Raw genomic sequence first — 90398 nt, 5'->3', positions numbered from 1 at the left:
GGGGGGGGAACGTGAGAAAAATGGGAGGCACACCCCCTCCCCTCCCGCTCCACCCCTCCCCCCGCGCCCCTTCGGGGGTACTCGCTCAGTTCACTGTGCCCCAGGGTCAGGGGCGGGCGGTCAGGGGGCGGAGGTCGGTCCAGATGTCGGCGATGCGGGCCAGGCACTCCTCGCGGGTGCCGCGGGTACCCTCGGGGCGCCAGCCGGCCGGGGGTTCACGGTGGGCGGGCCAGACCGAGTACTGCTCCTCGTCATTGATCACAACGGCGAACATGGTGTCCTCCTGGGGTAGTCGGGGGTGGTCAGACGAGGCGGTCGGTGGCCTCGGCGTCGGTCAGGGCGTCGATCTCGGCGATCAGCAGGGCCTCGACCCGTTCGGCGAGGTCCGCGAGCACGGGGTGTTCGAAGACCTCGCGGATGGTGAGGTCCAGCCCGGCGAGTGAGCGGATCCGGGCGGCGACCCGGGTGACCCGCAGGGAGTCGCCGCCGAGCGCGAAGAAGTCGTCCAGGGCCCCGGCCTTGTCGATGCCGAGGACGTCCTCCCAGATCTCGGCGACCAGCAGTTCGGCGTCGGTGCGCGGCGCGAGGTACGCGGACCCGCCGCCCCCGGCCGCGCCGGTGCCGGGTCCGGGGTCGGGCAGGGCGGACGGGTCCGGCTTGCCGTTCACGGAGAGCGGGATCCGGTCGAGCAGGGCGATCCTCGCCGGCACCATGAAGGCCGGCAGCCGCTCGGCGAGGTGGGCCAGCAGCGCGGCTTCGGCGGGTGCAGCTCCGAGGGCGGGGACGGCGTAGCCGAGCAGCCGTCCGTCCCGGACGAGGACCAGGGCGTGGGCGACCGCGGGGTGGGCGGTGAGCGCGGCCTCGACCTCGCCGGGCTCGATCCGGTACCCGCGCAGTTTGACCTGGGTGTCGGTGCGCCCGAGGAACTCCAGTGCGCCGTCGGCCCGGCGGCGGACCCGGTCGCCGGTGCGGTACATCCGGGCGCCGGGCTCCGCTGCGTACGGTTCGGGCAGGAAGCGGTCGGCGGTCAGGTCGGGGCGGCCCGTGTAGCCGCGGGCCAGTCCGGCGCCGGCCAGGAAGAGTTCGCCCTCGCCGCCATCGGGGACCAGGCCGTACTGCCGGTCGAGGACGTGGCAGCGCACCCCGGGGAGCGGGTGCCCGATCGGCGGCCGCGCGGCCGGGTCCGCCGCCGGGCCGGGGCCGGGTGCGGTGAGGTCGGCGCTGGTGGCAATAACGGTGGCCTCGGTCGGGCCGTAGGTGTTGACGAGCCGGATCCGGCCGCCGTGCCGGGCGTGCCAGCGGGCCAGCGGGCCCGCCTCCACCGCGGAGCCGCCGAGCACCACCAGGCGCAGCTGTTGCGGCCAGTCGAACTCCTCTTCCAGCAGGACGAGTTCGTGCCAGTACGCGGTCGGCAGGTCGAGGACCGTGATCTGTCGGCCGGCTTCGCCGCGCAGCAGGTCGGGCAGCGTTCGGCCGCCGCCGGGGAGCAGGACGCAGGTGGCGCCGGAGGCGAGGGCGGGCCAGATCTCCTCGGCGTGGGTGTCGAAGCCGATCGAGGCGAACTGGACGATCCGGTCGCCGGGTCCGAGCCCGTAGCCGCCGTCGGCGCTGCCCGCCATCCAGTCGATCCGGTCGGCGAGTGCGCCGTGGTCGACCACGACGCCCTTGGGCCGCCCGGTGGAGCCGGAGGTGAACAGCACGTATGCGGGCGCGTCGGCCTGGGCACCGGGCGGCTGCCCGGCAGGTGATCCGGGGTCCTCGCCCGGGTCCGTGCGCGGTATCCCGAGGTCGGGCGCGTCGGCCTCCGCGAGCAGCAGGCTCGCGCCGCCGTCGGCGGCCAGCTGCCGCAGCCGTTCGGCCGGCTGGGCCGCGTCCAGCGGGAGGTAGGCGCCGCCGGCCTTCCAGACCGCCAGCATGGCGGTCACCAGCTCGTACGAGGGGGCGAGCGCGACGGCGGCGACCCGGCCGGTCAGCGGGCCGATCCGGGCGGCCAACCGGGTTGCCCGGCGGTCGAGTTCGGCGTAGCCGAGGGTGGAGTCGCCGAGGGCGAGGGCGGGGGCGTCCGGGCGCAGGGCGACCTGTTCGGTGAAGCGTTCGAGCAGGGTCCGGCGGACGGCGGGCAGGGCGGGGCCGGTGGCGCGGGCGAGCAGGGCGGTGCGTTCGTCGCGGTCCAGCAGCCAGTCGCCGTGGGCCGCGGTGAGCGGGTCGGCGGTGGCGTGGGTGAGCAGGGTGCGGTAGCGGCGGGCGAGGGTGTCGGCGGTGGTCCGGTCGAAGAGTTCCAGGTCGTAGGAGAAGGAGCAGGTCAGGCCGTCGGTGGTGCGCCAGCAGTCGAGTAGCAGGTCGGCCTTGGCGCGGGCGAAGCCGGAGTCCAGCGCCGTCAGTTCGACGCCGGGCGGCAGTTGGGGCCGGGCGGTGTCGGCCTCGGTCTGGCTCTGCAGGATGAACAGGGTGCGGAACGGCAGTTGGCCGGGTCCGGCGCCTTGGTCGGCGGCCAGCCGTTCGAGCGGGACGTCCTGGTGGGCGAGGGCGTCCATGGTGGCGGCCCGGACCCGGCGCAGCACGGTCCGGAAGTCCGGTTCGCCGGTGAGGTCGGCGCGGATCACGGCGGTCCGGGTGAAGTAACCGATCAGCGCTTCGAGGGCGCTCTCGCCGCGGCCGGCGAGCGGGGTGCCGACGGTGAAGTCGTCCTGGCCGCTCCAGCGGGCGAGCAGGATCTGGTAGGCGGCGAGCAGCACCATGTACGGGGTGCAGCGTTCGGTCCGGGCCAAGCGGTCGACGGCGGCGGTCAGTTCGGGGCCGAGGTGGAGGTCGGTGAAGCCGGCCGGGTGGGTGGGGCGGGTGGGCCGGGGGCGGTCGGTGGGCAGCCGCAGCGGTTCGGTGCCGGCCAGCCGGGCCCGCCAGTGGGCGTACGCCTGCTCGGTGGCCTCGGGGGTCAGCCGCTGCTGTTCGGCGCGGGCGTGGTCGCCGTACTGGAGCGGGAGTGCGGCGGGGTCGGCGCCCTGGTAGCGGGCCAGGAGTTCCTGCTGGATCAGGGCGGCGGACCAGCCGTCGGCGGCGATGTGGTGGAGCACCAGGCAGAGTGCGTGTTCGTGTTCGCCGGAACTGACCAGGACGGCGCGCAGCGGCGGGTCGGTGGTCAGGTCGAAGGGCCGGTTGACGTGGGGGGCGACGGCTGCGGTGAGGTCGGCGTCGGTGGCGCCGGGCGGGAGGTGGTGGACGGTGAGGTCGGCCGGACCAGGCGGGTGGACGATCTGGCGGGGGTGGTCGCCGATCAGAGGGAAGCGGGTGCGCAGGATGTCGTGGCGGGCGGCGAGGCCGTCCAGGGCGGTGCGCAGGGCGGCCTGGTCGAGCGGGCCGCGCCAGCGGTGGGCGAGGTAGAGGTGGTAGGCGGTGTCGGCGGGGTCGAGCTGCTGGAGGAACCAGAGCCGGTGCTGGTCGGGGGTGAGCGGGTGGCCGGGCGGGTCGGCGGGTGTGGTCATGCGTCCACCTCGTCCTTGGTGCGGGCTTGCAGGGTCTTCAGGCCGACCAGGTCGTCGGAGACGGCGTCGGGTACCTCGCGGTCGAACCGGGCGAGGACCGGGATCCGCAGGCAGATCAGGGCGAGCGCGGCCATGGCGAGTCCGAACAGCAGGTAGGCGAGGCCGATGCCGCGGCCTTCGCCGGTGCCGATCAGGCGGCCGACGGTGCCGGCGAGCGCGCCGTGCTCGTCCATCAGGGGTTGCAGCAGGCCGGGGGCGGTGGGGGCGACCACGGCGAACCCGATCGGCAGGGTCGACCAGGCGACCATGGTGTTGACGGCGATGATCCGGCCGTGGAAGCGCAGCGGGACCTTGGTCTGGATGATGGTGGCGTAGGTGCCGTTGAGCAGGGCGAGGCCGAGGGTCATGCCGAACGCGCCGAGGGCGACCAGCGGCAGGGCCGGGCGCAGGCCGGTGAGGACGCAGGCGGCGGCCAGGCCCAGGGTGGCGTACAGGACGCCGCGCAGCCGGTCGCGGCGCGGGCCGCCCCAGATCAGCAGGGTGAGGCCGCCGGCGACGGCGCCCGCGCCGGCCGCCAGCGCGACCCAGCCGGTGGCGGGCAGGTCGGCGAAGGAGAGCACCAGCGGGGTGGTGAGCAGGAACAGTGGGGAGAGGAAGATGTTGAGGACGGCGAAGTAGACCAGCATGGCGCGGAAGTGCCGGCTGCCGAGCGCCCGGCGGAATCCGGCCCTGATCTCCTCGGTGACGCTCTCGCGGCGGCGCCAGGCCATCGCCTGCGGGAAGCGGACGGCGAGGGTGACGGCGACGGCGGCGGTGTAGCTGACCACGTCGACGGCGAGGATGCCGCCGAGGCCGATGCCGGCCAGCAGGCCGACGGCGAACAGCGGGACCAGGAACTGGGCGAAGCCGAGTGCCATCTGGACGATGCCGTTGGCCCGGCCGAGGAAGCGTTTGGGGACCAGTTGCGGGACGGCCGAGCCCCAGGCGAAGCGCTGGAAGGCGAGGGCGAGCGAGAGCAGCGCGATCAGGGCGTAGGCGTGCCACACGTGCAGGCCGCCGGTGAGGTACAGCACCAGCAGGGCGGCCTGGGTGGCGCCGGCGGCGAGGTCGCCGGCCAGCATCACCTTCCGGCGGTCGCCGCGGTCGACGACGGCGCCGGCCAGTGGGGCGGCCAGGATGCCGGGGACGAGTCCGCAGGCGGCGAGCAGGCCGAGGTCGGCGAGCGAGCCGGTGCGCAGGTAGATCCAGATCGGCAGGGCGAACTCGGTGAGCGCCGAGCCGATCATGGAGATCTGCTGGCCGGTGGCGACGGCCAGGAAGCGGCCGAGGCTGGGCCTGACCTGCCGTCCGGTGCCTTCGGCAGCAGCGGGGCGGGCCGCGGCCGGGTCGCGGGAGACGTCCTCCAGCCACCAGGTGGCGTCGGGGGTGCGGGCGTGGTCCTGCTCGGTGCCCGCGGCGATGGCGGGGTGCACCTCGGTGAGGACGGCGGCGAGTTCCCCGGCGCGGTACTTGAGGAAGAAGTGGCCGGCCTCGTCGAGCACCACCACGCCGGTGGTGTCGGTGAGGCGGTGCCACTCGCGGTGGCGTTCCTGGTAGAACTCGGTGGCGGGGTCGCGTTCGCCGACGACGGCGATGACCGGGGCCTTCAGCCGGCCGCCGGCGGTGCGGAACAGTTCGCCGAAGTACTGCTCGGCCTTCTTGGTGCCGGTCCGCCGGTTGCGGACGATCAGGGTGAGCTGTTCGGGGGTGAAGTCCTCGGTGTCCAGGCCCGCCGAGGTGAGCGCGTTGACCATGTCCTGGTCGCTGCGCAGCCGGTCGGTGAGGGCGCCGAAGCGTTCGGAGAGGGCGGCGCCGCGTCCTTCGGGGCGGGCGAAGGGGAAGCTGCCGCCGAGGTGGACGGCGTCGACCTCGCGGCCGGCGGCCTCCAGCCGGCGGGCGATCTCCACGGTCAGCATCACGCCGAGCCCGCAGTGGCCGTAGAGCACGATCCGGCCTTCGACGCCGTCCAGGATCTCCTGCGCGGTCTCGGCCGCGACCTCGTCGAACGGCCGTGACTCCTCGCCGAGTTCGTGGCCGGGGACGGCCAGCGAGTGCAGCGCCCAGTCGTCCGGGAGGGCGTCGGCGAGCGGCTTGTAGATGAGTGCGCTGCCGCCGCCGTACGGGGCGCAGACCACCGAGGCGGTGGTGCGGGTGCGGGGCGGGGTGAGGCGGTGCAGCAGGCGACGCGGGCCGCGCTCGCCGGCGTCGGCGCCGAGCACGGCGGCGAGCGCGCGAACGGTGGGGTGCTGGAAGAGGTCCATCACGCCGAGGGTGCGGGCCTGGTCGGGCAGGGCGCGGCGGAGCCGGGCGACCACCTGGGTGGCGAGCAGCGAGTGGCCGCCGAGTTCGAAGAAGTCGTCGAGGGCGCCGACCCGGTCCAGGTCGAGCAGGTCGGCCCAGAGGGCGGCGATCAGTTCCTCGGTGTCGCCCTCGGGGGGCCGGTAGCCGGTCGGGTCGGCGGGGCCGTCGGCGGGGGCGGGGAGCGCGGCGCGGTCGACCTTGCCGTGGGCGAGCAGCGGGAGGCGGTCGAGTGCCACGTAGCGGGCCGGGACCATGTAGTCGGGCAGGGTGTCGGCGAGGAAGGTGCGCAGGGCGGCCGCGGTGGGCGGCTCGCCGTCGCCGGGCCACTCGAGGTAGCCGACCAGGTGCTGCTTGATGCCGTCGCCGCGGGCGAGGACGACGGCCTGGGTGACGCCGGGGACGGCGGTGAGGGCGGCCTCGATCTCGCCGGGTTCGACGCGGTGGCCGCGGACCTTGATCTGGTGGTCGGCGCGGCCGAGGAACTCCAGTTCGCCGTCGGGCCGGTGGCGGACCAGGTCGCCGGTGCGGTACATCCGGGCGCCCGGTGCGGTGGCGTAGGGGTCGGGCAGGAAGCGGTCGGCGGTGAGGTCGGGGCGGCCGAGGTAGCCGCGGGCCAGCCGGTCGCCGCCCAGGTGCAGTTCGCCGACGGTGCCGGGCGGGACGGGCTGCAGCCGCTCGTCCAGCACGTAGCAGCGGGCGCCGGCCAGCGGGCGGCCGATCGGGGTGGAGCCGTGCCCGGGACCGTCGGGCAGGACCTCGTGGACGGTGACGCCGACGGTGGTCTCGGTGGGGCCGTAGTGGTTGAAGACGGCGCACCGGCCGAGGCGGGCCAGGCCGCGGGCCCAGCCGGCCGGGCTCGCCTCGCCGCCGAGGACCAGGGCCTTGCGGGGCAGCAGCCGTTCGGCGGGGGCGTCGGCGGCGAGGGCGGCCAGGTGGGAGGGGGTCATCTTGAGGTAGTCGATGGCGCAGCCGGCCATCGCGTCGGCGAGTTCGGCGCCGGAAATCCGCCGCGGCAGCAGGTGGATCCGCCCGCCGGTGGACAGGCCGAGGTACAGCATGGTGATGCTGAAGTCGAAGGCGAGTGACTGCAGCAGGCCGTACGAGCCGCCCGGTTCGATCCGCAGCCGTTCGGCGGCGCCGGCCAGGTAGTTGACGATCTGGCGGTGCTGGACGGCGACGCCCTTGGGGCGGCCGGTGGAGCCGGAGGTGTAGATGACGTACGCGAGGTCGCCGGGGCCGGCGAGTTCGGGGAGGGGCCGGTCGCCTGCGGCGTGTTCGGCGGCGGCGTCGATGCCGAGTACGGTGCCGCGGCGGCCGGTCGGCGGGGCGGCGCCGGGTCCGGTGACCAGCACGGCGGCGGCGGAGTCGGCGAGCAGGAACTCCAGCCGTCCGGCGGGCTGTTCGGGGTCGAGCGGGAGGTAGGCGGCGCCGGCCTTGAGGGTGCCGAGCATGGCGACGGCGAGGTCCGGGGACTGCTCGAGGCAGAGCGCGACCACGTCGCCGGGTCCGGCGCCGAGGGCGCGCAGGCGGTGGGCGAAGCCGGTGGCGCGGCGTTCGAGGGCGGCGTAGGTGAGGGTTTCGCTGCCGTGGGTGAGGGCGGGGGCGTCGGGGGCGCGGGCGGCGGCCTCGGCGAGCAGGGCGGTGAGGGTGGCCGGGCCGTCGGCGGGCAGGGCGGGACCGGCCGCGCGGGCGGCGAGTTCGGTGTCCTCCCCGGGGGCGAGGAGCGGCAGTTCCAGGGCCGGGCGGTCGGGGTCGGCGAGGGCGGCCCGCAGCAGCACCTCGAAGCGGGCGGTGAGCCGCTCGACGGTGGTGTGGTCGAACAGGTCGGTGCGGTAGGTGAACAGGCCGTACAGCCGGCCGTCGGGCTCGTCGCGCAGGTACAGCGCGAGGTCGTGGTGGGTGGTGGCGGCGCGGTGGCCGAAGCCCTCGGTGCGGGTGGCGCCGGGCGGTGCGGCGGCGGCGCGTTCGCCGTAGTTCTGGAAGGCGAAGGTGGTCTGGAAGACGGCGGCCCGGCTGACGTCCCGTTCGACGGCGAGGTCGGAGACGATCTGCTCGAACGGCACCTCCTGGTGGGCGTAGGCGTCCAGGGTCTGCTCACGGACCCGGCCGACCAGCCGGCCGAAGGTCAGCTCCGGGGTGAGCCGGGCCCGGATCGGCAGCATGTTGACGAACATGCCGACCAGGTCCTCGAGTTCGCCGTGCAGGCGGCCGGCCACCGGCGAGCCGACGGCGAAGTCCGTCTGGCCGCTGTGCCGGGCCAGCAGCACCTGGTAGGCGGCGAGCAGCACCATGTAGCGGGACGCGCCGTGGGCGCGGGCCAGTTCGGTGATCCGGCCGGACAGGTCGGCATCCCAGTGGAACTCGTGGGCGGCGCCGTCGTAGGTCAGGACGGGCGGCCGCGGCCGGTCGGCGGGCAGTTCCAGCGCCGGGACGCCGGCCAGTTCGGCCTGCCAGTGGGCGCGGGAGGCGTCCAGGGCGCCGTCGGCGGTCCTGGCCCGCTGCCAGGCGGCGTAGTCGCCGTACTGGAGGGCGGGTTCGGAGAGGCCGTGCGGGGTGCCGTCGGCGTGCCAGGCGTACAGGGCGTCGAGTTCGCGCTGCAGCAGGTCGATCGACCAGCCGTCGCAGACGATGTGGTGCAGCACCAGGGCGAGGACGTGCTCGCGCTCGGCGAGGCGGACCAGCAGGACCCGCAGCAGCGGGCCGCGGCCGAGGTCGAAGGGTTCGGCGAGCAGCGCCTCGACGGCCTCGGCGGCGCGCCGGTCCGGTTCGGCCTCGCCGCTCGCGTCCAGGTACCCGGCGGTGAACGGCGCCGGATCGGCGACCACGGTGTACGCCGTGCCGTCCGCGGTCGCCGGGAAGGTCGTGCGCAGGCTCTCGTGCCGGGCGAGCAGGTCGGTGAGCGCGGCGTCCAGCGCGGCCCGGTCGTAGCGGCCGTGCAGACGGCGGGCGGGGGCCAGCGCGTAGGCGGTGGAGCCGGGGGCGAGCTGGGCCATGAACCAGAGCCGTTCCTGGCTGCTGGACAGCGGCGCCGCGCTCCCGGCGGGCCTCGGGTGCACGGTACGGGCGGGGCCGCGGGCGCCGCGCAGCCGCTGCGCCAGCAGGGTCCGTTTGGCGTCGGACCAGCCCGTGGTCAGGGGCTGGGTTTCGGTCATCGTGGTCCTGTTCGGGATCGGGGGCGCCCGGCCGGCGGGCGGGACGGGGGCGGGCGGGCAGCGGGCGGAACGGGGGCGCCCGGGCAGCGGGCGGGACGGGCGCGGGTCAGCGCAGCCGGGCGACGGCCTCGGCGATGCCGGCCACGGTCGGGGTGTCGAAGAAGACGTCGAAGTCGACCTCGACGCCGAAGGTCTCCCGGATCCGCGAGGAGATCCGGATGATGGTCAGCGAGTGCCCGCCGAGGTCGAACAGGTCGTCGTCGGGGCCGGCCTCCGGCAGGCCGAGCACCTCGCACCAGATGGCGCACAGCGCGTCGGTGACCTCGTCGCCGGTGGCGCGGGCCCCGGCGGGCGCGGGCGCCACCGCCTCCGCGGGGGGCTCGGGCAGGGCCCGGCGGTCCAGCTTGCCGTTGGGGGTCAGCGGCAGCCGGTCCAGGGTGGTGAAGTGCCGGGGAACCATGGCGGCGGGCAGCATCCGCAGCAGGTGCTCGCGCAGGGCGGCGGGGTCGGCGGTGCCGACCAGGTGGGCGGCGAGCCGCGGTTCACCGTCCGGGCCGTGGTGGACGGTGACGGCGGCCTCGGCCACCTGCGGGTGCTCCAGCAGCGCGGACTCGATCTCACCGGGTTCGATCCGGTGGCCGCGGATCTTCACCTGCTGGTCGATCCGGCCGAGGTAGTCGAGCCCGCCTTCGCCGTCCCAGGCGGCGAGGTCGCCGGTGCGGTAGAGCCGGGAGCCGGGCGGCCCGAACGGGTCGGGCACGAAACGCTCGGCGGTGAGGGCGGGCCGGCCCAGGTAGCCGAGGGCGAGTCCGTCACCGCCGAGCAGCAGTTCGCCGGGCAGGCCGACCGGCACCGGCCGCAGGGCGCCGTCGACCACGTACGCCCGGGTGTTGGCGATCGGACGGCCGATGCCGACCCGCTGCGGTTCGGCGGGGATCTCGGCGCAGGTCGACCAGATGGTGGTCTCGGTCGGCCCGTAGACGTTGAACAGCCGGGCCACCGCGGCCCGCAGCCCGCGCGCCAGCGGCAGCGGCAGCGCCTCGCCGCCGGCCAGCGCCGTCAGGCCGGTGCGGCCGGGTCCGGCGGCCAGCAGCACCCGCCAGCCGGAGGGGGTCGCCTGGGCGTGGGTGACGCCCTCGGCGGCGATCAGGCGCAGCAGGCCGGGCCCGTCGACGGCCAGGCCGTCGGGGGCGAGCACCAGGCGGCCGCCGGTGGCGAGCGGCAGGAACAGCTCCAGCGCGGCGATGTCGAAGGAGAGCGAGGTCAGGCCGAGCCAGACGTGGCCGGGCCCGGAGTCGAGCCGCTCGGCGAAGGAGCCGAGCAGGTTGGCGAGTGCCCGGTGGCCGACCGCGACACCCTTGGGGCGCCCGGTGGAACCGGAGGTGTAGAGCACGTACGCGGTGTCGCCGGGGCCGGGGCCGGGGCGGTCGGTGGGCGGCGCCGCCTCCGGGGCGGCGGGGTCGGTGTCCGGTACCAGCAGCACCGGTGCCAGGTCCAGGAGTTCGGCCGGCGGGCGGCGGTCGGTGAGCAGCAGGTCGGCGCCGGAGTCGGCGAGCAGGAACGCCAGCCGGGCGGCCGGGTGGGCCGGGTCGAGCGGCAGGTAGGCGGCGCCGGTGCGCAGGACGGCGAGCAGCGCGACCGGCAGCCGGGCGGTGCGGTCGAGGTGGACGGCGACCAGGCTGCCGGGGCCGATCCCGCGGGCCCGCAGGGTGGCGGCGAGGGCGGTGGAGCGGGCGGCGAGGGTGCGGTGGTCGAGCGTCTCGTCGGCGGCGGTGACGGCGACCGCGTCGGGGGTGAGGGCGGCCCGGCGGTCGATCAGGTCGAGCACGGTGAGGCCGGGAGTGGCGGGGGTGTCTGTGGCGGTCGCGTTCCAGCCCTCGGTGACGGCGTGCAGTTCGGCCTCGCCCAGCAGCGGGAGTTCGGCCAGCGGCCGGTCCGGGTCTCCGACGGCCGCGTCGAGCAGGGTGGCGTAGTGCCCGGCGATCCGGCGGGCGGCGTCCGGCGGCACCACGGCCGGGTCGTACTGGAGCGAGATCTGTGCCCGGTCGGGACCGTCCACCACCTGGAGGTTGAGGGTGGTGCGGGCGCTGTGGTTGGACACCGCCCAGTCGACCACGGCCTCGGCGTCCTCGAACAGCGGGTCGGCGCCGCGCCGCCGGTAGCTCAGGGTGACGGGGGTCAGGCCGACCCGCGGGGTCAGGCCGCGGACGGCCGTGCCGAACGGCACCGCGCGGAAGGGATAGATCTCCCGCAGCCGGGCCCGCACTGCCCGGGCGAAGCCGGCCAGACCGGTGGTGTCCTGGTCCACGGCCGGTACGGGCAGCGGGAGTTCGTTGACGTACAGGCCGACGGCGTGCTGCCGGTCGGGTCCGCGGGTGGACAGCGGGACGGCGATCGAGGCGTCCTCGTTGCCGTAGCGCTGCAGCAGGGCGTGCGCGGCGGCCAGCAGCAGCTCGAAGACGCTGACCCCGGCCGTCCGGGCGGCGGTGTGCAGGGCGCGGTGCTCGACCGGGCCGAGCAGCCGGTCGACGCTCTCGGCGGGGCCACCGGGGGTGGCGGCCGGGCGGCCGGCGCCGGGGAGCGCGACCTCGGCGCGGTCGGTCCACCGCCCGGCGTACCACTGCGCGGCCTGCGCGACCAGGTCGGCGGGCGGTGGCGCCTGCGGTGTGGGCTGCTCGACGGTCAGGGCGGGGGTGCGGCCGAGGCGGCGGGCGTTGTAGGCGGTGGCCAGGTCCGCGAGCAGCAGGTCCTTGGACATCCCGTCGAAGACGGCGTGGTGGGCGACGGTCAGCAGGTGGGCCCGGCCGCCGGGGCGGCGGTACAGGGTGGCACGCACCGGCGGGCCGGTCTCCAGCCGGAACGGGCGGGAGGCCTCCTCCTCCAGTCGCTTGGCGAACTCGGCGGCGCTGTCGGCCCGCGCATCGGCCACCAGCAGCGAGGGGCGCGGCCCGGCGGACACCAGGTGCAGGGCACCGTCCCGTTCGGCCAGCGCGCAGCACAGCACGGGGTGGCGGTCGAGGACGTCCTCCCAGGCGAGCGCGAGGGCGGCCGGGTCGATCCGTTCGAAGTCGACGCCGAGCGGCATGTGGTAGTTCCGGCCGGCCAGGCCGAGGCGCTCGGTCAGCCAGACCCCGTGCTGGGCCGCGCCGGCCGGGACGGACGGGCGGGCCGCGTTCTGTTCAGGCATCGCTGCTCACTTCGAGTGGTGGGTGCTGCGGGGAGCGTGAGCGGTGACCGTCCCGGCGGCCGGGTCGCGATGCGGGGTACGGCGGCGGGTGCCCGGGCGTGGGCCGCACGCCGTCCGGGGCTGTCCTGGGCCGCCGTGTCCGCCGATCCGATCCGCCGACGGATGGTGGCCACAGCCGAATGGTGGTGCTCCGGCGATTCACGCCAGCTTAGATTGGTCCAGACCTGCGGAGAGAGTGGCATAGACCATCAGGGGCGTCAAGACTGCTCCAACTGCCCTGACGGACCGTAACTCAGCATGTCCAGAGCAACATTGACGCCCCGAACGGACGACCCTTGCGGGCCCTCGCGGCCGCGCCCGGACCATCCCGGACGGCGACGCGGCGCGCCTTTCGTCCTTCGTGCACCACCGTTCGACGGACGGACGCCGCGGCCGGAACGCACCACGGCCCCGGCCGCCCGGCGGGCGGTCGGGGCCGGCGCCGCGAGGTGACGGTCAGTCGGCGGTCAGGCTGTCCCTGCGTTCCGTTGATCAGCTGTCAGACGGCAACCCCGGTTCGGCGAACAGGCGTTGCACCACCCCGACCGTCCACCCGCCTGCTGCGCCGGACGACGGCCCCCGCCAGCACTGCGAGCAACGCCGCGCCGTAGGCGGGCTGCTGGAGGTCGCCGCCGCCCAGGTACAGCGCGGCACCCGCGGCCGGGACGGCCAGCCACTCCCAGCGCCCGTCGAGGGCCACCAGCGCCACCACCAGCAGTGCGTACCAGGGGTAGTTGGGCGCGGCCAGCAGCAGTGCGGTTCCGGTGACCAGCAGCGCGCCGCCCCACGGCCGCTGCTGGTCGCCGCGGCGCAGCACGTACAGCGCGACGGCGAGCAGCACCAGCGCCGCCGCGTACGGGGCGAACGCCGTCGGCAGGACCAGCCTCAGCAGCCCGAAGCGGTCCACCTCGCTGCGGTCGTAGCCCTCCTCGCGCAGGTAACCGGGCAGGTAGCCGAGCACGCCGCCACCGGAGCTCAGCAGGTACGGCAGGTAGGCGGCGGTTACCGTGAACAGGGCCGTCGCGGGCAGCACCAGGTCGCGCGGGCGCGGTCGGCGGGCCAGCGTCCCGGACAACGCGCCGGGCAGGGCGACCGCCGGGACCAACTTGACCGCGACGGCGGCGCCGAACAGCACCCCGCCCCCCACCTGCCGCCCCCGGGCCGCCACCAGCAGAGCGGCCACCAGTAGCAGCGCGCCCAGGGTGTCCACGTGCGCGTCATTGACGGCCCACAGCGCGACCCCGGGGAACCAGCCCCACAGCGCGGCCCGCACCGGCCGGCGCCGGGTCAGCAGCAGGCCGGTGGTGGCGACGGCGAGCAGCGCCCCGCCGAGCTGGGCGGTCCGGATGCCACCGCCCGCGCCCTCCAGCGCGAGGAACCACGCCTCGGCGACCGGCGGATAGATGGTGTGGACGGCCGGACGGTTGAGGTGGGTGCACTCGCCGGCGGCGGTACGCCGCTCGTCCCAGCCGGTGCACGGACCGACCGGCGGGAACAGGTCCGGGGAGCCCGCCCGCAGGCCCTCGAGCGCCGGATCGTCGGGCGCGTAGCGGTACGGGGACAGGCCGGCCGCCTGCACCCGGCCGTCCCAGCGGTAGCGGTAGGCGTCGTCGCTGGTGCGGGGCGGGGCGAGCAGCCCGGTGGCCGCGACGGCGACGGCCCCGGCCAGCACCAGGCCCGCCGCCGGCCGGGCCGACACCCGGCGCAGCAGCAGCACGGCCAGCGCGAACAGCACCGCGTCCAGCGGGTACCAGGCGTACAGCGGGCCGGGCCGGCCGAGGGTGCCGCCGGTGGTGACGGTGGCGGCCAGCGCGGCGACCAGGGCGAGCAGCGCGAGCACGGCGGCGCAGGCCGCGAGGAGCGGGTGGAGGCGGGAGCGGGAGCGGGGGCGGGGGGTGGTTCCGGGCACCCGGCCACCCTGCCAGCGCGGACCCCTCCGCGGGGCACCGCCGCGGCGGCCGTCCGACTTCCGTAAGAAGGTCGGCGCCTGTCGCGGGGGCGGCGAAAAAATGCCCGCGATCCTGGCAACCAAGGGCCGGACCGCTCTCGGGTCGCACCCTCGCCCAGGCGGGGGCCCGGCACTGAGGCCACTCAGCGGCTGTGGGTAACCTCACCGCGCTGGGAGGGCTTCGCCGCTCGAATGCGTCTCCCCTGGTGCTTCCACACGTCCGTGGCGGGCGTTTCGAAGCCGGCCGCTTCCAGGGCCGCCACGAGCATCCACTGACTCTGCTTCTCTAGCAGCAGCCGACCCATCCAGCGGACGGCCTCCGAGGTGACCGGGTCCGGCTCCAGCGGGTCGCGTCCGCTGGAGTGGTCCTACGTTGTTGGTGGGTCGGACGGGCCAGTCGGGTGATCCAGTTTCAGGCTATGCGGTGAGTGCGGTCGGTATGGTTGTCCTGCCCCCGCCTGCGCGGGTAGGACAACCTCTGAGGATGCCAAGCCGTGCGATGCAGCGGCTGACCCCCGCTCCCGCGGGGAGGACGGCACTGGTGGGAGCCGGATTTCCGCCTCCACCGGCTGACCCCCGCTCCCGGGGGAGGACCCGGTCCGGGTTCATCAACGCGTCGATCATCGCGGCTGACCCCCGCTCCCGCGGGGAGGACCTCGCCCAACTCGCCGTCGGCCGCGAGTTCGCCGACTGACCCCCGCTCCTGCGGGGAGAACTAGCAGCGGGCACCGTCGTCGTCCCAGTCGACCGGCTGACCCCCGCTCCCGCGGGGGGACACAAGAGCCCCGAAGTGCGGCACACCGCAGAACGGCTGACCCCCGCTCCCGCAGGGAGGACGACTGGCCCGACGTCGAGGCACTTCTGGTCGCTGGCTGACCCCCGCTCCCGCGGGGAGGACATCCGGCGGGCGAGCTCGGTCAGGCCGACGAACGGCTGACCCCCGCTCCCGCGGGGAGGACATCCGGCGGGCGAGCTCGGTCAGGCCGACGAACGGCTGACCCCCGCTCCCGCGGGGAGGACCCAATCTCCACGCGGACGGTATCGGGTCGGTCCGGCTGACCCCCGCTCCCGTGGGGAGGACGGGATCACGACAACAACCGAGCCCGCGGCCTGCGGCTGACCCCCGCTCCCGCGGGGAGGACATCTCCGCGCGGCTGAGCCGGTCGTGGGTCGGCGGCTGACCCCCGCTCCCGCGGGGAGGACCGCCGCATTCGCGTTCGGGAGCGCGCCGAGGGCGGCTGCCCCCCGCTCCCGCGGGGAGGACGATTCGATGGTCTGGCGGGCGTCAGCCGGGAGCGGCTGACCCCCGCTCCCGCGGGGAGGACAGGTTGACGGTGTCGGCCCACTCGGCCACGGCCGGCTGACCCCCGCTCCCGCGGGGAGGACGTGTCGGTGCCGCGGGCGATCCGTGCCGCCCACGGCTGACCCCCGCTCCCGCAGGGAGGACTCGCAGACCGCCAGCCCGACTGCGGTCTTCGACGGCTGACCCCCGCTCCCGCGGGGAGGACCAGCTCACGGGCGCGGAGGCCGAGCATCTCGGCGGCTGACCCCCGCTCCCGCGGGGAGGACAACCGGGTCGACACGACCGGGTACTGCGGCGACGGCTGACCCCCGCTCCCGCGGGGAGGACTCACCTCGGCTCTAGGCTGTGCGCCCTGTCGACGGCTGACCCCCGCTCCCGCGGGGAGGACCAAATCGCCCGCTCGCGCAGACCGTCGACGGCCGGCTGACCCCCGCTCCCGCGGGGAGGACTCGCCTCAGAGGCCCTTCATGTCCGACAAGTGCGTCTGACCCCCGCTCCCGCGGGGAGGACGCCACCGCCGCCGCCGGCGCCGGCGCGTTCATCGGCTGACCCCCGCTCCCGCGGGGAGGACCGCCGCAGCATCGCCGCCGCGCGCACCATCCACGGCTGACCCCCGCTCCCGCGGGGAGGACCCTTTTTGACCTGGGGCGTTCTAGCTACTTTGCCGTTCCTTGACCTGACTCGCCCGTCGGCGCGAAGGCGACCAGGGTCAGGCCGTCGAGGTCGATCGGGTGCCTTCGCTGGGCGCCGGCCGTGCGGAGTTCGAAGCCTTGCTCGTTGGCTGCCGGTTGGACAAGAACTGCAACTCCGTCACCGATGCAGCCGATCACGCTTGCCCAGAGTTCGTCCCGGACCTTGGCAGAGACCGTTCCGACGTACAGCTGTGGCGTGACCTCGAGAAGCCAACGGGTCAGCGCACCCCGCAGGTGGGCGGGGACGGCGCTGACCGACATCGTGATCATCGAGGCCATGTCAGTCTCCGCTCTGGCGGGAGTGGTTCACCCCGCCGGGAACGACGCCGGAGACCGGATCCCACAGATCGACCAGCCGCTCTGCCAGCTCCAGGGTTTCGGTGTCGGCTCCTGGCGCGAGTAGTCGCTGGATGTCGGCGACGATGCGGGGAAGCAGGCGGAAGAGCCGCAAGCCGTCCCGGAAGCCTCGCCGTGCATCCTGCTCCGGGGTGGTGGAGCTGTGCAGTGAGAAGGCGAGCGGGATGGTGAGTTCGGCCTTGTAGAGGTCGGCGATGTCGTACAGGAATGCCTGCTGATTGCCGCTGTGTACGAAGCCGAGGGCGGGCGAGCAGCCGAGTGCCAGGACAGCGGCGTGCACGATGCCGTAGAGGCAGGTGTTGGCCGCGGAGAGAGCGAGGTTGACGGGGTCCTGGGTGTCCCAGGACGCCGGGTCGTAGGCGCGCCGGAAGCGGCCGATCCGGTACTGCTGGGCGAGAAGGCGGTAGTGCGCTTTGACCCGCTGCCCCTCCATGCCTCGCAGCGCATCGAGGCCGGTGCCCGGCGGGACGGTGCCGGGCCCGAAGCGTTGCTCGTACATGGCGGTGGCCACGGAGGCCCGCCGCTCGTCGTCGGCCCAGGCGCGTACCTGGTGTTCGAGCCAGGTGGTGCTGAGGGATTCGGGGAGGGCCGCGGCGTAGCAGCGGACGCCGCCCGAGCCGGCGACCACGACCGTGGTGCCGTGGCGGGCGAAGGTGGCCAGCGCTCGGGCGGTGATGGAGGTGCCGGGGCCGAGCAGGACGCAGCTGATCGCCGCGGTGGGCAGGTAGACCGTTTCGGTGCCCCGTTGAGGGCTGGTCACCTCCGCGCAGACCCCGGTGTCGTCCTGGACGATTCGCACCACGTCGAGGTACAGGAAGGACAGCGAGTCGGCGATCCTTGGCAGCATGGCCACGGTCGGAGCTGCCAGCCGCCGGCGGGCGGGTGAACGCCGGTCGGGCACGGCGTTCACCCGCCGTCCCGGGCAGGTGCGATGCTGAGCAGCCCACAGCCGTAGGCCTTGCCCTTGCCGATGCCCTCGGCGAGCCGGGCGCGCAGCCGGTCGGGGTCGGTGACGATCGCCGTGCCGTCGAACTGGGTGCGGGCATGCTTGACGCGGTGGCCGTCCTGGCGGCGGGAGCCGGTGGCGGCGTCCAGTGGGTCGGCGTGGACGGTGATCACCTTCAGGCCCGAGGCCTCGGCCTGGCGCAGCCACCATTCCTGCGCGGCCGGTCCGGTCAGGGCGACGACTGAGCGGAGGTTGTAGAGCTCGCGGGTGGTGCGGCCGGGCTTGCGGATCGGATTGGCGGCGATCCGGTAGCGAATGGTCAGGTCGGTGCGCAGTGCGGTCAGCAGGGGGGTGAGGTCCTTGGTCTGTGCGCGGCCGTAGCCGGGTGGCAGGCGGGTGAGGTCCGGTTGGTGGGCGCTCTGGAGGAGGATCTGGTGGCCTGCGGGTGCGGGTTCGACGCGGTACAGGACGCCGAGTTCACGGCGGGCTTCGGTGCTGGGGACGTCGTCGGGGAACAGGGCCATCAGCCTGTGGTGCGTCTCGACGGCGCTGCCGGCGTCCTTGCGGGCCTCGCGGTTGCGGGGGTCGGGCAGGATCCGGGTGAGCCAGAGGTTCACACCAGGCTCCTTTCGGCGTGGAGGGCGTGCTGGTCGAGGTAGGTGCCGAGGGCCTCGAGATACGCGGTGCCGAACCCGGCGCAGCGGTCGGCGGGGAGTGTGAGGGTGCGCTGGTAGCGGGGCCGGGTGCGGTAGGCGCGGTGGCGGGGGTGGAAGGTGAGCGGGTCGTCGTTGATCTGGCCTGCGGGTGTGCTGCCGTCGGAGGCGGTGGGAGTGCCCGGCGTCGGCGGGTCCAGGTGGTCGAGCGGCCGGTCGCCGTGGAAGACGATCTGCACCGTGTCCGGTCCGGTGCGGCGGCGGGTGGCGAGCGGCAGGTGCACGAGGTGGTGCATCGGCCGCTCGAGGAGGCCGAGCGCCAGGGGGCCTTCCGGCGGGCACGACCTGCGCCCGAGGAAGGGTGGCCACACCGGCTCCCGCAGAGCCTGTGCGCAGGTCGCCAGGAGGTCCGGGTCGCCGGTGAGGGCGGCGGTGAACGCCGCGTCCGCCAGGTAGTAGCGGTGGGACAGCAGCGTCGCGGCTGCGCCGGGTCGCTTCTTGCCCTCCGCGGTGGTGACGGTGTCGCGGCCGCTGAGTCCGCCGCCGACGGTGTGCAGGTCGCGCAGCAGGACGCCGGGGCGGTCCGCGCGAATCGTGAGGGACAGTTCGGCGAGGTCGTCGATGCTCTCGCCGCGGCGCCGGCCGAGGGCGGAGGCGAGCAGGCCGATGATCCCGGAGCGGGTCGGGAACGGTGCGGTGTCGCGCTCGTTGAACTGGCTGCGCTCGCCCCAGGACTGCAGGGGCCCGGCCAGGTGCAGCAGCAGCCCGGGGCCGTCCGCGGGTGTGGTGCTCACGCGGTCGCCTTGCCGAGCGCGGCGTCCAGTGCGGCGTCGATGAGGTCAGTGAAGGAGTCGCTGCGCGTGCCGAGGCCGTCCAGGTCCTTCTCCTCCAGGCCGGCCCAGCCGGCGCGTACGACTCCGCGTCCGCCGAGCAGCTTGCCGGCGGCGCTCGCGTACCGGGCCAGCTCCGCCCGGGACGGCGCCGCGTAGCCGCCGTCCTCGCGGTCGGAGCGCACCGGCTTCTCGAATGCGGCGGCGTAGGACAGGGGCCGGTCCGAGCGGACCGAGACGTGCACCAGGTCGGGGATGGTGTGCGGGGCCGTCGCGGTCTTCTTCGCCTGCGGCAGGGACAGGACGAACGCCTCCACGAAGCCGGCCGCCAGCTCCCGCGCCGAGGCGCTGTCGCCGCCGAGGTTGCGCAGCAGGTCGGCCAGGTCGACGGTCGCGTACCGGTAGAACACGCCGGCGCTGAATTCGGCGTGCCCCATGTGCGCGCTGCCCGCCGTGTCGCCCCAGGCGGACGTGACGTCGTCGACGGCCGAGAAGTAGTCGAGCTCGACGTCGGTGCCGTGTGTGGTCAGCGCGTGCGCGACCTGCACCGCCCCGTCCACGCCGGCGTCGTCGACCTCGGCGAGCATCCGGCCGAACAGGTTGATCACCCCGTTGCGCGAGCGCAGGACCTTGTCGATCCGGTCCTGCGGCAGGACGCTCTTGTCGGCGGCCTTCTTGATGTCCTTCGCCGCCTCCAGCGCGGCCCGGTGCTCCTGGGCCAGATCGGCGAGCTCGGCCACCGCGGTCTCCGGTACGTACACCATGGCGTTGGTGGACACGGCTGCGGAGTCCTTACCCACTTCGAACTTGATGCTGCTTCCGGCCGCCACATGCTGTCCCGCCCGCTGCGCCAGCGCAGGCTCCCAGCCGCGCTGCTCCAGCAGCCGCGCGACGCGGGCGCCGATCCGCCTGGTCCGCAGCGCCTGCTCGCCGGCGGTCTGCTGGAAGTACGTGCGTACCGCCCGCTTCCAGGACTGGCTGCTGACCCGGGTGCGGTCGGTGTCGCCGTAGCGGACGGTCTTGACGGAGTTGTTGTCGTCGCGGTTCAGGTTCGCGAACGGCACGCTCTGCACGACGTGGATGTCGATGAAACGCGCGGTGGTGCTGTTGGTGGATGCCATGGTCGGCTCGTCTCCTCGTGAATGTGGATGGATGCGAACGTGCGGCATTCGGCCGCTGGGGTGCCGGCTCAGCCGTCCGCCGGCGGCGCGTCGGCCTGGTCTTCGCGGGCGGCCTGCGGTTCGGTCGGTGCCGCCTGGTCGGCTTCCAGGGCGGCCGCGAGCTCGGCGGCCTTCCGCGCCCGGTAGTAGTCCTGCAGCCACCGCCGTTTCACCGCCCCCGAGTGCCTGCGCCAGCTGCTCAGGTCCACCAGCAGCCGCGCCCAGTCCACCGGCACCTGCCGCTCGCGCAGCTGCCGCACCGCGCCCGGCAGGTGCCGGTGCAAACCGTCCACGCTCTGCCGCGACAGCAGGTTCAGCCGCGTCTCCGCCGACGACTCCCGCACTCCCTTGTCACCCTTGGCGACAGCGTCGGCGAAGGCCGCACCGAGACTGCGGCCGTACCGCCCGCCGGCCATCGGCGTGACCTCACCGCCAGCGCTCTCTGCGGCCGCCGCATACTGCTCTCGGCGCTGCGAGGCGATCAGCGACGCCACGGTGTAGTACGCCCGCTCGACGTCCGGATCACGCAGCTGCTCCTCCGTCAGCCAGCCGGCCACGAACCGGTGCATGAACGGAACGGCGTCCAGTTCCTTGCCGCGGCCCCGGCGCAGTGCGGAGCGCGCGCCCGGGTCCTCGAAGCTCAACCGGTCGACCCAGCGGGTGAACACCCTGGCCTTGTGAAACTCCGCCGCCGTACTGCCGTCCTGGGACCCCCCGCGTACCGGCTCGCCCGCCGGCACCCGAGTCTGTCCTCCAGGTGGTTCTTCCCGAGGGACGGGCAGAACCACCGCGCTGACATCGCTCACTTGCCCTCCGTTGTGCCACCACGGCTGGCAGCGCCGGCCTTGACCGGGGCCTTGGCTTTCACAGGCCCCCCGTACAGTTCGATCCGCGCATTCGAGCAGGCTTTCGCCCCCCGCATCGTGCCGAGCGCATTCGCCGTGACGTCGTCGAAGACCCGCTCCGCGATCCGCCGGAAAGACGTCGCCGCATCGTCGAAGCTGCGGCTCTCCAATCGGCGCCAGAACTCGTCACCGGCGGCCGGCCAGTAGCGGGCGCCCGCGTCGACGGCCCACGTGCAGTCCCGGATCTTCGGCGCGTCCGTGAACTCGGCCCAGGCCTTCTTCACCGCCCGGTCCAACCGTGCCCCGTACCGCTCCCCCAGCACCCGCAGCCTCCCGACCTCCAGCGCAGCGGCGAGGTCGGACTCCTCCACCAGCCCGAGCACCGGGGGCGTCGAGGCATCGACGAACTGCACGTCCTTGGCCTGGCCGTCCTGCTCGAACCCCAACGCCCGCACCCGCAGGAACTCCGACACCTCTGGCGCCGTACCGAACGCCTGCGGCCGCACCGCCTGCGCCGTACCCGGCGGCCTCTTCAGCAGCAGTGCGTCCAGGTCCCGCCACAGCGCCCGCTGCGAATCCGCCTGCCGCGGATACGGATTGCCCTCCTTGCTGACCTGCCAGATCAGGTACGGATCCCCGCCGCGGGAGATCTTCGGACGCCACGCCCACGTGATGAACGCATCCGCAACCCGCTCCCCCGACGCATCCGGCACCAGCAGCAGCGCGTGCTGCGAACGGGCCGTCAGCCGCGAGCACGGCCCGCTCACCGCCGGCGGCACCCCCGCCGGGTCCGGGAGCTCCGGCCACTCCCACGGACACAGATCCTCACCGCGGCGTACCGCGTCCTCCGGCTCCGGCAGGCCGGCCAGCAGCGTCTCGAACAGCGTGTCACCCTCCGGGTGGTACGACAGCGTGCTGCGCAGCGGGCCGGCCAGCGCGTTCGCGGCCGTCACCGCCCCGGAGGTCCGGCTCGAACACCGGCCGGACGGCCCGTAGTAGTGCCAGACCAGCAGATGCAGCACGGCCTCCGCCGCCGTCGGCAGGTCCGGCTGCCGCGCGGAGACATGCCGGAACCAGGCATGGTTGTTGCCCGATGGCCGGTTCACGACCAGCTTGTTCACCCCGGCGCTGCTCGCTGGGTCGCACTCGGCGGCCAGCCGGGGATCCTGCAGGAACGGCCGCACCGGATCGAAGAGCCCGAACCTGCCGTGGACCTGCGCCACGTACGCCTCGATTCCGGCAGGATCGAGACGTCCCCGCTTCACGATGGCGCGCCGGCGGCGCGCCCAGGGCTGCGACGAACCTTCGGGCTCGGCCTCGTCCAGGCTGGTGACCCGGGCGGTCAGCGCGTACAGCAGCCGGTACAGGGCGGACAGGGCAGGCGGGATCGACACGGTGATCCGCTCGATCTCGTGGCTGCGCAGCAGGAGGTCCCGCAGACCTACCGCCTCCGGGAACCCGTCATCGCCGGGGCTTTGCGGCGGCTGCGGGGACGTCGCGCCGGCGGCGCGCCGGGCAGCAGGGGCCCACGCGACCGGGATCCATGGCGTGTCGAACAGGTTGAACGGATCGGGCCGGGCGGTTTCGGGCAGCATCCTGCCTCCGGTCAAGGGCTGGGTGTGAAAGGCCGGGCCTGGGTAGGCTGCGGCGGATCCCCGCGCGAGCGGGGGTGAACCATGAGGCGCTTAGAACTGGCCGCCATGGTCCGTCTCTCCCCGCGCGAGCGGGGCAGCGTGGTCCTGGCAGAGCACTCACGCTCTGCCAGGACCGATGCACATCACGCTACACACAAGTGAGGCGCTTATAAGGCTAGTTGGCGGAAATGCCGATGCTGGAGATCTCGATCTCCCGCCCCCCGAGCCTGCACGTCCACCGGCCATCCGCACCGCGGGAGACCGGCAGCAGCACCAAGTCCTCGAGGACCGGCCGGGACTGCCAGGACTTCGGCACCTCGTGCTCCTCATCTCGGCCGGCCAGCCAGCTCCCCGGCAGCGGCACCGTGTGCCGCACCACCAGCGCCACCTGCTCCCGCGACAACACCTTGCCCTTCGGCAGCGGCACAGCCCCGGCCACATCCAGGCACTGCCGCCCGTCGGCCTGCACGAACACACACACCGCCCGGCCGCTGTCCGCGCCGAGCCGGGTCGTCAGCAACTCCTCCGTCACACCCTGACCGGCACTGCTCAGGTCCGACAGATCCCGGGCGTCACGCGGCGCCGGCACCGCCACCAGCTCCGCAAGCTGCTTCTCCGCGGCCTCACCCGCGATCCGGTACGCGTCCAGCCCCGCCAGCCGGTCCCGCTCCGCCGCCGACTCCAGCCGCTCCCCGAAGTCGGCCGCGTACACCTCGTCCACCAGGCTCTGCACATCCCCCGGAACCGCGATCCCCGCACCCGCCCGACGCTCTAGCAGCCCGCTGGTCCGGGCCAGCAACGAGGCGTCGTACACCGAACCCCACGACCCCGAAGCCTCCACCCCGCCTTCGGAACCCAGCGGCTCCAGCACGACCAGCCGCACCTCGTCATCGGCCCCGGCCCACACCGGCCGCCCGCCCGCACGCTCGTGCCGCTTGCCCCGCCCTGCGCGCTGCAACAACTGCGCCAACGGCGCCAGATCACTCACGACCAGATCGAAGTCGAGATCCAGCGACTGCTCCACGATCTGCGTCGCCACCAGCACCGATCCCGGCCGCACCGCCGCCGCGGCCCCGGCCGCCGGCTTCCCGTACCGGACCTCACAGGCCTCCGAGATCTCCTGCCGTTGCCAGGCCGGAAACCGCGAGTGCAACAACCGCAGCCCGCCCTCGGCCGCGGCCAGCTGCGGCAGCGCCACCTGCAGATCCAGGAACGTCCTCTGGGCCTCGTCCACCGTCGTGCAGCAGACCAGCACGCAGCCGCCCTGCTCCACCGCCGGGGCCACCAGCTGGCGCAGTGCCTCCCGGCGCCCACCGGCGACCGGCTCGGACGCCGGATCGTCCCGCACATCCCAGCGCACCCGCTGCGTCCGCACCTCCAAGGTCCGAGGCCTGGCCGTCCCCACCTTCCGCGGCTCAGACACCCGCCCGCTCGCCGCGTCAACCCACAACCACCCGGGGTAGCACGGCTCCACCGCCGCCCGGTCACGGAACCCCGCACCCCGCCGGTACGCCTCCACCAGCGAGCTCGCCACCACCCCGCTCAACGTCGCCGACAACAGCACCACCGGCGCCTGCAACGCCCCCAGCCACTCCAGCAACCGCACCAGCAGACTGTGCATCCACGGCCCGTAGGCGTGCGCCTCATCCACCACCAGGACCTTGCCCGACAACCCCAACAGGCGCAGCACGTTGTAGCGCACCGGCAGCACTCCGGTCAGCGCCTGGTCGATCGTCCCCGCGCTCAACGGCGCCAGCAGCCCGCGCCGACCCGTCCGCAACCACCGGCCCGCCTCAGTACTCGTCGCGCCGTCCGACAGCACCCGAGAATCCCCGCCGGCCACCTCCTCGTACGCCGGACTCAGCCACGCCATGCTGTGCAGCAGCGTCAGCGCACGCTCACCGCTGACATTCGCCTCCGCGAACCGCCTGACCCGCCCGAACATCGCATCCGCCGTCGCCATCGTCGGCAACGCGAAGTACACCCCACCCGCGCCCGACGCCCTCGCCACCACCGACGCCGCATGCAGCGCCGCCTCCGTCTTCCCGTCCCCCGTCGGCGCCGTCACCAGCAACAACCCAGGACCATCGACCAACCCCGGCAGCCGCGCCGCCAGATCCGCCTGCAACGGATTCGACGGGAACGGGAACTGCTCCTCGAACGACTTCACCGGGAACGACGCCCTGCCGAGCCCCGCACCCCGCACCAACGCGGGCGCCGCCGCAACAGCTCCGTCCCAGTGTGCCGCCAGCTCCCCCTCGGTCCCCGACCAGCCCGGCACCGGCAACCGGGCCTCGATTGCGTGCTCCTGACTCGCCAGCCAGTCGGCCACCACCACCAACCCCGCCACCACCACTGCCGCCCAGGCCGGCAACACATCCCCCGGAACGTCCACCGCCCCCGTCAACCGGCGAACCGCCTCGGCATGAGCCGCCCGCTGCTCCTGCCAGCCACCCGCGCCGAGGCCTGGCTGGTAGCCGACCGGGTTGGCCAGCTCCTTCTGCTGAAGCGCCTCGCCGAAACGCCCGTGGTGTCCGCCGAGCAACTGCGCCACCTGATGACTGAGCGAGTACCGCACCACCTCGTCCTGCGGATACCCCCACGCGGCCAGTAGCGCCGGCAGCGCCCAGTGGGTGGCGATCTCGTGCCGCAGCCCCTGCGCCGACCCCGCGTACGCCGGATCCTCCGCCACGCCGGCGAACGCCTCCGGCACCCGGGCCTGGAAGGACGCCGTGATCTTGCCGATGTCGTGCAGGCCGGCCCAGAAGCTGACCACGCTACGGCAGGCCTCCTCCGTCAGCCCCATCTCCTGGGCGATCCGCCGCCGCATCACAGGCCCGACCAGGTCATCCCAGAGCACCCCGGCGACGGCCGCGGTGTCCAGCAGGTGGCACACCACCGGATACGCACGCGTCAGCCCCCGGCTTTTGCCCCAGAGCCTGGCATCCAAGACCGGACGGCCACCCTTGGTAACGAACCCTTCATCCTCAGTCATGGGCACAGGGCTATCAGCTGCCACTGACAATCCATCAGTGCAGCCGCCCGGCCAGCCCAAATCCCCGACCGCGCCGGACGGGAGACAGCCCCGGCCCGTAGGCTGGGAGCCGCAACACCTGCCACCGAGCAACTGGCCGGGCGGCCGCAGACAGCAGGTGCTCTCGCCGGTCAAGGAATTGCAAACCCGCCCCAACGCTGCAGGTCGGAAAGGGTCCTCCCCGCGCGAGCGGGGGTCAGCCGAACCCGGGGGCGGGCTTGGACACCTGCCACTCGTCCTCCCCGCGCGAGCGGGGGTCAGCCGGTCGAGGTGTACGTGCCCAAGGGCGCGTCCTCCCCGCGCGAGCGGGGGTCAGCCGAGTTCGGCGAGGTCCTCGTGGAGCCGGGCGGCGTCCTCCCCGCGCGAGCGGGGGTCAGCCGCTGGCGAGTTGTACGTCGGGCTGACGCAGGGGGTCCTCCCCGCGCGAGCGGGGGTCAGCCGCACGCCCCGAACACGCCGGGGCAACCCCGAGTGTCCTCCCCGCGCGAGCGGGGGTCAGCCGCTTGGACCAGAGGCCCATGGTCATCTCCAGGCGTCCTCCCCGCGCGAGCGGGGTCAGCCGATCTCGCTGACCGACCCGGCGCCGGCCGCCGTGTCCTCCCCGCGCGAGCGGGGGTCAGCCGTCGGATCCGCCGGGGGGCCGCTGGGGCTGGGGGTCCTCCCCGCGCGAGGCGAGGGCTCCGTGGCCGTGTCCTCCCTGCGGGAGCAGGGGTCAGCCGAACCCACGCTCGACCCAGCAGGCAATCCAGTGGTCCTCCCCGCGGGAGCGGGGGTCAGCCGACCGTGGCAGCCGCGCTGCGGGAGGTGGAGGGGTCCTCCCCGCGAAGGCGGGGGTCAGCCGGCGACGGGCAGGTCCGCGACGAACGTGCCGGCGTCCTCCCCCGCGAAGGCGGGGGTCAGCCGAACCCCACGGCCACGCTCCTGGGCTGGGCGGCGTCTTCCCCGCGGGAGCGGGGGTCAGCCGACGCTCCGAGGCAGGAACGCCCCCCACGGTGGTCCTCCCCGCGGGAGCGGGGGTCAGCCGTGGTGGCTCATGGCGCCGGACCGTAGCAGCGGGTCTTCCCCGCGCGAGCGGGGCTTGGTCGGCTCGGGTGAGGGGGATTACCCCGAGCTCGCATGCACGTCGCGGGTGACTGCGATGTTCTGCGCGGAAGTGCGCACTACTGGTAACTTCGAGAGTATGGATACTTATCCGATCACTGAGGCCAGGAACAAGCTGGGGGCTCTTGCGCGGCAGGTCAGCGCCGAGCAGAAGCACATCGCCCTCTCGGACCGGGGCCAGACCATGGCCGTCCTGATCAGCCCGGCCGAGCTGGAGGAGCTGGAGTACCACCGGGCGACCGCGGAGTACCTTGCCCGTAAGGCGCGGGGTGAGTCCGGACCGGGTGTTCCGCACGATGAGGCCCGCCGTCAGGTTCTCGGAGAGGCTTCGTGACCTACAGCATCGTCTGGGAGCCCGAGGCCCTGGCCGTGGCGGAGAAGTACGCCGCCGGTGACCGGTCCGGGATCCAGCAGGTCTTCCATGCCGTCGACCTGCTCGCTGACAATCCCCGTCCCGCGGGTGCTTTCACCGTCGGCGCCAGCGGGATCTACCGGATCCAGGTCGGCTTCTACCGCATCCAGTACGAGGTCCAGGACCAGACGGTCACCATCACCGTCTTTCATCTCGGCCGGGCATGACCCAACCAACCCGGCAGTCCTCCCCGCGAAGGCGGGGGTCAGCCGGTCCAGAACGACGCCGGGCACTGGTCCACCGCGTCCTCCCCGCGGGAGCGGGGTCAGCCGGACGGCAGGGACGGAGCGGAGGCAGGAACGTCGTCCTCCCCGCGACGGCGGGGGTCAGCCGCCGAGTTACCGCACCCGCATGGAGTTCTACTGGTCCTCCCCGCGACGGCGAGGGTCAGCCGCCCATCGCATGCAGCACGAGCGCGAGGTAGATGTCCTCTCTGCGAAGGCGGGGGTCAGCCGTGATCTGGGCCGGGCAGGCTCTGCCCTTCCAGGTCCTCCCCGCGGGAGCGGGGGTCAGCCGGGGTTCCCCCGGGGGAACCCGCTGGGTTCCCGGTCCTCCCCGCGCGAGCGGGGTTCAGCCGCCGGAGGGCGAGAAGGTCGACCTCACGAAGAAGTCCTCCCCGCGCGAGCGGGGGTCAGCCGGTGAACTCGGTGATGAACGCGATGGTCGCGACGTCCTCCCCGCGGGAGCGAGGGTCAGCCGGCACGTGAGGGCTATGACGCGATGGTCGAGCGGTCCTCTCCGCGCGAGCGGGGGTCAGCCGTACGGGCGCAGGTGGTGGCGACGGGCGGCGCCCGTGTCCTCCCCGCGAAGGCGGGGGTCAGCCAAGGCTGGTCTCTGCGAAGCTGGCCGCGCAGTCGTCCTCCACGCGGGAGCGGGGGTCAGCCGGTGCACCAGCACCGGAAGCGCTTCACGCGCTCGTCGTCCATGCGGGAGCAGGGTCAGCCGACGGCCGTGCCCTCGACGCGGGCTTCCAACTCCTCGAACAACGAGCCGATCTGTCACCCCTCCCCCACCACCACGATAGAAACGAGCAGCCCCGAGCACAGCCCGGATGGAGGTCGGATGTCGGCGGCAGGCGCTAATGTCCGTGCTCGCCGTCGATGGGAGAGCTGTGAACACGCACGTGGACTGGTCCGGAGTCCGGGAACGCGTCATCGCTGTGGAGAAGGCCGAACGGCGGGCCCGTGGCTGTGAGCCGTCTGGATACCCGACGTTCGAGCCTGTCCTGACACCCGCCGAGATCGCGGAGGTCGAAGCACAGCTCGGCGTCACGCTCCCTGACGAGTACCGCACGTTTCTGGCAGAGGTCGGGGCCGGCGGCCCCGGCCCGGCACTCCACCTCACGTCGTTGTGCCGGATCGACGGGACATGGGGATGGCTCTGGGACGGGGGGTACCACTGGCTGCTGGACCCCAGCGGTCCGTTCGTCGAAACGGAAGGCTGGGCCAACCAGCAGATAGCGACCCTGCGCGCCGCTGGGTACGAGCCCACTACCCGCGATGAAGACGACGACTACCTGGACGACTACCGCAACGTCTTCGGCGACGCCGGTGACGAGGCCTGGTACCTGGAACGCGGCCGGGGGGCGATCCTCATCAGCGACAACGGCTGCGGGATGACCGGCTGGCTCATCATCGTCGGCCCGCACCGCGGGGAACTACGCGACCGGGACTGTGCGACCAACCCGCCCTTCGAGACGTACCGCGACGCGAAAGGCAACCCCCATACCTTCCGCACCTGGTACCTCGAATGGCTTGAGCAGCGTGAGAGCGCAGCACGATGATCAAGAGCTGGTGACCACACCCGACCCACGCCCCGCGACCTACTCAACCCTTCCCTTCAAGGAACTGCACCCAACGCCTTTTAGCCTCCCCGCGTAGGCGGGGGTCAGCCGGCGATGCAGGCGCGGTCGCTAGGCTGGCCCGGTCCTCCCCGCGGGAGCGGGGGTCAGCCGGCGGAGCCCTGTACGGCCTGGGCCGCGGCGCCGTCCTCCCCGAGGGAGTGGGGGTCAGCCGCCGAGCTGCGCGATGACGACGCCCATGTCTGCGTCCTCCCCGCGCGAGCGGGGGTCAGCAGGCCGGACGTCGTGATCGGCTGGTCGACGATTCGTCCTCACCGCGCGAGCGGGGGTCAGCCGGCGACAACGACTGGGACGCGCTCAGCGAGAGCGTCCTCCCCGCGCGAGCGGGGGTCAGCCGACGATGCGCGACAACCAGGCCGCGGCAATTCTGTCCTCCCCGCGGGAGCGGGGGTCAGCCGCTCTTGTAGAGCTGCCCGTTGATCTGCTTCGCGTTCTCCCCGCGCGAGCTGGGTTGCGCCCAAGCGCCTTGTAGGGGTTGCTACGGTCCGCTACATTTCCTGTATGAAGCAGTTGAATGTGCGCCTGGATGACACGGTTCACGAGGTTCTCGAGCAGCGCGCGGAGGCCGCTGGGATGAGCCTGACGGACTACGCCCGCAAGGTGCTGGTCGAGGAGGCGGACGAGCGGCGGGAGCGGTTCCTGACCGCGGCGGCGCACTTCTCCCAGACATGGGGTCCGGCGTTCGAGGCCGAGTTCGGCCCCTACCCGTCCGTTGCGCGGGCCGGAACGGCGGACGCGGCGTGATCCTGCGCGTCGACCGTTCATGGCTGCTCGACATCGCCCACCAGTTCCTGCCGGCCGATCCGGACGTCACCGACTACGGAACACTGGCCGCCGCGGTGGCCCGGCACGTCGACGAGGTCATGGACGTACCCGTCTACGGGGCACCGCACCAGCGCGCGGCCGCACTCATGCACCAGCTGGTCCGGGTACCGGCCCTGGAGTTCGCCAACGAGCACTTCGCCGCGGTCGTCGCGGCCTCCTACCTCAGCGCCACGGGCGTGATCGTCACAGCGGAGCCGAAACAGGCCGTCGAACTCGCGGCACGCATCCGAGACGGCCAGGCCGACGTACGCGACACCGCAACCGCCATCCGCTCCTGGTACCGCTGACCACCACACCCCACCTCACGCCCCCCGGTGCCCGCCGGAGAGCCTTCCCCGCGCAGGCGGGGGTCAGCCGCACGACGGCCAGGTGACCGCCCAGGCCGCGCAGTCTTCCCCGCGGGAGCGGGGGTCAGCTGGCGGCGTCGAAAACCAGGGTCATGTCTGGTCCGTCCTCCCCGCGGGAGCGGGGATCAGCCGGCCGTCAGCTGGACGACCGGTTCCGACTGTGGTCCTCCCCGCACGAGCGGGAGTCAGCCGACCGGCATGACAGAGCTGGACTACTGGCTGAGGTCCTCCCCGCGCGAGCGGGGGTCAGCCGTCCTGGGGGCGGAACATATCCGGGTACAGGGTGTCCTCCCCGCGCGAGCGGGGGTCAGCCGTCCCCGCAGTACGTGGGCTGGCGGATCGACCTGTCCTCCCCGTGGGAGCGGGGTCAGCCGCGGCAGACGGCCCCGACGGTGGTAGCAACGTCTTCCCTGGGACAGCATCGCGATACGGTGGGAGCAAACTGACGGATAGTCAATAGATTGCAAAGTGCTGCTAGCGCTGCAGGTGGCGAAGGGTCCTCCCCGCGAAGGCGGGGGTCAGCCGTTTCAGAAACTGGCCCTCAAATGAGGGCCAAAGTCCTCCCCGCGAAGGCGGGGGTCAGCCGCCGAACCCGTTCATGCCGAGGCAGGATTCGTGTCCTCCCCACGAAGGCGGGGGTCAGCCGTTTCAGAAACTGGCCCTCAAATGAGGGCCAAAGTCCTCCCCGCGAAGGCGGGGGTCAGCCGCCGAACCCGTTCATGCCGAGGCAGGATTCGTGTCCTCCCCACGAAGGCGGGGGTCAGCCGGCTCCTCGTGAGTACGGAGGGAAGGTTGAGGGGTCCTCCCCGCGAAGGCGGGAGTCAGCCGCCCTACCAGCCGCAGCGCGGCGAGGCCGGCGTGTCCTCCCCGCGAAGGCGGGGGTCAGCCGTCATTCAGCGACTCCAGAAGGTCGAATGCCCCGTCCTCCCCGCGAAGGCGGGGGTCAGCCGAGGTCGGCGCGTTCCTGCATGGTGCTCCGGATGTCCTCCCCGCGGAGGCGGGGGTCAGCCGCTCGCCGGGATGTTCGCGAGGCTGTTCACGGAGTCCTCCCCGCGGAGGCGGGGGTCAGCCGCAGGTCTGATCGACCAGGAGGTGACCATGCCGGTCCTCCCCGCGGAGGCGGGGGTCAGCCGGCAGCCGAGATGGCGGCCGACGCCGCCGACCTGTCCTCCCCGCGGAGGCGGGGGTCAGCCGCTTCCTTCCAACTCCTTAGTCTGCTGGGCAACGTCCTCCCCGCGAAGGCGGGGGTCAGCCGAACAGCACGGTCAGCGCAACGGCCGCGAGCAGGTCCTCCCCGCGGGAGCGGGGGTCAGCCGGTTTATGGAGGCGGCGCGGCGACGATTGCGCGGTCCTCCCCGCGAAGGCGGGGGTCAGCCGGCCCGTCGGGAAATGCTTCTGATGCTGGCCGAGCCCTCCCCGCAGGAGCGGGGGTCAGCCGGTGCGCATGAACTCGGCGCGGCCGTCAGTGAAGCCCTCCCCGCGCGAGCGGGGGTCAGCCGAAGGCGCAGTAGTCGTCGAGCTTCTTGGCGACGTCCTCTCCGCGAAGGCGGGGGTCAGCCGTCGCTGGGGTCAGCGGGAACCCCGGGAACGCTGTCTTCCCCGCGAAGGCGGGGGTCAGCCGTTGTACGCGATGTCGACGTACCCCTCGGCCTTGCCTTCCCTGCGGGAGCGGGGGTCAGCCGGCGTCGAACGATGCGGCCCTTGCGTCGGGCGCGTCCTCCCCGCGGGAGCGGGGGTCAGCCGGAGGCAGGCCCGGAGCTGTCCGCGATGGTCGGATCCTCCCCGCGCGAGTGGGGGTCAGCCGACGGCGTAGGCGTGCGCGTCGCGGACGGCCGGGTCTTCCCCGCGCGAGCGGGGGTCAGCCGTAGGTGTCGCGCTCTTTGGACGCCAGGAGGAGGTCCTCCCCGCGCGAGCGAGGGTCAGCCGGAGGGCGCGGCAGCCGGCCTGGCCCACATGCGGTCTTCTCTTGCGGAAGCGGGGGCCTTCCCGAGCCACAGGCGGCCCTGTCGGTGACAGCAAGGTCTTCCCTGGACAGCATCGCGATACGGTGGGAGCAGACTGATGGGTAGTCAAGAATTTGCAGAGTGCTGCCAACGCTGCAAGGGCGAAAGTCCTCCCCGCGGAAGCGGGGGTCAGCCGACCATCATCCAGTTCTCGGACGGGCGCTCCGGGTCTTCCCCGCGGGAGCGGGGGTCAGCCGGGAACCGCGAAGGCGCTCTCCACCTCGCTGCGGTCCTCCCCGCGGGAGCGGGGGTCAGCCGAGCTCCTTGGGCAACGCTTCCACCTCCGGTGCGTCCTCCCCGTGCGAGCGGGGGTCAGCCGTCGAACGCCCGCGCAAAGGCTGTCGGCAGGTCGTCCTCCCCGCGGGAGCGGGGGTCAGCCGCTGCCTGCACACTCCCGACCCGACCGAAGGCGGTCCTCCCCGCGCGAGCGGGGGTCAGCCGCCGGATCACCCGCCGCCGGAGACGAGACCGCCGTCCTCCCCGCGCGAGCGGGGGTCAGCCGGCGTTGTAGCCGTAGGCGGCCCAGTTGTTCAGGTCCTCCCCGCGAAGGCGGGGGTCAGCCGCACATGTACGACACCACCGAACAGTGGAACCCGTCCTCCCCGCGGGAGCGGGGGTCAGCCGCCGTCCCGGCGGAACGCCTCGGTGGCGAGGTCGTCCTCCCCGCGCGAGCGGGGGCAGCCACCACATGCGGTGACGAAGCGTAGCCGGCTCGGGTGTTTCCGCTGCGAGCGTAGATGGTCTCGTGGCATGCCCCGCGGTCCGCCGTCGCGTCCCCGGCGACGGCGGACCGCGCAGTCGGGCGCCACCACGACGACTCCGCCGCTGAGGGAAGCGTCGGACAATGCCGCCAACGAGGTGCAGTATGCCCTGCACCAATGACGCCCTTGACGCCCCGTCATCCTTGCGAAACGGTGAAGCAAGTACGCGCAACCGGCTTGCCAAGGGAGGGTCGCATGACGCTACGGTTCCTGGGGATCTACCCCAACACGCCGAACGACGGGTCTCCGACGATCTGGGTCGAGGAGGAGACCGGGGATCTGATCATCCAGTCCTGGAAGGCCGACGAGGCGACCGTCCGCCGGGCGCAGGAGGTCGGCTCGGTCCCGGGCCACACCACGGACGTCCCGGAGCACGAGACCGTGATCCGGCTGCCCGCCAACATGCTCCAGTTCATCCCCCGCCAGGAGGGCCAGCGGTGACCGCCGTCCGCGAGGGCTTTGCCGCCGCCCGGCGCTCCGCAGTGCACCTCGAGATGCGTGACAGCTACATGCGCGACGATCCGGTGTTCGTCGCCTGGCAGGAGGGCCGTCCGTTCGACCCGGCCGAGGAGTACAGCTCCTGGTCGAAAGTCGTCCACGACGCCGTGGGCCGCGGGATCGGGATCCGGCGTGCCAGGATCGTCTCCGAGCCGGTCAGCGACTACATCCGCTGGGAGCACGAGATCACCGAGCGGCACAATCTCGCGGCCGGCGAGCAGGTCCGGTGGCTCCCCCGCCGCCGTACGACCGATCTCGCCCTTCCAGGCGTCGACTTCTGGCTGTTCGACACCGACACGGTGGTGTTCAACCACTTCACTGGGGACGGCCAGTGGGCCGAGAACGGCATGGAGGTCGTCACCGCCCCGGACGTCGTGAAACTCTGCGCCGCCGCGTTCGAGGCCGTGTGGGAGCGCGGCACCGACCACGCGAAGTACGTGATCTGACCCGCCTGGCAGCCAGCCCCTCATGCCCGCTTCCCCGTCCTCCAGCGCCCAGGCCGCGCGCAGGGCCGTCGCCGACCGTCTGCGCGAGCTGATGCTGGACGCCGGCCTCCAGGGCCGGGAGCTGGCTGCCCTGTGCGGGTGGAACCCCGCCAAGACCTCGCGCATCATCAACGGCAGAGCAGCGCCGTCCGACGCCGATATCCGTGCCTGGTGCTCGGCGTGCGGCGCCGAGGGCCAGGCCGCCGACCTTGTCGCCAAGTCACGTGCCGCGGATTCGATGTACGTCGAGTGGCGCCGTATGGAACGCACCGGCCTGCGGCAGGCCCAGGAATCCGTGCGCCCCCTGTACGAGCGCACCGAGCGGTTCCGCACCTACTCGTCGTGGCTGCTGCCCGGCCTCGTGCAGACCCGCGCCTACACCACCGCGATCCTCTCCGCGATCCGCGACCGTCGCGGCCTGGTGGACGACGTCCCCGCCGCGGTCGAGGAGCGCATGGCCCGCCAGCACATCCTCACCGACGGCAACCACCGCTTCGCCCTGCTGATCGAGGAATCGGTCCTGCGTAACGGCCTCGGCGGCCCCGACGTGATGCGCGAGCAGCTCCGGCATCTCCTCGTCATCGGCCGGCGCCCGAACGTCTCCCTCGGCATCGTGCCCATGCAGCCGATGCGCGACAGGGCGTGGCCCGTCGAGGGCTTCTGGATCTACGACACCGCGCAGGTCAGCGTCGAACTCGTGTCCGGCTATCTGACGATCACCCAGCCCAGCGAAATCGCCATGTACGGGCGGGCTTTCGCGGAGTTGGGTGAGCTTGCGGTTCACGGCGCCAAGGCGCGCGCGCTGATCACGGCCGCGATCACCGGCCTCGGGTGAAATCGCGCAATCGAGCGCAATCGCGTTGAGTAGCAAGTCCGCTACTCCGTAGCGTCGTTGGTGTCGCCGGTGCGAGGAGACCGATCCGTCTCGGGACCCTGGAAGCGCACCGGGCGACATCCCCGACGCCGAGGAGATGCCGATGGCCGCCGCTGTCCATGCCCTGCCGACGGTGGCCGCCCGGGCCACCCTCGCGATCCGCCACCGGCCCGACTCGCGGACGGCCGATCCGGACGGTCTGCAGCGCGATGCGGCGGATACTCACGATCGTGCGCGTCCGGCAGGCGTTGCTGACCAGCTCGGTGTCCTCGGTCAGATCGTCTGGTTCCCGGTCGGTGGGCTTGCGGTGCACCCGCCCCGTGCGCCGCGGGCGGACCGGCTCCCGCACCCTGCCCGTCGCCCTCCGGGCGGGCCTGGACGAGGAGTACCACAGCGGTCTTACCGTGGTCGGCCGCCTGACCCGCGGGTGCTGGAGGTCACCCCCGACCCGTGCGGCAAGACCGTCCTCGCCGACCTGCGAACGCCTGCCGGCTGACCGCCGGCCCCACCGGATCCGCCCCGCCTCAGGTCCAGCACACCGGACCTGGGGCCGGGGGCCGGCACCACCCAGCCGCACCACCCGGCGCGGCCGACCCGCACCAGCCAAAGGAGCACCACCTATGAGCACCGCGGTCACCGTCCACGGCTACGACCCCGAAGGCGCGAAGGGCCTCGCCTGGATCAAGTCCAGCAAGTCCAACCAGCAGCAGCTCGACGACTCGATCGGCATCGCCGTCGAGGCGGACGGCGCGATCCGGATCGGCATCACCACCGACCCGTCCCAGGTGCCGCTCACCGCCACCTCGGCCAAGCTCCGGGCGTTCGTCGCCGGCGCCAAGGCGGGCGAGTTCGACCACCTGGTCTGACCCGCCCCCACGAAGGGCGGCCCCCGGACCATCCAGCGCTCCGTCCGGGGCCGCCCCGTCCCACCAGACCCCCGAAGGGATGACCGTGACCGTTCTGCCCCGCCTGGTCGACGACCCCGCACACTTCCTCACCCGCTGGCCCGACTCCCCGACCGTCTACGAGCCCGAGGGCGCCCGGCTCGACCGATGGTTCAGCCGCGCCGACGCCCGCAGAATCGTCGGCGATCCCACGCTGCGGCCGGTCGAGCTCGGCATGGTCCACCAGGGCGCACCGTCCCCGCTCGCCCCCGACGCGGACCACCCCACCCACACGCTCGTGTTCAACGGGCTCCACCTCACGTGGCCGCCCCTGCGCGACGCGGCGCAGGTGCTCGCCGCCGAGCTCGGCCACCCGGTGACCGCGAACGTGTACCTCACCCCGGCGGGCTCGACCGGATACGGGCCTCACTGGGACACCCACCACGTTCTCCTCGCCCAGGCCGAGGGCGCCAAGACCTGGCACCTGCACCCGCCGATCGTCACGGACCCGCTCGACCGGCACCGGTGGACCGCTGTCGGCTTCACCGGCGAGCAGCTCCACACCGTGGAACGCGACGCCTTCACCATCACCCTGACCGCCGGCCAGGTGCTGTTCATTCCCCGCGGCTGGGTCCACTTCGGCCACACCGGGAAGGCGCACTCGCTCCACATCACCTTCGGCGTCCAGCTCCTGACCCGATACTGGATCGTGCAGCAGCTCCTCGACCAGGCCGCCGAGTCCCCGGCACTGCGCGTCTGCCTCCCGCCGGGCCTGAGCGGACACCCGGCCGAGCATCTGGTCGAGGACGCCCGCACCGCGGTCCTGGACTTCCTCGGCTCGCTCGACCCGGCCGGGGCCGCGCGGCCCGTCCGCAGCAGGCAGCAACGTGCCGTCCTCGGCATCGGGTAGCGCCCCCGAGGTATCGGCATGACGACGGAACGGACGGGCGTGGGCAAGCACCGCAGGACGTGCCAGTGGCAGGGATGCCGGAAGTTCGCCAACCTCCGGGACCTGGACACCGGGCAGGACTTCTGCACCCCGTGCGCCGTCGCCATGCTGCACGCAGCGGCCGACCCGATCACGAACTACCGCGAATTCGAAGGCACCGCGTACGCGGACGCCCTAAGGGACCGTCCGGTCCTCGGCCTGTTCGGATGGCCCGGCACGACACCCGTGTGAGCGCTACTCTCGGACCGACGCCGAGCGGGAGGACGGACAGTGCTCGACCCGGAAGACGAATCCTTCGCCGACTGGTACGCCGACCGGCAAAAACGCCGACGCCCCGTCGGCACCCGCGACGCGATCCCGCTCGTCCCCGGGCCCAGGCGCGGCGCCCACCTCTTCCAGGACACCCCGCGCATAGTCGTGGAGTGGGACGGCCACGCCTGGCAGCCGATCGGGGTTGCCGACACCTACGCGCAGGCGTACTCGCTGATCATGCGCAGGGACGGTGAGCTGATCCCTCCGCAGGACGACACACCGGTCCAACTACTGCGGAAAGGCACCGGTCGGCACCGCCGACCCGACCGTCAGCACTAGCTGGTGCATGTCCATCTTCCAGCGGGAGCGGGGGTCAGCCGGCGACCTGGGAGCCCTGGATCTCGTACGCGGTGTCCTCCCCGCGAGAGCGGGGGTCAGCCGCACCAGGCCCACGGGCGCGGGGCGAGGTCAGGGTCCTCCCGCGCGAGCGAGGGTCAGCCGTTCGAGAAGACGATGTCGAACGTCAAGGCCGTGTCCTCCCCGCGGGAGCGAGGTCAGCCGGGCACCGAGGCTCCGGAGGACGACAGCTGGATGTCCTCCCCGCGTAGGCGGGGGTCAGCCGCACTGGCCGCCACTCACCATCCGCTTCCCGCAGTCTTCCCCACGGGAGCGGGGGTTCCCCGCGGGAGCAGGGGTCAGCCGGCGCCGTTGGCCAGCGCCGCCATCCTCCCTGTCCTGGGCTGGCGAGCCGGTACAGTTCCTCGGTGCGTAGCTAGTCGGGGGTGTGTCCCCTCGGACACCCGGGTGACCGCATGGGACGGCAGCCGCTGACATGACAGATAGTCAAGGAGTTGCAAAACGCTCTGAACGCTGCAGGTCGCGAAGGGTCTTCCCCGCGGGAGCGGGGGTCAGCCGGAATTTCCCACAGCGCGCCGCATTGCAAAAATGTCTTCCCCGCGGGAGCGGGGGTCAGCCGCCGTTCGAGCTCGCCGTCCGGTACGACTGGACGTCCTCCCCGCGGGAGCAGGGGTCAGCCGGCATCGTCGGCTGGCACACCCGTGTCCCCATCGTCTTCCCCGCGGGAGCGGGGGTCAGCCGTTCACCGACGAGGCTGGCTGGCACGCTTGGACGTCTTCGCCGCGCGAGCGGGGGTCAGCCGGCCCTGGGGGTCATGCCAGGGTCCAGGACGCGGTCCTCCCCGCGCGAACGGGGGTCAACCGGTCGACGACGTCGACAAGCGGCAGGCCAAGGGGGCCTCCCCGCGCGAGCGGGGGTCAGCTGGCCGCCACGCCGCAGTAGAACTCAATGCGGGTGTCCTCCCCGCGGGAGCGGGGGTCAGCCGCTGATGGGCACTCGGCCCGTGGAGAGGTTCTGGTCCTCCCCGCGAAGGCGGGGTCAGCCGGCAGCAACGTCGCTGTCGGCCGTCAGCGACTCGTCCTCCCAACGAACGCGGGGTCAGCCGGTGGGAATCCTATCCAACAGCGTTGGACTCGCGCCCTCCCCGCGAAGGCGGGGGCCAGCCGTGTCCGAACCCGGACGGTCCACCCGTCCCCTGCCCTCCCCGCGGGAGCGGGGCCTGCCCGAGCCACAGACGGCCCCGTCGGTGGTAGCAAGGTCTTCCCCTGGACAGAATCGCGATACGGTGGGAGCAGACTGATGGGTAGTCAAGAAATTGCAGTGCTGCCAACGCTGCAGGCGGCGAAGGTCCTCCCGCGAAGGCGGGGGTTAGCCGACCGGCATGACAGAGCTGGACTACTGGCTGAGGTCCTCCCCGCGGGAGCGGGGGTCAGCTGGCACGGACGGCCACCGCGACCATTAGCACCAGGTCTTCCCCGCGGGACGCGGGGGTCAGCTGGCGCCGGCTCCACCATCCCCGGCGGGCTCCTCGTCTTCCCCGCGGGAGCGGGGGTTAGCCGCGCCGCGACTTTATCGGCTCGTGGCAGGCCCGGTCCTCCCCGCGGGAGCGGGGGTCAGCCGGTCCAGGACGAGAACGGGACGCACTTTGAGAGGTCCTCCCCGCGGGAGCGGTGGTCGGCCGGTGCTCGCCGGTCTTGGGCTGGTCGCCTGGTGGTCTTCCCCGCAGGAGCGGGGGTCAGCCTGACGGCAGCCCGGTCGCCTTCACCAAGCCCGGGTCTTCCCTGCGGGAGTGGGGCCAGTCGACGGCCTCACGGCCGGAGCTGATGCACATCACGTCTTCCCCGCGGGGGCAGGGGCCAGCCGGGCTACCGTCAGCACCTCTACCAGAAGCTGGCTTCCTCCCCGTACGAGCGGGGGTCAGCCGGTCTTTGCCGAACTTCGCCGTAGGGGCCTGGTGTCCTCTCCGCGTAGGCGGGGATCAGCCGAAGAAGGCCGAGCTCTCGGACCAGGCGGATCAGTCGTCCCCGCGCGACCGGGGGTCAGCCGCCCACCGTCATGATCTCGATGTGGTCGGCCCAGTCGTCCCTGCGCGAGCGGGGGTCAGCCGCCCACCGTCATGATCTCGATGTGGTCGGCCCAGTCGTCCCTGCGCGAGCGGGGGTCAGCCGGTCGCCGGTGGTGATGACCTTGGATCGGAGTTGTCCTCCCCGCGTAGGCGGGGGTCAGCCGCGGCGCGACGCGGAGGGCGAGAACCTGTTCGTGTCCTCCCCGCGGGAGCGGGGGTCAGCCAGAGGGCGCGGCAGCCGGTCTGGCCCACATGCCGTCTTCCCTGCGGGAGCGGGGGCCTGTCCGAGCCACAGACGGCCCCGTCGGTGGAAGCAAGGTCTTCCCCTAGACAGCATCGCGATACGGTGGGAGCAGACCGACGGATAGCCAAGAAATTGCAGAGCGCCGCCAACGCTGCAGGTGGCTAATGAGTCCTCCCCGCGAATGTGGGGGTCAGCCGACCACCGAGGCCCGCGTGGCCGAGCTGGAGCCGTCCTCCTCGCACGAGCAGGGGTCAGCCGAGCTTGGCGACCTCCCTCACGAGGTAGTTCTGGTCCTCCCCGCGCGAGCGGGGGTCAGCGCGGCAAGTGGAGCGCCGTGGCCGTCCTCCCCGCGAAGGCGGGGGTCAGCCGTTCCTCAACAAGCCCATGAGCGGCACCCCCGCGTCCTCCCCGCGGGAGCGGGTCAGCCACCTCAGCGACCCGCCAGTACCCCGGCAGGGCCGTCCTCCCCGCGGGAGCGACGGTCAGCCGGTCTGCGAGGTGGAGGCCTGGGTGACGGCGACGTCCTCCCCGCTCGCGGGGGTCAGCCGGCCCCCGCGCGGGGGGTGTAGTCGTGCCACAGGTCCTCCCCGCGGGAGCGGGGGTCAGCCGGTGGCCACCGAGGCGCCGCGCTCGCGGCCGATGTCCTCCCCGCGGGAGTGGGGGTCAGCCGTTCGCCGACGAGGACGAGTACCTCCACTACGTGTCCTCCCCGCGTAGGCGGGGGTCAGCCGCCCGGCTTACGCGATAGCTTGCTCCGCCCCGGGTCTTCCCTGCGAAGGCGCGGGTCAGCCGGCCGTCGTCACCCCCGGCACCGTCGGCCGCGTGTCCTCCCCGCGTAGGCGGGGGTCAGCCCGGGACGACCGTCCCGAACAGCGGCCACAGGATGTCCTCCCCGCGGGCGCGGGGGTAAACCGGACGTCTACCAGGCGGACCAACTGCTCATGGTTCCCTCCCCGCGCTGGCGGGGTCAGCCGTTCACCTCTCGTACAGCCTGGTCGTCATCGGGCGCCTTCCCCCCTGCGAGGGGAGGACGGCTCCGGCGGTGTGTAGAACTCCCCGAGCCACGGCTGACCCCCGCCTGCGCGGGGAGAATTGGACCAGAGAGCAACGCATCCGGCTCATCCCTGCAGATGCCGGGAGCAGGAGCGGCAAGCATATCGCTCATCGGTCGCGGATGAGGTGAAGGCCTCTGGTGCGGCTGTAGCGAAGCCGCTGGAGCGAGCTTCCCTCAGAACAGCTTCCGTCGGGCTCCAGGATGATGACATTCCTCCGACGGACAACGCCGATGCCCGGATTGTCCCAGGTGTCGGCGGGTGGGAGGTGCTCGAACCAGCTGTACGGGATGGCCACGGTGTTGAGCAGCAGATCTTGTTGCTGTGCGCGGCGGACGGCGATTGTGTCGTCGCGGATCTGGTGTCGCGTGAGGTCTGCCCGGTGTCGGCCTTCCGGGTCGTAGCTGTAGTGCCGGCTGGGGTGCCCGTCGATGGGGTTCCGGAACAGAACGACGACGTCGGTGGTCGGTTCCGCGAGGCGCGAGCGGGCGGCGAGTCCCGAGGTACTGTCGTCGCCGTGTCCGTGGGCGCCGCCGCTCTCGAGGAGGTGGATGTCGGTTGGGGTTCCGTCGGGGCGGTACGGCTGCAGGGCGAAAGCTTTGGAGGCGTTCCGCTGGTTGGCGAGCTCGGCTTGCCAGGCGTTCCAGGTCTCGGCCAACAGGAACCCCGCCGGACTGTTGGGAAAGGAGTCCGGACTGTAGAGGGACTCGATGAGCGTCTCGTTGTCGCGGGGCGTGACGATGCAGGCGATGCGGGAGTTCGGGTTGGCTTGGCGGGCGGCGTCGCAGTCAGGGCACGTTTTCTCACCGGCGAGAGCGTCGAGCATGTGGTGGGTGGCTGCGAGCGTGTAGGGGGCGTAGATGTAGGCGTCGGGATTTCCCGGACGCGAACGGCTCGCGGGATGGACGAGTGGCAGGTGGTCGTGGTCGGGGGTCCACAGGACCGTCATTCGGGGGGTGCGCATGCCGACAGGGCGGTTGAGGTTGTTGACGGTATGCCGGTGGAGGCGTCCGCGGCGTTGGATGATCAGGTCGATGGGGGCGAGGTCGCTGTAGAGGCGATCGGCGTCGAGGTCCAGTGACTGTTCGATCACTTGGGTTGCGATGACGAGGAGTCGGGGTGGCCGGTTCGGGTTGGCTGCGGTGCGGAGTTCTCCCGGACCGAGGCGGCTGCGGAGTTCGGTCTCTTGCGCAAGTCGTTGGCGGGGCAGCAGTTGGCCGTGCAGCAGGACGATCTCTCGCTCGTGCCAGCCGTACTTCTTTGCCAGCGATACCGCCGCTGCGTAGAGGTTGTGGGCGGAGTCGACGCGGTTGCGGATGACGGTGGTGATGCCGCCGGCAGATGCCTCTCGGAGGATGTGGTCGGCGAGGGCGGCGGGTCCGGGGTCGGGCACCAGGTCGATCCGGGTGTGGAGCTCGGGGGGTGCTTCTGCGGGAGTCGGGTGGGTGAAGGAGCCGTGCTGGTCGACGAGGGTGATGGGGCCCTTGCTGGTGGTGGGCTGGGGGATGGTGCGGTGCCCCTTGCACCATGCGGTGATCAGCTCCTGGCGAGTGGCGGCGGGGAGGGTCGCGGAGAGAATCAGCACGGAGGCGCCCGCGTCCGCGAGCCACGAGATCGCGGCGCCGAGGAGTTGTTCCTGGAAGAGCTCGTACGCGTGGGCCTCGTCGATGACAAGGGTCTTGTTGGCAAGGCCGAAGAGGCGCAGGAACCAGTGGGTTGAGCGCTGCGAGGCCAGGGTGATCTGGTCGACAGTACCGACGCCGAAGGTGGAGAGGAGACCGAGGCAGCGGCGGAGGTACCACGGGTCGAGGACCACGCGGGAGTCGCTGGGAGCTCCGTCGCTGCGGTCGCAGATCGTGGCTTCGATGAATGGGTCGAGGTCTGTGAGATCTGTTGGTTGGGCGGTGGCCGCGTCCAGGAGTCGGTGGACGGTGTCCGTCGCTGCCGCGGACGCGTGGACGATCGCCAGGTTGGCCTCGGTGGGGGTGCCGAATGCCTTGGTGAGGAAGCGGATGTGTTCGCCGGCGGCCTGGTCGGTGGCGGCCCGCGTGGGCATTGCCGTGTAGAGACCGTGGTAGCCGTTGGTCCGGGCGAGGTGGTGGGCGTACCAGAGGGCGAGAGCGGTCTTTCCCGAGCCGGTGCCCGCCTCGATGATGCCCAGCATCGGCCCCTGGGTCGGGGCGGCGCTCATGGCTGCTTCCTGGAACGGGCGGGGGGTGGGCGTGTCGGGGAACAGCTGGTTCCATGTCGTGGGCTCCGGGGACCAGGGGTGGAGCCGCAGGCCGCGCACGGCGTCCTCGGCCTGTTGCTGCGAGTGTTGCCACCACTGCTCGATGGTGCCGGCTTGGCGGTAGGTGAACCGACGTTCGTCGGAGGCAATCCAGTCGGCGGTGACGACCAGGCCAGCCATCAGGGGCAGGGCGGAGGGACGGTCGAGTCTGGTCCGCTCGGGCACTCGTTGCAGATCGATTCCGAGAAGGGAGGCGAGGGTGTCGATGAAGAATCGGTGGACCTCGTCCCAGTCGCACGTTGGGGCAGTGCCTTGCGCACGTTGGAGGAGGTCCGGGCCGGGGAAATGGCCGTGATGGGCACCGAGGAGCAGAGCGAGTCGGTGAAGTCCCTCGTGGCGGGTAGTGTCGCCACCACAGTCCTGGCATGAACAGCCGAGCAGCCGGGGCAGGCAGTGGGCGGTGATGAGTTCGTGTCGCATACGGCGGACTGCCCGGGGGTCTGAGGGCAGCGGTAGTCCCGCCCGGCGGGCGATCTCCCGCCATTCGCGGCCGGCCGACTGCAGGTGCCGTTCGGCCGGATCGGCGAACTGGAGCAGGAACCCGGGCGATGCCTTCCCCAGGTCGTGCAGCGCGGCGAAGAACATGGCGTTCCGTCGGGCGATCTCAGGACTCCCCGGTGCCAGGGCCTCGACCAGTCGGTCCCGCACCGGTGTGGCGAGGTAGCGGTCCCACAGTTCCCCAGTACAGGCGGCGACGTCGAGCATGTGGACGAGGAGTGAGTTCCATGCCGGTCCGCCGCGGTTGCGGCTGATCTTGAAGCGGTCCGTCTTCCCCCACACCGCGATCCCCGCGAGGGTGATTCTCTGTGGTCTCATCACCTGAACCACTTCCTTGCCGCTAGTCTCCTTGATGTGACGAATAGTCAGACCTCAAGGATGCCATGCTCTCTGGAGGGATCTCAGCATCCACCCATCAGATGGGACCCGCGAACCGAAGCCTGCCAGCCGGTACTGACATCGACCCATGGACATGGCCCCGCCGTCCGACGCGTGAGCCTCCTCGCACTTCTGCGGGACGCCGACGACTTCGCCGGGTTGGTGAGCTCGACGCCGGGCGAGGAAGTCGCCGTACTGGAGTACCTGATGGCGATCCTGTATGCGGCAAGGTGCGTACCACGCACGACGGACGAGTGGTACCAATGGGTCACGAGCGGGGAGTCGTTGGAACGTGCGGCCGTCTGGCTGACCGACGAGCCCGACGACCGGTGGAACCTGTTCCACCCTCAGCGCCCGCTGGGGCAGAACGCTCTGCTGTCCCCCTTCATGGCCGAACACGGGGTGGGCTCTGCGCAGCTCGTCATCGAACGGGCGGGGGACTACAACCAGTTCTTCGACAAGGTGCACCTGCACGACCCGGAACCGATGGCGCCCGATGCCGCGTTCCGGGCCATGCTGACCCAGCACGCCTACGGTCTCGGTGGCCGGGCGATGGCCAAGGCCGACTGGCTGGGGCCTCAGCTGACGTACCAGGCGGTCGGGCGGCTCGGCACGCGGGTCCGCGTTCTGGCCAGGGGCCGGACCCTCGGCGAAACGCTGCGACTGAACCTCGCCCCGTGCGACCACAAAGATGTCGGAACCTTCAACTACTCCTGGACCGACGGCCGGCCCGGTCGGCGCACGTTCCGTGCCCGGAAGACCTCGCGGCACCCTGACGGCCCGGCAGACCTCCATTCGTTCCTCGGCCGGTCCATCCTGCTGCGACCGAAGATGGTCGGGGGCCGGGTCATGGTGGACCGTGTCCTGCGGGCGGCGGGTGAGCTGCTCGATCCCCTGCCGTCCCTCTACCTCCAGGACGCGGTCCTTCAGCCCAGCAGGCAGGACGGGAAACCGGTGCCCATGCGTCCGAGCGAGGAACGTGCGCTCTGGCGGGAGTCGCACGCGGTGTACGCGGCGACGTTCAAGGCTGATCCCGCGCTGGCCAAGGGTTCAGACCTCTACGACCGTCTCGCACGTCTGCGCGACCGGAGGGTCGATCTGGCTGCCGTCGGCCTGATCTCGCGTCAGGCCACGGCAACGGCATGGGTGTTCGACACCTTTCCCTATGTTCCTGGGCGAGAGAGTCAGCTCAAGTGGGCTGCCGACGAGGGCGCCGGTATCTGCGAGTACGCCGCCAAGGCCCTTTACGCGGCCGCCGCGGTGGCCCGGGACATCGCCCACCCCAATCCCAAACCCGCGGACAAGCCGAAGCTGCTCAAGCACTTCAACGGCGAACCGGAGCTGTGGCCGGCCGCCGCCGACCCCTTCCTGATCCTGGTTTCCCAAGTGAGCGACGGCATCAGCCCCGCGGACGGGCCGCTGGAGGACTTCGGCCGGGAAATCCGCGAGCTTACCTGGAAGGTCCTGAGGAACCGCCTGCAATCGCTCCCGCCCAACGGCCGTGGGATGAACGCCCGTGCCCAGGCGGAGCAGCGGCTGCGGAAGAAGCTGTCCAGCTCGACCTGCCCCCCGTACCTGAAGGAGCTCTCCGCGTGAGCGACCTGCAGCTGCCGCTCGACCTGTCCGCGCTCCTCGGGACGGAACTCGCCGATAACCCGGTCACCGACGACGGGCACAGGCCCGAGCGCACCGCTGAACAGCGGCTGACCAGCTGGCTGTGCGGACTAGTCTTGTCCCGCGACTACGGACGGCTGTCCGAACTGCGTCGGCCCGAGGCGCTGACCGAACCCCGTTTGCGGGCTGCCTCCTTCACCTTCGAGGAGGCGCACCGGCCGGCTTTCGAGCGGGTCGCCTTCCTGTTCGCCCGCTTCCACGCGGGCAGGAGCGTCCCGCATGCCGGTTACGGCTCCGTTGGCGATGCCCTGCGCCGCGTCGGATCGCCCGCCGGGCGGGGGCCGAACGATCCGGGGGCCAAGCGCCTCCTCGACCGGCTGGTGGCTTCACGCGAGGTCCCTGTACGACACCTGCAGCACGCGGTCGAGCGTGTGCGGGCGTGCGACGTTGCACCGCCGTCCTGGGCGCAGCTTGCGAGCGACCTGTCCGCGTGGAAGGACCGCAGTCGGGTGACCCCGTACAGCTGGGCGCGGGCCTTCTACACCCCTGACTACTCTCCGAGGAAGAACGGCTGACATGACGATCATTCGAACCAGCGCCGTGTCCGAACGCCTCAACGGCCACCAGTTCCTGTCGCTGCACGCTCTCGAGAGCCTGGTGGCCGTGCTGCCGGTGCGCGACGAGAACGGCATGGCGAAGATCATCCCGTTCGGTGGCGAGACGCGGAACCTGATCACGTCTCAGTCCCGTCGGCGGGCCGAACGGACGCTCGCCCGCGATCGGGCGAACGCGGGCGAGGGAGCACTCGCCGGGTACACGATGGGCATCCGTACCCGCGAATGGGCGCTGCTGACCGCGGAGTCGCTGCGAGCCCTGGGCTGGGAGGAGGAGGACGCACTGCCCGCCGCAAAGTCGGTGCTGGAAGGGGTGGGACTGAAGTTCGGGGACAAGGAGCGTACCTGCAACCTGACCAAGGTCCTGCTCTTCGCCCCCGAGGACGCCGGGGCCGAGTTGGCGAACTACATCAACGCCAACCGGGACGAGGTTCTCTCCTGGGCGGGGGATTTCGAGCAGGCACGCAAGGCCGAGCAGGCGGCGAAGGGCAAGGCCGGGAAGCGGGGCGGGAAGAAGACCGATGAGCCTCTCTTCGCCGATGAGGAGGAGACGGCGGGTGCCGGGCTCCCATCCCTCCCCCGGGCCGTACGCGCGGCCGTGCTGACGGCTCTCGCTCCCCGCGACGCCATCGACATCGCCCTTTACGGCCGCTTCCTCGCCGAGATCGCCGACTCCCCCAACGTGGACGGCGCCGTGATGACCGGCCCGGCGTTCACCGTCCACGCCGCAACCCAGATCGACGACTTCTACAGCGCAGCCGACGACTCCAAGGTCCGCCGGAAGGCCAACGCCCTCGACTACCTCGACGCGGCGGACGACGCAGGTGCTGGCATGACCGGCTACCAGTCCCTCATCTCCGGCACGTTCTACCGCCACGCCGCCCTCGACCGGGTTCAGCTGCGTGTCAACCTGATGGCCGGCGGTATGACCGCCGAAGCCGCGGACCAGGCTGCCGCCGCAGCGGAGACCCAGTTCGTGGAGGCGTTCGTCGATGCCATGCCGGGGGCCAAGAAGAACACCACCGCCTCCACCGGCTCCCTGCCGAAGCTGGTGCTCGCCTTCGACGGCAAGAGGCCGTTCAACTACTCGGCCGTCTTCGAGAACCCGATCGACGAGCAGGCCGAAGGCGGTGCGAGCCTCGCTGCTGCCGACAAGCTCCTCAGGCACCACCGCCTGGTGACCCGCAAGCGCCCTGACATCAACGGCGGCCGCGTCCTCACCTACGATCTGGACATCCAAGACCTCTTGACCCGCCTCAGCGGCGACGGTGCCCTGACTGCCACCGAGGCGGACAGCGTGGAAGAGCTGACCGCCCCATGACACAGCAACATCATGTGCTCCTGACCCGACTTGCCGGGCCGCTCCAGGCCTGGGGACTGGTCTCCCGTTTCGACCGGCGTGACACACACCTGCGGCCGACGAAGTCCGGGTTCATCGGCATGCTCGCCGCCGCTGCTGGCTACTCCAGGGACGAACCGCTCCATCCGCTCGACGAACTCCGCTTCGCCGTCCGGGTGGATCGTCCAGGTACCCCCGTCCGCGACTACCACACCGTCGGCGGCGGCCAGTACCCCCTGCGCCCGCGTGACCTGATCACCGACCACCGGCGTGCCCAGCAGGCATCCGCTCTTCTGGAGGTCGCCACCGGACCCGCCTTCGGCACCGCGACGGCCCGGGCCATCGCGGGCTGGTACGGCGCACCCAAGGGGATCGCACCCGACCCGGAGAGCGGTGCACTCCTCGCCCGGAAGGTCGGCCGTGACCCAATGATCACCAGTCGCAGCTACCTGGCGGACGCCAAATTCGTGGCCGCGGTCGAACACCCCGACCGGCACCTGCTGGAGGAACTGGCGACCGCCCTTGAACACCCCAGGCGCCTGCTCTGGCTCGGGCGCAAGAACTGCCCACCCGCGGGCGAGATCTCCGGCGGAGTACATCCGGGCCGGATCGAGGACGTCCTCGCGGCCACCGAGCTGCTCTCGCACGACTGCGTACCCCGGCCGTGGACGTGGACCGAGGTACCCGCTGGAACCAGCGGCGCCGTGTCAGTCGCCGATCAGCCAGTCAGCTTCCACACCGTGCACCGGTCCTACGCTCCCCGCTGGGAGAAGCGCGTACGGATCGAACCCGGCGAGACCATCGGATGGGACCACCTGCTGTGACCACTGCCCCTACCGACAGCGCCCGCTTCGTGACCTCCCACAGCGTCCTGCACCTCGACGCGACCCACCCGCTCGCGCAGAAAGCCATCCTCGACCCGCACGTCATGCACCGCCTGGTGATGTCAGGGTTCTACGGCTGGACCGAACCCGGAGAAGCTGACCCGCGTGCCCAGATGGGGATCCTCAACACCTGGACACTCGATCTGAAGAACAACAGCCTCGTCATCATTGTGCAGTCGCGCGTCCAACCCGACTGGTCATCCATCCCGAAGGCAGCCCTCGCCGACGAGATCGCGACCATCCCGGTCGACACCACGGTCCGCACCGGTGCCACATTCAGCTTTCGGATCGTCGTGAACCCGACCCGGGACCGCCAAATTCAATCGGCCGACGGCACCATGGTCCGCAAACGGCTGTCCGACACCACGCCCCGGCACGTCAAGGAGTGGTTCGCAGCGCGCCTGCAGCCCGCCGGAGCTGCACGTGTAGGCGCCGAAGGCGTCCGACGCATCGGCGCCGACGCAGACACCGACACCATGGCCATCCGAATGCTCCCCAAGACCGCCCTGGCCGCAAAGAACCAGGGCACCAAAATCGGCCGAGCCGAGATCAGGGGCGCACTCACCGTAACCGATCCACCCGCCCTCGTCGGCGCCCTCACCTCCGGAATCGGCCGCGCCCGCTCCTACAGCGCAGGCCTTCTCCTCATCCGCCCCGTCACCCCGCGGTAGGAAACGACAAGCACAACCACCGGACCCGTCCGACAACCAAACGGGTGCAGGACGACGCCGCTGGCGTTGTCCTGCACCCGAACCAGGTTGAGCCATTCAGTGTCAACCAACAGCAGCAACTCTGTCCCCGCGCCGTCGGGGATCAGCCACCGTCGGTATTAAGCTCGCAGGTGTCGAGCTTGCCCTCCCCGCGAGAGCGGGGGTCAGCCAGCCGCGTACATGGCCCTGGCCACCTTCGCCGAGTCTTCCCCGCAGGAGCGGGAACGAAGGAGCACCTTCACCCGCGGCTTCGTCCTCCCCGGGCAAGCGGGGGTCAGCCGTCCGCCGCGTCGAAGCCGCTGGTGACTCTGCGGCCCTCCCCGCGCGGGGGGAGTCAGCCGGTGTCCTGGCCGTCGGAGTCCGCCCGTTGTTTGTCTTCCCCACGAGAGTGGGGGTCAGCCGGGCAGCTAACACCTGCTCCTCGCCCGGATCGAGTCTTCCCTGCGGGAGAGGGGTCAGCCAGCCCGCTGTGTCCTCCCCGCGGGAGCGGGGGTCAGCCGGACGTCTACCAGGCGGACCAGCGGCTCATGGTGTCCTCCCCGCACGAGCGAGGGTCAGCCGTCGACCAGGGCCGCCAGACCCCGCGCCATGAAATCCTCCCTTCGCAAGCGGGGTTCAGCCGTAGCATGCAAGATCAAGTTCGATCTCTGCCAGATCTCCCCGCGTAGGCGCGGGTCAGCTGGGGACCCCGTCGGCGAGTTCGGACCAGCGCAGGTCTTCCCCGCGGGCGCGAGGGTCAGCCGCTGACGGCAAGCTGGCGGACTCCGCCATTGTGTCGTCCCCGCGCGAGCGGCGCTCAGCCGGTGCACCAGCACCGGAAGCGCTTCACGCGCTCGTCGTCCCTACGAGAGCGGGGGTCAGCCGATCCCACGCTCGACCGCGCAGGCGATCCAGTGGGCCCTTCCCGCGCGAGCGGGGGTCAGCCGTAGATCCGGGTGGTGCCCTGGGACATGGACCGGTCCTCCCTGTGGGAGCGGCGGGGACAGCTGACGAAGGCGGCCAGCCCACCGACAGTGCCGCCGCTCTCACGGCCTCGACTGGCGAGCCGGTACAGTTCCTCAGGCATAGCCGGTCGTGTCTCCCCGGGGCACCCGGGTGGCCACATGGGACTGTGACCGCTGACCTGACAGATGGTCAAGGAGTTGCAAAACGCTCTGAACGCTGCAGGTCGCGAAGGGTCTTCCCCGCGGGAGCGGGGGTCAGCCGGTGCCGTACGGCTTCGCCAGCGTGCCGATCGCGTCTTCCCCGCGGGAGCGGGGGTCAGCCGGTCATGAAGGCGCTGCGAGAGGACCGACTGATGTCTTCCTCGCGGGAGCGGGGGTCAGCCGGAGCGGCCCGCCGGGTGGCACGTGGTACTGAGGTCTTCCCCGCGGGAGCGGGGGTCAGCCGGCCGCCGCGCAGGGGCTGCTCGACGGCACGGAGTCTTCCCCGCGGGAGCGGGGGTCGGCCGCGGCTGCACCCCGACCTGTGGCACACCGCCGCGTCTTCCCCGCGGGAGCGGGGGTCAGCCGGCTGGCACCATCTCGGGGACGATCTCCTGGGTGTCTTCCCCGCGGGAGCGGGGGTCAGCCGAGCTCGGCGGGCACCGGACCGATCATCTTGTCGTCTTCCCCGCGTAGGTGGGGTCAGCCGTCGGTGAGGTCCACCGACCACACCGACGGAGCTGTCCGCGCGAGCGGGGGTCAGCCGCTGGACACCGCGGCATACACGGCCTTGTCGAGGTCCTCCCCGCGGGAGCAGGGGTCAGCCGACGGGCGAGGAGGCAATGTGGCTGAAGACCGCGTCCTCCCCGCGGGAGCGGGGGTCAGCCGTCGCCGAGGTTGCTGTTCACCGGCGGCTGGTGGTCCTCCCCGCGGGAGCGGGGGTCAGCCGGAGGGCACAGCAGCCGGTCTGGCCCACATGCGGTCTTCCCTCCGGAAGCGGGGGCCTGCCCGAGCCACAGACGGCCCCGTCGGTGGTAGCAAGGTCTTCCCCTGGACAGCATCGCGATACGGTCGGAGCAGACTGATGGGTGGTCAAGAACTTGCAAAGTGCTGCCAACGCTGCAGGTGGCGAAGGGTCCTCCCCGCGAAGGCGGGGGTCAGCCGGGCAGCCCGCGGGCCGCGCTGTCCATGTGCCAGTCCTCCCCGCGAAGGCGGGGGTCAGCCGAACTGGCTGCCCAGGACGCGGCCCTGGCGGCTGTCCTCCCCGCGAAGGCGGGGGTCAGCCGGCTCGTCGGTGGCGACCCGATCGAAGCGAATTGTCCTCCCCGCGAAGGCGAGGGTCAGCCGTTCCCGGAGATCTCGTAGCGGGTGGACTGGGTGTCCTCCCCGCGAAGGCGGGGGTCAGCCGCGCACCGCGGCGATGGCGTTGAGCCTGTCCATGTCCTCCCCGCGAAGGCGGGGGTCAGCCGCCCCAGGGCTGCCCGGAGACGTGCAAGTCCGCGCCCTCCCCGCGGAGGCGGGGGTCAGCCGTTCACGAGCTTGAGAGCCGTCGCGTCCTCCCCGCGAAGGCGGGGGTCAGCCGGCCGATCGAGTCGGGGCGGCCGGGTCGAACGCGTCCTCCCCGCGAAGGCGGGGGTCAGCCGGCGACCCAGTAGTTCCCGGCGGCCGCGGCGTAGCCCTCCCCGCAGGAGCGGGGGTCAGCCGCGACCCGGCCGGGGCTCAGGCCATCCCCCTCCGTCCTCCCCGCGCGGGAGCGGGGGTCAGCCGACCGGAATGACGGAGCTGGACTACTGGCTGAGGTCCTCCCCGTGGGAGCGGGGGCCAGCCGGCGCGGACGGCCACCGCGACCATGAGCACCAGGTCTTCCCCGCGGGAGGGGGGTCAGCCGGTCAGCCCGCCAGGCGCGAGCGGACGCCGGTGGTCCTCCCCGCGAAGGCTGGGGCCAGCCGTCCAGGTCGGCATACTCGTCCACGATGACGGTGTCTTCCCCGCGGAAGCGGGAGCCTGCCCGAGCCACAGACGGCCCCGTCGGTGGTAGCAGGGTCTTCCTCTGGACAGCATCGCGATACGGCGGAGGCAGACTGACGGATAGTCTGCAAAGTGCTGCCAGCGCTGCAGGTGGCGAAGGGTGCTCCCCGCGGGAGCAGGGGGGGTCAACCAGCCCGCGTACCGGCGACCGCCCTGACGACGGGGTCCTCCCCTCGTAGGCGGGGATCAGCGGGTGTGGGTGGTGCTCCCCGGGGCGGCGTCACAGTCGTCTTCGCGTAGGCGGAGGCCAGCCGAGCGCGGTGATCTGGGACCAGGTGAACCGCGCGTCCTCCAGCGCGGCGGCCCGGTAGCCGAAATGGAACATGCCGGAGGTGATCTCGCGTACCGCGGTCCGGTGGACGGCGAGGAACACCGCGGCGGCGCTACCCCGGGTGCCATCGTCGGCCCACTGGATGCTCATCCCGGTCAGGAGCCTGACGTTGCGACTGAAGGGCCGCCTGTCTGCCGCGTACGGGGTCTCCGGCGAATTCACGCAGCGGCACGGCTGGCCCCGGCATTGCCGACTGTACGGATTGAGGCGCCGAGGTACTTCCGGTAGTGGTTCTCCTTGAACCTGTAGCGCGTCCAAATCTCCTCGATCGGCTCGTGCAGGACGTTGCCGAGCGGCTGGAGGAGGTCCTTAGAGTTGTAGACGGGCCAGGCGTTGGCATCGCCGCTGGGCTCGACCACGATCATGTGACCTTCGTTATCGGGAGTCCACCAGGTGGTCAGTCGCAGTGCAGGGTTCCACTGGAGCATCGTGCGCAGCTCGGTGAGCCGGGTGAAGACGTCGGCGGCTTCGTCATCGCTGATGAACTCGTGCTGGGCAAGGTTGAGAGCGTTGCCCTTGCGGAGCGGCATGATCAGTTTCACCTTGCCCGGCGTCGAGGACGCCGGCGATCTGTTTGGCGTGCTGGAGGCCGTGGGTGGCGTTGGTGGGGGCGGCGATGATGAAGTCCTTGTCCGCGAACATGTCCACGATGTCGCCGAAGTCGCGGCGCATCAGCGGTTCGCCGCCGGACAGGAACAGGCGCTTGGTGCCCGTGAGGTTGTCGCGGATCGCCTCGAGGTGGGCCGGTGTCGGGTCGGGCATCTGGAGTGTCTCCGAGCAGAAGCTGAAGTCGAAGTCGCAGCGCTTGGTGACCTGGAGGATCACGGACAGCGGCGCGGTGGCGCTGCGTGCCAGCTCGTAGAGTCGGTTCCGGGCTCGGCGGTGAAGTGGTGGCCGGCGGTGAAGGCGAGGCCGCTGCCTACCGACTGGCTCTGCCGCGGCGGCGGGAGCGGGATACCGAGGTCGGTCATGCGCTGTTCCTTCTCTGGTGCGGATCTCCGGGTGGGCGGGTTGCCCGCCGGATCGTGGTGCTGGTTGTGCTGTGGGTCAGCCCCGGCAAGCGACGGCCCGGCCGCTTCCGGTCGTGGTCTCCGCTGAATCGCGGCGCCGTCTTCGCATCGCAGCCTGAAGCGACCGCGCTGGAGCGGTGCAAACCCGGGCTTGGCCTGGCTCACCGGCGAGTAGATGTGGTGACGCTCCGTCGGCGCCCCATGCGCCGGGCACTCGACCGGGCTCCGGCGGGCGGGAGAAGAAGGGTGATTCGCGGGGTCCCTTACACGAGATCGGCCGGCAGTCGGGCTGCGGCAAGTTCGGTGTTCAGGTCAATGATTGTGCAGTCCTGGAGCACGGCGAGCAGTTGGGTTGCGACGACCATGGGCAGCAGGTCGGTGCGTTCGTAGAGGAAGATGCCGTCACCTTGTCGGGTCGACAGTTCCTTGTCGTAGAGCCGGCCCGCGACCCCGACGGCCGCCGGCCTTCGTGCCCTGACCGCCTCGTAACCCTCTCGGAGGTGGGGGCAGAGCCGGGCCGCCAGGCCCGCACAGCGCAGGCACAGCGGCGGGTGCGCGGTCACCTCGTCCTCGGGCCACTCGGGGCCGCCCTCGTGCTGGTCGGACAGGAGGAAGAGTGTTCCTGTGCTGGTTCGGCTGGGCGGGCCGCCGCAGACCTGGCAGAGGAAGCGGCTCATGACTCTCCGTTGCCGGAGCGTGTTGACGCCGCCGAAGTCCGGCCGGCCCTTGCCGGGCCGGTGCGGGTGTCTGGCCCACAGGACCCCGCGACCGTCGCGGTCCAGCAACGGGTTCTCGTCGCTGTAGCCGATCCCGCGCGGGGTCAGGACCAGGGTGGCGGGGAGTTCGGATTCCTCGGTCCAGCTGGCGATGTACGGAACGACGCTCGACGGCCGCGCTGCCCTGGTCATCGGTCCTCACCGGGCCTTCGGTGCCGCAGGCTTGTGTGGTCGAGGCGCGGGGTAAGCAGGCGCGCCGGGGGTGCCATGGGATAGGGGTCCTTCGGGATCGTCTCGTACCTGCGGGTTCGCCGGGTCGCCGTGGTGGTGCCAGCAGGTGGTTCAGGGTGGTGTGCGGGGCCGTGGATCGCCTGGCACACAGCCCCGCTGTCCCGCCGCCGTCCGGTGTGCCGAGGACTCGTGCCGGCGGCGGGAGCCGGTTCGTCGGCGGCCGCCGCCCATTCGCGGATGCTGCCGAGCTAGGCGGAAGCGAACGCGGCCCAGGCCGTGCCGGGTGCTCGCTGTGCCAGGGGTGGCGCCGCGTCCGTGGGAGTCTGCGGCGCCACCCCGATCCGCCTTCGAGGGGGATGCGAAGGCGGAGCTTCGGAGGCCGTGGCGGCCAAGTGGTGGGCTCTGCGTACCAGCAGGGGGAATCGTTGGTCTCCCGGGAGCGCCTGGTCCTGGGCGATCTCGAACCAGACCGCTTTGCCCGCGCCGATCGGATCCCATCCCCAGCCCTTGGCGAGTGCGGCCACCAGGTGAAGGCCTCGGCCGCCGGTGCTCTCCCGGTCTCCGGTGGGCGGTTCGGGAAGCCGCAGGCTGCTGTCCACGACGGCCACGCGCAGGTGCTCGGCGCGCCAGCTCACTCGGACCTGGCACGCGGCCCCGGTGTGTACCACGGCGTTGGTGAGTACCTCGGTGAAGCACAGGAGCGCGTCCTGGACGGAGTCCCGTGTGAGGGGGAGGCGCTGGGACTCGATGTGCTGCGCGAGACGCCGACGCGCCTGCGGCACTGCTGCGATGTCGGCTTCGACCGGCCATTGGGCGCTCGCCAGCCAGCTCATCGGGAAAGGATGCCCGTCGTCGTCGTGGTGGAGGGGAACGGCCTCGGCCCGCTCTGCGTTCATCACGGCTCACCTGCCGATGTGCAGGTACGCGGGCGTGGCGACCCGGACCGTGTGGCCCAGCAGCCCGGACGCCGCGGCGACGAGTTCCCTGCGTCGCTGCCGGTCGCCGGCCGAACGCCGGGGCGTGCGGGCGGGCTGCTGATCGCGCGCTTCAGCCATTGATGATCACCTCGTAGTTGTCTCGATGCGGACAGTTACGAGTGTGTCCAACGGGAACACCCCGAACTATCAAAGTCAATTGATAGTCCGGGGCGCCCGGCCGACAGCTACATGCCCACCCAGTGGGCCAAGTTGGTCAGGGAATGGGACACGTTCCGGCGCCGGGAGACCAGGCCGCTGACCGTGTCGCGCACCTGCGGGTGGTAGCGGGTCTGCTGGGGCGCGATCTCCCGTGCCAGCAAAAGGTTGTGGAAGGCCTGCTCGGTCTTTCCGATCGCCATCTGGGCCCGGGCGACCTCCGCCACGTGGGCCGAGCGGCGCGAGGCCACCCAGCCCGCCGGGATCTCGATGGCGGCAGCGGCCGTGACCGCGGCGGCGTACTTGCCTTGGTCCGCGAGGATGCCCACGTTGTGCACCTCGACGTTGGTCGGGCCGAAGGACAGCCAGTGCACCTCCTCGGCCGAACCGGTGACGGCCGCGTAGTGCCGGGCTTCCTCGATGTGGGTGCGGGCGGCGTCCGCGTTGCCGCCGCGGGCCTCGACCACGGCGGCGCCCAGGTGGAGCTGTCCGGTCACCACATCGCGCTCACGGCCGGCGGGCGCCTGCGCCAGATATCCGAATCCGCTGCTCATCAGCCGCTGGCCCACGGTCGGCCCGCTGGTCCGCAGGTAAGCCAGCGTCCGGAAGTACTGCCGCGCCGCCGCCATCACCGGGTCGCTCCCCCGCTGCGCGGCCCACTCCAACCGGTCCAGGGCGACCATCGACAGGTCGGAGTATCCGAGCTTGCCGGTGACGTCGTACGCGGTGCGGTACGTGGACGCCAGCACCTTCCACGCGTGATCGCTGGGAGCCGCGTGTGCCGCGCTGGTGACTTCGGCGATCAGTGCGGGGAGCTGGGCGGCGACCCGCTTGAGGTCGGTCTGGCGGACCCGTGCACACATCAGTTCGGCCGCGGTGTGCAGGTCCGCCACGGGTCGGACGGGAACCTGGGGGTCGACGCCGAGGTCGTAGAGATCCAGCGCGTCCCGGATCGGCTGGATCAGCACGTCCAGCTCGTCCTGCTGGAGCTCGGCCAGGTACGGCTGCCCCGTGAGGTCTCCGGGCTGGACCTGGAGGGCGCCGCCGATGGTCGACAGGACCATCGGGCTGGCCGGGACGCGCCCCTGCTCAATCTTGGTCAGCAGGCTGTAGGAGATCCTCGCCTTTTCGGCGAGGCCGTGCTGGGTCAGGTGCCGGAGCTTACGGTAGTGCGCGATGCGCTGACCCGTGTGCTCCCAATCGGTTTGGGGCATCGTGGACTCCAATTCCTAGCATCCATCAGAAAAGCTACCGCAGTTGACAGTTCTTCATTCGGGGGGACGTTCGGTGCCCGCACGGCCGGAACTGCCGGTTCCGAGCGGTCCGACCTGCCGCTTTTCGGCACCCGCGCACACAGGGTCGGCTGGCTGCCTGTGCTCAGGGCACCGTCGGGCCGAGCAGTGCGGCCAATGCCTGGCCAGCCTCCCTCAGCTGCTGCACCTCCGTTTCACGGCGGACCGCCTCGCGATGGCAGGCCGCGCAGCGGCCGTCGTTGCGCACCGCGGGGCGTCCGCAGGCATCGGAGCAACGAGGCAGTGCGGCATCCTCGGCGTCCTGGACGCAGGCCCGGCATCGGCCGTCGAGGCGTGCGGGCTCTGCCGGGCCACGGCCGCAGGCCGCTGAGCACGGCGTTCGGCAGGCAGCGCACAGGGCGCCCGTGACCGGCACCTGGCGGCCGCAGCACCCGTACCTGCCCTGGCATTCGTGCTGGGACCGGTGCTGGATCTCCTGCTGAACGCTTCGAGGTGGTGGAACCGCCGCCGCCGGGGCGGTCACCCCATCGGCCCCGGCACCGGGCAGAGTTCCTGGGGCCTCGGGCAAGGCAGAGATCCGGTAGGCGAGGACCGCAGCGGGGTTACGGATCGGCTCGTCCTTCGGGTTCGCCGTCACGGCGGTCCGCAGTAATTCCGGGGTCCAGCCGTTGGCGAGCCGCCGGTCCAGGGCGGCGCCCTGGTCGGTCAGGGCCTTGCCAGAGACAGCGAGCTCCGGGTGGGCGGATCCGATCTCCAGCAGCAGCATCACACCGGCCGACGCGGGCGGCGCCGCCGAGTCCTCGGCGCGCCCGACCGGCGCGCCGGTGTCCCGGACCGTCTGCCGGCCTGCCTCACCGCCCTCCCCCCGTCCGTTCGCTCTGCTCGGCTCGCGCGCAGCAGGGCTGGGGAGGGACGGAGGGACGGGAGGTGATGCCGGTTCAGTTGTTGGGTTGGGGGTACTGGTTTGGGGGTCTGCAAGTGCCCCCGTGAGGGACTTGCAGTTCCCCCGCTGGTGGCTGGTAGTTCCCCCGTGGTGCGATGCGGGGGGTTCGCGACGGGGGGTCTGTGAGTTCTCCCGCTCCGGCTGCTCCGGGTCGGCGGGGTTGTGCACCGCCCGGGAGGTGCCTTTGTCGGTCCGTTCCTTCTTCGGCGGAGGAGCTGCGATCGGTGGGCGGCTCTGTGGGGTGAGTGGCTCGCGGCCCAGGCGGGCCCGTTCGAAGTTCGTGCGCTCGATGTTGCTGAACCACTCGTAGGGGATGAGCAGGTCGTAGACCACGGGGCGCCGGTCGGCACGGTAGTGCTTGACCAGTGACTGGTCGCCCTTGGCGATGAGACCGCGGCGCAGCAGGTTGCGCCAGCACCGTTTCACGGTCTCCTCGGAGACCTTGATGCGGCGGGCGATGGTCTCCTTCGACTGCCAGGTGCCGCAGCCGTCGCGGTCGGCGGTCTCGGCCATGCATCCGAGGACGGCGTACTCGTTGACGTCGGCGACCGGTGCGTCGCCACTGAGTGCCCACACCATCGGCTCCAGGCTCACGGGATCACCGTCTCAGGGGCAGGGGCGGCTTCCGGGCAGGGTGAAGCGGCGGCTGCCGGGGTCAGGCCGGCGGGCCGCAGCGCGGATGCGCTCAACGGGTTGCTCGCTTTCCCGCTGTCGCCGGTTCGGCCGGCGCCACAGGCATGGCCCCACGGGGCGGCGGGAGCGGTGTTTCTCGCGCCTGGCGGGGTTCAGCTGGTACCGTCGGATCGACAACAGCTCATTGGTTGTCTGGTGACGAGAGCGGCCCGGATCTTGGCGGATACAGGGGCCGCTTTCGTGTTTTCACGATCAGGTGGACAGCGCGGGCGACGGGCGCGCCAGCCCGTTGGAGACCAGGCGGCGCGCCCGCGATCCGGCGTCGGGTCTTCCGAGGCCGGCGGGCTCAGGACGTCAGCTCTCCTCGCCGAGGTAGACGAAGTCCGGCTTGGGGTGCATCAGGAAGTCGTGGTGCGAGATGTTCCACCCGTAGGCGCCCGTCATCGCGAAGGCCACGACGTCCCCCACCTGGATGCGGGCAGTGGGCACCTGGCGTGCGAAGACATCCTTCGGGGTGCACAGCTGGCCCACGAAGGTCACCGGTTCGCCTTCGACCGACGGCCCTGCGGCGTCCGGCATCGGCACGATGACACTGGGCTGGTTGTGCTGCTTGGTGACTGGGGTGCGCAGTTGCATGGTCCCGCCGCGCAGGACGGCGTACCACTGGCCGTGGGCCTTCTTCACGTCGAGGACCTGGGTGACGTACCAGCCGGCGTAGACGCTGACGGCCCGTCCGGGCTCGATGCGCAGCACCTCGCCGGGGGCGGCGAGGGCGGCGATCTGCTTGCCGTAGCTCGCCCAGTCGAAGACGTTCTGCGGGTCGGCGTAGTCGACGGCCATGCCGCCGCCGAGGTTGAACTCCGGCGCGCCGGCGACGCCCGTCTCGGCGAGCCACGGCCGGGCCCATCCGAGGATCTCGGCGGACTGGCGGACCATCGCGTCCGCGTCGAGGCCGGAGGCGAGGTGCGCGTGGATGCCGCGGAGCCGCACCTGCGGGGCGGATGCCAGGATGCTGCGGCATGCCTGGATGAGTTCGGGGTCCATGCCGAACGGCCCGGACATCGCGAGCGCGGCCCCGGATCGGTCGCCCGCGAGGTTGAGGCGGAGCATGACGTCGACGTCCCGGCCGGCGGTGTGCGCGAGCCGGGCGAGGCGGGTCAGCTCGTGGGGGCTCTCCACGTGGATGCGTTCCACGCCCGACTCCATGGCCAGGCTCAGCTCCTGGTCCGTCTTTCCGGGGCCGCCGAACGCCAGGCGGGCGTTCGGGAGGATGCTGCGGACGTGCTGGAGTTCGCCGCCGGAGGCCACCTCGATCCCGTCCACGAAGGGCGCGAGGGTGCGCAGGATCGGTGCCTCGGGGTTGGCCTTGGCCGCGTAGAAGATCTCGGGGGTGCCCGGGGTGAGCGCTTCCTTGATGGCTGCGGCGTGTGCGCGCAGGGCGTCCAGGTCGTAGACGAAGGCGGGCAGCCGCCCCTCCGCGGCCAGGGCGACGGAGCGGGCGGTGACGGTCTCGTTGATCATGTGATGCCTTCTCAGGTGAGCGGGAAGTCGAGCTCGATGATCAGGTAGTGCGCGGGAGCGAGCGTGGTGGTGACCTCGACGACCCGACCGTCCTCCGTGACGCCGGTGTGGACGATGTCCGTGACCGAGCGCTCCGGGCTGATCTCCAGCAGGGCCGCTTCGGACTCGCTGGGAAGCCGGCTGGGGATGATCCGCTCCCGGGCGGTCGCCTGGGGGTGGCCGAGTTCGGCCAGCGCGCTCTTGACGCCGCCGTTGATGGCGGCGGACGGCTCCTCGAGCACCGTGTCCCGGGCGATGTCCAGCGGGAACCAGCTGGCGCTGATCCGGACAGGGATTCCGCTGGCCCGCAGCCGGCGGCGGCGCACCACGCAGTTGGCCTCGCCGCGGGCGATCCCGAGAGCGTCGGCGATCTCCGCCGGAGGCTCGGCGCGCTCGACGGTGATCTCGTGCTGCGGCTCCAGACCCAGTGCCTTCACCTCACTGTCGAAGGCGCCCAGAGCTCCGTCACGCTCCCGGGCGGCCTGCGAGTAGCGCGCGGAGGAGTGGATCATGGGGGGCAGCCACGTCACGATGGTGCCCCGCCCCTGCTGCTGCCGCACAAGGCCCTCCGCGGCAAGCAGGCCGAGCGCGCGGTTGGCCAGGCTGCGGGATGCGCCGTACCTCTGCGCGAGCTCGGACTCGGGCGGCAGCAGGCTGGCAGGGGGGTAGGCGCCGGCCAGGATTTCCTTTCGGATCGCGGCAGCGATCTCCCGGTAGCCCGTCTTCTGCGGCAGATGCACCAGGTGCCTCCTTCTTCAGCTGATCGAACGGTGTGGGCCCATCGTAGCCCAAGATGCCAAACGTTTGGCATTGCTTGACTTCGCGAGCGGGCCTCGCCATATTGGAGATGCCAAACGTTTGGCATCTTGCCTGAGGCAGTGTCAGCCTCGGTCGGGAGTACGGCTCCAGACGTCCTGGACACGTCCGACACCGATTCGCACCAGCGCCTCAACGCAGTGAGGAGTTGATCCACAATGCCCTGCACGGCCGATCGCGCCATGCCGCCGGGCACCGCCACCGAGGAACCCGGCCCGTTACTCCTTCAGGATCGCCACGAACAGCACCACCCCTCGATGGCGCAACGACAGACGGCAGAGCAGGTACGGGAGATCGCGGGGCGGGCGCAGGCTCTGCACCAGGCGATCCACACCCAGACCATCGACCAGATCCGCGCAACCTGCCGGTCGGCGGCCGCCGACTGGCACGCCCGCAACGCCCGGACCGGCCAGGAACCGTCCCGATGAACGTCATCAAGTCCGCAATCGCCGAGCTCAACCGGCAGACCGAGGCGAACATGCGGTCGGCCGCCGAGGCCGGCCGGGCCGCCGACCAGGCACGCCGGGAGGCGGAACGGCTCCTCCAGGCGCGGCAGACGCAGCAGCTGGAGCGGCAGGCCTGGTGGGGACCCCGCGTCCCCCTGAACTCGGCTCCAGCGGCTCGAGTTCGCCCCACAGCCTCACCCGCTGGGCCCCGCCCGGGCCGCAGAGTCAGCCCGCCTCGCCCCGATCAGGACGGGTGATGCCCCGCCTGTTCGCCGCCGGACGGATCGTGGCGCGGCAGGCTCCGAGCGTCACCGTCAGCCCTGAAGCCATCGGCCTGTTCGGGGAGCCACAGCCGAAGCCCGGCCCCGACGCCGCCGCCTACCGTCGCGTTCGCGCTGGCAATCGGCGCTCCAAGACCGACCACACGTAGTGCGGCCCGAGATCGGGCTGCGCGCCCGCGACTCACACCACCTGGCATGACCCTGACCATCCTGTGCCGCCACCCCGGGTGTCTGCAGCGCAGGTCCGCCCTACCCAGGGGGCTCTGAGCCATTCCCTCCGCTGTTCCACCGCCGCCGTCCGAAAGGCCGTGCACATGTCGCTCGACACCGCGTTCTTCGCGTTTTTCGCCACCAGCGCCGCCACGTCGTTCTGGCTTCTCGTGGCAATAGGCGTCAGCCGATCGGAGGCCACCGATGTCTGACAACTCCACTCTGCACACCGGAGGTGACCACCTGCCCACCACCCCCGGAGTACCATCCCACCCCCCGTCCGACGTCACCTCGCCGGGAAGGCCCGAGGTGCTGGACGGCTTCTGGACCAAGCCGGGCACCGCGCGCGACACCGAGGGACTCGCGGACCTCGCACAGGAGCTGCGGCAGGCTCGCCTGGACGCCGCGATCCCGCTCAAGGCGGACGACGCGGACCACCTGATCGACTGGCCGCGCGTCCGACGCGCCACTGTCCGTCTCAAGAACGCCGTGCAGGCCTGGCCCAACACGGCTGCGGCTGCCTTCACCCTGGCGGGACCGGCCTGGCTGTGGCGCGGCGTCGTCGAAAGCTGCTCGTCGGCGTTCGCCCCGGCGGCAGACGTCGCCGACCCGGGCCTGTGCCTCGGCCTGATGACGTTCGCCGGCGTCATGGTCGTCGGCCGCTGGGTGCGGGGCGTCAAGCTCCTGCGCCCGCTCGTGCGGCTGGCGGCGTGGTCGGTCGTGATCGGCACCCTCTCCTTCGCGCCGGCCCGCGTCTGGGCCTTCACCCTGCTGTCCGCCATCTTCAAGGAGCTCTTCCAGTGAGCCTGACCAGCATCGAGATCACACACACGGTCACCCGGGCCGGATCCGCCACCGGATTCGCCGCGTTCGTCGGCACCTGGGCGTTCCTGTTCTTCAAGCACAAGCGGAAGTTCAGCGCGCTGAGGAAGAAGAAGTACCTCGTCCCGTACGCCTGGGGACTGGGCGTGATGACCCTGGCCTCCGCGTGCGAGGGCGGCCTGCTCGGCCTGGTGTCCGGCTTCAGCACCGGCGGCGGCAACCAGGCCGGCGACCTGGCCAGCCGCGGCATGGTCGGCGGTGGCGGAGGTGCGGTCGCCGTCGCCCAGCACGGCCAACTCACGTTCAGCGGCAGCTGGATCGCACTGATCCTGTTCGGCCTCGCGGTCACGTTCTGCTGGTTCGCCAAGAACATGGGCGAGCGCGCCCTGATGATCTCCGGCGCGTTCTCCGGCGCCACCTGGGGCCTGTCCATCTCCCTGGGCGGTCTCGCCGCTTTCACCGGCGTCCCCCTGTCCAACTGGCTCGGCTCACTGATCATCGGCTGACATCCCGGTCTGCGGCTTCGCGCCGACCCATTCCCACCTCAATTCCCGGGGTGCGGCGCAGCCGAGACGGCCACACCGACCGGAGCCGCCTCTCACCCACGATCACCTTGATCCCGGAGACCCTCATGACCACAAGCGACCCCCGAACCACCACGACGGCCGCGAAGGGCGAAGCCGTACTCCAGCCGCCCGACCCCGTCAGCGAGAACACCCGCGCCGACGAGAGGACCGGGCCGCATGATGCGACGAAGCCGAACCCCGTCAAGTCCTGGGTCACCACCCAGACCAGGCGCACCGGCGACGGCGCCCGGATGATCGGCTCTTGGCTCGCCCACTGGAGTTCCACCGCCGACCAGTCCGGCGAGGAGATCCGCCGCCGACTGGTCGCCGATCAACTGGAGGCTTTCGTCGAGCGCCGCGATGAGGTTGCCGAGGCGTTGGCAAAGGCGATGTGGAAGGTCGTACGTCTGGAGGAGGAAGCCGCCGACGGCGGCCTCACCCAGGCCCAGCGCAGCGACCTGACCCTCACCCGTGAGACCTTGCGGCGGCTGGAGAAGACTCTGCACGGCATGACAAAGGTGCCGTTCAGCGCAGTGCAGCCCACCGGAAAGCAGATCGCCCGGGCCCGCAGCCTGGGCCGGCTACGCCGAGGCGCGCTGCTGGTCGCCGGGGCCACCGCCGCCGTCATCGGTGCGGTTCATGCACCGAACGCCGGTGTGCTGGGTCTGGTGGCTGCCACCGCGCTGGCGTGGTGGACGGGCTCTCATCCGCCGCGCCTGACCCACCGTCCGATCCCTGTGGACCTGTTGCGGCCGGAACTCGACCCTCCGGCCGAGCTGCTGACCGCCGATCCACTGCCGACCGAAGCTAACGGCGTCAACGATGCGGCCCAGGAGCTGTTCCCCGGCGACAGCGGCGAACCGTTCCCGATCATCGGGGTGGAAGATCCCCAAATCGCCACAGCATCCATTCTGCGGGCCCTGAAAGCCGAGGGCATGGCGGTCGGTCAGGTCACCGGTGTCTCCCGGGAGCGGTGGGGTTGGCGGGCGGTGGCCCACCTCACCAAGGGCAAGCCGGCCGGGCTGGTCGCCAAGCTGGCCGACCTGGACGTGTTGCTCGGCGTGGGCCAGGGCGCGGTCATGGCCCAGCCACAGAGGAGTGCTGCCGGATCAGTGGTCCTGCGGATTATCACGGCGGACCCCTTCGACCCGATGCCGCCGCACCCCGTGTACCCACCGCGTTCCAACAGCATCAAGAAGCCGATGGCCCTGGGGCCGTCGATGGACGGCACGCCCACGGAGGTCACCCTCGCGGGACAGAACATCCTGGTCATCGCCTCCCCCGGCGGCGGCAAGTCCGCGATCGTCCGGAACATGGTCGACTACGTCACCAGCTGCACCGACGCGGTGGCCTGGGACATCGACCCCACCGGGCGCGGGTTCGGCCCGCTGCGCCGATTGGCCGCCCGCCGGGCCTACACGGAGGAGGACATCGATCGGGCCCTGGACGACGCCATCAGCCACGCCGAGTCCCGCGCCCGGTCGATGGGTGACGACGTCGACAACTGGCCGGTCACGGACGACTCCCCCGCCGGGTTCGTCTTCGTCGACGAGCACCCCCAGCTGACGCCCAAACAGAAGGCCAAGGTCATCAAGCTGGTGCGGATCGGCCGCAAGGCCCGTTGGACCGTGGTCCTGGTCTCGCAGGACGCCACCGCCGACGTCGTGGGCGACGCCGTCGCCGACGCCTTCGGCATCCGGGTCCTGCTGCCCTGCCGCAAGGCCGACGTCCCGCTGGTCGTCGGCTCCGACACGGCGATCTCCGAGGGCTGGATGCCGCACCGGCTCACCCCGTCACCCGGCGACTGGGACCCCGCCGACGCCGGATGCTTCTATATCGTCGCGCCGGGCCTTGCCGACCCGGTCCTGCGCAAGGCCACGCACCTGGACGCCGCGGGAGCCACCCAGCGGGCCACCGAACGCCTCGCCGCAGGCCTGCCCATCGTTGACCAGGCCACCGCGGGCGGGGACGCCTCCGTGACCGCGGCACCGGAGATCCTCACCGTCCTGCGCGCCGCCTTCGCTGCGGAAGCCGCCACCTGCCTGACACTCGGTCAGCTCCACTCCTACCTGCTCGACGACGACCCGCAGCGGTGGGGGCGATGGGAGGACAGGTCCGAACAGGACCGGCTGCGGGAGATCGGCAAGGCCCTCAGTGCCGACCTTCGCCGCGCCGGGATCAGCCTGCCCACCATTCGCCTGGACGAACTGGACGGCAGTCCCCGAGGGATCCGCCGAGACGCCCTTGAGGCCGTGAACCGGCACTTCGGGTGAACGACATGGCACCGGTTCCTGATCGACGGACCCGCCGATCAGGAACCGATGCGGGCCGATCGGCAGCCATTGCTCGAACCAATGCTGACCTGCGGAATCCGTTCCAGCCGATCAGATCAGCACTCCCCCGATTGCAGCCCTGGTCAGCCGTCCAAGGCCGGACCGCCCTCTGTGCGCACCCGGTCAGCCGGACCTACAACCGTTGCCCGACGCCGCTGCGAGGCGCGAGGCGCGAGGAGAACCACTCGATGATCCCGACCAGGACGATGTCAACCCAGCGCCCCACGCTTCCCGGCGACCCCGCCCCGGGCGAGCCGACAACATCCCAAACGGCGGCCGCCAAGACTTCCCTCAAGACCAGAACCGAGGCGGCGCATTCGACCAACCTTGTGAACCCCGAGGCCGACCCGGCCCGCGCTGGCGCCCACGACCGCGTAGCAGAAATCACCGGCCAGGCAGAGGACGACGACACCGCGCTCCGGCTCCGCGTCGGCGCCGAGGCCTACCACCACCTCCCGGAGAGCCGACGGGGCTCCGCCAAGCTCGATGGCGACGTCGATGAGGCCGGCACCCACGTCGGCGACGACTCTGCCGGGCGGATCCTCACGGCCCGGACCGAGGTCGACCGACTCCCGAAGGCTCTCACCGACCAAGCCGGCGGAAAGCTCGCCGACCGGGTGCGCCGTGACGCTCCGACCAGAGCCGACGCCGCCTTCGCGCAAGCCGGCTCAGACGTCCAGATCATCCACACCGCAGCCACCGACCGGGCCAAGGAGATCCTCGCGCAGGCCGAGGAGTTTCGGGCCTACCTGGAGGAGACGGCTCATATCTACGCCGACGGCATCCGTGCAGACGCCGAGGACCAGGCCCGCCAGGTGCGCGAGCGATCAGAGGCCGAAGCCCTGGAAGTCCTGGAGCAGGGCGCCCGCCAGGCCGCCGCCGCCCGCCAGCGCGGCCAGGAGTCCGTCGAGCGACTCCGGAAGGAGGCCGAAGCAGCCGTTGCCGAGCAATCCCGGCTCGCCCGAGCGGCTCGGGGCAGGGCCGAGGCGGACGCCGAGCGCACCGTCCAATCGGCCAACCGCGAGGCCCAGCGGATCAGGGCGGAGGCCGACGCCCTCACCGCCGAGGCCCTTCAGCAGGTCCGTGAGGCCGAGGCCAAGGCCGCCGAGCTGCGCGCCGAGCAGGAACGTCGCGAGCAGGCCGAGACTGACCGTCGCCGCGGAGGGATCGGTGCTGCGTGGCGCCGAGGCCAGGAGAAGGTCCCCGCGCTTCTGCGAACAACCGTGCTGGCCGCGGGAATCGCCTACACCGCCCAACGCGAGCACCAGCTCGCGGCGATGGCCGGGGCCAACAGCCTGCTCGCCTGGCTACTCGCGGTGTGCGTGGACGCCTGGGTACTCGCCGCTGCCCGCAGCAAGGTCCACCGGGAGATGCTCATAGCACTTGGAGTGATGCTCCTTTGCCAGGTCGGGGCAATCCTGGCCGACCTGCACATGCTCGGCACCGAACAGAACTGTGACGGACAGTGGCGGATCCACTGGGGCGTCGCAGTCCCGCTCGCCATGGTCGTGCCTGTCGTGATCTGGCGCGTGCACGCGCTCATGGACCACGCCACGGACGCTCACGGTAAGCACCCCCTCGAGGATGACCGACAGCCCACGCTCACCGACGTGCCCGGCTGCGAGGAGGAGAGCCCCGTCTCGCGCTCAACCGGCAAAACCGGACCTCTGCCCGCCGCGCATGGCGTGCTGCTTCCCGCACAGTCCGCTCACGAGGCACGCACAGCCGAGCAGACGACCCCCGCAGGTGGCGGGACCGGAAGCGCTCACCCCACACCCCAGCCATGGAACGGAGCGCTCGCCCACGCCCACGGCAGACCGCCGATGAGCGACGCTGCGCTCATGCTCGCCCGCAAGGCGGCAGTGCGCCCGCTCTACGACGCGCTCCACCGCCGCCCGAAGGCGAGCGAGATCCACGCGGCGCTCACCGCCCACAACCTGCTCACCGGTACCGAGCAGCAGACCCGCTCCACCTGCCAGCGCGTGCGCGACGCGATCGAGGCAGACGAGCCGACGCTCAAGCGCACGGTTGACTCTGCGTAGCCGGCGAGTCCCAGGGAACCGTCGACGAAGTGGAGCCACTCTTCGTTCCCTCGCCGCAAGCGGCCCGCAGTCGAGGATGCCACCGGAGGCGCTCTGCGCAGGTCGCCGCGCCCGGGCAGGATAGGGAGAGAAGTCGTCATCCGGACGGCGGATGCGGCGGGCCCGGCATCTCGATCCGGGGGGTGGTGTCGGGGAGGGCCCGTCACGAGATATCTTGACATCAAGACGTTGTAGACGTGAAGCGGAGTACCGGTGACTGACTCGACCATCATCTATACGCACACCGACGAGGCCCCGGCCCTGGCGACGTATTCGTTCCTGCCCGTGGTGCAGGCGTACGCCTCGACGGCTGGCGTCACGGTGGAGACGCGCGACATCTCCCTGGCCGGGCGCATCATCGCCAGCTTCCCGGAGCGTCTGGAGGAGGGCCAGCGCATCGCCGACGCCCTCGCCGAGCTCGGCGAGCTCGCGAAGACCCCCGGGGCCAACATCATCAAGCTGCCGAACATCTCGGCCTCGATCCCGCAGCTCAAGGCCGCGGTCGCCGAGCTGCAGCAGCAGGGCTACGCGCTGCCGGACTACCCGGACGACCCGAAGACCGACGAGGAGCGCGAGACCCGCGCCCGCTACGACAAGGTCAAGGGCAGCGCCGTCAACCCGGTGCTGCGCGAGGGCAACTCCGACCGCCGCGCCCCGCTGTCGGTCAAGAACTACGCCAAGGCCCACCCGCACCGCATGGGCGCCTGGACCGGCGACTCCAAGACCAACGTCGCAACCATGGGCGCCGACGACTTCCGCTCCACCGAGCGCTCTGCGGTGGTCGCCGAGGCCGGTGCGCTGCGGATCGAGCTGGTCGCCGAGGACGGCACCACCACCGTGCTGCGCGAGAAGGTCCCGGTGCTGGCCGGCGAGGTCGTCGACGCCTCCGTGATGCGGGTCGCCGCGCTGCGCGAGTTCCTCGCCGCCCAGGTCGTCCGGGCCAAGGCCGAGGGCGTGCTGTTCTCGGTGCACCTCAAGGCCACCATGATGAAGGTCTCCGACCCGATCGTGTTCGGCCACGTCGTGCGCGCCTTCTTCCCGAAGACCTTCGCGGCCTACGGCGAGACCCTGGCCGCCGCCGGTCTGAGCCCCAACGACGGCCTGGGCACCGTGCTCAAGGGCCTGGACGCGCTGCCCGAGGGAGCGGCGATCAAGGCCTCCTTCGACGCCGAGCTCGCCGAGGGCCCGGCCCTCGCGATGGTCGACTCGGACAAGGGCATCACCAACCTGCACGTCCCCAGCGACGTCATCGTCGACGCCTCCATGCCGGCCATGATCCGCACCTCCGGCCACATGTGGGGCCCGGACGGCAAGGAGGCCGACACCCTGGCCGTCCTGCCGGACAGCAGCTACTCCGGCGTGTACCAGGCCGTCATCGACGACTGCCGCGCGCACGGCGCCTTCGACCCGTCGACCATGGGCTCGGTGCCCAACGTCGGCCTGATGGCGCAGAAGGCGGAGGAGTACGGCAGCCACGACAAGACCTTCGAGATCGCCACCGCCGGTACCGTGCGGGTGGTCGACGCCGCGGGCACCGCGGTGCTGGAGCAGCCGGTCGCCGTCGGCGACATCTTCCGGATGTGCCAGACCAAGGACCTGCCGATCCAGGACTGGGTCAAGCTGGCCGTCTCCCGCGCCCGCGCCACCGGCTCCCCGGCGGTGTTCTGGCTGGACGCGACCCGCGCGCACGACGCCGTGCTGATCGAGAAGGTCAAGGCGTACCTGCCGGAGCACGACACCGAGGGCCTGCAGATCGAGATCCTCTCCCCGGTCGAGGCCACCGCGTTCTCGCTGGAGCGGATCCGCCGCGGCGAGGACACCATCTCGGTCACCGGCAACGTGCTGCGCGACTACCTCACCGACCTGTTCCCGATCCTGGAGCTGGGCACCAGCGCCAAGATGCTGTCGGTGGTCCCGCTGATGAACGGCGGCGGCCTGTTCGAGACCGGCGCCGGCGGCTCCGCCCCGAAGCACGTCCAGCAGCTGGTCAAGGAGAACTACCTGCGCTGGGACAGCCTCGGCGAGTTCCTCGCGCTGGCGGTCAGCTTCGAGCACCTCGCCCAGACCACCGGCAACGAGCGCGCCCAGGTCCTGGCCGACACCCTCGACCGGGCCACCGGCACCTTCCTCAACGAGGACAAGTCGCCGAGCCGCCGCCTCGGCGGCATCGACAACCGCGGCAGCCACTTCTACCTGGCCCTGTACTGGGCCCAGGAGCTGGCGCAGCAGACCGACGACGCCCAGCTCGCGGAGGCCTTCGCGGCGCTCGCCAAGACGCTCGCCGAGCAGGAGCAGACCATCGTCGCCGAGCTGATCGCGGTCCAGGGCTCGCCGGCCGACATCGGCGGCTACTTCCAGCCGGTGGCCGAGCTGGCCGCCGCCGTGATGCGCCCGTCGCAGACTTTCAACGAGGCCATCGCGACCCTCGGCTGACCTGCCTCGCGGCCACGGGCCCCGCGGACCCCGCACACCACCCGGCGACGGGCGGCGCGCGGCGGCCCGCGGGGCCCTCGCCTGTTCGGCGGGTCCGGCGGGGCGAGCGGGTCCGGCGGGGCGGGCGACGACGGACCGCCGTCCCCGGGCCTTCGGCCGGACGGCGCCCCCCGAGCGGACACAGGGCGTCCGGACGTGGCCGACCCGCGCGCACGCCCGCACCGCACGCCCGCACCGCACGCGCGGCGCCGTCCGCCAGGTCCGGCCGGATCCGCCGGACGGGCCCCGCCGTACGCTCGCCGTACCCTCGCCCGCCGCGGCCCGCCGTCCCGGTGTGCTGCCGCCCGGGGACGGGCGTAGCGTCCTGCGTATGGGTGATGTCCGGACCGACCGCCGCGCCGCGCGCCCGCACGGCGCGCCCGTACCGCCGCCGGCCGGGGGCCCGTCCCGCCGCCGGACCGGGGCCCGCGGTGCCGGGCGGCGCTGAGGCGGGCGGCCGGGACGCGCTGCTGGACGCGGCGCTCACCGAGACCGTCCGCCGGTGCGGCGCCTCGACCGGCGCGGTGTACCTGCTGCCCGCCGACGAGCCGGTGCTGCACCTGGCGGTGCTGCGGGGCCTGCCCGCCGAGTTCATCGCCCCGTGGATCAGGGCGGCGCTGGCCTCGCCGCTGCCGGTCTCCGACGCCGTGCGCGAACGGCGGCTGGTGTGGTCCGGCAGCCAGCAGGAGTTCGCCCGGCAGTACCCGCGCACCGCCGTGGCGCTGCCGTACCACTTCGCGCTGGCGGCCGCCCCGATCAAGACCCCGCAGCGCTGCTGGGGCGCCCTGCTGCTGCTGTGGCCCGCCTCCCACTCCGCTCAGGCCAGCCCGCTGGAACGGGATCTGATCGGCGCCGAGTGCGGCCGCCTGGCCCGGCTGCTGGCCGGGGCCGACGCCGCCGGGCAGCCGTTCAGCGCACCGGCCCGGCCCCGGGTGCTGCCCGTCCAGCAGCCGGTGGAGAGCCTGCCCGCCGACGCTGCGGCCGCGTTCGCCGAACGCCTGCCCGGCGGTAGCTGCAGCCTGGACCTGAACGGACGGATCACCTACCTGACGGCCGGCGCCTGCGAGCTGCTCGGCGCCGAGGCCGGGGACCTGCTCGGCGGCCTGCCCTGGCAGAGTTTGCCCTGGCTGGACGACCCCGCCTACGAGGACCGCTACCGCTCCGCGCTGATCAGCCGCCAGCCCTCCGCGTTCACCGCGCTGCGCCCGCCCGACCACTGGCTGTCGTTCCGGCTGTACCCGGGCGAGGACGGCATCAGCATCCGGATCACCCCGGCCGGGCCCGGACCGGCGGACGGGCCGCCCGCCACCCGGCCGCAGGCGGCGCCGGTCTCCCGGGCGGGCCAGCTGTACCAGATCATGCACCTGGCCGCGGCCCTCACCGAGGCGGTCAGCGTCAACGACGTGATCGACCTGGTGGCCGAGCAGATTCTGCCCGCGTTCGACGCCCAGGGCGTCGCGCTGCTCACCAACGACCACGGCCGGCTGCACGTCAGCGGCTACCGGGGCTACTCCCCGGAGTCGATCGAGCGGTTCAACAGCATCCCGCTGCGCGCCCACCTGACCCCCACCGTGGACGCCCTGACCTCCGGGGTGCCCGGGTTCTTCGGCTCCCGCGAGGAGCTGGTCGAGGTGTACCCCGACGTGCCGCAGGTGACCGGGAAGAAGGCCTGGGCGGTGCTGCCGCTGATCACCTCGGGCCGCCCGGTCGGCTGCTGCCTGCTGGCGTACGACGAACCGCACCGGTTCGCCGCCGACGAGCGCACCGTGCTCACCTCACTGGCCGGGCTGCTCGCCCAGGCCCTGGAACGCGCCCGGCTGTACGACACCAAGCACGGACTCGCCCACGAACTCCAGCAGGCCCTGCTGCCGCACGCCCTGCCCGGCATCCCGGGACTCGACGTCGCCGCCCGCTACGCACCCGCCACCGAGGGGATGGACATCGGCGGCGACTTCTACGACGTCATCCGGCTCGGCCCGACCGGCGCCGCCGCCGTGATCGGCGACGTCCAGGGCCACAACGCACCCGCCGCCGCCCTGATGGGCCAGGTCCGCACCGCCGTGCACGCCGCCTCCGGCGCACCGCCCGACCAGGTGCTGGCCCGCGCCAACCGGCTGCTCTGCGACCTCGACCCGGGCATGTTCAGCACCTGCCTCTACGTCCACCTCGACCTGGCCGCGCACCGCGCCCACCTGGCCGCCGCCGGCCACCCCCCGCCGGTGCTGCGCCCGCCCGGGCGGCCCGCTCGCGTGCTGGATTTGGTGCCGGGGCCGCCGCTGGGCATCGACCCGCAGGCCCGCTACCCGGTCGCCGAGATCCCGTTCCCGGCCGGGACGCTGCTGTTCCTGTACACCGACGGGCTGGTGGAGGACCGCGGCGTGGAGCTCGACGACGGCATCGCCGGGATCTGCGAGCAGCTCGACCGGGTCCCGCCCGGCAGTTCACCGGCCCGCACCACGGACGGCCTGCTGGCCCGGGCCCGCGCCGACGGCCGGCACGACGACGACATCGCCACGCTGCTGCTCAGGGCCGCCCCGGCCGCCGACCCGCGGCGCTGAGCGGCCCGGCCCGGGAGGCGGCACCCGCCGGTCCGGGCAGAGAATCGGTGGGAAGGCGGCACCCGTACCCGGCCCGGGCGGGCGGCCCCGCGGCCCGCGAGGGAGAGCGATGACAGAGACCGGCGACGCGCCGCGCACGGTGATCCTCACCGTCGACGACGACCCCGGGGTGTCCCGGGCCGTCGCCCGCGACCTGCGGCGCCGCTACGGTGGCTCGCACCGGGTGGTCCGGGCCGAGACCGCCGGCTCCGCCCTGGAGGCGCTGAACGAGATGAAGCTGCGCGGCGACGCCGTCGCGGTGATCGTCGCCGACTACCGGATGCCGCAGATGAACGGCATCGAGTTCCTGGAGCGGGCGATGGACGTCTTCCCGGGCGCCCGCCGGGTCCTGCTGACCGCCTACGCCGACACCGGCGCCGCGATCGACGCGATCAACCTGGTCGACCTCGACCACTACCTGCTCAAGCCGTGGGACCCGCCGGAGGAGAAGCTCTACCCGGTCGTCGACGACCTGCTGGACAGCTGGCTGGCCTCCGACCACCGCCCGATGCCGGAGACCAAGGTGGTCGGCCACCGCTGGTCGGCGCACTCCTGGGAGGTCCGCGAGTTCCTGGCGCGCAACCAGGTGCCCTACCGCTGGTTCCCCTCGGACGAGCCCGAGGGGCAGCGGCTGCTGGCGGCCGCCGGCGAGGACGGGCTGCGGCTGCCGCTGGTGATCACCCCGGACGGCGAGGTGTTGGTCGAGCCGGCCGCCCCCGAGCTGGCCGGCCGGGTCGGCCTGGCGACGGCCCCGTCCGCGGAGTTCTACGACCTGATCGTGGTCGGCGGCGGGCCCGCGGGCCTGGGCGCGGCCGTCTACGGCGCCTCCGAGGGCCTGCGGACGGTCCTGGTGGAGCGCACCGCGACCGGCGGCCAGGCCGGTCAGAGCTCGCGGATCGAGAACTACCTGGGCTTCCCCGACGGGGTCTCCGGCGCGCAGCTGACCGACCGGGCGCGCCGCCAGGCGGCCCGGTTCGGCGCAGAGATGCTGACCGCCCGCGAGGTGGTCGGCCTGGAGGTCAACGGCCCGTCCCGGACCGTGCGCTTCGCGGACGGCTCCGCCATCGCCGCGCACACCGTGCTGCTGGCGACCGGTGTCACCTACCGGCAGCTGGCCGCGCCGGGTGTGGCCGACCTGACCGGGCGGGGCGTCTACTACGGCGCGGCGCTGACCGAGACGGCCGGCTGCGCGGGCAAGGACGTGTACGTCGTCGGCGGGGCGAACTCGGCCGGCCAGGCCGCCGTCCACCTGGCCAGGACCGCCCGCTCGGTGACGATCCTGGTGCGGGCCGACTCGCTGACCCGGTCGATGTCGCACTACCTCGTCCAGCAGATCAAGGAGCTGCCGTCGGTGACCGTCCGCACCGGCACCGAGGTGGCCGAGGCCCACGGGGACGGCCACCTGGAGCAGCTCACCATCCGGGACACCGCCACCGGCGCCACCGAGCAGGTCGACGCCCAGTGGCTGTTCGTGTTCATCGGCGCGGCCCCGCTGACGGACTGGCTCGAGGGCGTGGTGGAACGCGACGCCCGCGGCTTCGTGATCGCCGGGCCGGACCTGGCGACGGGCGGCGAACCGCCGAAGGGCTGGCCGCTGGAGCGCCTCCCGTACCACCTGGAGACCAGCGTGCCCGGGGTGTTCGTGGCGGGCGACGCCCGCTCCGAGTCGGCCAAGCGGGTCGCCTCGGCGGTCGGCGAGGGAGCGATGGCGGTGATGCTGGTGCACCGCTACCTGGAGAGGCTGTGACGGCATGAGCGCACCGGTGGTCCTGTGCAGCCCGGAGGAGCTGCGCACCCTGTTCCTGTTCGAGCACCTGAGCCCCGAGCAGCTGTCCTGGCTGTGCCGCGAGGGCCGGGTGGAGCAGTACCCGCCCGGCCAGGTGTACGCCGAGGGCTCCCCGGCGACCTGCTTCTACGTGCTGCTGGACGGCACCATCGTGCTCTCCCGCCGGGTCGGCGCCGACGACGTCGAGGTGAACCGGACCTCGCAGCGGGGCGTGTACGCCGGGGCGTTCCAGGCGTACCTCGGCGACCGGGTGCCGCAGCAGTACACCAGCTCGCTGCGGGCGGTGGAGCCGTCGCGGTTCTTCGTCCTGGCGGCGGACACCTTCGCGGACCTGATGCGGGCGTGGTTCCCGATGGCGGTGCACCTGCTGGAGGGGCTGTTCCTGGGTTCGCAGGTGGCCAAGGAGGCGATCGAGCAGCGGGAGCGGCTGCTCGCGCTGGGCTCGCTGTCCGCCGGGCTGACCCATGAGCTGAACAACCCGGCCGCCGCGGCGCTGCGGGCCACCGCCGCGCTGCGCGAACGCGTCGCCGGGATGCGGCACAAGCTCGGCATGATCGCCGGCGGCCCGCACCCGTACCCGCGGGAGAGCCTGGAGTCCCTGATCACCCTTCAGGAGGCCGCGGTCGATCAGGTGGCGGCCGCCAAGGCCGTCTCGCTCGGCCCGCTGGAGGCCTCGGACCGCGAGGACGAACTGGAGGACTGGCTGGAGGAGAAGGGCATCACCGACGGCTGGCAGCTCGGACCGGCCTTCGTCCAGGCCGGGCTGGACCTCGAGTGGCTGCGGCGGGTGGAGTCCACGGTCGGCGCGGAGAGCCTGGAGGGCGCGCTGCGCTGGCTGCACTACACGGTCGAGACCGAGCTGCTGATGAACGAGGTCGAGGACTCCACCACCAGGATCTCGGACCTGGTGGGCGCGGCCAAGCAGTACTCGCAGCTCGACCGGGCGCCGTTCCGGGTGGTCGACGTCCACGAACTGCTCGACAGCACCCTGATGATGCTCTCCGGCAAGATCCCGGCGGGCGTGGACGTGGTCCGCGATTACGACCCGGCCCTCCCCCGGGTGCCCGCCTACCCGGGCGAGCTCAACCAGGTGTGGACGAACCTGATCGACAACGCGCTGTCCGCGATGGCGGGCACCGGCCGGCTCACCGTCCGCACCGCCCTCGACCACGAGCACGTGCTGGTCGAGTTCGGCGACACCGGTCCCGGCGTGCCCGACGAGATCCGCAGCCGGATCTTCGAACCCTTCTTCACCACCAAGCCGGTGGGCGAGGGCACCGGCCTCGGCCTCGACATCTCGTGGCGCATCGTGGTCAACCGGCACCACGGCGACCTGCGGGTGGAGTCGGTGCCGGGCGACACCCGCTTCCGGGTGCTGCTGCCGGTCACCGCGCGCGAGGAGACCCCGGCGGAGAGCGGCTGACCGGTGGTCAGTCCTGCTGTGCCCACTGCGTGTACGGGATCCGGGCGATCTCGCGCAGCTCGCCGGTGGTGGCCCACTCGTTGCGGCCGAGCCGGGCCAGCGGCCGCATCCGGGTGATCTCCGGGTGCCCGTTCACCAGCACCTCCGGGTCGATCGCCGCGTGCACCACCTCGCCGATCACCACCGTGGAGTCGCCCAGCCCGACCGTGCTGTGCAGCCGGCACTCCAGCGCCACCGGCGACTGCGCCACCCGCGGCGGCTTCACCAGCAGCGAGGGCTCGCGCTCGATGCCGACGGCCTCGAACTCGCCGTGCTCCGGCGGGAAGTCGGTGCCGGTCGCGTTCACCTGCTCGAACAGCGGCTCGGGGGCGAGGCAGACGGTGAACTCACCGGTCGCCTCGACGTTGCGCAGGGTGTCCTTGCGGCCGACGGAGGTGAACTGGACCATCGGGGGCCGCACGCTGGCGATGGTGAAGAACGAGTGCGGGGCCAGGTTCTCCGTCCCGGTGGCGGAGACGGTGGAGACCCAGGCGATCGGCCGGGGCACCACGACGGCGGTCAGCAGCCGGTAGAAGTCGTCACGGCCTGTGGTCCGGGGATCGAAGTCGACGCGCATGGCGTCCATTATCGCTGGTCGCGGCCGGTACCGGGCCCCGCGTGGGGCGTGCGCCGGGTGCCCGCGCGCCCCCGGGGTCAGTCGGCGGGCCGCAGGACCTCGCCGAGCGCGGCGACGAATCGGTTCAGCACCTCGGGGCTCCCGGCGGCCCGCTGGGGGTTCACCTCGCCCACCGACAGCACCCGGAAGCGCGGGTCGCGGCAGGCCGCCGCGAGCGCCGCGGTCACCTCGGCGAGCGACGGCCCGTTGTTGCGCCCGTCCGTGCTCTCCGCCAGCGGCGCCTGCGTGAAGTCCAGCACGTCGACGTCGAGATGGACCGCCAGCGGGCCGGCCGGCAGCGCCTCGAGCGCCCGGGCCGCCTCGGCCTCCGGCGCCGCCGCCAGGTCCGTCCCCGAACGCCACCGCAGGCCCAGCCGCTCGGCCTGCTCCCGCTCCCACCCGGTCGCCACGGCCGGCTCGGAACCCAGCAGGAACACCTGGTCCGGGACGAGCAGCGGACGGCGGTCCACCGCGGCCGCCAGCTCCGGTGCCGCCCCCGGCAGGTCGAAGGCGTGCGCCAGCACCATCCAGTCCATCGCACCGTCACGGGTGGTCGACGGCGTGTTCAGGTCGAAGTGCCGGTCCACGTACAGCAGTCCGGCATCGGGGCGGTGCGCCGTCAGCGCGCCCATCACACCCAGCACCACGGTGCAGTTCCCCCCGACGACCAGGACGTCCGCACCCCGGTCCAGCGCGCCGGTCACCTGGGCCGCCACCACCTGGACGGCCTCCACCACCGCCGCGAGGTTCTGTGCCCGCGGCTGCCGGAGGTCCGGTGCCCACACCTGCAGCGGCCCGTCGCCGAGGTCGTGCACCCGGCGGCCCGCCGCCCGCAGCCGGTCGATCAGCCCCAGCTCGCGCAGCACCCGAGGCGCCGCCTCCTGGCCCGGTGCGTAACTGCCCGCACTGGTCGGGGCGCCCACCACCACGAGATCCCTGGACACCCTCCCATCATCCCCGGGCGGCTCGGCGGCCGCCATCGCTGCTCCCCGGGGCGTGGGCGCCCGGGGAGCAGCGGTGGCGGGGCGCCCCGCGGCGGGGTGCCCCGGTGTGCTCAGCCGCGGGGCGGGAGGTCGAGCGCCACCGACAGGCGGCGGTCGGCGACGCTGCGCCCGGCCTCGACCGCGTACACGCCCGCCCGTACCCGCCAGCGGCCGGCCGGGGTGTCCCAGGTCTCGAACGCCCGCTGCGGGATGCGGATCCGGGCCGCCACCCGCTCGCCCGGCGCGGCCTGTACGGAGGCGAACCCGGCCAGGTGACGGTCGGGCCGGGAGCGGTCGACGCCGTCGTGGGCGAGGTAGACCTGGACGGTCTCCCGGCCGGTGCGCCCGCCGGTGTTGCGTACCCAGACGGTGGCCTCGGCCACCGGGCGGTAGGGGTCGCCGTCGTCGTCGGTGGCCTCGAGGTGCCGGACCTCCATGCCCTCGTACTCCCAGTCGGTGTAGCCGAGGCCGTGTCCGAACCAGTAGGCGGGCGCGGTGGCGGCCCGCTGCCAGGCCCGGTAGCCGATGAACAGGCCTTCCTCGTACGGCAGGACGCCGTCCTGCGGCTCGACCCGCAGCACGGGTGCGTCGGCGGCGCCGGCCGGCCAGGTGGTGGGGAGGCGGCCGCCGGGCTCGGTGCGGCCCAGCAGGACGTCCGCCAGCGCGGCGCCCCCCTCCTGGCCGGGGAACCAGGTGAGCAGGACGGCCGCGACCTGCTCCCGCCACGGCATCAGTACCGGGGAACCGGCGTTGACCACCACGACGGTGTTCGGGTTGGCCGCGGCGACCCGGTGGACCAGTTCGTCCTGGCGGCCGGGCAGGGCCAGGTCGGTGCGGTCGATACCCTCGGTCTCGACCTCCTCGGTGGTGCCCACCACGACCACGGCGACCTGCGCCGCGCGGGCGGCCGCCACCGCCTCCTCGATCAGCTCGTCCGCGGTGAGGGCGGGCGCGGCGTGGCCGAGGGTGAAGGAGACCAGTCCGAAGCCGGCCACCCCCGCGGCCTGCGGCAGGGTGTGGTCGAGGACCAGGTCCACGGCCCGGCCCGCCGTCAGTTCGACGGTGAACAGCCGCTGCGGCGGCGCCAGGAACGCGGCTGCGGGGTCGTCCCCCTCGGGCACCAGCACGTCGTCGAACAGCACCCGGCCGTCGACCTCCAGCCGGAACCGGCCGGCGCCCCGGACGGTGAACCGGTGGGTGCCGCTGCCCTGCGGCACCAGCGTGCCGGCCAGCCGGACCTGTGCCAGGTCGGCGAAGGCGACCCGGCCGGGCAGCTCGCCGATCCACCGGACGAACCCGTCGGGGACGAGTGTGGCGGCCAGTTCCGCGCCCGCCGCGTCCAGCAGGGCGGCGGTCATCGGGACGGCGACCGGCGCCGGGTTGGACAGCGCGTCGGCGCCCGTCGCGTAGGCGACCTCGAGGCCCGCGGCGCGCAGCCCGTCCAGCGGGGTGACGGTCCGGGTCGGGAAGACCTCGGCGCTGCCGCCGCCGCCGATGCGCGGCCGGGCGGCCGCCGCGCCGATCACGGCGACCCGGCCGGACTGTTCGGCGAGCGGGAGGAGGCCGCCCTCGTTGCGGAGCAGGACGAAGGAGCGGGCGGCGATCCGGTGGGCGAGCGCCTCGCCGTCGATCGCGGGCGGCAGCAGCTCGGCGGGGACGGCCGCGGGCGCGCCTGCCAGCAGTCCGACCCGGGCGGCCAGCCGCAGGACCCGGCGGGCCAGGTCGTCGACCGTGCGCTCCGGCACCCGCCCGTCGCGGACGGCGGCGACCAGGTGCTCGCCGTAGACGGTCGCCGGTCCCGGCATGGCGATGTCGAGTCCGCCGAGGGCGCAGCGTACGGTGTCGCGGGCGCCGGTCCAGTCGGAGACCAGGGCGCCGTCGAAGCCCCACTCCTCGCGCAGCACCTCGTGGTTGAGCCTGGTGTGCTCGCTCATGCCGGTGCCGTTGGCCCGGTTGTAGGCAGCCATCAGGCCCCAGGGCGTGGCCTTGCGGACGATGGCCTCGAACGGGGCGAGGTAGAGCTCGCGCAGGGTGCGTTCGTCGAGGTGGACGTCGACGGTGTAGCGGTCGGTCTCGGAGTCGTTGGCGACGAAGTGCTTGGGGGTGGTGGCGACGCCGCCGTCCTGGACGCCGGCGACCAGGGCGGCGCCGAGGTCGCCGGTGAGCAGCGGGTCCTCGGAGTAGCACTCGAAGTGGCGGCCGCCGCGCGGGGTGCGGTGCAGGTTGACGGTCGGGGCGAGGACCACGTGGGCGCCCTTGCGGCGGGCCTCCTGGGCGAGCAACCGGCCTGCCTCGCGGACGAGTTCGGTGTCCCAGGTGGCGGCGAGGGCGGTCGGCGAGGGGAGGGCGACGGAGGGGTCGTCGGCGCTCCAGTGCTCGCCGCGGACGCCGGCCGGCCCGTCGGACATCACCAGCCGGCCGAGCCCGATGGACTCGTCCGAGGGCAGCGACCACATGTCGGCCCCGGCGAGCAGCGCGACCTTGGCGGGCAGGGACAGTCGGGACAGGGCCTTGTCGACGGCGGCCTCGCGCTCGGCGTCGGTGGTGCTGGGGGTGTCGGGGTGCTCGGTGTTCATGGGTCCTCGTGGGTCGGGAGAGGGGCGGACGGTCGGGTGGTCGGGCGGGGTCAGCGGACGGAGCGGATGGGGACGATCGCCAGGGCGCCCAGCAGCGAGAGCGCGCCGCCGACCAGGAAGAGCCCGGTGTAGCCGCCGAGGCCGGCGATCACGGCGGAGGCGACGAAGGGGGCGATGATCTGCGGGCCGGCGCTGGCGATGTTGAGCACGCCCATGTCCCGGGCGGCGTCCTCGGCGCGGGGCAGGACCAGGGTGACGACCGCGGTGTCCACCGCCATGAAGCACCCGAACGCCAGGCCGTTGACGGCGCTGAAGACGAGCATGCCGGTCCAGGTGGGGCTCACCACGGGGACGATCATCACCAGGCCGGCCAGGGCGGCGGACACGCCGACGAAGAGCTTGCGCCGGTTCCAGCGGTCGGAGAGCACGCCGCCCAGGACGGTGGACGCGGCCATCGCGGCCATCGAGACCGGGGTGAGGATGGCGATGGCGGCGGCCGGTTCGAGGCCGGCGGGCAGCTCGATGTGGTCGGTGAGGATGTACAGCTGGTAGCCGACCACGCAGAAGTAGCCGAGGACCAGCAGGGCGCGCCCGATGAACGCCCACCGGAAGTCGTGGGTGGCGAGCGCCGACAGGAACGCCCTGAGCTGCCGGCCGAACGGGACGGGCGGGGCGGGTTCCCGTCGCGGTTCCCGGCCCAGCGCGGTGAGCAGCACGGCGGCCACCGCCACCACGGCCCCGAGCACCAGGTAGCCGGTGCGCAGGCCGGAGACGGTCTGCGAGGCGATCAGGACGCCCAGGGTGCCGCCGACGGGCAGTCCGAGGCCGACGACGGCGGAGGCGGTGCCGCGCCGGGCGGGCGGGATCCGGTCCGGCACGACGGCGGTGACCGCGGACTGGTAGACGTTCATCGCGGCCTGGCCCAGGCACCAGGCGATGGTGGCCGTCAGCACGGTGGTGGCGCCGCCGAGCAGCGCCACCATGGCCAGCGCGGCGAGGCCGCCGCCGAGGATCCAGGGGCCGCGCCGGCCGGTGCGGTCCGACAGGGCGCCGGCGACCGGGTTGAAGAGGGTCGCGAAGACCGCGCTGACGCCGCCGATCATCCCGAGGGCGGCGACCTTGTGGGCGGGGTCGATCTGGGCGATCTGGGTCGGGAGGAGGACCGATCCGACGCCCATGTACAGGGCGAACATCGCGGTGTTGGCGAAGGCCAGCAGGCCGAGCAGGCGGCCTGTTCCGGCCGGGGACGCGGGGGCGGGGGTGCGTCTGCGGTCCGCGTCGGCGGTCGTCACGTTCATGGGCGGCTCCGGTGGAGCGGGCCGCGCGTGGGGCGCGGCGGGGCGGGGGTGGGGGGACGGCTGCGGTAGCGGGACGGCTGCGGGCGCGGGGGTGGGGTGGTCCGTACGCCGGCCGTGTCGCGGGCGGCGCCGGGTGGGGCGCGGCCGTGCCGGGGTCGCGCTCACCGCTCGAGTCGGTAACACGTGTAACCATTGTGGCCACTCCCCCGGTGCGGCGCCAGACCCGGTCGACCTGGAATGATGCAATCGTTATGTCGACCGATCAGAACGTCCCCCCGCAGATCACCAGTGCCGATGTCGCACGGGCCGCGGGGGTGTCCCGGGCCACGGTGTCCTTCGTGCTCAACGACACGCCGGGGGCCCGGGTCAGCGAGACCACCCGGGCCAAGGTGCTGGCCGTCGCCCAGGAACTCGGGTACGTCCCGCACGCCGCCGCGCGCTCCCTGCGGGCCGGACGCAGCGACCTGGTGGTCATCCCGGTGTCGGTGTCCGCGATCGGCCGGCTGTTCAGCGACTGGCTGGACGAGGTCGAGACCGCGCTCGGCCGCCTCGGGTACACCGTGGTGCTGCACACCGACCGCACCCCCGGACCGGTCGAGGCGGCGCAGTCCTGGGCCCGTCTGCGGCCCGCCGCGGTGGTCTCGGTCGGCGACGACCGGCTGACCGCGGAGGCCGCGCAGGTGCTGGTCCGGGCGGGGGTGCGGGCGGTCGTGGCGAGTGCGGCCACCCCGGTCGAGGGGGTGTTCACCCTCATCGGCGACCACGCCGAGATCGGCGCCGCGGCCGTCGGGCACCTGGTGGACCGCGGCAGGTCCCGGCTCGGCGTGGTGATGCCGGCAGAGCGGGGGCTGTCGGCGTTCGCCGCGCCGCGCCTGGCGGGGGCGCAGCGGATCGCCGAGGAGCACGGCGTGACGGTCACCCAGCTGCCGCTGCGCTACACCGAGGACGCCGCGGCCGCCGTGGCCCAGCTCTGCCGGGCCCTCGAGCTGGACGGCGTGTTCGGCTACAACGACGAGTACGCCGCCCTGCTGGGCGCGGCGCTCGGCGACCACGGCGTCGCCGTGCCGCGGGACATCGCCCTGGTCGGCGCCGACGACCTGGTGCTCGCCCGGGTGGTGCGCCCGCAGCTGACCTCGATCGGCCACCTGATGCCGAGCGCCGACCTGCTGGCCGAGACGGTCGACCGGCTGGTGCGCGGGGTTGCGGCGCCCGAACTGCCGCGGGTCCGGTTCGAGGTCGTGGTCCGGCAGTCCTCCTGAGGCGCGGCGCCGCCGGACCGGGGACGGATCGGGGGTGGGTCAGCCGAGGGCCGGCTCCGAGCCGGTCGGCTGCGGGTCCGCGGGGTCCGCGGGGTCCACCGGCTGGGGGTCGGCGGGCAGTGGCGCCTCGGCGTACGCGCCGGAGAGCAGGTGGCCGGCGCCGGGGGCGAGCGCGGGCAGGCCGAGCGAGCGGAGCATCTGGTGGACGGTGCAGACGGCGGCCGAGACGACCGGCTTGCCGAGCTGCTGTTCGGCCTCCTCGATGGCGGACAGGGACGGCATCTGGACGCAGGCGGAGAGCACCACCGCGTCGGCCTGCGCGTGGTCGAGGCGCTTGGCGATGGCGGGCAGCGCGGCCGGGTCGTGCGCGGCGACGTCGAGGTTGCCGGGGATCTCCAGCGCCTCGTGGTCGAGGACGGTGATGCCCTCGTGGGTCAGGTAGTCGACGACCGTGCGGGTCAGCGGACGCAGGTAGGGCGCGATCAGCACGATCCGGCGGGCGCCCATCGTGTGCAGGCCGTTGACCAGGGCGCCGGCGCTGGTGACCACCGGGGCCGGGGCGCCGTTCTCGGCGGTTCGGGTGTGCAGGCGCCGTTGGGAGACGCGGTGGTAGCCGCGGCCCATGCTCATGATGGCGACCAGGCAGGCGTAGCCGAGGACGTCCACCTGCGCGTCGGAGAGCTCGACGGCGCAGCGGTCGGAGTCGGCGTCCATCGCCCTGAGCTGCTCGGGGGTGACGTGGGTCATCCGCATCCGGCTGGAGTGGAAGGTGAAGCGCTCGGGGGCGACCCGCTCGCGGGCCCGCAGGATGGCGGGGACCTCGGTCTCCATGGTGACGTTCGAGCTCGGGACGATCTGGCCGATCCGGTAGGTGCGTGCCGGCATGGGGCGCTCCCTCGGTCTGGTGCGGGCGGGGTCTGGTGCGGGCGGGTGGCCGGGGCGTGCGGGTGGCTTGGGCGTGCGGAGTCCGGTGCCGCGGGGCCGGGGTGCGGCGGCGGGTGGCGTCCGGCCCCACGGGGGTTCAGCGGGCGTCGACCACCGGGTTGGTGAGGGTGCCGATGTGCTGGATGGTGGCCTCGATCAGGTCGCCGGGCTGGAGGAACTGCGGCGGGACCATGCCCGCGCCGACGCCGGAGGGCGACCCGGTGGCGATCACGTCGCCGGGTTCGAGGGTGACGCCGGAGGAGATGTCGGCGATCAGGCGCGGGATCCGGAACAGCATGTGCCGGGTGTTGGAGTCCTGTTTGGTCTCGCCGTTGACGCTCAGGTGCAGGTCGAGGTCGTGCGGGTCGGCGATCTCGTCGGCGGTGACCACGCAGGGGCCGAACGGGGCGTAGGAGTCCTGGCCCTTGGAGAAGAACCACTGGCCGGAGCGGCGCTGGTCGCGGGCGCTGATGTCGTTGACGATGCTGTAGCCGAAGACGTGGTCCCAGGCGTCCTCCTCGGACACCCGGGTGGCGGTCCGGCCGATGACGACGGCGAGTTCGCACTCCCAGTCGAGCTGCTTGGTCAGGCCGGCGTTGTGCAGGACGGGCTGCCCGGGGCCGGTGACGGCGGTGGCGGGCTTGGAGAACAGCACCGGCCGGTCGGGCAGTTCGCGGTCGGTGTCGAGGCTGCGGCTGGACTCCTCGACGTGCTCGACGTAGTTGAGGCCGACCCCGATGATCTTCCCGGGGCGCAGCGGGGCGAGCAGGGTGACGTCGGCGAGGTCGTGGACGGCGCCGGTGGGAAGGCGTGCCGGGCCGGCGCCGTCGCTCAGGACGCCGTCGGCCAGGGTGCGGGCGGCGGCGAGGGCGGCGGAGCCGGCCCGGATCAGCGAGAGCAGGTCGCCGGGCAGGTCGGTCCCGGCGGCGCGGGCCAAGGCGGCGAGGTCGGCCACGCGGGTGCCCAGCTGGGCGCCGAGGCGGGCGGGTCCGCCGTTCGGGTCGTTCGGGTCGTTCGGGTCGTTCGGGGTGTACGTGACCAGGCGCATGACGCTCCTTGCGGTGGGACGGGCGGGAGTTGCCGGGCGGGACGGCCAGGTGGGGCCGGGCGGGTGGAGCCGGAGGGGGTCAGCGGCCGTCGGCGCGGACGGGCTGGCGGCCGCCGTTCTCGGGGTAGGCCTCCTCGCGCAGGAAGCCCAGGGAGCGCATCACCGGGAGGTCGTCGAAGGAGAACAGGCAGGCGTCCTCGGACGGGTCGAGGTTCTCGTGCTCGTGCCAGGCCCAGGAGGGAACGCAGAAGATGTCGCCCTGCTTCCACTCGAACCGCTGCCCGGCGATCACCGACACGCCCCGGCCCTTGGCGGCGGTGTACACCACCGAGCCGGTGTGGCGGTGCGCGAGGGTGGCCTGCCCGGGGCGCAGCAGCTGCATCCGGGCGCCCATGGTGGGCATCACGGAGCCGCCGGTCAGCGGGTTGGCGTACTCCATGATGACGCCGTCGTACGGGGAGCCCTCGCTCGCCTTCGCCAGGTCGAGCAGGGCCTGGTAGGTCGGCTCCCACGGGTAGCCGAGGACCGGCGAGTAGGGCCGGGTCCACTTCTCGGCGCCGTACGGGAGCAGGTTGCCGCCGTAGCTGAGCACCGAGGAGTTGATCACCTTTCCGGGGGTCTGGTACAGGTCGGGGTGGACCTCGTAGAACCCGGCGTCGTGGGCGTTGACCAGCGGGATGTCCAGTCCGTCCTGCCAGACCACGGGGGCGTCGGCGGACTCGTTGCCGTGCTCGTGCCAGGTGCCGTTGGGGGTGATGGCGAAGTCCCCGGGGCCGACCTTGAGCTTCTGGCCGTCGACGATCGTCCAGGCGCCGGTGCCCTCGTGCACGAAGCGCAGGGCGGCGGCCTGGTGGCGGTGGGCGGTCATGGACTCGCCCGGGCCCATGATCTGCAGGCCGGTGTAGAGCAGGCCGACGGCGGCGCTGATGTCCCGCCGGCCGGGGTTGACCAGCATCACCACCCGGCGCCCGGCGTCGTCGGCCTTGACCAGCGGGAGCGCCTTGTGGACCAGCGGGCGCAGCTCGTCGTAGCGCCAGAGCACCGGCACCGACCTGGGCTGCGGGTACCAGGGCTCGATCTCGTTCGCGACCGTCCACAGGGCACCGGCCTCCAGCTTGGCCAACTCGTCGTAGTAGGCCAGCAGTTCGGGGCTGTCGGTGACCCGGGCGCGGCCGATCCGGTTGTCGTCGTGGGTGGTCACTGCTCCTCCTTCGGTGCGGTGGGGACGGGCCCGTCGGCCGGGGCGGCCCAGCTGACCGGGGCGGCCGGGGCGGTGGTGAAGGTCAGCGGGGTGCGCGGGCGGTTGTCGACCTCGAGCCGGAAGATGTCGAAGCGGTTGTAGTGGCCGACGATGTCGTGCATCTGCTTGGGCTGGATGCAGCGGGCGAGGTCGATCTCGGCGTAGACGATGCCCTCGTCGTCGATCAGCGGCTCGGTGACCGGGCGGCCGTCCGGCCCGAAGATCCCGGACAGCGCGCTGCGCGGACGGGCCAGCAGCTTGCGGACCTCCGGGTCGTCGCCGGCCACCTGGTCGACGATCTCCGGGGAGATGGTGGAGCAGGCGACCACGGAGAAGACCTTGCCCTCGAAGCTGTGGGCGGCGGTGCGGACCGCGATGGCCTCCGCCATGTCGTAGTCCTCGGGGCCGACGGGCAGGGCGATGTAGGCGGCGGCGTGGACCAGTTCGCCCTGGGCGAGCAGGGTGAACCGGGCGAGTGTGTTGGTGTTCTCGCCGCAGGCCAGCACCCCGAGCGGCCCGATGTCGGTCCGGTGGACCTGCAGCGAGCTCCCGTCACCGCCGGTCCAGGTCAGCTTCTCGGCCCAGGTCGGCACCAGCTTGCGGTGCACGCCGAGCAATTCGCCGTCCGGGCCGATGGTGAGCAGGGTGTTGTAGAGCACCCCGAGGCTGTGCGCGCCGCGTTCGTTGACCCCGATAACGACGACCACCCCGGCCTGCCGGGCGGCGGCCCGCAGGGTGTCCACGTGCGGGCCGGGGACGTCGATCGAGGAGCGGTACAGCTTCTCGAACCAGGGTGAGCCCTGGACCGGGTTCATGGTCCAGTTCCAGTACGGGTAGCCGGGGACGAACACCTCGGGCAGGACCACCAGCCGGGCGCCGTTCCCGGCGGCCTCGTGGATGAGCGCGACGGCCTTGTCCACGGTGGCGGCGGCGTCGAGGTAGACCGGGGACGCCTGGACGGCGGCGGCGGTGAAACGGGGCAGATGGTCCGTCATGCGGGTTCCTCCGTGGCCGGTGGCGGGGTGCTGCTGGTGGTGCTGATAACTGGTAGCCGGTAGCTGGTGCTGTTCAACGGGAGGCGGTGGCGCGAGCCTCGCTACCACCGAGGTCGGCGCTACCGGGGTCGACGGCAGGGAGGGGGCGGGCCGGGTGTCCGGGCCGCCAGCGCCGGTGGACGGGGGGTGCCTCGGTGCGCAGCAGGTGCAGCCGGGGCGGGACCCGGTCGGCGCGCGGGCCCGGGGGCTTGCGGCGGCCCGCCTGCCAGGGCGCGGGCCAGGGCGCGCCGGGACCGGAGTAACCCTGCTCGGCTGCCGCGTGCAGGGTCCACAGCGGGTCGTAGAGGTGCGCCCGGCCGACGGCGACCAGGTCGGCGCGGCCGGCCAGCAGGATGGAGTTGGCGTCGTCGTGGCCGGAGATGGCGCCGACCGCGATGGTCGGGATGCCGGTGGTGTTGCGGATCAGGTCGGCGAACGGGGTCTGGTAGCTGCGGCCGTACGGGGGGCGCTGGTGGGCGACGACCTCGCCGGTGGAGACGTCGATGGCGTCCGCTCCCCCGTCGGCCAGCGCCCGGCAGATCACGACCGCGTCGTCCTCGGTGGTGCCGCCCTCGGCCCAGTCGGCGGCCGAGATCCGGACGATCAGCGGGCGGCCGGCCGGCCAGGCGGCGCGGACGGCGGCCAGGACCTCGAGCGGGAGGCGCAGCCGGTTGGCGAGCGGGCCGCCGTAGCGGTCGGTGCGGTGGTTGGTGAGCGGCGACAGGAAGCCGGAGAGCAACTGGCCGTGGCCGAACTGCAGCTCCAGCGCGTCGAACCCGGCCCGGGCCGCGCGCGCTGCCGCGGCGGCGAAGTCGGCCGTGACGGTGGCGAGTTCGGCGGGGGTGGCGGCGCGCGGTACGGGGTGGCCGCGGTCCCAGGCGAGGGCCGAGGCGGCGATGGCGGGCCAGCCGTCCGTGCCGAGCGGCCGACCCACCCCGTTAGGCCCGGGGACCTCGGTGGGGCCGCGGCGCCCGGCGTGGGTCAGCTGGATGCCGATCGGGGTGTCGGAGCTGCGGCGGAGCTCGCCGAGGAGCGTCCGCCAGGCGGCCTCCTGCGCGTCGTTCCACAGGCCGGGGCAGCCGGGGGTGGCCCGGCCGTCCGGGGCGACGGCCGTCATCCCGGCGAACACCAGCCCGGCGCCGCCGAGCGCCTGCGCGGTCAGCTGGGCCTGGGTGAACGCCCCCGGCACGCCGTCGACCGCGGTGTACGTCGCCAGGGGCGGCACCACGATGCGGTTGCGCAGGGTCAGTCCGCCGAGCCGCAGCGGCCGGAACATCGGCGGCACGGCCGGTCCGGCGGCGGGTGTGCCCGGCGTGCCGCCCTCCGGCGGGGCTCCGCCGGCAACGGCGGCGTCGAGTGCGCCGTCCACGGCGTCCACGAAGGCGGCATCCCGGGCCCGCAGGTTGCCGTAGGTGACCCGGCGGCTGCGGGTGAGCAGGTTGAAGGCGAACTGGTCGGGGCCCTGGCCACCGTAGCGGCCGATCGTCTCGAACCACTCCAGGCTCGCCTGCGCGGCCCGCTGGGTCGACTCCACCACCGGCCTGCGCTCGGTCTCGTACGCGGCCAGCGCCCGCTCCACGGTGGGGTGTTCGTGCAGGCTCGCGGCGAGCGCGAGGGCGTCCTCCATGGCGAGCTTGGTGCCCGACCCGATCGAGAAGTGCGCGGTGTGCGCGGCGTCACCGAGCAGGACGACGTTCCCGTGCCGCCAGGAGGCGTTGCGGACGGTGGTGAACCGGATCCACCGGGAGGCGTCGGGGATCAGCCGGTGGCCGTCCAGGTGGTCGGCCAGGATCTCCTCGCACCGCCGCACGCTCGCCTCGTCGCTCTCGCCGCGTCCGAACTCCCGCCCGGCCAGGGCCTCGAAGCCGGCCCGCCGCCAGGCCTGCTCCTCCAGTTCGACGATGAAGGTCGAGCGGCGGTCGGAGTACGGGTAGGCGTGCACCTGGACGACGCCGAAGTCGCGCTGCTCCACGATGAAGGTGAAGGCCTCGAAGACCCGGTCGGTGGAGAGCCACATGTAGCGGCAGTGCCGTTCGTCCAGCTCCGGCCGGAAGCCGTCCGGGTAGGCGGCCCGGGTGGCCGAGCGGACGCCGTCGGCGGCGACCACCAGGTCGTGGGTGGCCGAGAGCTCCCCGGCCGGCGGCGCCGGTGTGCCGTAGCGGACGTCGACCCCGAGCCCGGCGCAGCGCTTCTGCAGGACCTCGCGCAGCCGGTTGCGGTCCAGGGCGGCGAACCCGTGGCCGCCGGAGGTACGGACCTCGCCGCCGAAGTGAATGTCGATGTCGCTCCACCGGGCGAACTCCGCCGAGATGGCGGCGAACACCTCGGGGTCGCCCTGGGCGATCCCGTCCAGCGTCTCGTCCGAGAACACCACACCGAACCCGGACGCGTCGTCGCGGGCGTTGCGCTCCCAGACGGTGATGTCCCAGTCCGGCGAGAGCTGCTTGGCCAGCGCGGCGAAGTACAGGCCGCCGGGCCCTCCCCCGATGACTGCTACGCGCATGAAGGTCCTCCAGTGTTCGTGTCATCACGCTATGGCGTACCTCTGTCGAGCGTCAAGAGAACGCGATATGCGCTCCGCGCCCGTGGCGCCCGGCCGCGCAGCGGCGGCCGGGACGCCGGTCAAGGGCCGGGACGCCGGTCAAGGGCCGGGACGCCGGTCAAGGGCCGGGACGCCGGTCAAGGGCCGGGACGCCGGTCAAGGGCCGGGACGCCGGTCAAGGGCCGGGACGCCGGTCGACGGCCGGGACGCCGGTCAAGGGCCGGTGCGGCTCAGCCGCCGTACGTCTCCGGTCGCTGCGGCCCGGAGGAGGTCAGCCGCCGACGGGCGTCCGCGCTCAACGGCGCGGCGCCCTTCGCGGTGGCCGCGGAGTGGACCACCGACATCCGCCCGGTCGCGGCGGGGCCCGCGGGGCCGTGCACGTCGAAGGCGTAGTGCAGCGAGCTGGTGCCCACCCGGTCCACCCGCAGCTCGACCCGGACCACGTCGCCGAACCACAGCCGGGCCAGGTAGTCCGCCTCGAAGTGGACCCGCGGGATGCTGCCGAACAGGTCGCCGAGGCCGAGACTGCGCAGCAGGGCGGCCTCCGCCGCCTCGGCCCAGCGCAGGACCGCCGAGAAGTGGTGATGACCGGCGGCGTCGGTGTCCGACCACTCGACCTGACGCTCGATCACCACGCTCGGCAGCGTCCCGGCCGGGTCCGCGCCGGGGGCGGGGGGCTGCGCCTGCACGGGCGACGGGGGTGCGGGCGGCAGGGGCGCGGGTGACGGGGATGGGAGATCGTCCATGGCTGGGCCTTCCGTGGCGGCGGCGACGCGATCGCGCCGGGTGGGCGGTGTGACGCCGGTGAACGTCATCGGTCGGTGGCGCCGTGGGCGCGGCGGCGGAGTTCGGCGCGCTGGAGTTTGCCGCTGGAGTTGCGGGGGAGTTCGGTGACGAACTCGATGGCGCGGGGGTATTTGTAGGGGGCGATGGTCTGTTTGACGTGGTCCTGCAGTGCGGTGGCGGTGGCCGGGCCGGCGGCGGCGTCGGGGCGGAGTACGACGTAGGCCTTGGCGATGGTGCCGCGGCTCGGGTCGGGTGCGGCGACGACGGCGCAGTCGGCGACGTCGGGGTGGTTCATCAGGGTGTGTTCGACCTCGGGGCCGGCGATGTTGTAGCCGGCGGAGACGATCATGTCGTCGTGGCGGGCCTGGAACCAGAAGTAGCCGTCGGTGTCGCGGATGTAGGTGTCGCCGGTGATGTTCCAGCCGTTACGGACGTAGCCGAGTTGGCGGTCGTCGGCGAGGTAGCGGCAGCCGGTCGGGCCCTTGACGGCGAGCAGGCCGGGTTGTCCGTCGGGGACGGGGTGGCCGTCCTGGTCCAGGACGGTGGCGCGGTAGCCGGGGACC

Annotated in this window: 63 protein-coding genes and 4 CRISPR repeat arrays; of the genes, 28 read left to right on the top strand and 35 right to left on the bottom strand. The window is 72.6% G+C overall.

Annotated features, from left to right (window positions below):
- Positions 1-106: 106 nt before the first annotated feature.
- The 13 genes from AC2TEW_RS25890 to cas3 (AC2TEW_RS25830) form a co-directional block, all read right to left on the bottom strand.
- A complete protein-coding gene (locus tag AC2TEW_RS25890) occupies positions 107-274 on the bottom strand; it encodes an MbtH family protein (RefSeq protein ID WP_484625754.1) in 168 nt (55 codons plus the stop codon).
- Between the two features lie 28 nt (positions 275-302).
- A complete protein-coding gene (locus AC2TEW_RS25885) occupies positions 303-3479 on the bottom strand; it encodes a non-ribosomal peptide synthetase (protein WP_484625753.1) in 3177 nt (1058 codons plus the stop codon).
- The gene (locus tag AC2TEW_RS25880) at positions 3476-8971 is read right to left on the bottom strand and encodes a non-ribosomal peptide synthetase (RefSeq protein WP_484625752.1); all 5496 of its coding nucleotides are present in this window, start codon (positions 8969-8971) and stop codon (positions 3476-3478) included. Before AC2TEW_RS25880 ends, AC2TEW_RS25885 begins: the two co-directional genes overlap by 4 nt.
- 106 nt (positions 8972-9077) lie before the next feature.
- The gene (locus tag AC2TEW_RS25875) at positions 9078-12158 is read right to left on the bottom strand and encodes a non-ribosomal peptide synthetase (RefSeq protein WP_484625751.1); all 3081 of its coding nucleotides are present in this window, start codon (positions 12156-12158) and stop codon (positions 9078-9080) included.
- A 538-nt stretch (positions 12159-12696) separates the two neighbouring features.
- Positions 12697-14106, bottom strand: coding sequence for a glycosyltransferase family protein (locus AC2TEW_RS25870; RefSeq protein WP_484625750.1), 1410 nt, complete (start codon positions 14104-14106; stop codon positions 12697-12699).
- A 787-nt stretch (positions 14107-14893) separates the two neighbouring features.
- Positions 14894-16080: direct repeats of the CRISPR family, unit length 29 nt; unit sequence CGGCTGACCCCCGCTCCCGCGGGGAGGAC.
- Between the two features lie 24 nt (positions 16081-16104).
- Complete coding sequence (cas2e, locus tag AC2TEW_RS25865) at positions 16105-16419, bottom strand: type I-E CRISPR-associated endoribonuclease Cas2e (RefSeq protein ID WP_484625749.1); 315 nt, start codon at positions 16417-16419, stop codon at positions 16105-16107.
- Position 16420: 1 nt separating this feature from the next.
- A complete protein-coding gene (gene cas1e / locus AC2TEW_RS25860) occupies positions 16421-17344 on the bottom strand; it encodes a type I-E CRISPR-associated endonuclease Cas1e (protein WP_484625810.1) in 924 nt (307 codons plus the stop codon).
- 59 nt (positions 17345-17403) lie between these two features.
- The gene (gene cas6e, locus AC2TEW_RS25855) at positions 17404-18060 is read right to left on the bottom strand and encodes a type I-E CRISPR-associated protein Cas6/Cse3/CasE (protein WP_484625748.1); all 657 of its coding nucleotides are present in this window, start codon (positions 18058-18060) and stop codon (positions 17404-17406) included.
- The gene (cas5e, locus tag AC2TEW_RS25850; protein WP_484625747.1) at positions 18057-18890 is read right to left on the bottom strand and encodes a type I-E CRISPR-associated protein Cas5/CasD; all 834 of its coding nucleotides are present in this window, start codon (positions 18888-18890) and stop codon (positions 18057-18059) included. Before cas5e (AC2TEW_RS25850) ends, cas6e (AC2TEW_RS25855) begins: the two co-directional genes overlap by 4 nt.
- The gene (cas7e, locus tag AC2TEW_RS25845; protein ID WP_484625746.1) at positions 18887-20047 is read right to left on the bottom strand and encodes a type I-E CRISPR-associated protein Cas7/Cse4/CasC; all 1161 of its coding nucleotides are present in this window, start codon (positions 20045-20047) and stop codon (positions 18887-18889) included. The genes cas5e (AC2TEW_RS25850) and cas7e overlap by 4 nt, the downstream gene beginning before the upstream one ends.
- Positions 20048-20115: 68 nt before the next feature.
- On the bottom strand, positions 20116-20754 hold the full coding sequence (gene casB, locus AC2TEW_RS25840; RefSeq protein ID WP_484625745.1) for a type I-E CRISPR-associated protein Cse2/CasB: 639 nt from the start codon (positions 20752-20754) through the stop codon (positions 20116-20118).
- 134 nt (positions 20755-20888) lie between these two features.
- Entirely contained in the window at positions 20889-22526 is a 1638-nt protein-coding gene (gene casA, locus AC2TEW_RS25835; RefSeq protein WP_484625744.1) for a type I-E CRISPR-associated protein Cse1/CasA, read from the bottom strand.
- Positions 22527-22740: 214 nt separating this feature from the next.
- Entirely contained in the window at positions 22741-25560 is a 2820-nt protein-coding gene (cas3, locus tag AC2TEW_RS25830) for a CRISPR-associated helicase Cas3' (protein ID WP_484625743.1), read from the bottom strand.
- 213 nt (positions 25561-25773) lie between these two features.
- A CRISPR array of direct repeats spans positions 25774-26101; the repeat unit is 29 nt; unit sequence GTCCTCCCCGCGCGAGCGGGGGTCAGCCG.
- Positions 26102-26737: 636 nt separating this feature from the next.
- On the opposite strand from cas3 (AC2TEW_RS25830), the gene AC2TEW_RS25825 reads away from it, so the two are divergent.
- The 12 genes from AC2TEW_RS25825 (at position 26738) to AC2TEW_RS25770 (ending at position 37190) form a co-directional block, all read left to right on the top strand.
- Complete coding sequence (locus AC2TEW_RS25825; protein WP_484625809.1) at positions 26738-27034, top strand: type II toxin-antitoxin system Phd/YefM family antitoxin; 297 nt, start codon at positions 26738-26740, stop codon at positions 27032-27034.
- Entirely contained in the window at positions 27031-27279 is a 249-nt protein-coding gene (locus AC2TEW_RS25820) for a type II toxin-antitoxin system RelE family toxin (RefSeq protein ID WP_484625742.1), read from the top strand. Before AC2TEW_RS25825 ends, AC2TEW_RS25820 begins: the two co-directional genes overlap by 4 nt.
- A gap of 920 nt (positions 27280-28199) precedes the next feature.
- Positions 28200-28895 (top strand): SMI1/KNR4 family protein, encoded by a 696-nt coding sequence (locus AC2TEW_RS25815; protein ID WP_484625741.1) that lies wholly within the window; start codon positions 28200-28202, stop codon positions 28893-28895.
- Positions 28896-29474: 579 nt separating this feature from the next.
- Positions 29475-29717, top strand: a complete 243-nt coding sequence (locus AC2TEW_RS25810) for a plasmid mobilization protein (RefSeq protein ID WP_484625740.1) — start codon at positions 29475-29477, stop codon at positions 29715-29717.
- On the top strand, positions 29714-30085 hold the full coding sequence (locus tag AC2TEW_RS25805; protein ID WP_484625739.1) for a fic family toxin-antitoxin system, toxin component: 372 nt from the start codon (positions 29714-29716) through the stop codon (positions 30083-30085). Before AC2TEW_RS25810 ends, AC2TEW_RS25805 begins: the two co-directional genes overlap by 4 nt.
- Positions 30086-32254: 2169 nt before the next feature.
- Positions 32255-32772: a CRISPR direct-repeat array (repeat unit 29 nt; unit sequence GTCCTCCCCGCGAAGGCGGGGGTCAGCCG).
- 332 nt (positions 32773-33104) lie between these two features.
- Positions 33105-33350, top strand: a complete 246-nt coding sequence (locus AC2TEW_RS25800; RefSeq protein WP_484625738.1) for a hypothetical protein — start codon at positions 33105-33107, stop codon at positions 33348-33350.
- Positions 33347-33853: a DUF6879 family protein gene (locus AC2TEW_RS25795; protein WP_484625737.1), complete on the top strand. Its 507-nt coding sequence runs from the start codon at positions 33347-33349 to the stop codon at positions 33851-33853. The genes AC2TEW_RS25800 and AC2TEW_RS25795 overlap by 4 nt, the downstream gene beginning before the upstream one ends.
- Positions 33854-33875: 22 nt before the next feature.
- A complete protein-coding gene (locus tag AC2TEW_RS25790) occupies positions 33876-34727 on the top strand; it encodes a helix-turn-helix domain-containing protein (protein ID WP_484625736.1) in 852 nt (283 codons plus the stop codon).
- Positions 34728-35386: 659 nt separating this feature from the next.
- Positions 35387-35632: a DUF397 domain-containing protein gene (locus AC2TEW_RS25785; RefSeq protein WP_484625735.1), complete on the top strand. Its 246-nt coding sequence runs from the start codon at positions 35387-35389 to the stop codon at positions 35630-35632.
- A 79-nt stretch (positions 35633-35711) separates the two neighbouring features.
- Positions 35712-36560 carry a JmjC domain-containing protein gene (locus tag AC2TEW_RS25780; RefSeq protein ID WP_484625734.1) on the top strand — a complete coding sequence of 283 codons (849 nt, stop codon included), beginning with the start codon at positions 35712-35714 and terminating at the stop codon, positions 36558-36560.
- 18 nt (positions 36561-36578) lie between these two features.
- A complete protein-coding gene (locus AC2TEW_RS25775) occupies positions 36579-36830 on the top strand; it encodes a hypothetical protein (protein ID WP_484625733.1) in 252 nt (83 codons plus the stop codon).
- A 39-nt stretch (positions 36831-36869) separates the two neighbouring features.
- Positions 36870-37190, top strand: a complete 321-nt coding sequence (locus tag AC2TEW_RS25770; protein WP_484625732.1) for a DUF6087 family protein — start codon at positions 36870-36872, stop codon at positions 37188-37190.
- A 3488-nt stretch (positions 37191-40678) separates the two neighbouring features.
- Here AC2TEW_RS25770 and cas3 (AC2TEW_RS25765) read toward each other — a convergent pair.
- The gene (gene cas3 / locus AC2TEW_RS25765; RefSeq protein ID WP_484625808.1) at positions 40679-43675 is read right to left on the bottom strand and encodes a CRISPR-associated helicase Cas3'; all 2997 of its coding nucleotides are present in this window, start codon (positions 43673-43675) and stop codon (positions 40679-40681) included.
- 174 nt (positions 43676-43849) lie between these two features.
- Here cas3 (AC2TEW_RS25765) and AC2TEW_RS25760 point away from each other — a divergent pair, with 174 nt between their 5' ends.
- Genes AC2TEW_RS25760 through cas6e (AC2TEW_RS25740) form a run of 5 tightly spaced genes read left to right on the top strand, consistent with a single transcriptional unit; the run spans position 43850 to position 48857 of the window.
- Entirely contained in the window at positions 43850-45331 is a 1482-nt protein-coding gene (locus AC2TEW_RS25760; protein ID WP_484625731.1) for a type I-E CRISPR-associated protein Cse1/CasA, read from the top strand.
- Positions 45328-45924 carry a type I-E CRISPR-associated protein Cse2/CasB gene (gene casB / locus AC2TEW_RS25755; protein WP_484625730.1) on the top strand — a complete coding sequence of 199 codons (597 nt, stop codon included), beginning with the start codon at positions 45328-45330 and terminating at the stop codon, positions 45922-45924. The genes AC2TEW_RS25760 and casB (AC2TEW_RS25755) overlap by 4 nt, the downstream gene beginning before the upstream one ends.
- Position 45925: 1 nt before the next feature.
- A complete protein-coding gene (locus tag AC2TEW_RS25750; RefSeq protein WP_484625729.1) occupies positions 45926-47284 on the top strand; it encodes a type I-E CRISPR-associated protein Cas7/Cse4/CasC in 1359 nt (452 codons plus the stop codon).
- Positions 47281-48126, top strand: coding sequence for a type I-E CRISPR-associated protein Cas5/CasD (gene cas5e, locus AC2TEW_RS25745; protein WP_484625728.1), 846 nt, complete (start codon positions 47281-47283; stop codon positions 48124-48126). The genes AC2TEW_RS25750 and cas5e (AC2TEW_RS25745) overlap by 4 nt, the downstream gene beginning before the upstream one ends.
- Positions 48123-48857, top strand: a complete 735-nt coding sequence (gene cas6e / locus AC2TEW_RS25740; protein ID WP_484625727.1) for a type I-E CRISPR-associated protein Cas6/Cse3/CasE — start codon at positions 48123-48125, stop codon at positions 48855-48857. Before cas5e (AC2TEW_RS25745) ends, cas6e (AC2TEW_RS25740) begins: the two co-directional genes overlap by 4 nt.
- A 1215-nt stretch (positions 48858-50072) precedes the next feature.
- A CRISPR array of direct repeats spans positions 50073-50468; the repeat unit is 29 nt.
- A 1599-nt stretch (positions 50469-52067) separates the two neighbouring features.
- On the opposite strand, the gene AC2TEW_RS25735 is transcribed toward cas6e (AC2TEW_RS25740), so the two are convergent.
- The 10 genes from AC2TEW_RS25735 to AC2TEW_RS25690 all read right to left on the bottom strand — a co-directional run bounded on the left by AC2TEW_RS25735 (position 52068) and on the right by AC2TEW_RS25690 (position 60397).
- Complete coding sequence (locus AC2TEW_RS25735) at positions 52068-52268, bottom strand: hypothetical protein (RefSeq protein ID WP_484625726.1); 201 nt, start codon at positions 52266-52268, stop codon at positions 52068-52070.
- Positions 52269-52336: 68 nt separating this feature from the next.
- Positions 52337-52708, bottom strand: coding sequence for a hypothetical protein (locus tag AC2TEW_RS25730; protein ID WP_484625725.1), 372 nt, complete (start codon positions 52706-52708; stop codon positions 52337-52339).
- A complete protein-coding gene (locus AC2TEW_RS25725; protein ID WP_484625724.1) occupies positions 52650-53003 on the bottom strand; it encodes a hypothetical protein in 354 nt (117 codons plus the stop codon). Before AC2TEW_RS25725 ends, AC2TEW_RS25730 begins: the two co-directional genes overlap by 59 nt.
- Positions 53004-53451: 448 nt before the next feature.
- Positions 53452-54096, bottom strand: coding sequence for a hypothetical protein (locus AC2TEW_RS25720; protein ID WP_484625723.1), 645 nt, complete (start codon positions 54094-54096; stop codon positions 53452-53454).
- A 287-nt stretch (positions 54097-54383) separates the two neighbouring features.
- On the bottom strand, positions 54384-55031 hold the full coding sequence (locus AC2TEW_RS25715) for an ATP-binding protein (protein WP_484625807.1): 648 nt from the start codon (positions 55029-55031) through the stop codon (positions 54384-54386).
- Positions 55032-55037: 6 nt separating this feature from the next.
- Entirely contained in the window at positions 55038-55190 is a 153-nt protein-coding gene (locus AC2TEW_RS25710) for a hypothetical protein (protein WP_484625722.1), read from the bottom strand.
- A 107-nt stretch (positions 55191-55297) separates the two neighbouring features.
- Positions 55298-56482, bottom strand: coding sequence for a helix-turn-helix domain-containing protein (locus tag AC2TEW_RS25705; RefSeq protein WP_484625721.1), 1185 nt, complete (start codon positions 56480-56482; stop codon positions 55298-55300).
- 163 nt (positions 56483-56645) lie between these two features.
- Positions 56646-58058: a hypothetical protein gene (locus tag AC2TEW_RS25700; protein WP_484625720.1), complete on the bottom strand. Its 1413-nt coding sequence runs from the start codon at positions 58056-58058 to the stop codon at positions 56646-56648.
- 393 nt (positions 58059-58451) lie between these two features.
- Positions 58452-59618 carry a type III PLP-dependent enzyme gene (locus AC2TEW_RS25695; protein ID WP_484625719.1) on the bottom strand — a complete coding sequence of 389 codons (1167 nt, stop codon included), beginning with the start codon at positions 59616-59618 and terminating at the stop codon, positions 58452-58454.
- An 11-nt stretch (positions 59619-59629) separates the two neighbouring features.
- Complete coding sequence (locus tag AC2TEW_RS25690) at positions 59630-60397, bottom strand: GntR family transcriptional regulator (RefSeq protein ID WP_484625718.1); 768 nt, start codon at positions 60395-60397, stop codon at positions 59630-59632.
- Positions 60398-60730: 333 nt separating this feature from the next.
- On the opposite strand from AC2TEW_RS25690, the gene AC2TEW_RS25685 reads away from it, so the two are divergent.
- From AC2TEW_RS25685 to AC2TEW_RS25640, 10 genes are all read left to right on the top strand, one after another.
- Complete coding sequence (locus AC2TEW_RS25685; RefSeq protein WP_484625717.1) at positions 60731-60901, top strand: hypothetical protein; 171 nt, start codon at positions 60731-60733, stop codon at positions 60899-60901.
- Between the two features lie 274 nt (positions 60902-61175).
- A complete protein-coding gene (locus AC2TEW_RS25680; RefSeq protein WP_484625716.1) occupies positions 61176-61349 on the top strand; it encodes a hypothetical protein in 174 nt (57 codons plus the stop codon).
- A gap of 265 nt (positions 61350-61614) precedes the next feature.
- A complete protein-coding gene (locus AC2TEW_RS25675; protein WP_484625715.1) occupies positions 61615-62214 on the top strand; it encodes a hypothetical protein in 600 nt (199 codons plus the stop codon).
- Entirely contained in the window at positions 62211-62738 is a 528-nt protein-coding gene (locus AC2TEW_RS25670) for a hypothetical protein (RefSeq protein WP_484625714.1), read from the top strand. The genes AC2TEW_RS25675 and AC2TEW_RS25670 overlap by 4 nt, the downstream gene beginning before the upstream one ends.
- A gap of 125 nt (positions 62739-62863) precedes the next feature.
- Positions 62864-65071: a hypothetical protein gene (locus AC2TEW_RS25665; RefSeq protein ID WP_484625713.1), complete on the top strand. Its 2208-nt coding sequence runs from the start codon at positions 62864-62866 to the stop codon at positions 65069-65071.
- 248 nt (positions 65072-65319) lie between these two features.
- Entirely contained in the window at positions 65320-67173 is a 1854-nt protein-coding gene (locus AC2TEW_RS25660; RefSeq protein ID WP_484625712.1) for a hypothetical protein, read from the top strand.
- Positions 67174-67425: 252 nt separating this feature from the next.
- On the top strand, positions 67426-69645 hold the full coding sequence (locus AC2TEW_RS25655; RefSeq protein WP_484625711.1) for an NADP-dependent isocitrate dehydrogenase: 2220 nt from the start codon (positions 67426-67428) through the stop codon (positions 69643-69645).
- Between the two features lie 377 nt (positions 69646-70022).
- The gene (locus AC2TEW_RS25650) at positions 70023-72242 is read left to right on the top strand and encodes a SpoIIE family protein phosphatase (protein ID WP_484625710.1); all 2220 of its coding nucleotides are present in this window, start codon (positions 70023-70025) and stop codon (positions 72240-72242) included.
- A 109-nt stretch (positions 72243-72351) separates the two neighbouring features.
- Positions 72352-74028: an NAD(P)/FAD-dependent oxidoreductase gene (locus AC2TEW_RS25645; RefSeq protein ID WP_484625709.1), complete on the top strand. Its 1677-nt coding sequence runs from the start codon at positions 72352-72354 to the stop codon at positions 74026-74028.
- Positions 74029-74032: 4 nt separating this feature from the next.
- Positions 74033-75490 (top strand): ATP-binding protein, encoded by a 1458-nt coding sequence (locus tag AC2TEW_RS25640; protein ID WP_484625708.1) that lies wholly within the window; start codon positions 74033-74035, stop codon positions 75488-75490.
- Positions 75491-75497: 7 nt separating this feature from the next.
- On the opposite strand, the gene AC2TEW_RS25635 is transcribed toward AC2TEW_RS25640, so the two are convergent.
- The 4 genes from AC2TEW_RS25635 to AC2TEW_RS25620 all read right to left on the bottom strand — a co-directional run bounded on the left by AC2TEW_RS25635 (position 75498) and on the right by AC2TEW_RS25620 (position 81002).
- Positions 75498-76106, bottom strand: a complete 609-nt coding sequence (locus AC2TEW_RS25635) for a flavin reductase family protein (RefSeq protein WP_484625707.1) — start codon at positions 76104-76106, stop codon at positions 75498-75500.
- 77 nt (positions 76107-76183) lie between these two features.
- On the bottom strand, positions 76184-77089 hold the full coding sequence (locus AC2TEW_RS25630; protein WP_484625706.1) for an arginase family protein: 906 nt from the start codon (positions 77087-77089) through the stop codon (positions 76184-76186).
- Between the two features lie 110 nt (positions 77090-77199).
- Positions 77200-79704, bottom strand: a complete 2505-nt coding sequence (locus AC2TEW_RS25625) for a beta-glucosidase family protein (RefSeq protein WP_484625705.1) — start codon at positions 79702-79704, stop codon at positions 77200-77202.
- A 50-nt stretch (positions 79705-79754) separates the two neighbouring features.
- The gene (locus AC2TEW_RS25620; RefSeq protein WP_484625704.1) at positions 79755-81002 is read right to left on the bottom strand and encodes an MFS transporter; all 1248 of its coding nucleotides are present in this window, start codon (positions 81000-81002) and stop codon (positions 79755-79757) included.
- Between the two features lie 251 nt (positions 81003-81253).
- On the opposite strand from AC2TEW_RS25620, the gene AC2TEW_RS25615 reads away from it, so the two are divergent.
- Positions 81254-82261, top strand: coding sequence for a LacI family DNA-binding transcriptional regulator (locus AC2TEW_RS25615; RefSeq protein ID WP_484625703.1), 1008 nt, complete (start codon positions 81254-81256; stop codon positions 82259-82261).
- Between the two features lie 39 nt (positions 82262-82300).
- On the opposite strand, the gene AC2TEW_RS25610 is transcribed toward AC2TEW_RS25615, so the two are convergent.
- The 7 genes from AC2TEW_RS25610 to AC2TEW_RS25580 all read right to left on the bottom strand — a co-directional run.
- Positions 82301-83146 (bottom strand): maleate cis-trans isomerase family protein, encoded by an 846-nt coding sequence (locus tag AC2TEW_RS25610; RefSeq protein WP_484625702.1) that lies wholly within the window; start codon positions 83144-83146, stop codon positions 82301-82303.
- Positions 83147-83282: 136 nt separating this feature from the next.
- Positions 83283-84233, bottom strand: a complete 951-nt coding sequence (locus AC2TEW_RS25605; RefSeq protein WP_484625701.1) for a fumarylacetoacetate hydrolase family protein — start codon at positions 84231-84233, stop codon at positions 83283-83285.
- Between the two features lie 79 nt (positions 84234-84312).
- A complete protein-coding gene (locus AC2TEW_RS25600; protein WP_484625700.1) occupies positions 84313-85434 on the bottom strand; it encodes a cupin domain-containing protein in 1122 nt (373 codons plus the stop codon).
- Complete coding sequence (locus AC2TEW_RS25595; protein WP_484625699.1) at positions 85431-86468, bottom strand: carbon-nitrogen hydrolase family protein; 1038 nt, start codon at positions 86466-86468, stop codon at positions 85431-85433. Before AC2TEW_RS25595 ends, AC2TEW_RS25600 begins: the two co-directional genes overlap by 4 nt.
- Positions 86469-86541: 73 nt before the next feature.
- Complete coding sequence (locus AC2TEW_RS25590) at positions 86542-89010, bottom strand: oxidoreductase (RefSeq protein ID WP_484625698.1); 2469 nt, start codon at positions 89008-89010, stop codon at positions 86542-86544.
- Between the two features lie 269 nt (positions 89011-89279).
- Positions 89280-89795, bottom strand: coding sequence for an acyl-CoA thioesterase (locus tag AC2TEW_RS25585; protein WP_484625697.1), 516 nt, complete (start codon positions 89793-89795; stop codon positions 89280-89282).
- A gap of 65 nt (positions 89796-89860) precedes the next feature.
- Positions 89861-90398, bottom strand: a 538-nt coding sequence (locus tag AC2TEW_RS25580) for an AMP-binding enzyme (RefSeq protein ID WP_484625696.1), incomplete at its 5' end; no start/stop codon positions are given.

This window comes from Kitasatospora sp. NEAU-CNBT7 (assembly GCF_057220535.1).
Note: the sequence above shows the minus strand (reverse complement) of the source record. Positions and strands in the feature narration are given on the sequence as shown.

Bases quoted from the DNA above. Each gene is read 5' to 3' on its own strand.
- AC2TEW_RS25890 (WP_484625754.1), bottom strand. From the start codon at position 274: ATGTTCGCCGTTGTGATCAATGACGAGGAGCAGTACTCGGTCTGGCCC.
- AC2TEW_RS25885 (WP_484625753.1), bottom strand. From the start codon at position 3,479: ATGACCACACCCGCCGACCCGCCCGGCCACCCGCTCACCCCCGACCAG.
- AC2TEW_RS25880 (WP_484625752.1), bottom strand. From the start codon at position 8,971: ATGACCGAAACCCAGCCCCTGACCACGGGCTGGTCCGACGCCAAACGG.
- AC2TEW_RS25875 (WP_484625751.1), bottom strand. From the start codon at position 12,158: ATGCCTGAACAGAACGCGGCCCGCCCGTCCGTCCCGGCCGGCGCGGCC.
- cas2e (WP_484625749.1), bottom strand. From the start codon at position 16,419: ATGGCCTCGATGATCACGATGTCGGTCAGCGCCGTCCCCGCCCACCTG.
- cas1e (WP_484625810.1), bottom strand. From the start codon at position 17,344: ATGCTGCCAAGGATCGCCGACTCGCTGTCCTTCCTGTACCTCGACGTG.
- cas7e (WP_484625746.1), bottom strand. From the start codon at position 20,047: ATGGCATCCACCAACAGCACCACCGCGCGTTTCATCGACATCCACGTC.
- casA (WP_484625744.1), bottom strand. From the start codon at position 22,526: ATGCTGCCCGAAACCGCCCGGCCCGATCCGTTCAACCTGTTCGACACG.
- cas3 (WP_484625743.1), bottom strand. From the start codon at position 25,560: ATGACTGAGGATGAAGGGTTCGTTACCAAGGGTGGCCGTCCGGTCTTG.
- AC2TEW_RS25825 (WP_484625809.1), top strand. From the start codon at position 26,738: ATGTTCTGCGCGGAAGTGCGCACTACTGGTAACTTCGAGAGTATGGAT.
- AC2TEW_RS25810 (WP_484625740.1), top strand. From the start codon at position 29,475: ATGAAGCAGTTGAATGTGCGCCTGGATGACACGGTTCACGAGGTTCTC.
- AC2TEW_RS25800 (WP_484625738.1), top strand. From the start codon at position 33,105: ATGACGCTACGGTTCCTGGGGATCTACCCCAACACGCCGAACGACGGG.
- AC2TEW_RS25790 (WP_484625736.1), top strand. From the start codon at position 33,876: ATGCCCGCTTCCCCGTCCTCCAGCGCCCAGGCCGCGCGCAGGGCCGTC.
- AC2TEW_RS25785 (WP_484625735.1), top strand. From the start codon at position 35,387: ATGAGCACCGCGGTCACCGTCCACGGCTACGACCCCGAAGGCGCGAAG.
- AC2TEW_RS25780 (WP_484625734.1), top strand. From the start codon at position 35,712: ATGACCGTGACCGTTCTGCCCCGCCTGGTCGACGACCCCGCACACTTC.
- AC2TEW_RS25775 (WP_484625733.1), top strand. From the start codon at position 36,579: ATGACGACGGAACGGACGGGCGTGGGCAAGCACCGCAGGACGTGCCAG.
- cas3 (WP_484625808.1), bottom strand. From the start codon at position 43,675: ATGAGACCACAGAGAATCACCCTCGCGGGGATCGCGGTGTGGGGGAAG.
- AC2TEW_RS25750 (WP_484625729.1), top strand. From the start codon at position 45,926: ATGACGATCATTCGAACCAGCGCCGTGTCCGAACGCCTCAACGGCCAC.
- cas5e (WP_484625728.1), top strand. From the start codon at position 47,281: ATGACACAGCAACATCATGTGCTCCTGACCCGACTTGCCGGGCCGCTC.
- AC2TEW_RS25735 (WP_484625726.1), bottom strand. From the start codon at position 52,268: ATGAGCATCCAGTGGGCCGACGATGGCACCCGGGGTAGCGCCGCCGCG.
- AC2TEW_RS25730 (WP_484625725.1), bottom strand. From the start codon at position 52,708: ATGCCGCTCCGCAAGGGCAACGCTCTCAACCTTGCCCAGCACGAGTTC.
- AC2TEW_RS25720 (WP_484625723.1), bottom strand. From the start codon at position 54,096: ATGACCAGGGCAGCGCGGCCGTCGAGCGTCGTTCCGTACATCGCCAGC.
- AC2TEW_RS25715 (WP_484625807.1), bottom strand. From the start codon at position 55,031: ATGAACGCAGAGCGGGCCGAGGCCGTTCCCCTCCACCACGACGACGAC.
- AC2TEW_RS25710 (WP_484625722.1), bottom strand. From the start codon at position 55,190: ATGGCTGAAGCGCGCGATCAGCAGCCCGCCCGCACGCCCCGGCGTTCG.
- AC2TEW_RS25705 (WP_484625721.1), bottom strand. From the start codon at position 56,482: ATGCCCCAAACCGATTGGGAGCACACGGGTCAGCGCATCGCGCACTAC.
- AC2TEW_RS25695 (WP_484625719.1), bottom strand. From the start codon at position 59,618: ATGATCAACGAGACCGTCACCGCCCGCTCCGTCGCCCTGGCCGCGGAG.
- AC2TEW_RS25685 (WP_484625717.1), top strand. From the start codon at position 60,731: ATGGCGCAACGACAGACGGCAGAGCAGGTACGGGAGATCGCGGGGCGG.
- AC2TEW_RS25680 (WP_484625716.1), top strand. From the start codon at position 61,176: ATGCCCCGCCTGTTCGCCGCCGGACGGATCGTGGCGCGGCAGGCTCCG.
- AC2TEW_RS25675 (WP_484625715.1), top strand. From the start codon at position 61,615: ATGTCTGACAACTCCACTCTGCACACCGGAGGTGACCACCTGCCCACC.
- AC2TEW_RS25665 (WP_484625713.1), top strand. From the start codon at position 62,864: ATGACCACAAGCGACCCCCGAACCACCACGACGGCCGCGAAGGGCGAA.
- AC2TEW_RS25660 (WP_484625712.1), top strand. From the start codon at position 65,320: ATGATCCCGACCAGGACGATGTCAACCCAGCGCCCCACGCTTCCCGGC.
- AC2TEW_RS25650 (WP_484625710.1), top strand. From the start codon at position 70,023: ATGTCCGGACCGACCGCCGCGCCGCGCGCCCGCACGGCGCGCCCGTAC.
- AC2TEW_RS25645 (WP_484625709.1), top strand. From the start codon at position 72,352: ATGACAGAGACCGGCGACGCGCCGCGCACGGTGATCCTCACCGTCGAC.
- AC2TEW_RS25640 (WP_484625708.1), top strand. From the start codon at position 74,033: ATGAGCGCACCGGTGGTCCTGTGCAGCCCGGAGGAGCTGCGCACCCTG.
- AC2TEW_RS25635 (WP_484625707.1), bottom strand. From the start codon at position 76,106: ATGCGCGTCGACTTCGATCCCCGGACCACAGGCCGTGACGACTTCTAC.
- AC2TEW_RS25625 (WP_484625705.1), bottom strand. From the start codon at position 79,704: ATGAACACCGAGCACCCCGACACCCCCAGCACCACCGACGCCGAGCGC.
- AC2TEW_RS25620 (WP_484625704.1), bottom strand. From the start codon at position 81,002: ATGAACGTGACGACCGCCGACGCGGACCGCAGACGCACCCCCGCCCCC.
- AC2TEW_RS25615 (WP_484625703.1), top strand. From the start codon at position 81,254: ATGTCGACCGATCAGAACGTCCCCCCGCAGATCACCAGTGCCGATGTC.
- AC2TEW_RS25610 (WP_484625702.1), bottom strand. From the start codon at position 83,146: ATGCCGGCACGCACCTACCGGATCGGCCAGATCGTCCCGAGCTCGAAC.
- AC2TEW_RS25605 (WP_484625701.1), bottom strand. From the start codon at position 84,233: ATGCGCCTGGTCACGTACACCCCGAACGACCCGAACGACCCGAACGAC.
- AC2TEW_RS25595 (WP_484625699.1), bottom strand. From the start codon at position 86,468: ATGACGGACCATCTGCCCCGTTTCACCGCCGCCGCCGTCCAGGCGTCC.
- AC2TEW_RS25590 (WP_484625698.1), bottom strand. From the start codon at position 89,010: ATGCGCGTAGCAGTCATCGGGGGAGGGCCCGGCGGCCTGTACTTCGCC.
- AC2TEW_RS25585 (WP_484625697.1), bottom strand. From the start codon at position 89,795: ATGGACGATCTCCCATCCCCGTCACCCGCGCCCCTGCCGCCCGCACCC.